The sequence below is a fragment of the Pseudoduganella rivuli genome (assembly GCF_009674485.1).
Classification (GTDB): domain Bacteria; phylum Pseudomonadota; class Gammaproteobacteria; order Burkholderiales; family Burkholderiaceae_D; genus Rugamonas; species Rugamonas rivuli_B.
Genome location: NZ_WKJJ01000009.1, coordinates 172,502 through 287,844 on the forward strand (window position 1 = coordinate 172,502; position 115,343 = coordinate 287,844).

The window sequence follows — 115,343 nt, forward strand, 5'->3', positions numbered from 1 at the left end:
TCGGCAAGAAAAAGACCAAGCAGAAGGAAGACGAAGCGGAAGACAATGTCCCGCCGCCTCCCCCACCCAAACGCTGACCTTGCCTTCCTATTAATTTTTTACCAGCTATCACAGCTCCGCTTTCTCATGGCAGTTTTTACCCCGGTCAGCCTGGACGATGTCGGCCAGTGGATCACGCAATTCCCCCTCGGCAAGCCGGTCGCGATCAAAGGCATCGCTTCCGGTATCGAGAACAGCAATTTCTTCCTGACGACCGAGAGCGGCGAATACGTCCTCACGATTTTCGAGAACCTGTCGTTCGAACAATTGCCGTTTTATTTGAACCTGATGCGCCATCTGGCCGAGCGCGGCGTCGCCGTGCCGGCCCCGATTCCCAACGACAAGGGTGAACTGGTGGTGGCCTTGCGCGGCAAACCGGCTTCCATCGTCACCAAGCTGGTGGGCAGTTCGCAACTGTCGCCGCAACCCGTGCATTGCGCGGAAGTGGGCGCCATGCTGGCAAAAATGCACATGGCGGGCGCCGATTACCCCGCTTACCAGCCGAATTTGCGTGGCCTGGACTGGTGGCACTGGGCGGCGCCGCAAGTACTGCCGTTCATGCCGGCCGAGACCGCGACCCTGCTGCGCGATGAAATCCAGTTGCAGGACAGTTTTGCCAAATCCGATATCTACAAGAAATTGCAGCAGGGCCCGGTGCATGCCGACCTGTTCCGCAACAATGTGATGTTCGACGGTGAAAAACTGACGGGCTTCTTCGACTTTTATTTCGCCGGCTGCGATACGTGGCTGTTCGACGTGGCGGTGACCGTCAACGACTGGTGCATCGACCTCGACACGGGCATCCTGGACACGGCCCGCGTGCGCGCCATGCTGGACGCCTACCACGCGGTGCGGCCATTCACGGCTGCCGAACAGCAATCGTGGCAAACCATGCTGCGCGCCGGCGCGTTGCGCTTCTGGCTGTCCCGTTTGTACGACCTGCATTTGCCGCGCGAAGCGGAAATGCTGACGCCGCACGATCCGACGCATTTTGAACGCATCCTGCGCGAGCGCATCGCCGTCGCAGCACCTGCCCTGTATTAAAGCAATGAACAAACTCCCCGCAAGCACCGGCTGGCTGTGGATCAAACAAGGCTTTGCCCTGTTCATGAAACAGCCGGCCGGCCTGACCATGCTGGTCATCGCCTATTCCTTCCTGATGCAGTTGCTCAGCATCATTCCCTGGGTGGGGCCGGTGGCGGCCATGCTCCTGACGCCCGTGTTCTGCATCGGCTTCATGCGGGCATACCAGGGCGTGGAAAGGCAGCAGCGCGTGACGCTGACCGTGCTGTTCGACGGCTTCCGCTCGCCCGCATTGCCACGGCTGATCACGCTGGGAGCGCTGTACCTGGCAGCCATGGCGGTCATGATGGGCATCTTTGCGCTGAACATGGGCGATGTCGCGGTGCAAGTCCAGAAACAGCAGATGACGCCGGAAGCGGCGCTCAAGCAAGTCAATTTCGGCGCGTTGCTATTCTGGCTGCTGGTGATCGGCGTGCCCGCGGGCATGGCTTACCTGCTGTCGCCCATGCTGATTTACTGGCAGCAGATGAAAGTGGGCAAGGCGCTGTTCTACAGCTTCTTCACGATCTGGCGCAGCTTGCGCGCCTATCTCGCGTTCCAGCTGTGCTGGGTCATGATCTTCATGCTCGTGGTGCAAATATTGGCCATGATTTTCGGACCGTCCACCACGCAATTGCTGGTGCGCGCCCTGCTGTTCCCCGTGGCGCTGGTGCTGTACCAGTGCGCGTCGTATGCATGCTACAAGCACTTCTTTGGCGCACCGTCGGACGAGCCGGTGGCGTCTGAAAAGACTGCTGACTGACTATACCGGCTGGCATGCAGTGGCGGCTTCGCTGGCGCGAAACCGCCCTACGACATTAGCCCGCCGGCTGATCTAACGTCCCAGCTTTTCCAGCTTGGCCACGGATAAATCCAGCACCTTCATACCGTGGCTGCCGAAATTGATTTGCGCGCGGCAGTTGTCGCCGCTGCCTTCCAGGTTGACGATCACGCCTTCGCCGAAGCGGCTGTGCGATACCGCTTCGCCGATACGCCAGCCGGACGATTTTTGCGCGACGCGCTGTGTCAGCGCCTTGTCCGCGCCAAACGTCAGCGGCGCATCGTCCCAGGCAGACTTGCGGTTGCCGAACCACTGCGCCTGCACACGGGGCGACAGCCATTTCAGTGACTCTTCCGGCAACTCATCGAAGAAGCGCGAACGCACGTTGTAGCGGGTCTGGCCGTGCAACATGCGGGTCTGTGAAAACACCATGTACAGCCGCTTGCGGGCGCGCGTGATCGCCACGTACATCAGGCGGCGCTCTTCTTCCACGCCATCGTTTTCCTTGGAACTGCTTTCGTGCGGGAACAAGCCTTCTTCCAGGCCCGCGATGAACACGTTGTCGAATTCCAGGCCCTTGGCCGAGTGCACCGTCATCAATTGCATCGCATCCTGGCCCGCCTGCGCCTGGTTATCGCCCGCCTCCAGCGACGCGTGCGACAGGAAGGCGGACAGCGGCGACATCACGGTCGACAGTGGCGCATCGGCGTCGAGGATTTCCAGCCCGTCCGCATTGACGATGGCCTGGCCGGCCTGCGCATCGGAACGCGGGCCCAGGTGCGCCGGCGCGTCCTGGCCATAGCCTTCTTCTGACACGAATTGTTTGGCCGCGTTGACCATCTGCTCCAGGTTTTCGATGCGGTCCGCGCCTTCTTTCTCGGTCGCGTAATGGGCCAGCAAGCCGCTGGCGTCCAGCACCACGCGCACCAGTTCCGGCAACGCGAATTGCTGCGTTTCGAAACGGGCGCCTTCGATCAGTTTCACGAACGAACCCAGCGACGCTCCCGCCTTGCCCGTCATGTACGGCACGGCCGCATACAGCGAAATGCCGTATTGCGTGGCCGCGTTTTGCAGCAGTTCGATGGTGCGTACGCCGATGCCGCGCGCGGGGAAGTTCACCACGCGCAGGAACGCCGAATCGTTGTGCGGGTTGTCCATCAATTGCAGGTAAGCGATCGCGTGCTTGACCTCGGCGCGCTGGAAGTAGCGCAAGCCGCCATAGACGGTGTACGGAATGCCGGCCGAGAACAGCGCATGTTCGATCACGCGCGATTGCGCGTTCGAACGGTACAGCACGGCGATTTCACTGCGCTTGACGCCTTCGTTGATCAGGTTTTTCGATTCCTCGATGATCCACTGCGCTTCCTGCAAATCCGACGTGGCTTCATACACGCGCACCGGCTCGCCCTGCCCCGCATCGGTACGCAAGTTCTTGCCCAGGCGGCGGCTATTGTTCGAGATCAGGATATTGGCCGCATCGAGGATGTGGCCGTGCGAGCGGTAATTCTGTTCCAGCTTGATCAGGTTCTGGACGCGGAATTCCGTTTCAAATGCGCGCATGTTGCCGACATTGGCGCCACGGAAGGCGTAGATACTCTGGTCATCGTCGCCCACGGCAAACACGGCGCTGGCGCCCTGGCCGGACATCAGTTTCAGCCACTTGTATTGCAAGTCGTTCGTATCCTGGAACTCGTCGACCAGGATGTGGCGGAAGCGCTGCTGGTAATGTTCGCGCAGCGGCTGGTTGCGCGACAGCAGTTCATACGTGCGCAACAGCAGTTCGGCAAAATCCACCACGCCTTCGCGCTGGCACTGTTCGTCATACAGTTCGTACAACTCGATCATCTTGCGCTCGTTGGCGTCGAACGCTTCCATCTGCGCGGCACGGACTCCGGCATCCTTCGCGTTGTTGATGAAGTACATCACGTTCTTCGCGGGGAATTTGTCGTCATCGACATTGAACGCTTTCAGCAAGCGCTTGATCGCCGATAACTGGTCTTGCGTGTCGAGAATCTGGAACGTCTGCGGCAGCGCGGCATCCTTGTAATGGGTACGCAGCAAGCGGTTGCACAACCCGTGGAACGTACCGATCCACATGCCCCGTGTATTAATCGGCAACATCGCGGACAGGCGCGCCAGCATTTCCTTGGCGGCCTTGTTGGTGAAGGTCACGGCCAGGATGCCGGACGGCGAAATCTGCCCGGTCTGGATCAGCCATGCGATGCGCGTGGTCAGCACGCGGGTTTTACCGGAACCGGCGCCTGCGAGGATCAGCGCGCTTTGCGCGGGCAGTGTGACGGCGGCAAGTTGTTCGGGATTGAGGTTGTGGAGAAGATTTTGCATCCCGTGATTATACCGGGCGCGGATGGCCGGATGCGGGCTGAAAGCGGACAGGACGGGGATGAAAAGCCGCTTGCCGCCACGCTTTCCCCCTGCCGGCGACGCCCCTGCGGAATCTGGTCGACATTATGGTGCCAGGCCCCGAAATGTACTCGACATTTCAGGGCCTGGCCCCTTTTACAGCATTGGCTTGGCCTGGCCGTTACGGACGGCTTCTTCGATCAGGCTGCGCACGGTCTTGTCCGCTTCGCGGCTGATGCGCGCCTGTTCACGGCCAAGCTCGCCCATTTTGCGACCCAGCTCGCGCATCGGTTTGCTGGCTTCCGCCATTTCGCGGCCCAGTTCTTTCATCGGCACATGGTTCAATACCATTTGCGCATGGTTTTTTGCCAACTCCTGCGCGGCCTGCGCCATTTGCTGCGCCAGCGGTTCCATTTTCGCTTGCAGCGCTTCCATCTGCTGGCGGCCGGCATCGCGCTGGGCGTCGGCGCGTTCATGCTCGAGCTTGCGGGCTTGCGCTTCGATCTGGCGTCCGATGGCTTCCTGCTGGCGCGCCAGTTGTTCGATCTTGCGCTCGGCGGCGCGGCGCGCTTCACGCTCGGCCTGGTTGCCTTCCCGCTGCGCGTTGAGCGCATCCATCTTTGCGGACAAGCCATCCATGACCTTGCTGTGCTGGTCCATCACCTTGCCGTGCGCATCGAGTTGTTCGCCCAGCTTTTCCGTGGGCGCCCATGCGGCATTGGCCTTGGCCAGCAGCGCCGGATCCTGGATCAGATACGATTTGCCGCCGCTGCGATACCAGATGAAATCGCCCTTGACGGTACCTTTCAGGCGTTTCAATTCATCGATGTCGCCTTCCGTGCCCGACAGCGAAATATTGCGGCTGCCCTGCACCACGGCATAGGTATCCCTGTTCTTGTCGCTGATGTGCAGGTGGCGGAAGCTTTCGCCGCCCAGGTCGATGCGGGGCGCTTTCGGTGGCTTGGGTGGCTTCGGCGGATGCGGAATATTGCCCGGCAAGGCTGGCAGTTCCGGCAATTCGGCCATTTCCGGCGCGGCGGGTGCGGCCGGGAGTGCGGGCAAGGCAGGCATTGCCGGCAAGGCCGGGGCGGCGGGAGCGGCCGGCGCAGCGGGTGCGGCCGGCGCCGCAAAGGCCGGCGGTGCAGGCGGTACCGGCGGAACTGGAGGATCCTCCACCAGTTCTTCGCCGCCGGAAAGCGACTCCTGCGCCGCCACGCTGCCGCCGTCATTGGCGTCGTTCACACGGTTGGCATCATTGGCGCGGTTGGCGTCATTGGCCTTGTTGGCATCGTTCGCGCTGTTGTCTTCCGACGTGACGGTAACCCGGCCGCGCACGGTGTCGACAGAGGGCGCCGCATGGGCATACAGCATGGCGCACGCCGTGCACAGCCCGAGCAGGGGCGCCGCGATCTTCCAGCTGAGGGGTTCGGAACCTGGACGGACCAGGCGTTTGATACGGGACATGAGGTTTCCTCCGTGAGCCGCATGGGCTAGTTGGGGTGTGGAGAACTGGAAGCGGTCCAGTTCCGACAAGGCAAGGGCCAGGCGCCGCGGTTCGCCCAGCGTACTTGCCGCGATATCGTCTGCAATCTGTTCCCGTTCCATGCGGATGCGACTGGACAGCATCCACACGGCCGGATGGTAGAACAGCAAAATCTCGATGGCGCTTTGCGCCAGGTTGACCAGGTAATCGTGGCGGCGGATATGCGCCAGTTCGTGCGCCAGCAGCGCTTCCAGCAATTCCGGCGGCAGGCCTGTCACCAGAGACGCCGGCACCAGCACCACCGGCTTCCAGCAACCGGCCGTCATCGGGCCGTCCAGCCGTTCGGCAATCGCCAGCCGGACGCCACGCTTGAGTCCCATGCGCAGCGCCAGGCGGTCCAGGCGCTGCTGCCATGCGGCATCCGATACATCCGCCGCCTGCAAGGTGCGCTCGCGCACCCACATCAAGCCCATCGACAAGCGCAACGTCATGACGGCGGCGCCGGCCGCCCACAACAGCACCAGCCATGGCAACTGGCGCTGCAACAGGTAGCGCCACGACGTCCATTGATCGGCATCCACCAGTTCCGGCACGGCCGGCGCGCCGGCCGCCGCCAGCCAGTTGCCATCGGCGGCAACGGGCAACGGCAAGGTGGCCGCCTCCGCCATGCGCAGCACGATGCCGGCCAACGGCAGGACAACGCACAGCAACAACGCCGCGCAAGCCACTGCATAGCGCGCCTGCGGGCGGGCATTGCGCAGCAAGTGCAGCGCCAGCGACGCGCCACAACCGATCAGCAACCCTTGCCACAAAAAGTGCAGCAGCGACCAGCCGATGGCGGGCAGCAAGGCTGAAAAAAAGGCGTCTGGGGTCATGCGTCGCTCCTGATTGGTTGCAAAGTAGATTAAATGATCTAGACATCCATGTCTAGAAGTTTTTTTCTACTTTGAGGCGTGCCGTGTTCAGGAGGAAAGATAGTGCAAGCAGGGGGAAAATCGGCGGGAAATGCGACAGGCTGCAAACCGGGCGGTGCAGCCTGTTAATTTAACTCAATACATGACGACCGAACGGATCGATTCCCCGCTCTTCATCAAGTCAAAGCCCTGGTTGATGTCGTCCAGCGCCAGCTTGTGCGTGATGAGATCGTCGATATTCAGTTTGCCTTCCATGTACCAGTCGACGATTTTCGGCACGTCGGTGCGTCCGCGCGCGCCGCCAAAGGCGGAACCCTTCCACACGCGGCCCGTCACCAGCTGGAATGGACGGGTGGCGATTTCCTGGCCTGCCGCCGCCACGCCGATGATGATCGACTGGCCCCAGCCCTTGTGGCAGCACTCCAGCGCCTGGCGCATGGTGGTGGTGTTGCCGATGCACTCGAAACTGTAGTCGGCGCCGCCGTCCGTCAACTGGATGATCGTATCCACCACGTTGTCGACGTTCTTTGGATTGACAAAGTGCGTCATGCCGAACTTGCGGGCAATCGCTTCGCGCTCCGGGTTCAGGTCGATGCCGATGATCTTGTCCGCACCCACCATCTTCGCCGCCTGGATCACGTTCAGGCCAATGCCGCCCAGGCCGAACACGACGACATTGGCGCCCGCCTCCACCTTGGCGGTGAACAGCACGGCGCCCACGCCGGTCGTCACGCCGCAGCCGATGTAGCAGACCTTATCGAATGGCGCGTCGGAGCGGATTTTCGCCAGCGCGATTTCCGGCACGACGATGTAATTGGAAAAAGTCGACGTGCCCATGTAATGGAAAATAGGCTTGCCATCGATGGAAAAGCGGCTGCTACCGTCCGGCATCAGGCCTTTGCCCTGGGTAGAGCGGATCGCCTGGCACAGGTTGGTCTTTTGCGACAGGCAGAATTTGCATTGCCGGCATTCCGGCGTATACAGGGGGATGACGTGATCGTCCTTTTTCAGGCTTTTCACGCCAGGCCCCACATCGACTACGACACCTGCCCCTTCGTGTCCAAGGATGGCAGGGAAAATACCTTCAGGATCCGCACCGGACAGCGTGTAGTAGTCGGTATGGCAAATGCCGGTCGCCTTGATCTCGACCAGCACTTCCCCTTCACGCGGCCCACTCAATTCCACCTCTTCGATGGTCAGCGGTGCACCTGATTTCCACGCTACGGCGGCTTTGGTTTTCATAACAGTTCCTGTCGATGTGTTTTTGGCAGGCCCACATCTTATCAAGGAACAATTACTCGTGACACGCCATCGACGCCGTAAAACCAAAACCCCCGGGCAGTTTTTGCCGGCTGGCCCACAACTGGCGCACTTGCGACGCCAGCCGCAATGGCTCCAGCGGTTTGGCGATGATGCCGATGGCGCCCGCCGCCACGTATTGCGCCACTTCCCCCGCAGCGGCCAGGCCGGTGACGAACATGGCGGGCGTGTCCCGCAACTGCGGGATCCGCCGCAAGCGTTCCAGGGTCAGCAGACCGTCATGCTCGCACGACGCGACGTCCAGCAGGATCAGGTCGGGGAAAAAATCCTTTGCCTCCAGCAAACCGCTGCGGCTGGAATCGCAATCGCACACCTGGAAGCGCCCGATCACTTCCAGCGCCATCTTGGTCACGCAGCGCAGTTGTGGGTTGTCTTCCACATACAGGATGTTGTTCAAGTCGGATAATTTCATATTGGCAGCTCCTGCAACGATGCGGACGACAGTCCCAGCATGTGGGAAACCGTGCGCCACAACTGGCGTGGCGATGTCCAGGGTTTCGGCAGGAACGCATGGGCCGGCGTGCGCAAGCCGGGATGGCGCGCCGAGTACAACAATACCGGCGGCGCCGAGGTGCGCCGCGACAGGTTATGCAGCAAATCCGCGCCATCGCCGTCCGGCAAATCCGGGTCCAGCACGACCAGCGCGAATTCCTGTTCATTGATGGCGCGCACCGCTTCGGCCAGGCTGGCCGCATGGTGGACCTGGGTTTCCGGCACCAGCAGGGTTGCCAGCACCAGCGCGGCGTCGCCGTCGCCGTCAACATGCAGCACGCGCGGTACGTCGCGGCATGCTTCTGCGACTTCGCGGTATGCATCGCAGTGAATGTCAGGTGTATCTTTCATCGTCATCTCCGCCCGCAGCCCGCAGGCCGCGGCATAAGCTGGGTTGATGCAAACCTGACACCCGCACGGAAGCGCAAGGCGGTCAATAACAGTCAGGGTTGCAGGGTCGGCGGAGTAGGGCCGGGGAAGAGCAGATGTGGTTGCAGGGAACAGGCAACCACAGTGGGAAGCGGGGACGGGTCGAGGCCCCGCTGATCGTTATACAGTTTAGCGCAAATCAAAACAATGTTGCGCGAAATAATTATCTATCGGGCCGATAGTGTCTTTCTCACTACGTTCAGCGCTTACTTCTTGAGGCGGGCGTTGAACGAAGCGTGCAAACTGTTCAACATTTCCTCGGCCGACAGCAACTGGTCGGCAATTTCATTGATCTTGCGGCGGCTGGAACGGGCATGGTCACGCAACACTTCAAACGCCGTGTTGCGGTCGGTCTGGAACTTGCACATCAACAAGCCCACGGCCAGACTGGTTTCCCGCCCCGCCGCCAGCGCGGCATTCAAATTCATTTCCGTGCGGCGCAACTGGCGGATTTCATCGGCGCGCGCCAGGCTGGCGCGGAAGGCCGGCATCAAGTGTTGTTCATCGACCGGCTTGACGACAAAACCCACGGCGCCATGCGCCGCGGCTTCCTTGGCGGCGTCGTTGTCGCCGCGGCCGGACAGGAACATGAACGGTACCGACGTATTGCGGTTCAATTGCTTGGCCAGTTCCAGCCCGGACATGCCCGGCATATGGATATCGAGCAGCGCCAGGTCCGGTTCGCGTTCGGCAATCAGCTTCAGCGCTTCATCGGCGCCATACGCTTGCATGGTGTCGTAGCCGGCGTGGCGCAGGATTTCACTGATGAATTCAGCCAGCAATTTATCGTCGTCGACGATCAGGATCAGGCGCTTGGCCGGGGCTTGTGCAGTCATGGTCGGCAACCTTTAAATGACGCAGGCGCCTGTGCAAGCGCCTGCCGGGATGCCCCATTATAGTGACAAATTACGCTGCCTGTGCGCGATTTCCTTGCTTCTCAAACAATAGATTGAACGCCCGTACTGCCGCCGCCGGATCGTCGGCCTGGTAGACGCTGGTAATGGCCGCCACCATGTGCGCACCACGCGCCACCAGCGGCGCCGCGTTGTCCGGCGTCATGCCGCCGATCACACAATTGGGCAAGTTCACCCGCGCCAGGGCGGCGTCGATGATGGACGATTGCGTGGTGACGTCGTATTTTTTCACCAGCGACGGGTAAAAGCCGCCGAACGCCACATAGCTGGCGCCCGCCGCCTGCGCATCGATCGCCAACTGCAAGTCGCCGTAGCAGGATGCGCCGATGATCTTGCCAGGGCCCAGCAGCGCCCTTACCTGCGCCACTTTGGTATCGGTGCCGCCCACATGCACGCCATCCGCGTCCAGTTGCAGCGCCAGGTCGATATGGTCGTTGATGATGAATGGCACGCGGTGGCGGCGGCACAGCTCTTGCAACGCCGTGGCCTGTTCGATGCGCAAATCCACGCACGCATCCTTGTGCCGGTATTGCAGCACGCCGACGCCGGCCGACAGCGCCTTTTCCGTCACGGACAGCAGCTTGACGGTGTCATCCCAGTTGGGGGTGACCAGATAGAGTCCTTGCATCGTGACGCTCCTTCAACGTTGGGGAATGAGTTGGCCCGGCGCGATCGCATAGGCGGCCGCCAGCGCGCGATGCGTATAGCCCTGCGCCCTGACCAGCGCTTGCGCCACCGGATAGCCATACGCCAGCAGGCCGGCGATGGTGGACGCCAGCGTGCAGCCGCTGCCGTGGAATTCACCTGGCAGCCGCTGCCAGCTCCAGCTCTGGCCCTGCGCATGGTTGAACCAGCGGTTGATGATGGTGTCGCCCAGGCCATGGCCACCGGTGATCAGCACGTGCTTGCAACCCTTGTCCAGCAGGGACTGGGCGTGCTCGCGCGCCTCTCCATGGTCGGCCGCCTGCGCCGGCGCGCCCACCAGCGCCGCCGCTTCCACGCCATTCGGCGTGATCATGGTCGCCAGCGGCAGCAGCGGCGCCAGCGCCTGCACCGCGTCGTCGCGCGACAGCAGGTCGCCATGGCCGCTGGCCAGCACCGGGTCCAGCACCACGGGCAAATCCGGATACGTGGTGCGCAGTTCGGTAATCACTTGCGCGATGGCCAGCGCGTTGGCGGCGCTGCCCGTGATGCCGATCTTGACGGCGCGGATGGCCACTTTCGCAGCCAGCGCGCGCGCCTGCTTCAACACCATATCCGGCTCCACCGGCTGCACGGCATACACGCGGTTATTGTCTTGCACGGTCAGCGCCGTGATCACCGGCAGCGCGTGCGCGCTTTGCGCATGGATGGCCAGGATATCGGCGGCAATGCCGGCGCCGCCCGACGGGTCGGATCCGGCAAAGACCAGCACGCAGGGTTGACGGGCTTCGGACGTCATGCCTTGGAACCGGTGGCGCGCCCTGCCATCGGCGACGATGGCGATGCGGCGAATTTACGGGCGATGCGGCCGGCCAGGAACGCTTCGCGTCCCGCCTGCACACCCAGTTTCATGGCGCGCGCCATGCGGACCGGATCCTGGGCGCCGGCAATGGCCGTGTTCATCAGCACGCCGTCGCAACCCAGCTCCATTGCGATGGCGGCATCGGACGCGGTACCGACGCCCGCATCGACCAGCACCGGCACGTTCGACTGCTCGATGATCAGCGACAGGTTCCACGGATTCAAAATACCCATGCCGGAACCGATCAGCGACGCCAGCGGCATCACCGCGGCCACGCCGATATCTTCCAGCATGCGCGCCTGGATCGGGTCGTCGCTGCAATACACCATCACGTCGAAGCCGTCTTTCACCAGCTCTTTCGCGGCAACCAGGGTTTCCGGCATGTTGGGGAACAGCGTTTTTTCGTCGCCCAGAACTTCCAGTTTCACCAGCTTGTGGCCGTTCAGCAGTTCGCGCGCCATTTGCAGCGTGTACACCGCGTCCTTCGCGTTGTAGCAGCCGGCCGTATTCGGCAGGATCGTGAATTCCGATGGCGGCACCACGTCCAGCAGGCTGGGGGCGTTCGGGTCCTGGCCGATGTTCACGCGGCGGATCGCCACCGTGATGATGTCCGCTTCGGCCGCCAGCGTGGCTTCGCGCGTCTGCTGCAAATCCTTGTATTTGCCGCTGCCGACCAGCAGGCGGCTTTTATAGGTCTTGCCTGCGATGGTGAGCAGGTCGTTGTTTTGGTCACGCATTTGAATTCTCCAAGTTCTCGTGGGGCTGGTTCATTGAACCGGCCTTGCATACTGTATGGCGGTGCCGGCAAGGCGGCTTTGTAAAAGCCGCCCTACGAAGTTGACGCCTCTGGACCGAGTCTTAGCCGCCGCCGATTGCGCGGACGATGTCGACCTTGTCTTGCGCCTGCAAGGCGCGTGCAGGCCAGCTCTGGCGCGGCACCACCGTGCGGTTGACCGCCAGCGCCAGCGCCTGGTGCGCAATCCCGAGTTCCTCGACCAGCGCCTGCAGCGTGTGCTGCGGCGGCGCCAGGCGGGGTTCGCCGTTGAGTTCAATCTCAATCATGACGCGCCGCTCCGTTACGCCTTGCTGTACAGCTTGGAGCCGCCCTTGACGAACTCGATGGCCTTTTCCTGCATGCCGGAGGCCGCGTATTCGCGCACGTCCTGCGTGATCTTCATCGAGCAGAAGTGCGGGCCGCACATCGAGCAGAAGTGCGCCACCTTGGCGGAATCCTTTGGCAGGGTCTCGTCGTGGAACGAGCGCGCCTTGTCCGGGTCCAGGCCCAGGTTGAACTGGTCTTCCCAGCGGAATTCGAAGCGCGCCTTCGACAGGGCGTTGTCGCGGATTTGCGCGCCCGGATGGCCTTTCGCCAGGTCGGCCGCGTGGGCGGCGATCTTGTACGTGATAATGCCTTCCTTGACGTCATCCTTGTTCGGCAAGCCCAGGTGTTCCTTCGGCGTCACGTAGCACAGCATCGCGCAACCGTACCAGCCGATTTGCGCGGCGCCGATGCCGGACGTGATGTGGTCGTAGCCGGGCGCGATGTCGGTGGTCAGCGGTCCCAGCGTGTAGAACGGCGCCTCGTTGCACTGTTCCAGCTGCAAGTCCATGTTTTCCTTGATCAGCTGCATCGGCACGTGGCCGGGGCCTTCGATCATCACCTGCACGTCGTGCTTCCACGCGATCTGCGTCAGTTCGCCCAGGGTTTTCAGTTCGCCCAGTTGCGCCTCGTCGTTGGCGTCGTACACGGAACCCGGACGCAAGCCATCGCCCAGCGAGAACGACACGTCGTACTGCTTCATGATCTGGCAGATGTCTTCGAAGTGCGTGTACAGGAAGTTTTCCTTGTGGTGCGCCAGGCACCATTTCGCCATGATGGAACCGCCGCGGGACACGATGCCCGTCATGCGCTTGGCCGTCATCGGCACATAGCGCAGCAGCACGCCTGCGTGGATGGTGAAGTAATCGACGCCCTGCTCCGCCTGTTCGATCAGCGTATCGCGGAAGATTTCCCACGTCAGGTCCTCGGCCTTGCCGTTGACCTTTTCCAGCGCCTGGTAAATCGGCACGGTACCGATCGGCACCGGGCTGTTACGGATGATCCATTCACGGGTTTCGTGAATGTGCTTGCCGGTGGACAGGTCCATCACGGTGTCGCCGCCCCAGCGGATGGCCCACGTCATTTTTTCGACTTCTTCGCTGATCGACGACGTCACGGCGGAATTGCCGATATTGCCGTTGATTTTCACGAGGAAATTGCGGCCGATGATCATCGGCTCGATTTCAGGGTGGTTGATGTTGGCGGGGATGATGGCGCGGCCACGGGCGATTTCATCGCGCACGAATTCCGGCGTGATTTCAGCCTGGATATTGGCGCCATAGTTAAAGCCCGGGTGCTGGCGGCCCATCATCTCGGCCATGCGCTCGCCCAGCGGACCGGACGCTTTCAGTTCGGCCAGGTATTCCTTGCGGCGCATGTTTTCGCGGATCGCCACGTATTCCATTTCCGGCGTCACGATGCCTTTGCGGGCATAGTGCATTTGCGAGACATTGGCGCCCGCTTTCGCGCGGCGCGGCTTGCGGGTCAGGTTGAAGCGCAGTTCGGCCAGCGCCGGATCTTCCAGGCGCGCCTGGCCGTATTCGGACGTCGGGCCGTCCAGTTCTTCGGTGTCGTCGCGTTCAAGAATCCACGGTGCGCGCGGGGTCGGCAAGCCGGAGCGGATATCGATTTTAGCGGCGGGATCGGTGTATACGCCGGACGTGTCATAGACATAGATCGGCGGGTTTTTTTCGTGGCCAAACGACGCGGAGGTGTCGGATTGCGAAATTTCGCGCATCGGCACCTGGATGTCCGGGCGGCTGCCTTCGACATAAATCTTGCGGGAATTCGGCAGCGGTGCGACGGCGGCGCTGTCCACTTCAGCGGTGGCGGACAGGAATTTGGCGTTGGCGTTCATTTGGCTCCTTCGTTAGCTCTACAGGAGCCAGCAAAGGAGGTTTGGCGGGGTGCCGCCGAAGCCGCGCGCTTGCGCGGTTCGTCGGTGAAGGCCTAAAGCTTCCCTTCGCTGGCATTATCCAGATCAGGTTCGGAGGGTATTTCTCACCCGCAGATGCAATTCGTTTTGCGCATCGCAGGACCCCTAGCGTGTGCCACCTTGCGGCAGCGGGGCGATTATACCTCGCCTCGCTCCGCACAACACATATTGGTGACGAACTACTTGTTATTGTGGCTTGTACGTGACTGTCAGCGTGTAGCTGGACGCGCTGTAGCCGTTCAACAACACGTAGACGTCGCCATTGGCCGCCATGCTGATCGAGCAGGTTTCCGTGGCGGTCGACCCGTCCGACTTGCAGTCATACGACGTGGTGGTCGGGGCCGTGGTCTTGCGCGCATACAGGTCGACGTCGCCGGTGCCCGTGGTCGATGCCTTGAACGTGCCGGTGGCCGCCTTGAACGGGCCGAACGTGCGTTTCTGGTTCAGCGTCAGCGAGCCGCTGAAAGTTTCCACCTTGTCCGGTGGCGGCGGCGTGCCGGCGCCATCGCTGCCCAGTTCCATGGCGAAGGTCAGCCCCAGGCGCGCGAATTTCAGCGCGTGGTCCGCCTGGTTGCCCATGTTGGCATAGGTGTCGTTGGCGGTGTGGATGTACGGGTTATCCTGGTTGAACGACGTTTCGAACGGCATCGACGACCAGTAACCCTGGGCCGTCCACGACGCGTGGTCCGAGCAGCCATAGCCGCAGCGGTCGTAGCCGATCGTCAAGGTGGGCTGGTAAGTCTGGATCAGCTTGACCACGAAGTCGTTCTGCGTGCTGTCCGTATAGTCCGTGTACATATAGATGTCGGACGGCGAACCCTTGTAGTTCGTCATGTCCAGCTGCATGACGCCCACCACGTTGACGTTATTGTTCTTGTGCCAGGTGGCGATATCCTGCGACCCACGCAAGCCCACTTCTTCCGCCGCGTAACCGATCATCTTGATGGTGCGGCGCGGCTTGTAATTCGACGCGAGCATCACGCGCAGCGCTTCCGTCATGCTGGCGATACCCGACGCGTCATCGTCGGCGCCCGGTGCGCGCGTGGTTTCCGTTGTGCCGTTGGTGTTGATCGAATCCAGGTGGGCGCCCAGCACCACGACTTCGGAACCGTTATCGGTGCCGTTGATGGTGAGGATGACGGACTTTTGCGGGTAGCCGCTGTGGGTGAATTGCGTGACCGTGATGTCGCTGCGTCCGGCCGCCATCGTGGTCCATTTGTTTTTCAGCCAGTCCGACGCATTCACGCCCGCCGTGGTCGTGTAATAGCGGTTGGTGAACGCGGACATGTCGGTGATGGTCTGCGCGATGTTCGATGCCTGCAATTGCGGCACCAGCGGCGTGATGGCGCTCTGGTTGTCGAGCACGTACGACGGACGGGTCAGCACGGGGGCCAGGGTGGCCCTTTGCGTTTGCGGCGACAGCGCGGCCAGGCCTTCCGCTTCGCTCTTGTGCATCATGAAGCCGCCGCAGCGTTTCAATTCATGGTGCACGGCGGCCGACAGCTTCAGCATTTGCTGTTCGTCGACTTCCACCAGATGGACCTGGTCTTTGACCGCGGCCTTGCCGGCCACTTCAGCCTGCGCCGTCAGCGAGCGGCTTTCGCGCGCGATCGCCTGCGGCGCGGCTTTCTTCAACTGCGCGTAGGCGTTGTCGCCCACGGTGATCCAGAAGGTCTTTTGCTGTGCCTGTGCGGCCCCTGCCGCGCCGGCCAACAAGCTTGCCGCCAACAACGTGGTGAAGCGAACTGCCATGTCTGTCTCCTTGGTTGTCTCAGTTGCGTATACAAGTTATACGAGCGAGCCAAGGTAGACAGATGCGGCAGTCGAGTCAAAAAAATTGCAAAAATAGACACATAGTCAAACCGTGTTACAGGCTTAACAGCGAGGTGCACACTGCAAGCCTGTACCCACGGCTGAACTCACGAGCCGAATGGCATGTAGTCGCAGCCATGCTCGATGCTGCCCACCACCTGTGCGCGGTTTTCCGCCCCCTCGCTGAAGTTCGCCAGCACATTGGCGCGCGCTTCGCCGTGGTCCAGCACATCCACCCAGTAATCGAAGCCGGCCTGGTCGTACCCCCGGTGCAGCACGTTGTTGTACAGGCGGGCGACGAACGACGCATTCGACGGGTGGTCGCCATACAGCGCGGTGAATTCGGCGCTGTTGATGAAGCTTTGCGCCAGGTCGCGCAACGTGATGTTGCCGTCCAGCGCCTTGATCCAGTAACCCAGGCCCGGCTTGTCGGGATGGCGGTCGAATGCGGCGGTATACATGCGCCATGCCTGGCCCGCATTGCCGTCGATGTCATAGGCCACGGCGCCGTCGGCAAATTGCAGGCGTTCGACATTGGTCAGCACGTCGACGCCGCCGCCCGACGCCACTTCCAGCTTGTTGTCGGTCTGCGTCACCGTGTATTGCGCCTTGTTACCGCTGAAGACCACCGTGTCGGCGCCGGTGCCGCCATCGACCTTGTGATGGCCGGACAGCATGGTGATGGTGTCATTGCCGGCGCCCGCGAACACATCGAGCTTGCCGCCGCCACCGGCGACGGATACCGCGTCGTCGCCTGCACCGGACGCAATCAGCACCGTTTGCGGCAACACGGCCGGCAAGTCCACCTTGATGGTATCGCTGCCGGACAATGCGCCACGCACCAGGCCCAGCATGTCATCGAGCTGGCCGGTGTTGAACATGACACCGAGGTCATCGCCCCGCACATAGCTGCCGTCGCGGAATTCCAGGTCCAGCGACGTGGCTTTGCCATCCAGCGTCACATCCAGTACCGGGGGTTTCAGCCAGATGTCCGGCCGGCCCCCTTCCACATCGGGGTGGGCGATGGCGTCCGGGTTGCCCGACAGGTTGAAGCGGCCTTCGACCGTGGCCGACGTGAGGAATTTATCGGCGGTCAAGTGCAGGCTGCTGAAACTGCCATGCAACTGGCCATCCATGCCGATGGTGAGGTGGCCGTCGAGTTCCGCACTGACATTGCCGTACACTGCGTCGTAATCGGCCGACGTGGTGGCGTACAGGGTCTTGATCCTGATACTGTCCATGGCAGCGGCCGTCGCATCGATACTGAACGATGGCTGCGTCATGTAATTGAATTCAAACTTGCCGCTTTCTTCTATCGACACCGCACCAGGTAGCGTCAGTTTCATGCCCGTTGCGCTGGCGGCGCCGCTGACAGCCGTGGCGTTGGCCAGCGTCACCCCGGTGAATTCCTGTACCACGCCGCTGGGGTACGTGATTTTCACTATGCCGTTCGCCATGGTGGCGGAAGTGAATTTCGCGCCATCGTCCGGTATGCCCGCCAGCGCCGACGCCATCGCGTCCATTGCCGCGTCGAACACGCCATTCTCATGCGCCAACCCGTCCAGTGCGGCGCTGTCCATCACTGCCTGCGAAATCTTGACATCGATCGTAGCCATGTTTGCCTCCGTTTATTGTCAGCAGCGGGAGTTATTGTTTCCGAAATGAAAACATTGATACTGTGATTTCATTATATGAAAGCTGCTCAACCGGACAGGCGCGCACTCATCCGTTCTTACATCCCCTTACAACTGATGAATTTGCTTACAGGCAGCGAAACATTGCTGAACAGACACTGTTATACGTCGAAAAAATTGTGCACTGCGATGGCCGCCACATGCACTGGCTCCGTTGCCACCTTATAATGGTCGTTTTCGCCTACTACTCACGCCCAACATCATGGAATTAGCCAAGTCTTTCGAGCCTGCCAATATTGAACAGTTCTGGCGCAGCGAGTGGGAAAAGCGCGGTTACTTTGCCGCCTCCCTCGACCTGTCGAAACCGTCCTTCAGCATCCAGCTGCCGCCACCGAACGTGACCGGTACGTTGCACATGGGGCACGCGTTCAACCAGACCATCATGGACGGACTGACCCGCTACCACCGCATGCTGGGCCATAACACGGCCTGGATTCCCGGCACCGACCACGCCGGTATCGCCACGCAAATCGTCGTTGAGCGCCAGCTCGACGCGCAGAAAGTGTCGCGTCACGACCTGGGCCGCGAAAAATTCGTGGAAAAAGTGTGGGAGTGGAAGGAAAAATCCGGCTCCACCATTACCGGCCAGATGCGCCGCATGGGCACGTCGCCGGACTGGGCCCGCGAATACTTCACAATGGACGAGCCGCGCTCGAAAATCGTGTCCGACGTGTTCGTGCGCCTGTTTGAACAAGGCTTGATCTACCGCGGCAAGCGCCTGGTCAACTGGGACCCGGTGCTGGGCACCGCGGTATCGGACCTGGAAGTGGTGTCGGAAGAGGAAGATGGCTCGATGTGGTACATCAAGTACCCGCTGGCCGATGGCAGCGGCCACCTGACCGTCGCCACCACCCGTCCTGAAACCATGCTGGGCGACGTTGCCGTGGCAGTCGACCCGACCGACGAGCGCTACACGGCGCTGGTCGGCAAGATGCTGAAGCTGCCGCTGTGCGACCGCGAAATCCCCGTCATTGCCGATTCCTACGTCGACAAGGCGTTCGGCACCGGCTGCGTGAAAATCACGCCGGCGCACGACTTCAACGACTACCAGGTGGGCCAGCGCCACAAGCTGGACATGCCGTCGATCCTGACCCTGGACGCGAAAATCGCCGACACCGCGCCAGCCGCCTACGTGGGCCTGGACCGCTTCGCTGCCCGCAAGCAAATCGTGGCCGATCTGGATGCACAGGGTCTGCTGGAACAGGTCAAGCCGCACAAGCTGATGGTGCCGCGCGGCGACCGTACCGGCGTTGTCATCGAGCCGATGCTGACGGACCAGTGGTTCGTCGCCATGAGCAAGCCGGCCCCGGAAGGCACGTTCTTCCCGGGCAAATCCATCGCGGAAGTCGCGCTGGAAAAAGTCGCCAATGGCGAAATCAAATTCGTGCCGGAAAACTGGAGCACCACGTACAACCAGTGGCTGAACAATATCCAGGACTGGTGCATTTCCCGCCAGCTGTGGTGGGGCCATCAAATCCCGGCCTGGTACGACGAGCAGGGCAATGTGTTCGTGGCCAAGACCGAAGACGAAGCCAGGGCCAAAGCCGCCGCCGCCGGCAGCACCGGGACGCTGACGCGCGACAACGACGTGCTGGACACGTGGTTCTCGTCCGCGCTGGTGCCGTTCTCGACCCTGGGCTGGCCGGAACAGACGCCGGAAATGTCGGCCTTCCTGCCATCGAACGTGCTGGTGACGGGCTTCGACATCATCTTCTTCTGGGTCGCGCGCATGGTCATGATGACGGCGCACTTCACCGGCAAGGTGCCGTTCAATACCGTGTACGTGCACGGCCTGGTGCGCGATTCGCAGGGCCAGAAGATGTCCAAGTCGAAGGGCAACACCCTGGACCCGATCGACCTGATCGACGGTATCGGCATCGATGCACTGGTGGAAAAACGCACCACCGGCCTGATGAACCCGAAAGATGCACAGAAGATCGAGAAAGCCACCCGCAAGGAATTCCCGGAAGGGATCGCCGCTTATGGCACCGACGCGGTGCGCTTCACGATGGCGTCGTATGCGTCGCTGGGCCGCAACATCAACTTCGACCTGGGCCGCTGCGAAGGTTACCGCAACTTCGGCAACAAGCTGTGGAACGCGACCCGCTTCGTCATCATGAACACGGAAGGCAAGGATTGCTCGGCGCCGGCCAGCGATGCCGACCTGTCGCAGGCGGACAAGTGGATCATTTCGCTGCTGCAAAAGGCGGAACTGGAAGTCGCCAAGGGCTTCGAAGACTATCGCTTCGACAACATCGCCAGCGCGATCTACAAATTCGTGTGGGACGAGTACTGCGACTGGTACCTGGAACTGGCCAAGGTGCAGGTGCAAAACGGCACCGAAGCCCAGCAACGCGCCACCCGCCACACCTTGTTGCGCGTGCTGGAAGTGGTGCTGCGCCTGGCGCACCCGGTCATCCCGTTCATCACGGAAGAACTGTGGCAGACGGTCGCCCCACTGGCGGGCAAAGGCGATACGGCCGGCAAGTCGATCATGACGCAGCCCTATCCGCTGGCCGTGGAAGCGAACATCAATGAAGCGGCGGAAAGCTGGATGGGCGAGCTGAAAGCGCTGACCGACGCCACCCGTAACTTGCGCGGTGAAATGAAGCTGGCGCCGTCGCTGCGCGTGCCGCTGATCGTGGAAGCGTCGGGCGCCGACAAGGAACGCATGGCCGTGTTCGCGCCGTACATCCAGGCGCTGGGCAAGCTGTCGGACGTGTCGATTGTCGATACGCTGCCGGAAACCACGGCGGCCGTGTCGGTGGTGGGCACCACCAAGCTGATGCTGAAAGTCGAGATCGACGTGAAGGCGGAACGCGAGCGCCTGTCGAAGGAAATCGCGCGCCTGGAAGGCGAAATCGCCAAGGCATCGGGCAAGCTGTCGTCGGAATCCTTCGTGGCCCGTGCTCCGGCTGCCGTGGTGGCGCAGGAAAAAGAACGTGTCGCCACGTTCGGCGCCACCCTGGCCAAGATGCAGGAACAACTGGCCAAGCTGCCGGCGTAATCCACCGCACTTCCCATCAAAGCCGGCCCAGCGCCGGCTTTTTTCATTGGGGCCTGGCCCCTTTCGTACTATCGTTCGGGCTAGGTTCGATAGGTTTACATCGAGTGGTTCCTCTAATTAGGGTTATGAAATAGCACGATCGTTTTGCTACACTGGACGGATAACACCAACAACCTTCTTTTGGAGACACACCCATGTTCAAGCGCTTCACCGCCGGCGTTCTGCTGGCTGCCGCCCTGGCCCCTGCTTTCGCTGCCGACATTTCGCCGGTCGGCCTGTGGCAAAACATTGACGATGAAAGCGGCAAGCCGAAAGCCCTGATCCGTATCACGGAAAGCAATGGCGTGCTGCAGGGCCAGATTGAAAAACTGTTCCGCGCACCGAACGAAGACCAGAATCCCAAGTGCGACAAGTGCACCGATGCACGCAAGGACAAGCCTGTGGTCGGCATGGTGATCCTCACCGGCCTGAAAAAAGATGGCGATGAATACTCGGGCGGCGAAATCCTCGACCCGAACAACGGCAAAGTTTACAAGAGCAAGCTGGAACTCACCGATGGCGGCAAGAAATTGAAAATGCGCGGCTACATCGGCATGCCGATGCTGGGCCGCACGCAAACCTGGATCCGCCAGGAATAATCCTCGTCCATCGCATCAGCCTTCCGCCAGCAGCCGCCTGGATTCCGCATCGCTGCGGAAGATCAGCGGCTGCCCGGCATCAGGGTCCCGGCGCTGCGCCAGTTTCACCACGTGCTGCACCACGCCATGCGCCGGTGATTTTTCGCACACGGGATCGGCGCTCGCCGCATCCCCCGCCAATGCCAGCGCCTGGCACCGGCAACCACCATAATCCTTGTCCTTGTCCGGGCAGGTGCGGCACGGCTCCTGCATCCACGCGTCGCCACGGAAGCGGTTGAACGCCGCGCTGTCATACCAGATCTCGCGCAAGCCCTGGCTGCGCACGTCGGGAAAGACCATGCCCGGTATCGAGCGTGCCGCATGGCAAGGCAGCGCCGCGCCATCGGCCGACACGGCCAGGAACACGGAACCCCAGCCACTCATGCACGCCTTGGGTTTGTCCTCGAAGTAATCCGGCACCACGAACAGGATGCGCATGCGGTTGCCGATGCGCTCGCGGCAGCGGTTCACCACCGCTTCCGCCTTCTCGACCTGCTCGCGCGTCGGCATCAGTTGCGCGCGGTTCAGCAACCCCCAGCCATAGTATTGGGTGTTGGCCAGTTCCAGGTATTCTGCTCCCATCGCCAGCGCCATCTCGATGATGCGCTCGACATGGTCCAGGTTATAGCGGTGCAACACCACGTTCAGCACCATCGGGTAATCGAATTGCTTGATCAGGCGCGCGACTTTGGACTTCAAATCAAAGGTGCGCGTACTGGTCAAGAAATCGTTCATTTCCCGCGTCGAATCCTGGAACGACAGCTGGATGTGATCGAGCCCCGCATCGCGCAACGCGCCCAGCCGCGCTTCCGTCAGGCCGATGCCGGACGTGATCAAATTCGTGTAAAAGCCCAGCCGCCGGCCTTCCGCCACCAGCTGCTCCAGGTCGTCGCGCAACAGCGGTTCACCACCGGAAAAGCCCAGTTGCGCGGCGCCCAGTTCACGCGCCTGACGCATCACGTCGCACCACTGTTCCAGCGTCAATTCATCGCGGCACCGCACATAATCCACGGGGTTATAGCAAAACACGCAATGCAGCGGGCAACGATAGGTCAGTTCCGCCAGCAGCCACAGTGGCGGAGTAATCGCCGGGGCGTCCATGATCACACCACCCAGCCGTGCCGGCGCGCATCGGCGATAAAGGCGTCGACGTCGGACGCCAGGCCGGTCGCGCCGAACGCGCTTTCCAGTTGCGCGACGATTTCCACCAACGGCCGGCTGCCATCGCAGCGCTTGAGGATTTCGGCGGCGCTGCGGTTCAATTTGACCATGCCTTCCGGGTACAGCAGCACATACGCATCCTGCACGGGCTCCCACTGCAGGCGGAACAAACGGGCCAGGCGCGGGTGCTCAACAATCGTATCCATGACAAGTCTCCCTGATTAACCGCATTCACCGTACGCCAGCTCGATCGCGTCCATCATGGACCACAGCACGTCGAGCTTGAATTGCAGGATGTCCAGCGCGCGCAATTGCTGTTCGCGCGTCGTAAAATGCGCCAGCGTGGTTTCCAGCCCGTGTTCCACATCGCGCTCGGCCAGCGAGATGCGGCTGCGGAAGTATTGCAAGCCATCCGGCTCGATCCACGGATAGTTTTGCGGCCAACTGGCCAGCCGGTCCTTGTGGATTTTCGGTGCAAACATTTCCGTCAGCGACGAGCACACGGCTTCCTGCCACGGCGCCTGCCGCGCGAAATTCACATAGGCGTCGACGGCAAAGCGCACCCCCGGCAGCACGTGCTGCTGCGACCACAATTCATCGCGCGTCAGGCCCACGGCCACGCCGAGCCGCACCCACGCTTCGATCCCGCCTTCGTTGGTCTCGTCGCCATCGTGGTCGACGATGCGCTGGCGCCAGCGGCGGCGCGTTTCGCGGTCCGGACAATTGGCCATGATGGCGGCATCCTTTTGCGGTATGCAGACCTGGTAATAAAAGCGGTTGGCGACCCAGCCCCGGATCTGCTCCGGCCGCAGCAAACCCTGCTGCATCCGGACGTTGAACGGATGGTGGATGTGATAGCGGTTGCCCTTGGCCAGCAAGCGCTCCGTGAAGGTGGCGGGGTCCCAGGGTGGCAACGTGCTCATAATAAAATCTCCATGCCGTCATACGCCACCTCGACCCCCTGCGCGCGCAATACGCCGCGCTGGGGACTGTCTTCATCGAGAATGGGATTGGTGTTATTGATATGAATGAGGATCTTGCGCCGTCCGGCCGAATTGGACGGTCCGGGCAGCCCGGCCAGCACTTCCAGCATGCCGCCCTCGCCCGACTGCGGCAAATGCCCCATGGCCGCCGCCGGCTTGCTCGAAAAACCGTGGACGATCATTTCATCTTCGGTCCAGAACGTACCGTCCACCAGCAGGCAATCCGCTTCGCTCATGGCCTGGTATGCCAGCGCGTCGATGCGGCCCAGGCCGGGCGCATAAAACAGCCGCTTGCCGCTGACCAGGTCGTGCACCAGCAAGCCGATGTTGTCGCCCGGCGCGGGGCAATCGCGGCGCGGCGAATAGGGCGGCGCATTGCTGTGCAGCGGCACGGCCGTAAAGCGCACGCCATTGAGCTGCGGCACGGTGAACGAATGCCGCTCCCCTGCCGCCACCGGGATGTCGTGCCAGTCGACGCCGCAGTAATGCGACAGCACGTTCAACAGCGGCAGTCCCGAGGTCAGGTCGCCGTGCACGGCGGCGCTGCAATACAGCGGCAACCGTTTCCCTTCGCGCAGCATCATCAGGCCCGTCACATGGTCGACTTGCGCATCCATCAGCAGCACGGCGGCAATGCCGCTGTCACGCGCGGCCCGCGCCGGCTGCAGCGCGGGACTGGCCCGCAGTTGCGTCAGGATGTCGGGCGACGCATTGACCAGTAGCCAGTCCTTGCCATCGACGGAAATCGCGATCGACGATTGCGTGCGCGCACGGCTGTTGATGGCGCCGCGCCGCACACCGTCGCACTGGCGGCAATTGCAATTCCACTGCGGGTAGCCGCCGCCAGCCGAAGAACCGAGTACCAGGATTTTCATGGCAGCCCCCGCAAGCCCAGGTCAGCGGTTCAGGATGTACATCGTGATTTCAAAGCCGAAGCGCAGGTCGGTGTATTGAGGTTTGGTCCATTGCATGATCGTCTCCTAGATTATTGATGGTTGACCGGCCGGGACGGATTTCCCGGCGCGTTCCATCTAACCTAGGCAACTTGTGTGCCTACCCGCAACCGGCCTGTATACCGGTGTTACATGGCTGCGCACTGCGGCAAAGCGCAACAGGGTGTGCCAATTCGTGACACAGCGGGACAATCCGGGACAATTGCACGGAACAATTCGCCCGCAACAGGCATCGCCGGCGATGGCGTTACGTTCAGGGGGCATCAACTTTGATAAAATCGTGGAATTGCCCCTCACTTAGACATATCCATGAGCACTCCAGACCTCCTGATCAAGCCATCCACCACCGCCCTGTCCGCCGCTGAACGCGAAAAACTGATGGCGTCGCCAGGCTTTGGCAAACTGTTCACCGACCACATGGTGACCATCGCCTACAAGGATGGCGCGTGGCAGCAAGGCGAAGTGAAGCCATATGGCCCGCTGACCCTGGCGCCATCGGCGTCGGTGCTGCACTATGGCCAGGCAATCTTCGAAGGTTTCAAGGCTTTCATGCAGCCTGACGGTTCGATCGGCACCTTCCGTCCGGAAGCCAACGCGGAACGCTTCAACCGCAGCGCGGCCCGCCTGGCGATGCCGGCCCTGCCGGTGGAACTGTTCATGAAGGCCGCCGATGCGCTGATCAGCATCGACAAGGGCTGGGTGCCGAAAAACGTGGGCGAGAGCCTGTACCTGCGTCCGTTCATGATCGCCACCGATGCGTTCCTGGGCGTGCGTCCGTCGAAGGAATACCTGTTCGTCCTGATCGCGTCGCCGGCGGGCGCCTACTTCCCGCAAGGCGTGAAGCCGGTCACCGTGTGGATCAGCGAAGACTACGTGCGCGCCGCGCCGGGCGGCACGGGCGAAGCCAAGTGCGCAGGCAACTATGCGGCCAGCCTGTTGGCGCAAGCCCAGGCGCAGGATGAAGGCTGCGACCAGGTGGTGTGGCTGGACGCCGTGCACCGTTCGTACATCGAAGAAATGGGCGGCATGAACCTGTTCTTCGTTTATAACGAAAACGGCAAGCCTGTGATCGTGACGCCGGAACTGACCGGCACCCTGCTGCCAGGCATCACCCGCCGCAGCCTGCTGCAAGTGGCCAAGGACCTGGGCTACGAATCGCGCGAAGTCAAACTCACGACCCAGCAATGGCGCGACGACATCGCCAGCGGCCGCATGACCGAAGTATTCGCCTGCGGCACCGCCGCCGTCATCACGCCGGTCGGCCAAGTGAAAGCCAAAGGCTTCAACTTCACCATCAACAACGGTGAAAACGGCCCCGTCACGATGGCGCTGCGCGAAGCGCTGCTGGGCCTGCAACACGGCACCGCGCCGGATACGCACGGCTGGATGCACAAGGTCTGCTAAGTACAGGCTTGCCCCCCTCGATGCCCGGCCGACTGCACGCCCGCCGGGCATTTTTCATTATAGATACAACAACAGTGATCTAAAAATATAGACAAATTGTATATGTTAGTGTCAAATGGCAACTATTGCATTTATTCAATTTGTTATGAAAAAAACTCTCTCTACCGCCGCCATCGCCATCGCCGCCAGCTTTGGCATTGCCAGCACCACACACGCCGAACCACTTCGGTATGACTATACGGCGACGCTCACTTCCATCCGCGAACAGTCGTCGCAAGTTACCTTTATCGATGCTGTCAACATCCTCGGCCACGACATCGCCAATGGCGCCAAAGTGACCGGCCGTATGAGCTATGATTCGGCGACGCCGCGCACGCCGTTCCCCGACTATGAAATCCCGGGACAGTTGCATCGGTATGAATATGGTGTGCAGTCCAATACCATCACCGCCGATTTTGAAGGCGGCCTGTCGTTCCAGAGTGGCTTCTGGCCAAATACATCGTTGTCCGGTACCTCTATCCTGGTCGCGAACAATTGGTTTGGCGACATGTTCGAACTGCTGGGCCTTGCATTCGGCGCCGATGGCTCCAATCAGTCTGTCGGATTAACCCTGCAGGATCCTACCCAGATGGCGTTCGACACCACCGATTTACCGTCGCTGCCGGACCTCGGCGCATTCCGGAACACATTATTCCGTTATACCTACACGGACGCTGACCGGCAAATGACGTACACACTGGACGGTGAAATCACCTCGCTGACCGCCATTCCGGAACCAGCATCGGCGCTGCTGATGCTGTCTGGCCTGGGTATGCTGGCGGCAGTGCGCCGCCGCAAGACGGCCGGCGCCAAATAACAAGGGTGTTCCAGCCGGGTGCCCCTGCCCGGCTTACTTCTTCTTCACTTCAATCTCGAAGATCTTCGGCCACAGCTTGCCCGTCACGAACAACCGGTGCGCCTTGCTGTCGTACGCAATGCCGTTCAACACGTTGTCGCTCCCCGGCACGATGTTGGCCTGCCCCGCCAGGCCGGACAGATCGATCCACCCCACCACCCGCCCGCTGAACGGGTCGATGCGGGCGATGCGGTCGGTTTGCCAGATGTTCGCGTAGATTTCGCCTTCCACCCATTCCAGTTCATTGATCTGGTCCAGCGGCACGCCATCGGCCGTGACACGGATGCGGCGCGTCTGGCCCAGGGTTTTACCGTCCAGCACGCGGATGTACGGTGTACCATCGCTCATGTACAAGCGTTCGCCATCGGTGGTCAGCGCCCAGCCTTCGCCCGGATAATTGAAAGTCTGCTTCAGCGCGAAGGTTTTCGCATCGAAGATGAAACCGGTCTGCGAGGTCCACGTCAGCGCCACGATGTCGCCGCCCATGGGCGCAATGCCTTCGCCGAAATACTGTTGCGGGATATCGCGCTTTTGCAGCACCTTGCCCGACTCCAGATCCACGCGCCGCACCGACGAACGGCCATTCAGGCCGGTGCTCTCGTACAGGAAACCATCCTGGAAAAACAAGCCTTGCGTGAAGGCGCCGGCATCATGCGGATACGACTTCTTTACCGTGTAGCCATACACCGGCACCGCCGACTGCGCGTGCGCTGCCATCACCGTTGCCAGTCCCATCGCGGCGGCACGCATCATATTAAGCTTCAACATTAAAGGTCATCCCACAATTCTCCGTTCGGATTGGTGCGTGGCGGCGTGACGCCGAAGTGCTTATAGGCCGCCGGCGTGGCCACGCGGCCGCGCGGCGTGCGCTGCAAATAGCCTTGCTGGATCAGGTATGGTTCCAGCACGTCTTCAATGGTGTCGGCGGCTTCGCCGATCGCGGCCGACAGGTTGCCCACGCCGACCGGCCCGCCGCCGAATTTATACAGCACGGCTTCCAGCAGCTTGCGGTCCATGACGTCGAAGCCCACGGTGTCGACGTCGAGCATGACCAGCGCGTCGGCCGCGATTTGCTGCGTGATGTCGCCATTGCCCTTCACTTCCGCGAAGTCGCGCACGCGGCGCAGCAGTCGGTTAGCGATACGGGGCGTGCCGCGCGCACGGCGGGCGATTTCCGCCGCCCCTTCCGGCGCAATCGATGCTTTCAGCAACGCGGCGCTGCGCGTGACGATCCTGGTCAGTTCCGGCACCGTGTAAAACTCCAGCCGCGCCACGATGCCGAAGCGGTCGCGCAGCGGATTGGTCAGCATGCCGGCGCGGGTCGTTGCCCCCACCAGCGTGAACGGCTGCAAATCCAGCTTCACGGAACGCGCCGCCGGGCCTTCGCCGATCATGATGTCGATCTGGTAGTCTTCCAGCGCCGGATACAGGATTTCCTCGACCACGGGCGACAGGCGGTGGATTTCATCGATGAACAGCACATCGTTGGCTTCCAGGTTGGTCAGCAGCGCGGCCAGGTCGCCGGGGCGCTCCAGCACCGGGCCGGACGTTTGCCGCAGATTCACACCCATTTCGCGCGCAATGATGTTGGCCAACGTGGTCTTGCCCAGGCCCGGAGGGCCGAACAGCAACGTGTGGTCCAGCGCTTCCTGGCGCTTGCGGGCGGCGGTAATGAAGATTTCCAGCTGGTCGCGGATTTTCGACTGGCCGACGTATTCGTCCAGCAGCTTGGGGCGCAGCGCGCGTTCGATGGCTTCCTCGTTGGGCGACGAAGGGGCCGCATCGATGATGCGCTGTTCGGTGAAATGGTCGGTTTGAATGCTCATGCTTCGGTGATCCGGGTGGGGCCTGCTTCTCCGCCAACGCGCGGATGACGATGATTATCCTTTGGACAGCGCCTTCAGCGCCAGCTTGATGCCGTCCGAAACGCCGGCATCGGCCGGCACCTTCTTCAGGGCCAGCAATGCTTCCTTGTCAGAATACCCCAATGCCAGCAGCGCGTTGAGGATGTCGGTTTGCGCATCGGGCGCCGCGTGCACGCCGCCGGTGGCGCCGATGTCCGCGCCCAGTTTTCCCTTCAATTCCAGCAACAGGCGTTCCGCCGTCTTCTTGCCGATGCCGGGGACTTTCACCAGGCGGCCCGATTCCTGCAACGTGACCGCCTGCGACAGATCCGCAATCGACATGCCGGACAGGATCGACAGCGCCGTGCGGGCGCCGACGCCGGAAATCTTGATCAACTGGCGGAACACGGCCCGTTCTTCCGCATTACCAAAGCCGAACAGCAAATGCGCATCTTCGCGGATCGCCTGGTGCGTGAACAGCACGACTTTTTCGCCCACGCCGGGCAAGTTGTAGAACGTGCTCATCGGCACATCGACTTCATAGCCGACGCCAGCAACGTCGACCAGCAATTGCGGCGGATTTTTTTCAAGCAGGATGCCGGAGAGACGCCCGATCATAATGTCTTTCAATAAAAGTGAGTTCAGCCGACCAGCCGGCCGCGCCGCATGCGCAGCGCACCGAGGTCGATGGCCGTGGCGGAGGATGTGGCGCCGCGCACCGTGCGCTTGGCGGCCACCGGCACGACCGGGTCATTGGCGATGCCGGCCGCCACCGCGCGCAAGCTGCGCCGCGCTGGCTTCGATCCCTGCAGGATTTGCAGCGCCTGCGCCGCGCCCGCAATCGCCACCATGTCCAGGCTGTGCGCATGGCAAATTGCCACGCCCAGCGCATCGGCCGCATCGGTGCCGGGCAAGCCGGGCAATGCCAGCAGGCGCGCCACCATGTCCTGCACCTGTTCCTTGGCGGCGCGGCCGGTGCCGACCACGGCTTGTTTCAATTGGGTGGGAGAATATTCCGCGACCGGCAAGCCATGGCTGACCAGCGCGCAGATGGCGGCGCCTCGCGCCTGTCCCAGCAACAGCGTCGATTGCGGGTTGACGTTGACGAACACTTTTTCGATGGCCGCGCAGTCCGGCTTGTAGGTGGCGGCAACTTCCGCCACGCCGTCCAGGATGACCTTCAAACGCGCAGGCAATTCCCCTTCGCCACTCTTGATGGTGCCCGAAGCGATGTAGCGCAATTTGTGGCCGTGCTTGTGGATGACGCCAAAGCCGGTGGTGCGCAAACCGGGGTCGATGCCGAGAATAATCATCCCCGGATTGTACCCGGGATGATTCATAGCTGTATATAAAAACAGTAGGGCGGTTTCCGAAGGAAGCCGCCATGCATGCCATCCAGTGCTGCATCAGCTGGCAACGGTGCACGCATGGCGGCTTGGCTTGCGCAAAACCGCCCTACAGGAGCAGACGCTCCGGGTACTGATTAGTGACGGAAGTGACGGGTGCCCGTGTACAGCATCACCACGCCGCGCTCGTCGGCCGCATCGATGACTTCCTGGTCGCGCATCGAGCCGCCCGGCTGGATCACGCAGGTGGCGCCGGCATCGACCACCACGTCCAGGCCGTCGCGGAACGGGAAGAAGGCATCCGACGCCACGGCGGAACCCGCCAGGGTCAGGCCGGCGTTCTGCGCCTTGATGGAAGCGATGCGGGCCGAGTCGATACGGCTCATCTGGCCGGCGCCCACGCCCAAGGTCATGTTATTGCCGCAAAAGACGATCGCGTTCGACTTCACGTACTTGGCCACGCGCCAGGCAAACATCAGGTCTTGCAACTGCTGCGGCGTCGGCTGCAGCTTGGTCACGACTTTCAGGTCGGCCAGCAACACGTTTTTCGCGTCGGCCGATTGCACCAGCAGACCGCCGCCCACGCGCTTGAAATCCATGCCGTTGACGCCGTCGCCCAATGGGATTTCCAGCAGGCGGACGTTTTGCTTGGCCGACAGGATTTGTTTCGCTTCAGCGGAGAACGATGGCGCGATCAGCACTTCGACGAACAGTTTCGCCAGTTCGGTGGCGGCGGCAGCGTCCACTTCCACGTTGAAGGCAATGATGCCGCCGAAAGCGGAGGTCGGATCCGTTTGCAGTGCGCGCTTGTACGCGTCGGCAGCGTTGACGCCCAGCGCCACGCCGCACGGGTTGGCGTGCTTGATGATGACGCAGGCGGCAGGCTGGTCGAAACCGCCCATGGATTTCACGCATTCCCATGCGGCATCCGCGTCAGCGATATTGTTGAACGACAGTTCCTTGCCTTGCAGCTGGCGGTAGTTGGCCAGCGCGCCTTTCACCGGCGCCAGGTCGCGGTAGAACGCAGCGGACTGGTGCGGGTTTTCGCCGTAGCGCATGTCCTGCACTTTTTCAAAGTGCACGTTCAGGGTTTGCGGGTAGGACGAACGGGTCGCGTGCGAACGGTCCGGGCCCAGGCTGGACAGGTAGTTGGCGATGGCGCCGTCGTATTGTGCCGTGTGGGCATACACTTTTTTCGCCAGCATGAAACGGGTTTCGTAGCTGACGTAGCCAGGCGCATTGTCCGTGGTCTTCATTTCCGCCAGCACCACGCCATAGTCGGACGGGTCGCAGATCACCACCACGTCCTTGTGGTTCTTAGCCGACGAACGCAGCATGGCCGGGCCGCCGATATCGATGTTCTCGATCGCGTCATCCAAGGTGCAGGTATCTTTCGCCACCGTTGCCTGGAACGGGTACAGGTTCACCACCACCATGTCGATGGTCGGGATGTTGTGCTCTTCCAGCTTGGCCATGTGCTCCGGGAAGTCGCGGCGCGCCAGGATGCCGCCGTGCACCTTCGGGTGCAGCGTCTTCACGCGGCCATCCAGCATTTCCGGGAAACCGGTGTAATCGGCAACTTCGGTCACTGGCACGCCGTTATCGGCCAGCAGCTTGGCGGTGCCGCCGGTGGACAGGATATTGACGCCCATGGCGGACAGGGCGCGGGCAAAGTCCAGTACGCCGGTTTTATCGGATACGGAAATGAGAGCTTGTTTGATCATGGCTGTGGCTAGGTTGTTGAGTATTCTGGGAGACACGTTCGTGTAGCAGATCTCGGCAACATGGCCGGGTCACAGCCATGCAAGCCGGGACGTCAGGGGGGCCGTTTACAGCAGGCCGTGTTCCTGCAATTTCTTGCGCAAAGTATTGCGGTTGATGCCCAGCATCTGGGCGGCATGCGACTGGTTGCCGTCGGCACGCGTCATGACGACTTCGAGGATGGGTTTTTCCACGGTCAGCACGACCATGTCGTATACATTGGAAGCCTTTTGTTCGCCCAGGTCATTGAAGTAATCTTCGAGGCTTTTCTGGACGACTTCCTGGATGCTTTCTTTGCTCATATTCTTATCTTCTTGCTAAATGTTCTGCCAACTGGGCGCAGTCATAGTCACTATTCATGCAACTATCAAGCTGCCAGCATTTGTTCGGCGAGGCGGTATTGTAACCGTTCGCCGTACTTCAATTGCGATTCAAAAAATTCGTTGACTGCGAGCAACTGCTCGTCCGTCGATTCCATGCGGTTCATGCGCTGGCGGAATTCCTCGCCACCGGCCAGGTCTTGCACGTACCAGCCGATGTGCTTGCGCGCCGTGCGCACGCCCAGGTATTCGCCATAAAACTGGTAGTGCGCCTGTAAGTGTTCATCCATCAGGTGGCGTACTTCTTCGACCATCGGCGGCGGCAAATGTTCCCCGGTGCGCAAAAAATGATCGATTTCGCGGAAGATCCACGGGCGGCCCTGGGCGGCGCGGCCGATCATGATGGCGTCCGCCTTGGTTTTCTCCAGCACGAACCGGGCTTTTTCCGGCGTCGTGATATCGCCATTGGCCACCAGCGGGATCTTCACCGACGCTTTCACGGCGGCAATCGTGTCATATTCCGCGTCGCCCTTGTAGCCGTCCGCGCGCGTGCGGCCGTGCAAGGTCAGCATTTGTATACCGGCTTGCTCGGCGATGCGGGCAATGCGCAGCGCATTCTTGTTTTCCCGGTCCCAGCCGGTGCGGAATTTCAGCGTGACAGGCACATCCACCGCGCGCACCACCGCATTGACGATGCGCTCGACCAGGTCTTCGTGCTGCAGCAGTGCGGAACCGCACCAGTTGTTGCACACCTTTTTCACGGGGCAGCCCATGTTGATGTCGATGATCTGCGCGCCCTTGTCGACGTTGAATTTGGCGCAGTCAGCCAGGTCTTGCGGATCGGCGCCCGCAATTTGCACGGCTTTCGGCTCCATCTCGCCAGCATGGTCGATACGGCGCGAACTTTTTTCACTGGCCCACAGGCGCGGGTTGGACGCTGCCATCTCCGACACGGCGTAGCCGGCGCCCAACTGCTTGCACAGTTGCCGGAATGGCCGGTCTGTCACGCCCGCCATGGGGGCGACAAAGACGTTATTGCGGAGGATATGCGGACCGATCTGCACCGTGTATGCCTGTTTCTCGAATGGGGAAGCCGGCTATTTTAACCGAACAGCTGCTCAATTAATAAGCACAATTTTGTATTGTTCGATTGTTTGTGCAGCATAAACGTTATGACACAGATTTTCCGTGCAGAAATGACAACGGCGGCACGGGGTGCCGCCGTTGTCATTTCCAACATGAATTTAAATAATGTCGTCCAGCGCCAGCGCAAGGTGGTCGACTTCGCCCCAGCTATCGAGCGTGAGCTTGCCGCCGGACAGGGTGAAGCGGTTGATACTGGCGTTCCGCACCTGGAAGTCGCGGGGACTGTCCAGGCTCATGCCTTTGGCCGCCCGGTACGCGCATTCCAGCACGCCGCCATGGGCCACGATGGCAATGGTCTTGCCCGGATAACGCTGGCCCCACTCCGTGATGGCGGCGATGCAACGTTGGTAAAACTGCCGGAAGCTTTCCGCGATCCGCTCGCCGTGCGGCATCATGGCGTCCGCATCGCGCGACTGCCAGGCGGCGAATTCCACCGGGTAGGTGCGCTCGATATCCGCATACAACATGCCTTCGAACACACCATAGGCACGCTCGCGCAATTGCGGATCTTGCAATACCGGCAACGGGTGGTGCTCGCTGGCGGCCTGCGCGGTCTGCACGGCGCGCTGCAAGTCGCTGGACACGATGGCGGCCAGCGGTTCGTCCGCCAGCGCACGGGCCAAGGCATGCGCCTGGCGCACGCCCTCGTCATTGAGGGCGATATCGATGTGGCCCTGCAGGCGGCGCACCGCGTTCCACGCGGTTTCGCCGTGGCGTATCAATAGTATTTTCGTCATCTATTTATTGAGAGACTGCGGGATTCAATGTATAGGTGCCGATGTACTGCGCCTCGTCCAGGATATGGCCGCGTATCGCATCCAGCGCTTGCGGCCCCGTGAAGCGGCCTTCCAGGGGCAGGCGCGGCACATCCAGCGCATACAAACGGAAAACGTAATGATGCATGCGTTCGTCGTTCCACGGAGGACATGGGCCGTCATACCCGTAATAATCGCCCACCATCTGTGCATCGGCGGCAAACCAGCCAGTGTAATCGTTGACGCCCTGGCGGACCGGGGCGCCGCCCAGGTCCGCATCTGGACCCGCCTTGCCCTTGGCAACCACCCCATCGGCCAGCTGGCCGGCGGCGATCGACGTTTGCGTGGCCGGGATATCGGCCAGGGCCCAGTGGTAGAAATCCGCGCGCGGCATCGACGCTGGCAACGTCTTGCCTTCCTGGTTGACGTCGGTGCCGATGGTCGGCACGTCGCCGTCGATGCAGACCAGCAGCAGGGATTCGGTACCGGCCGGCACGTCGTCCCACGCCAGGTGCGGGTTGCGGTTGGCCGACAGGCGGATGTGCGTGGCCGCGTCCTGTTCGGCAAAGGCAAATTCGGCGGGAATCGCGCCGCCATCTTTAAAGGAATCACTCCACAGCTTCATTACTGCCTCCCCTTACTTAGGCTCGACTTGCAGCCAGATCGTCACCGGACCGTCATTGGTCAGCGACACTTTCATATCGGCGCCAAAGCGGCCCGTCTGCACCACGGCGTGCCGGCTGCGCGCGCGCTCGACAAAGTAATTGAACAGGCGCTCGCCATCGGCCGGCGCTGCCGCCGGGCTGAACGAGGGACGGGTGCCGGATTTCGTATCGGCCGCCAGCGTGAATTGCGGCACGAGCAGCAGGCCGCCCGCCACGTCCGTCACACTCAGGTTCATCTTGCCGGCGTCGTCGGAAAACACGCGGTAGCCCAGCAGCTTGGCCAGCAAGGCATCCGCCTCCTTTTCCGTGTCGCCCTTTTCCGCGCACACCAGCACCATCAGCCCGTGGCCGATCTCGCCCACGGTGGCGCCATCGACCACCACCTTCGCGCTGGAGGTCCGTTGCAGCAAGCCGATCATGCGGTCAGCGTGATGCGGGCGAACTTGCGCTTGCCGACTTGCACCACGAAGGTGCCCGCTTCGACTTTCAAGCCCTTGTCGCTGACGACGGCGCCATCGATGCGCACGCCGCCCTGCTCCACCATGCGCATAGCTTCCGACGTGGAAGCGCACAGGCCCGCGTTTTTCAGCACGTTGGCGATGCCGGCCGGCGCGCCCGTCAGCGCGAGTTCCGGGATGTCGTCCGGGATGCCGCCCTTGGAACGGTTGACGAAGTCGGCCAGCGCTTCTTCCGCCGCCTGGCGCGAATGGAAGCGCTCGACGATTTCCTGGCCCAGCGCCACCTTGGCGTCGCGCGGGTTGCGGCCTTCCGCCACTTCGCGTTTCAGCTGGGCGATATCGTCGATGGACTTCCACGACAGCAAATCATAGTAGCGCCACATCATGTCGTCCGAAATGCTCATCAGCTTGCCGAACATGGTGTTGCCCGCTTCCGTGATGCCGATGTAGTTGTTCTTGGACTTCGACATTTTTTCCACGCCGTCCAGGCCTTCCAGCAGCGGCATGGTCAGGATGCACTGCGGCTCCTGGCCCCAATCCTTTTGCAGTTCGCGGCCCACCAGCAGGTTGAACTTCTGGTCGGTGCCGCCCAGCTCCAGGTCGGCCTTCAGCGCGACGGAATCGTAGCCCTGCATCAGCGGGTACAGGAATTCGTGGACGGAAATCGGCGTGCCAGCCTTGTAGCGCTTGGTGAAGTCGTCGCGCTCCATCATGCGCGCCACCGTGTAGCGGGACGCCAGCTGGATCATGCCGCGCGCGCCCAGCGGGTCGCACCATTCCGAGTTGTAGCGGATTTCCGTCTTGGCGGGATCGAGCACCAGCGACGCCTGCTTGAAGTACGTGGCGGCGTTTTGTTCGATCTGTTCACGGGTCAGCGGCGGACGGGTGGCGTTGCGGCCGGACGGGTCGCCGATCATCGACGTGAAGTCGCCAATCAGGAAGATCACCTGGTGGCCCAGGTTCTGCAGCTGGCGCATTTTGTTCAGCACCACCGTGTGGCCCAGGTGCAGGTCAGGCGCCGTCGGGTCCAGGCCCAGCTTGATGCGCAGTGGCACACCGCTCTGTTCCGAGCGGGCCAGTTTCTGCGCAAATTCGCTTTCGATCAGCAGCTCATCGACGCCGCGCTTGGTGATGGCCAGGGCTTCCTGGACGCTGTCGGTCAGCGGCAATACGGCGGGGGACGCCTTCTTGGGCGAATGGGTTGTCTGGTCCATAAGGGTGTAACGCGTTCTCTTAAAAATGTAGGAGGAGTCCGATAGTTTGATATAATTCGCGATCCGATCAATCTTGCCGTACGAAAACGAACCAAACAGACAACTATAAAAATATCAAAGTTCCGGAAGTTTCAAGCGGCAAATTTTAACTGATTGCATGGACCCTATAAACAAATTCACAGGCTCCGGTCTGGTCAACTTGCTAGGTTCGACGCGCAAAGCGCGCATCATGAGTGCATCAGCATTGTTTCTTGCTGTGTGCGCTTTTGGTGCGGCCGGCGTGGCTCCGCTGGCGCCTGATGCCGCGGAACTGCCGGTCACCTCGGTGACCACCGATCTCGCACTGCCAAGCCTGTCTGATCAAATCGCCGCCCTCCAGCAGCAGGAATCCACTGAAAAATACGTGCACGAAGAGCGCATCCGCGCCGGTGACACGTTGGCCGCGTTGATGACGCGCCTGGGTGTGGAAGATGATGCCGCCGAGAACTTCATCAAGAAAGACAAAGTCGCCAAGGGCGTCATGCAGCTGAAAACCGGCAAGCGTGTCCAGGCCCAGACCGATGAAAACGGCAACCTGATCTGGCTGCGCGCCACCGTGGTGGATGGCAAGGATATTCCTGTCAAGAATATTTCCATCACCCGTAACGGTGACAAATTCGAAGCATCCGAAGTCGCGGCCAAGCTGGAACGCCGCGTGGAAATGCATTCGCGCACGATTGAAAGCACGCTGTTTGCCGCGACCGACAATTCCAATGACGGCGCCAAGCTGCCGGATTCCGTCGTCAAGCAAATCGTCGAGATGTTCTCGACCAACATCGACTTCCGTTCCGACCTGAAACGCGGCGACAGCTTCAATGTCGTCTATGAATCGTTCTACCAGGATGGCGAGTTCGTCAAGGCAGGCCGCATCCTGGCCGGCGAATTCACCAACCGCGGTGTCACCTATCAATCCGTGTGGTTCGAAGACCCGGTTTCCGGCCAGGGCGGCTATTACAGCTTCGACGGCAAGGCGCTGAAAAAAGCGTTCCTGAAGTCGCCGCTGGAATTCTCCCGTATTTCGTCCGGCTTCTCGATGCGCGTGCACCCGATTTCCGGCAACTGGAAACAGCACAAGGGCATCGACTTCGCGGCCGCCACCGGCACCCCGATCCGCGCCGCGGGCGATGGCGTGGTGGACTTTGCCGGCATGGACAAGGGCGGCTACGGCAACCTGGTCGTGCTGAAGCACTGGGCCAACTACACCACCGCCTATGCGCACATGAGCGGCTTCGCCCCGGGCCTGAAAAAGGGCCAGAAAGTCGCACAGGGCGATGTGATCGGTTACGTCGGCTCGACGGGCTGGTCGACCGGCGCCCACCTGCACTATGAATTCCGTGTGGGTGGCGACGCGAAAGACCCGTCGAAACTGGCCATGATCCAGCAGGCGCCGCTGACGACCGCGGAAATGACGCGCTTCAAGTCGGTCTCCGGTGAAATGATGCACCGCTTCGCCCTGCTGCGCCCGAACGGCCGCGCCGCAACGCTGGCAGCCAAATAAGCCAGCCTCCCCTGCAGCAAAACAAGACGGCGCCCGCGTGGCGCCGTTTTTTATGCCCCGCCGACGTCAAGCCGGCAAATCAGGGGCTTATCCGGCCGTGTTCGGGTTTTGCGTTGGCCGCGAAGCAGGCGACAATACAGGGAACTTATTGTGGGGAACTTATGAGCTTGTATATCGGCCTGATGTCCGGCACCAGCCTCGATGGCGTCGATGGCGTGCTGGTGGATTTCTGGGCGGGGGCGGCGCGTGCCATGGCGGCGGCCTACGTGCCCTTCCCTGACGACTTGCGGGCCGAGTTGCTGGCGCTGCAGGCCGCGTCGCCCAATGAACTGGAGCGCGAAGCGCTGGCCGCCAACCGCCTTGCGCAACTGTACGCGCAATGCGTGGCCGACATCCTCGCCCCCACGGAAATGAAAGCAGCCGACGTGCGCGCCGTCGGCGTGCATGGGCAAACCATCCGCCACCGTCCCGAACTGGGATTTACGCGCCAGACCAACAACCCCGCCCTGCTGGCGGAATTGTGCGGCATCGACGTGGTGGCGGACTTCCGCAGCCGCGATATCGCGGCCGGCGGCCAGGGCGCGCCGCTGGTGCCCGCGTTCCACCAGGCACTGTTTGCCCAGCAAGGCAAAACCCGCGTGCTGGCCAATATCGGCGGCATCGCCAACATCAGCATCCTCAGGGGCGACAACCAGGCCACCGGCTTCGATACCGGCCCCGGCAACGTACTGATGGACGCCTGGATCGCGCAGCACCTGGGCAAAGCCTATGACGACGACGGCGCCTGGGCCGCCACCGGCCAGGCGATCCAGCCGTTGCTGGATGCCATGTTGCAAGACCCCTATTTCGCCCTGCCCGCGCCAAAAAGTACGGGCCGCGACTTGTTCCACATGGACTGGCTGCAACGCCATCTGGCAGCCCATCCGGCGGCGCCGCCGCAAGACGTGCAAGCCACGCTGCTGCAACTGACCGCCCAGTCGCTGGCCGACGCCATCACGGCGCACGCCCCGCGCACCGAAGCGGTCTACGTGTGCGGCGGCGGCGCGTACAACAGCGTACTGATGCAGGCGATCGGACGCAGGCTGGGAGAGAACGTGAAGGTCGCATCGACCGATGCGCTGGGCGTGCCGCCGAACCGCATGGAAGCGCTGGCGTTCGCGTGGCTGGCGTTCCGCTTCAATGAGCGGCAGGCAGGGAATTTACCCGCGGTGACGGGAGCGAAGGGAGAACGGGTGCTGGGCGCGCTGTACCCGCGCTGACAGCGCGGGTACAGCGGCATCCTGGAACAGGATTAAACCGAGAACGACGAACCGCAGCCGCAGGTCGACTGTGCATTCGGGTTCTTGATGACGAACTGGGCGCCTTCGAGGTCATCCTTGTAGTCGATTTCCGCGCCAACCAGGTACTGGTAGCTCATCGCGTCGATCAGCAACTGGACACCATTTTTTTCCATCGTGGTGTCGTCGTCGTTGGTGATTTCATCAAACGTGAAACCATACTGGAAGCCGGAGCAGCCGCCGCCTTGCACGAAGACGCGCAATTTCAGGTCAGGATTGCCTTCTTCCTCGATCAGTTGCGCAACTTTTTCCGCTGCCGCATCGGTGAAAACGATGGGCGATGGAATCGCGTCTTGCGCTTGCGTGGCTTCTGCTACTGCACTCATTTGGTACTCCTTAAAAATCAATGCCTTATTATAGACCGTCGTACGGACTCATGCTGTAGGCGGTCCATTCTACGAGCCGCCGCGCAACAGCGTTATTTCGCTGGCAATGCGGTAATCGTGCCGGATGCCGCCGTGCTGGCCGAAACCGCCGGCGCACCCGGAGGCGCGACAGCCACCGCCGAAGCAGAAACCGCACCAGCCGCAGCCGGCGGCGCAACCCCGGCAGCCTTCAGCACCGCCTGCAACGCATCGCGCTCCGCCGTCAGCCGCGCAATTTCCGCCTGCGCGTCCTCCAGTTGCTGCTGCACATCCGGCAACGCTTGCCCATGGCTGGCGCCGACGATGCGCTTGCCCAGATCGACGCCCCACACCACCAGCACGCCCCCCATCACCAGCACCACGGCAATGCCAAGCACGCGGGCGACCAGGGGCGCCCGCCGCTCTTCCAGCACCACCGTGCCCTTGGTTTCCTTCACTGCTTACGGCAACAGTGCGATGTTGTTCAGGCCGGTACCTTCTTCCAGGCCGAACATCAAGTTCATGCACTGCACCGCCTGACCCGACGCGCCTTTGACCAGGTTGTCCTGCGCCACCAGCACGATCACGGTGTTGCCATTGTCCGGACGGTGCAGCGCCAGGCGCAACACGTTGGCGCCTCGCGTGCTGCGGGTTTCCGGATGCGAACCCCACGGCATCACGTCGACGAACGGTTGATCCTGATATGCGTCCTCGAACAGCTTTTGCAATTCCTCATTGCTGATCTCTTTGGTCAGGCGCGCATACAACGTCGAATGCATGCCACGGATCATCGGCACCAGGTGCGGCGTAAAGATCAGGTTGACCTTGTCTTTGCTGAAACGCTGCAACTGCGCCACGGTTTCCGGCGTGTGGCGGTGGCCCGAAACGCCGTATGCCTTGAAGTTGTCGGACGACTCCGAGAACAGGATGCCGATTTCCGCCTTGCGGCCCGCGCCGGACACGCCGGATTTGCAGTCGGCGATCAGGTTGCCCGCATCGACCAGGCCCGCCTTCAGCAGCGGTACAAAGCCCAGCTGCATGGTGGTCGGGTAGCAACCCGGATTGGCGATCAGGTTCGCGCCCTTGATATCGTCACGGTTCAGTTCCGGCAAGCCATACACGGCTTCGTCGATCAGTTGCGGCGCCGTGTGCGGAATCTTGTACGTCTTTTCAAAGACCGCCAGATCCTTGATGCGGAAGTCCGCCGCCAGGTCGATCACCTTGACGCCGGCTTTCAGCAGCACAGGCGCCTGCGCCATCGCCACACCGTGCGGAGTGGCGAAGAACACCACGTCGCACTGCGTCAGGTCGACTTTATCCGGCGCGGAAAACGCCAGGTTGACGTGGCCGCGCAGGGAAGGATACATGTCAGCCACCGGCAAACCATCTTCCTTGCGCGACGTAATTGCCGTCAGCTGCACTTGCGGATGGACTGCCAACAATCGCAGCAGTTCCACTCCGGTATATCCGGTGCCGCCGACGATGCCAACTTTGATCATGTTCTTTCCTTGAAGGTAAAAGTAAAAAGGGAGTGTATTTTAGCAGTGCTGGAAAACAGGCGTCGCCGGACCCTGGAAAACAAAAAGCCGCCAGGCGAACCAGGCGGCTTTCGTACAGCACCCGGGCAAGCCGGGTAACTGTATAAGCGAAATTAACGCTTCGAGAATTGCTTTGCGCGACGTGCTTTGCGCAGACCAACTTTCTTACGCTCAACTTCACGTGCATCGCGGGTAACGAAGCCGGCGCGTGCCAGATCGCCCTTCAGCGCTGCATCGTAGTCGATCAGGGCGCGGGTGATACCGTGGCGCACTGCACCTGCCTGGCCGGACTCGCCGCCACCGTGCACGTTGACTTTGATGTCGAAACGTTCGGTGTTGCCGGTCAGTTCCAGCGGCTGACGGATCACCATCAGGCCGGTTTCGCGGGAGAAGTACTCAGCGGCTGGTTTGCCGTTGACGATGATCTGGCCGGTGCCAGCTTTGATGAACACACGAGCCACTGCACTCTTGCGACGGCCGGTGCCGTAGTTGTAGTTACCGATCATGTCAGTTCCTTAGAATTCGAGTGCTTTAGGTTGCTGGGCAGCGTGTGGGTGCGAACCCTCAGCGTACACTTTCAGCTTCTTGATCATTGCATAGCCCAGTGGGCCTTTTGGCAGCATGCCTTTGACAGCTTTTTCCAGGGCGCGGCCAGGGAAACGCTGTTGCATTTTCAGGAAGTTGGTTTCGTAGATGCCACCTGGGTAGCCCGAGTGACGGTAGTAGGTCTTCTCGGTTGCTTTGGTGCCGGTCACGCGCAGTTTGCCTGCGTTTACGACAACGATGAAGTCGCCGGTATCAACGTGAGGGGTGAATTCTGGCTTATGCTTGCCGCGCAGTCGGCGTGCCACTTCGCTGGCAACACGGCCGAGGACTTTGTCCGTCGCGTCAATCACGAACCAATCGCGCTGGACTTCATGGCCCTTAGCGGAAAAAGTTTTCATGTTTTGACTTTCTGTGAAAGATAACAACGCTCAAATGGTGGTTCCGCCCTGGTGTTGCAGCGGACGCAGCCTTCTTGTTTACTTTTCCTGAGCGAATGGAAAGCCTGCGAGTATAGCCCAGAAAGGCGCCGGGGGTCAACCCCGCCAAAGCGGCCTTGTGCTAAGATCCGTGCTTTTGGCTGCAGGCATGAGCGACGATCACAGCAATACCTATACAACTGCCACGGCGCTGACGTACGGCATTCCTGCCTTGGGGCAGATCGAGGCCTCCTGGGATGCGGATTATTTCAGGCTGACCCTGCAAGCAGGCAAAACGTATTCGCTGGCGCTGTTTGCCGGCGCCATTGAAGGATTGGCGCCAACCAAAGCGTTGATTGGCACCGTGTCCCAATTATCCCCGCTGGCCTCGGGCGGAACAGGGCTGATACAAATTGCAACCATGAGCACCGGCCTGCAAAAGGTGGAACGGCTCAACTTCACCCCTTCGACGAGCGGCGATTATTATCTGGAAGTGCATGCCCTGTTCGACTCGACAGCCGGCTATGCCATCAGCTATGACCTGGCTGACATTACGCCGCCGGCAGCGCCGGTCATGGTGTCCGGCATAGGGTCACCCGGCAACCACCTGTCGCTGAAAGGGACTGCCGAAGCCAACAGCACCGTCCTGATCAAGGCGAACGGCGTCACCTACCGAAGCACTGTCGCCGATAGCAATGGCAACTGGGCATACCAGGAGACGCAATCGTCCACCTGGCTTGCGTCCGGCAGCTACAAGTTAACTGCTGTGGCTGTCGACAGCAGCGACAATCAATCCTTGCCCAGTGCGGCGATCGACTTCACGCTCGACACAATTGCACCAACGTGGCCTGTGTGGAAAGAAAGCTTATCGAACAGCACGCTTAACACCGCCACGCCTGTACTCAGCGGTGAAGCGGAAGCCGGTGCAAAAATCACGATCCTTGACGATAGCACGGTTATCGGCACCACCACCGCGCGCAGCGATGGCACATGGTCCACCACCGTGAGCAAGCTGGACGATGGCGCGCATACGCTCAAGGCACGCGCTACAGATGCCGCCGGCAACATATCGATGGATCGCTTCCTCATACTCACCATTGCCACCAAGGCGCCGTCGGCCCCGGTGGTTTCATTGTCGCAGGACGTCCTGCCTGCTTCACTGGTGCCGCTGGAAGGCACCGCGGTTCCGAATGCCACGCTGACCATCACTGAAAATGGCAGCCTGATCTTCAAGACGACAGCACAAGCCAACGGCAAATGGTCGGGGTCGGTATCGGCGGTAGCGGAAGGCAGCCATACCTGGCAAGTCACGGCAACGGATGCCGCCGGCAACACGTCCCCTGCGACAGAATTAAAATTCAAAGTCGACACGACGATGCCTGCCACCCCGGTATTGAATCCGGTTGCCAGCATCAATGGCGTTACCGACAGCAACCGGCCGCTATTGAGCGGCAGCGCCGAACCGTTTGCCGCCATTACAGTGACCACGTCGCCGGATGGCGGCGCCAGCTTGCCTGTCGAGCGCACGATCGGCACCACGGTGGCAGGTAGCGATGGTGTCTGGCAACTCCGTACCGATCTGCTGGGCGATGGCATATATGGCATCAATGTTCGCGCCACGGACGCGGCCAGCCACCAATCGCCTGCCGCGTACACCCAGCTCACCATCAAGAGCAGCCAAAACATCAGCGGCACTAACAGTATGGACAGGTTTGCAGTCACGCCAGGCAGCCATGTGATCGATGGCGGCGCAGGCATAGACTCTGCATCATTGGCAATGAAGCGGGCGGATGCCCAAATCGGCATCAACACCGAGGGCCGCTATACTGTCGCGCATGCCAGCGATGCCAGCACCCAATTGCTGATCAGCGTGGAACGCCTGCAATTCAGTGACAAGTCCATCGCGCTCGACGTGGGCGCAGGCGCCAATGGCGGCATGGTCTATCGCCTCTACCAGGCAGCCTTCGACCGCACGCCCGATGCGGCCGGCGTCGGTTACTGGCTGAAGCAGGTCGACAACGGCACGACCATGCGCGATGTCGCCAACAGCTTCCTGCACAGCACGGAGTTTGCCACCCTGATGGGCAGCGCCAATCCCGACAACAAGCAATTCCTCAGCAAGCTGTACGCGAATATCCTGCACCGCGCACCGGACCAGGCTGGCTATGACTATTGGATCAATGTGCTGGATAAAGGCGCGGACCGCGCCGAAGTCCTGGCCGGGTTCAGTGAAGGCACGGAAAACCAGGCGCAAGTCATTGGCAGCATCAAGCTGGGGTTTGAATACACCCCGCTCGGCTGATTGAGGACAAACGGGCAGGCGCAGGCCTGCCCGCCTTCCTGCTTACTTAATACTGATACACATTCACCACGTTGAACGTGGTATCCGGCACATACACATGCCGGTTGTGCGCATAGATAAAGAACGGCATCCACACGCCGCCCACTTCCGGATAGCGCTTGAATACCAGGTCGCCCGTTTCATATTCCAGCGTATCGCCATTGATCTTGAACACTTTCAACGCCCGGTTCACCAGGTCGTTGACGATCAGGTTGTCTTCCGAATCGATGCACAGGCTGGCCGGCAGGTAGAATTTTTCGTAATCCTTGTCGAGGTCGTCGCAATACCCTGCTTCGCCATACGACCACAGGCTGTTGCCTTCGCGGTCGAACACGCGGATGCAATTGTTGAACTGGTCGCACACGAACACGCGGTCTTGCGAATCCACGTCGACGTCGCACGGCGTGAACGTCATCAACTCCTTGCCATCTTCCTTCCAGCGGAAGTTTTTCACGAACGACACCAGGCCGGTCGCTTCCAGCTGCCACATCGAAATGCGGTTGTTGAGCGAATCGGCAATGAAGATTTCACCGTGGCTGTTGACGGCAATGCCTTGCGGCGCCTTCAGGGTTCCCTCGCCACCGATGCCTTCGCGGCCGAACGGCACGCCATAGTTCAGCAGATGGCCGTTCGGGCCATACTGGAACATCGACACCGTGCACATGTTGAAGTTAGTGATGAAGATCAGCGGCGTGCCCGGGCAGATCTGGCCCAGCAGCGGCTGCGCCGGATAGTATGCCGTCATCGCCAGGTCGCCCGGCGTGAAGAAGCCGCGCACCATGTTCTGCAACTGCGTGTAGGGATCGGCGGCGGTATCAAAGGTTTTCAGGCACCAGTTGCCGGAGTCAATGTTGTACGAAGAGGTACCGACCGTCGCCAGCGGATCGAAGCCGGTATGCACCAGCACTTGTTCGTACCAGTACTGGTACAGCGACGCCGTGGTCTTGGCCCAGCCATCGAGCCAATTCCGTTCCGGCAGCTTGCCCTTGCCATTCTTGCGCTTCGGGTCGACCCGGATCACCGACGTCATGCAATTGAATTGCGACGTGGCCAGCGCCTTGTTGGCATTGTCGCGGCGGTGGCCGACGGAATCCAGCAACACCGCCACGGTCGGCAAATCGTCATCGATGATGTTGATGCCGGTGTGCAGCACGGTAGAGGCAAACGGCTCGGTAATGTAATACGTGTTTTTCTGTTTGCCGGCGCAGATCTGGTAGGGGCTGACGAACACGCGGTCTTCCAGCGAGTTGTAGATCCAGTCCGAATACGAATGCGCCACCTCCGGCTTGTGGTTCCACAGCGGCAGCATGCCGACCACGGTTTCCTGCAGCACGCCATCGGGATTGTAAATCGTCAGCGCGCCTTCCACCTGGCCCGGCACGAACACGTAATCGTTGATCACGCAGACCGAGCGCATCACATTGAACTTGCCGATACCGGCCGGGTTGCCGAACGTGTGCAGCAGCGCGGTTTCTTTCGGCGCCACCACCACTTCATCCTTGACGGGCCACGCGGTATCGATCTTCAGCACTTCGTAATACCCGGTGTTGGCCAGGTACAGGTTGCCCTTGCTGTCGCTGGCCAGGCCCTGTGGCCACAGCAGGTCGTGCGTATGGTCGATGTCTTTCACGGTGCGGAATTGCAGCACGAAATCACCGTCCAGCGTGAACTTCACGCAGCGGCTGCGCACATCGTCGCCGGTGTGGAAGAATTCGTCGGCCACATAGATATAGTGGTCGCCGCTGGCTTCGCGGATGATGGTGATGCCGTTCGGGTCGCTCAGCGGGACAAACGACTTGGTTGCCTTGTCGCCAAACGCGAACTGGAAGTCCACGCCGTGTTCATCGTATTCGAATGCCACCACGCGGCCATTGCCCATGTCGGTGCAATACATGATGTCTTCCGTTGGATGCGGACACAGGTGGAACGGCATCAGCAGCCGCTTGTCCTTGCCGCCTTTTTCCGGGGTGGCGTCGATCACGTGCAGCAAGTGGTCGAGGTCGGCGGTAAACACCAGCACGCGGCTGTTGCCCGTATCGCAGACCCACACGTGGTCGTAATTGTCGCGCGCAATGCCGACCGGCGAGTTCATCGTGAAGTTCGGCGGCAGTTCGCCGCTCTTCGTCATGCCCGGCAAGACCAGCTCGCCATAATGGCAAATGTGCTTGAAGTTGCCGCTTGGTTCCAACGTGGTTTGCGTCATCGTGTACCTCCTGGATTGGTAGGAAAAGGAGCGTGCTGCTTAACTCCGCAAGTATGCGCAATAGTGTGTGAGCCAGCAACAGGGACCTGTTCGCCAATTGCCATATGACGAAAACAGGTAGTAAGCTGCATGCGTGCCTCCCCTGTAGGAATTTTCCGACTTCACCCATACGATGATGACCCTGACCACAGCCGTCGTGCATTGCATCCTGCTATTGGCAGGCTCCGTGTTGATCTTGCTGGCAGGCGCGCCGTGGTGGGCGCTGGCATACCTGATCGGCGGCGCCCTGCTGCTCTGGCTTTCATCACGCAAGGGAGGGATTGATTTCCGGCCCGTGATGCGCCTGGTGCGGGGGCATAACATCGGCATGTCCGTCGAAGCCGTCCACATCGGCAAGCAAATCAAGGAAGCCGCGGAACACGCGAACAAGCAGCAAGACCTCAGCAGCCACATCTATTCACTGGCCGAGCGTTCATCCAGCGAAGTGCAGGTGGTACAGTCAAGCATCAGCACAATTGCCGGCTTTGCCAATGACCTGGCGTCCGGCATGTCCACCGCCCGCACCGATATGGCGCAAGCCAATGACCAGGCGCGCGAAGCGGCCGAAGTCATGCAAACCTTTAACGCCAATATCGGCAAGCTGCTGGAAGGGACCAAGTCCACCCTGGGCCTCATGCATCAAATTTCAGAGATTTCCCAGCAAACCAATTTGCTGTCGCTGAACGCATCGATCGAAGCGGCGCGCGCCGGCGAAAAGGGGCGCGGCTTTGCCGTGGTGGCGTCCGAGGTGCGCAGTCTGGCCGAACGCACGCGCGTATTGGCCGTGTCCGTCACGGCGCAAGTGAAAGAAATCCAGCAGCATTCGCAGCACACGGCCACGGTGGCCGCCACCATCACGGAGCGCATCGGCCGCACTTGCGAAGTGATGGGCGCCACCACGCAGCAACTGGACACCTTTGCCGGCGGCAGCGTGCGCGTGTCCAGCGAAATCGATTCGATCCGCGATATCGTCGACCGCGTCACGGACAACAACAATACCATCAGCGACAACATCGGCCAGATGCGCAACCTGTCGCAAGACATGGCCAAAGCCATGAGCGCGTGCAGCACGCGGTCGCGCAAATTGACGGCCGCCGCGGAAGACGGCATGCGCGAACTGGGCAAGGTCACGTTGGGCGAAGCGGCGTTCGACAAGGTCATCGTGCGCCTGAACGAATGCCGGCGCGAATGCGAAAAAGGCTTGAAACAGCTGGTGGACCAGGGCTTCGACGTGTTCGACAAGAACTACCAGCCGATCCCCGGCACCAACCCGCAGCAATACCACACCACGTACGACATGGCGTATGAAAAGCTGTTCCGTCCCCTGTTCGATGGGTGGGCTGAAAGCATTCCCGGCTGCGACCTGGCCGTCATGTGCACGCAGGGCGAAACCTACCCGCCGACGCACGTCTCGAAATACTGCAACAAGCCCAGCGGAGACGTGGCGTGGGACACGGCCCATTGCCGCGACAAACGCTTCCACAACGGCAACCAGATGCTGTCCAACGTGGCCAACGACACGCGCGACTTCCTGTTCCAGGCTTACATGCGCGATATCGGCGACATTTTCGTGCTGGTATCGCAGCCCGTCTATGTGAATGGCCGCCACTGGGGGGGCTTCATGTTCGGCCTGCAGCACGAAGCGCTGAAAGATTAGCGGGAATCGCCCCGCCTGCAAGGCCGGGTCCCCTCCATTACAATAGCCGCAACTTATATTTTTGCGGAGATGGAAAATGGAATGCAAAGTCAGCTGGAATGGCCCGTCGGGAATGAGCTTCCGGGCGCAAACGGGCTCCGGCCACATGGTGACGATGGATGGCGCGCCGGAAGGCGGCGGCCACAACCTGGCGCCCCGTCCGATGGAAATGGTCTTGCTGGGCACGGGCGGCTGCACCGCCTATGACGTGGTGCTGATCCTGAAACGGGGCCGCGAAGATGTGCAGGGCTGCGACGTGACCCTGAAAGCGGAACGCGCTGACGTGGACCCGAAAGTCTTCACCAAGGTGCACTTCCACTTCACCGTCACGGGCAAGAACCTGAAACAGTCGGCGGTGGAACGGGCCGTCAACCTGTCGCACGAAAAGTATTGCTCGGCCTCCATCATGATGGCCAAGACTGCCGAAATTACGCATTCGTACGAAATCGTCGAAGCGTAATTCCGTTACCAATCAGTTAATCAAATGTAGTAGGCGGTGCTGGTCATGATCTTGCCCATGACCGTCATCGCCATCCGCGCCGGCAGCGGCGCTTCTTCCGCGCCCAGTTGCTGCGCCTTTTCCCCGTGCGCGATTTCATCGGTCTTCATCTGTTCGACGATGGCGCGTGATTTCGCGTCTTGCGGCGGCAGTTTTTCCAGGTGGCTGGCCAGGTGCGCCTCGACCTGTTTTTCCGTTTCCACCACAAAGCCCAGGCTGCGCGCATCGCCCATCACGGCAGCCACCGTGCCCAGCGCATAAGCGCCCGCATAAAACAGGGGATTCAACACGCTGATCTGCGACCCCAGTTCGTGCAGCCGCTGCGCGGTCCACGCCAGGTGGTCTTCCTCTTCGCGCGACGCCAGTTCGAACTGCGTGCGGATTTCCTCGCTTTTCGCAAAGCGCGCCTGCGAGTTGTACAGCGCCTGCGCCATCACTTCGCCGACGTGATTGACGCGCATGAGGCCTGCCGCGTGGCGCTGTTCGGATTCGCTCAAGACCGCGTCGTCGGCATGGACTGCGGGACTCGGACGCGACGCGGACGCAACACCGGCAACCACGCGCAACGCCTTGTCAGCGCTGGCGATGAACCGGTCCAGGGGATGATGGTGACGGTTGGCAGACATGATGAAACTCTCAATTTAGCACTGAAAACATCATTATATGCCGCCGGACTGCCCTTTCCCGAGAGCCTGAGCGGCCAACTCGGCTTCCTTCTCTTCGCGCAGCATGCGCTGCTTTTCTATCCAGTCCGCCACCGGCCCCCGCACGTCGATCCCCGACAAGTCTTTTGCCACGCCCAGGTTCAGGCCCAGCAGGAACGGAATGCTTTGCACCGGCACGTCATCGCAGCATTCGTGGAACGCCTGTAAAAAGCGGGGAGAATCCACCACGCGGATGACTTTTTCACCGCTCATGTATTGCAGGATGCTGGTAATGCTGTGCCCCTTGCCGATCGCGTGATAGATAAACCGGTTGTATTCGCGGTCCAGCGCGGCGAAATCCAGCTTTTCCTTGGTCATCAGGCCGGACAGGTAATGCAAACCCAGCGCCACCCGGAAAAACCCCGTGGCTTCGTCGCGGGTGACGCCGGCGCGGGTGACGGCCAGGATTTTTTCCTGCGTGGCGGGATCCAGAAAGGCGTTCGGTTTCTTCATGAAGAAAACTATAACGGGTTTGCTTCTTGCGAGCCAGAATTTCGGCGTGCTAATCTTGCAACCATATTAATAACAGGGCGACCGCATGCTCGACGTACGCAATCTCGCCAAACGCTTCCCCCTTCCGTCCGCCAAAGGCAAATCCGTCCAGGTGCGCGATCCGCGCGACCATGATGGCTGGTTCCACGCCGTGCGCGACGTCAGCTTCAGCTGCGCGGCCGGCGAAGTCCTGGGTTTGCTGGGGCCCAATGGCGCCGGCAAGACCACGACGTTGCGGCTGCTGTCCACCGCATTGAAGGCCGACAGCGGCCATGCGTGGGTCAACGGCATCGACCTGTTGCAGGACCCGCTGGCGGCGCGCCAGCAAATCGGCTTCCTGTCCGGCTCCACCGGGCTGTATGGCCGCCTGACGGCGCGTGAAAACGTCGAATACTTTGGCCGCCTGCACGGCATGAGCGCGCCCTACCTGGCGCGCCGCTGCGACGAATTGTTCGACCTGCTCGGCATGCACGAATACGCGGACAAGCGCGCCGACCAGCTGTCGACCGGCATGAAACAAAAATGCGCGATTGCCCGCACCGTCGTGCACGAGCCGCGCCTCGTGATCCTGGACGAACCCACCACGGGCCTGGACGTCATGTCGGCGAAAATCCTGCTGGACTTTATCGCCAGCTACAAGGCGCTGCGCGTGCCGCTGATCTTTTCCACCCACCATTTGCATGAAGTGGAAAAACTGTGCGACCGCGTCTGCATCATCAACCGGGGCAAGACGGAATTCCACGGCACGGTCGATGAATTGCGCCACCTGGGCGGCAGCGCGGATTTGTACGATGCGTTTGTCAGCGTCATCAATCAAGAACGCGAGATGTAAGCATGTGGACGATCTACCTGAAAGAAATCCTGGAACTGGCGCGCGACCGCAAGACCTTTGTCTTCACCGTGCTGATCCCCATCTTCGCCATGCCGCTGATTTTTGCCGCCTTCGGCTATTTTTCCTCGTCGATGTTCGACAAGGCGCGCCGCGCGCAACTGCCGTACGCCGTGTTTGGCCAGGAATATGCGCCGGAACTGGCGCAGCGCTTCGCCCGTGAAAAAGGCTTCCGCGAAGTCCGCCTCGGCAGCGAGGCGGAAATCCGCCAGGCCATCGACCAGGACATCATCAAGTTTGCGCTGGTGATTCCGCCCGGCTATCAGGACCGGCTGGACGACCGCCGCCAGGCCGAAGTCGCGCTGCACTACAACAGCGCAGTCATGGTGGACTTGATCCGCAAGCGCGTGCAAGCCGTGGTGGAAGCGCAAAACGCGGAGCTGCGGGAAAGCGCACTGTCCGCGCTGAACCTGAACCAGCAACAACTGCGTTTCGCCCTGCACCCGATCCGTCTCGACGAGCATTCGACGGCCGGCAAGCGCGAACAAATGGGCGCGCTGGTGGGCGGCATGCTGCCCTATCTGCTGCTGATGGGGTGCCTGATGGCGGCCATGTACCCCGCCATCGACCTGGGCGCGGGGGAAAAGGAACGGGGCACGCTGGAAACCCTGCTGCTGGCGCCCGTGCCCCGCAGTTCCATCGTGCTGGCCAAGTTCTTCGTGCTGTTTACCGTCGGCCTGGTGTCGTCGCTGCTGATGGTGGGCAGCATGAGCGCGCTGCTGTTCATTGCCGGGTCCACGCCGCCGGGCCATCCCGATCCAACTGGCCAGACCGGCCTGGCCGACATGGCGGCCATGATGCAGTCGATCGGCGCGGGCGACCTGGCCATGGTGGCGCTGATGCTGGCGCCCACCGCCGCCATGTTTGCCGCGATCTTGCTGTCGCTGTCGATTTATGCCAAAAGCTACAAGGAAGCAGCCGGGCTGATTTCACCGCTGATGCTGCTGTCCTTGCTGCCGACCATGGTGGCGCTGTTGCCCGGCGTGGAGTTGAACTGGATGTGGGCCATGGTGCCGCTGACCAATGTCTCACTGGCCATGAAGGAATTGGTCAAAGGCACGATGGATTACCGCATGTTTGCCGTCATCCTGGCGTCCACCACCATCAGCGCGGGCGCCCTGCTGGCCCTGTGCCGCTGGTGGTTCAACCGGGAGCAAGTCCTTTTCCGAAATTAACCTCGGAATTCCCCTACCGCCCCTCCCACGATTCCGCGTTCTGGCTGTCGGATTCCGCCGACTGTCGCAATGAAGCAACCGCTGTGTCGCAAATTCAATACAATGCGAGCATTGAATAGTGGTAGTCAGTGCTGCGTTGCAGCAGGGGCACATAGGAGTCAGCATGGAATTACGCATCCGCAATTTGTCCAAAACCTATAGCAACGGTGTCGTGGCTTTGGACAATATTTCGCTCACGATCCCCGCCGGGATGTTCGGCTTGCTGGGCCCCAACGGGGCCGGCAAGTCGACCCTGATGCGGACCCTGGCGACGTTGCAGGAATGCGATGCGGGTTCCGTGTTTTTCGGCGACCTCGACGTGCTGGACGAAAAAGACGAGATCCGCCGCCTGCTGGGTTACCTGCCGCAAGACTTCGGCGTCTACCCGAAAGTGTCCGCCTATGAAATGCTGGACCACTTTGCCATCCTGAAAGGCTTGTCGCACCGGGGCCGCCGCCGCGAAGTGGTCGACGGCCTGCTGCAGCAAACCAACCTGTTCGAAGTCCGCCACCAGAAACTGGGCACCTTTTCCGGCGGCATGCGCCAGCGCTTCGGCATTGCCCAGGCGCTGCTGGGCGACCCGAAACTGATCATCGTCGATGAACCGACGGCCGGCCTGGACCCGCAGGAACGGGTGCGTTTCCATAACCTGCTGTCCGATATCGGCGACGACCGCACGGTGATCCTGTCGACCCACATCGTCAGCGACGTGGCCGACCTGTGCGCCAACATGGCCATCATCAACAAGGGCCACTTGCTGGTGGCCGGCGCCACCCAGCAATTGATCGACGACGTCAGCTGCAAGATCTGGGCGCGCTTCATCGACAAGCGCGACTTGCAGCAATTCCAGACCCGCCACGCAGTGATTTCCACCCGCCTGCTGTCCGGCCGCACCTTGATCCACGTGTACAGCGACGACGATCCGGGCGATGGGTTCGAGGAAGCCATCGGCGACCTGGAAGACTTGTATTTCGCTACCATCACCGGCCGCCACCAGGCAGCCGACCGCTGCGAATAAGTGGAGCCCTCCCCGATGTTTGCTATTGCAAAGTTCACGTCTGCCGCGCTCATCGGCCACCGCCAGGTGGCTTCCGGTTGCCCTTGAGGCCATATTTATGTTTGCAATTGCCTATTTTGAAGCCAAGCAGCGCCTGAAACTGCTGTCCACGTGGGTGTATTTCGGCATGTTCATGCTGCTGGCCATGCTGTGGATGGCGGCCGCCGGCGGCGTTTTCAAGGAAGCCATCGTCTCGTTCGGCGGCCGGGTCGCCATCAATGCGCCCCGTTCCATCATGCTGACCACCAGCTTCCTCGGCTGCCTGGGCGTGATCGTGGTTGCGGCCATGGTGGGCCGCTCGGTGCAGCAGGATTTCGAATATGACATGCACCACTTTTTCTTCAGCGCGCCGATCCGCAAGTACCAGTACATGTTCGGCCGCTTCTTCGGCGCATCGTTCGTACTGGCCGTGGTGTTTTCCAGTATCTTGCTGGGCACATGGCTGGGCGGTTTCCTTCCCGGTATCGATCCGGAGCGGCTGGGCCCCACGCCGCTGGTTGCCTGGCTGATCCCGTATTTCTTCACACTGCTGCCCAACATCTTCATCTTCGGCGCCGTGTTCTTCGTGGTGGCCGCGCTGACGCGCCGCATGCTGCCCGTCTATATCAGCAGCGTCGTCATGCTGATCGGCTACCTGGTGGCGCCGGGACTGGCGCGTGACCTCGACTATAAAACCCTGGCCGCGCTGATCGACCCGTTCGGCACCACGGCCGTGATCCGGCTGACCGAATACTGGCCGATCGCCGAGCGCAACGCGCGCCTGGTCTTGCCGGAAGGCGTGTACCTGGTGAACCGCCTGATCTGGGCCTCGTTTGCCCTGGTGACCCTGCTGCTGGGCTACTGGCGCTTCCACTTCGTCGCCACCATCGACAGCGGCCGCAACGCCGCCCGCAGTGATAGCGACGAACCGCAACGCCTGTCCGCCACGGCCACCGACACCCGTGAAACGCCGGATTTCCAGGCCCGCAGCCTGGGCTTGCTGTTACTCCGCAATAGCTGGCTCAACTTGCGCGAAACCGTCAAGAACGTGTATTTCGCCGTCATCGTGCTGGCCGGCGTGCTGTTGATGTTCGCCACCGCGCTCGATCCGCACACGATGGGCGTCAAGACGTATCCCGTCACGTACCTGGTGCTGGAACAGATCACGAAAATGTTCACGCTGTTCATGCTGGTCATCACCACCTTCTATGCCGGCGAGCTGGTATGGCGCGAACGGGAAAACCGCACGGCGCAGATGTTCGATGCGATGCCGGTGCCGAACTGGCTGCCGCTGCTGTCGCGGCTGTTCGGCCTGATCGGCCTGCAGGGCGTGCTGCTGGTGGTGGTCATGGTGTGCGGCATGACGATCCAGTTGTTCAAAGGCTACTTTGAGCTTCAGCCCGGCCTGTACCTGCACAACCTGTTCCTCGTGCAGTGGCCGCAATACGCGCTGGTGGCGGTGCTGGCCATCGCACTGCAAGTACTGATCAACCACAAGTACCTGGCGTACTTCGCGATGATCCTGTATTACGCGGCGACCATCACGGCCGCCGCGCTGGGCCTCGACCATCCGATGATCATCTATGGCATGTCACCGGAATTCGTGTATTCGGACATGAACGGCTATGGCCACTTCCTGCAGCGCGAACGTTGGTTCCTGCTGTACTGGGGCGGCGCGGCGCTGGCGCTGGTGGTGCTGTCGGTGCTGTTCTGGGCCCGAGGCAGCAACGTGGAATGGCGCCAGCGCGTGCAACTGGCGCGCCATGGCCTGACCCTGCCCGTGCTGGCGTCGTTTGCGCTGGCGGCCCTGATCTTTGCGGGCGCCGGCAGCGTGCTGTTCTACGACTTGCAGGTGGCCGGCGATTACAAGTCGCCCTATCGCCAGGATGCGGACCGCGCCGATTACGAGCGCAAATACAAGGCGCTGGCCGACGTGGCGCAGCCCCGCATCACGGACGTGCGCCTGGGCGTGTCAATCGAACCGGAACAGCGCACGCTGCGCGTCAAGGGCCACTACACGCTGGAAAACAAGAGCGCCCAGCCGCTGACGGAAATCCACGTCACCCAGGACACGCGCGCCGACATGCAGCCGCTGCGCTTCGGCCAGGTGGCCAAACTGGTGCGCGCCGACCGTGAACTGGGCTGGTCCACCTATGCGCTGTCGACGCCGCTGGCGCCCGGCGCGAAATTGCCGCTGGAATTCGAACTGGTGTATGCGCCCAAGGGCTTGTTCGGCCTGGGTCAGGATTTGCCCGTGATCGGCAACGGCACGTTCTTCAACAACAGCCTGCTGCCGCACATCGGCTACCAGCGCGCCGTCGAACTGCGCGATCCGCGCGACCGCAGGAAGCATGGCTTGCCCGTGCAGGAACGCGCGCTGCCGCGTGACGATCCGAAAGGCCTGGCCAACAATTACATCGGCTCGGATGCGGACTGGGTCACGTTCGACGCCGTCATCAGCACGTCGCCGGACCAGACCGCCGTGGCGCCGGGCATCCTGGAAAAAGAATGGAAGGCCAAGGGCCGCCGCTATTTCCATTACAAGATGGACAAGCCCATCCTGAACTTCTATGCGTTCCAGTCTGCCCGCTATGCGGTCAAGCATGACTGGTGGCAGGATGCCGGCATTGAAATCTATTACCACCCGGGCCATGAATTCAACCTCGACCGCTTCAACAAGGGCGTCAAGGCCTCGCTCGAGTATTACACGAAGAATTTCAGCCCGTACCAGCACCGCATCCTGCGCATCGTGGAATTCCCCCGCTATGCCGTGTACGCGCAGTCGTATCCGAACACGATCCCGTATTCGGAAGCCATGGGCTTCATTGCCAAGGTCGACGACCGCAATCCGAAAGACGTGGATTTCCCGTTCTACGTGACGGCGCACGAAGTGGCGCACCAGTGGTGGGCCCATCAGCTGGTGGGGGGCAATACGCGGGGCGCCACCGTGCTGTCGGAAACCCTGTCCGAATATTCCGCGCTGATGGTGATGAAAAAGCAGTTCGGCGCGGACCGCATGCGCCGCTTCCTGCGCTATGACCTGGACCGCTACCTGTTGGGCCGTGCGCTGGAAAACAGCAAGGAATTGCCGCTGGCCGACAATGAAAACCAGGATTACATCCACTACCGCAAGGGCAGCCTGGCGATGTACCAGCTGCAGGACATCATCGGCGAAGACAAGGTCAATGAAGTGTTGCGCGGCTTGCTGCAACGCTATGCATTCCAGACCGCCCCCTACCCGAGCGTGACGGTGCTGGTGGAAGGCTTGCGCAAGATCACGCCGCCGGACCAGGCTTACCTGATCGACGACTTGTTCAATGCCATCGTGCTGCACGATAACCGGGCACTGAGCGCCACCATGCGCAAACTGCCGGGCGGCAAGTACGAAGTCACGATCAAGGTCCACGCCAGCAAGTTGCGCGCCGATGAACTGGGCGCGGAAAAAGAAGTGCCGATCGCCGACCTGATCGATATCGGCGTGGACGACAAGGACGGCAACAGCCTGCTGCGCGAGCGCAAGCTCATCAACAAGAAAGAATCGACGTATACGGTGATCGTGTCGGGCCGTCCGGGCAAGGCGGGGATCGATCCGGATAACAAGCTGATCGACCGCAAGCCGGACGACAACATGATTGCGGTGGAGACCGATCAATAACGTGTGACCGCGTACAGACCACGGGGGAAAGCTGCCTGACACTGGCAGCCTTCACCGCACTCCACTTAAAAAGGTCTGGCCATGGGCATACTGAGCAATATTTTTCATAAGCTATTTCCAGCGTCGCATCCTGCCGTCAAGCAGGCGGATCCCGCCGGCACGGCCACAGCCGCCCCCAAGGCCGATGTGCCTCAGGCGGGCGCCGGTGCGGCCGTGGCGACACCGCCTGTCAGTGCAACTATTGAACCTGTCGACGTGACAGCCATGCTCGACAACATGCTGGCGCAGGCAGGCCAGCCGCTCAACTGGCGCACGTCGATTGTGGATCTGCTGAAATTACTGCATCTCGACAGCAGCCTGGATGCGCGCAAGGAACTGGCGCGTGAACTGCACTACAGCGGCGATACCGCGGACTCAGCCTCCATGAACATGTGGCTGCACAAGCAGGTGATGCAAAAGCTGGCCGCGAACGGCGGCAAAGTCCCCGCCGACCTGCTGACGTAGGACCGCTATGCGGCCAGGCGCTGCGTGCTGCGTTGGCCGTGGATGCCGGCCGCATCCGCTGACGCGACCAGCCGCACTGCAGGCCGATCAGGACAGTCTGCCAGCCGGAAAATACTCATCGCCTGCGCCAGCGCTTCAGCCTGCTCGCGTAACGCGTCGGCCGCACCGGCCGATTCTTCCACCAGCGCCGCATTTTGCTGCGTGGCCTGGTCCATCTGCACCACGGCTTCATTGACCAGTTCGATACCCGCGCTTTGTTCGCGGCTGGCGGTCGTGATGTCGGCCATGATGGCGGTGACGCGGCCGATGCTGTCGACCACGTCGCCCATCGTCATGCCCGCCTCTTCCACCAGGCGGCCGCCCGCATCGACCTTGCTGACCGATTCGTCGATCAGCCCCTTGATTTCATGGGCCGCCTGCGCGCAGCGCTGCGCCAGCGTCCGCACTTCATTGGCCACGACGGCAAAGCCCCGTCCCTGTTCGCCGGCGCGCGCCGCTTCCACCGCTGCATTGAGCGCCAGGATATTGGTCTGGAACGCGATACTGTCGATCACGCCCGTGATATCGCCGATCTTGCGCGCCGACGCATTGATTTGTTCCATGGTGGCGACCACCTGTTCCACCACGGCGCCGCCCCGCTGCGCCACGCCGGACGCCGCCAGCGCCAGTGCATTGGCTTGCTGCGCATGGCCCGCGTTGTTGCGCACGGTGGCCGTCAACTGTTCCATCGCGGATGCGGTTTCTTCCAGGTTGCCAGCCTGCCGCTCCGTGCGGCACGACAAGTCGGCGTTGCCCGCCGCGATCTGTCCCGCCGCCGTCGCCACCTGTTCGGTCCCCGCGCGCACGTCCGCCACCACCCTGGCCAGGCCCTGGTTCATGGTCTTCAGCGCCTGCAGCAGGCGGCCCGTTTCGTCGCGGCGGTCGATCACGATCTCGCTGCGCAAATCGTTGGACGCGACGGCGCACGCCACGTCGACGGCGCGCTGCAAGGGCCGTGTAATGCCGACCGTCAGCCGCCACGCGCACAGCGCGCCCAGCGCCAGCACCACGGCGCCAAAGCCCAGCATGAACAAGCGGTCGCGCTGGTACGCCTGGTGGATCTGCTCCGCGTTATCATCGATGCGCTTGCGCTGCAATTCCAGCAAACCGGACAGCGCGTCCAGGTACGCCTTGGAATCCGGCATGAATTGCTGTTCCAGCAGCGTCTCGGCCTCGGCCAGCTTGCCTTCCTTCTTCAGGGCGACGATACCGTCGCGGCCCGCGATGTAGCGCTTGCGCGCTTCTTTCATGCGCTCGAACAGCGCTTTTTCCTGCGCGTCTTCCAGCAGGGGCTCGACTTTCTTTTGCAATTCATTGACCTGGCTGGTCGAGGCGGCCGCTTCCGCGGCAAAGAACGGTCCCAGCGACGGGTCCGTGCTTTTCGAAATCGCCGTCGTGCGGCGCACGCTGGTGTGGATCAAACGATACCAGTCGCCGATCATGCGTTCCTTGGCCAGCGGCTGCTGCATCATGTCGTGCGTGGCTTCCGCCACGGTTTGCATGTGGCGCAAGCCCGTTCCCAGCATCAGCAACGCCAGCAGCAAGACGAGACCAAAGCCGCCGCCCAGGCGGACGCCGATATTCAGGTTTTTCATTTTTTTATCTTTCTTCAAGCAAAACGCGGCGGCAACGCCTGGACATGGCGCTGTGCGTTCAAGGGAATTGCGGTGGCATGCGTCGTGCCGGATATCGCTGTGGCACGGATTACTGGAATTGCCGGAATTTCTGGAGTGGTGGCAGTCTAGCCAAATCCGATAAAAAATTCTTCGTGGAAAATACGTAGCCGCCGAAGCATTGCAGCGACGGCAATGTTGACGTTACGCGTAGGTGCTGAAGGAACTGACGATGGACTGGTTATACGCATTGGCCACGGCCGTGCTGGCCAAACCGGGCCGCGCTTTCAATGTATTGGCCCACGATGCGGCGGCCGGCGCGCCATTTAAAGTCGGCAACAATGGCGCCCCGGTATACGCGCCGGACGTTTGCGGCGGCTGCGCCAGCGTGGCGGCGATCAACTGGTTTTGCCACTGCTGTGCGTCGCCAGGCTGATACGACCCCGCGTCCGGGATTTGCGGGGCGCCGGGCAACGTTCCTGCCTGCTGGAAAGCGCTCAGCAAGCCGGCAGCCGTGTACACCTGCGTCGACGACTTCGCACCGCCCAGCGTGGCGACCACGCTGGCATTTTCCGACAGGCTGACCGCGACGGTCGGCAGCAGCGCATTGTCGTTTCCCGTTTCTTCCACCGCCGGGGGCTGGTAGACGGTGTAACCGGGTAGCGGATTGAGCGGCGAAATCATGGCAAGCGTCCCTTACTATGATTTCAATATAGTAGGGTAAGCCCGGCAGTCAAGCGTGCGGGCTTGCTCCGCACTGGCTGGCCAGTTGCAGCAGCCAGGCTGGCGCCCGCCCGACGTCATACACCAGTGCCACCTGCTCGTGGCAGGTGAACGCCGCATCCGGCACGTCGATCCGCACCAGCGCCGGATCGTCCAGCGCAAAATCCGGCAAATACGCCAGGGCCGCGCCGGACTTCACGAACGCCAGCAGCAATTGCAGGTCGTCAGTCCAGTAGCGTATCTTGCGCGGCAACTGGTCGTCGCGCCAGCCATCCGAGCGGGGCCCGCGCCGCTCGCCGCAAAACAGCGAATGCGATGGGCAGGCGAATTCGTGCTCCAGCACCTGCGCCGCCGTGGCCTGCAGCGCCGGGGCCGCGGCGCTTTCGACTGCAGGCGCGGATGGCGCCAGCGCCGCCGCCAGCGGATGCGTGCGCCCGGCCACCAGGTACTGCGCCAGCACGCCGAGCGGCACGGTTTCCCACGCCGCCGACCAATGCGCGCCTTTGCCATCGAGCACTTCCCCCGTCACGATGGCCGCCTGTGCGTCCCCGCGCGCCAGCGCGGCCAACGCATTGTCTTCGAACATGGCCAACATGCGCAGGCTGGCGTCCGGATAGAGCCGCAATGCGCCCGCCACCACTTCGCCATAACGCCACAGCAAGATTGCAGGTCCGGCAATGCGGCAATCAATGACCGCGTCTTCCCCCTGCACATCCGCTTTGGCCTGCTCCGCCAGCGCCAGCAGCGCCTGCGCACGGGGCAGCAACAGCGCACCGCTGGCGTTGAGCACCAGTTGCCGCGCGCTGCGGTCGAACAGCGGCTTGCCTAAACTGTCTTCCAGGCGGCGCAAGGCTTTCGACACGGCGGACGGCGTCAGGTGCGTCTCCTGCGCCACGTCCGCCAAGGTGGGCTGGCGGGCGGCGCTGACGAAGATGCGCAAGTCAGTGAGGTTCATATGTCAGATAATTTCCAAATTGGACATAAAAAGTGAATTTAAGTTGCTTTACGAGACATTATCCCCAGCATACCATTCCCCGATGAAAACACTGCTGATCTCCCTTACCCTGCTGGCCGCCGCGCCGGCGCAGGCCGCCGCTCCAGGCCCCACGTACGGCGAACACGGTATGGCCCTGTTCGGCGGCAAGAATGGCTTGTACGCCTCCCACCTGCCTATGTTCCACGCCCCGCACGATTACCAGGTGGTGCTGCAAGTGCGCCTGGCCGATCCCGCGCTCGATGCCGCCGTCAAGAAACGGCTGGATGGCCACACCGCGCTGTGGACGGTGGCGCCGGAGAAATTCGAACTGGACCGGCTGCAGCCGGGTGCACCGGCGCCGTTGCAACGCTTCCAGGCCGACCTGGTGCGGGGCCATTTCGAACAGGGCGGCAAGACCGAGTACCGGAGCGCCATCGTTATCATCGATAAGGTATGGTTGTTCCGAAAGCTGTCGCCCCAGGTGAAAACCAGCGCCGTGGCCCGTTATGTGCAAGTTGGCAACGGTACGCGGCGCTACCTCATCAAGGAGATCGACAGCCGTCCTGATTTCGATCATATTGTTTCGTACCACGCGGCTGCACGCGCTTCCCCATTGCCGGTGTCGATCGCCAAAAACGGCGTATCGGAACCGGATGCGAACGCGCTGGCGGCGGCGCTCCATGCGCTTCCGTCCGCCATTCGCGGTACGGTTTATTACTATACGGACGACTTACGCTGATGACCGTTCCGTCGATTTACCAGGGGTTGTGGCGCCGGACCGGCATCCGGCGCAGCAACGGCAACACCGACACCACCACGCAAGTGTGGTGGTTTCAGGCTGCCCGCTTCCATATCGACTTGCGTATACCCATCGACCGCCCCGACCCCGCCAGCCGCACCCACATCGTCAAATACCTGCCGCAGCAACTGGCCCGTTTCGGCGCCCAGACCGGCTTTGCCGGCACCACGGTGGTGGACGGCAACCATTGCGAATGGCAGCCCGAAATCGCCTTTCCATGGATCAGCGACGCCACCGACGCGGGCTGGATGCGTTTCGACAGCGACGATGCGCTGCATGAAACCGCCGACGACGGCAGCTATGAAGAAGACTGGGAAAGAGTCGCTTCCGGCCCGATGGTGGGCGTACGGCTGGAAGACCCCCATGCGGGCGCGATTGCCTACCTGATCGCCGGTGATTTGTGGATGGCCTGGGCTTGCGGCCGCCCCGACGACCATTACGACCAGGGCGCCCCGCTGTCGTCGCCGTGGAGCGAATTCACGGTGCTGAAGAAAGGCCAGCACTGGCGCGTGATGGCCTCGAACCTGCCATGGCTGGAAGGCACCGAAGTGCCGCAGGCCGACGGCATGGACCGCGAACATATCAGCCAGTGGGCCGTTGGCATGGCCAAGCTGTTGCCGTTTGCCCCCGAGCTGACGTGGCGCGTGCTGGATATCACGGTCGACTAATTTAATAATTCAGCAGCGCCGCCGCCATCTCCGCCCCCACATGACGCTTGAAAATGGCCAGCAGGGTGCCATCGTCGCGCATATCCTGGATGGCTTTGGCAAGGCGATCCGCCGTGGCTGGCGGCACGCGTTCCCGCGACAGGATCAGGCCATGCACCACGCTATCCTTGGGCGACCAGTCCAGCACCCGCACTTCCGCCGTCATGCCTTCCTGTTCCAGCACGGGCACCCAGCTGGTGGGCAGCGCCAGCACGGCTTGCACGCGGCCGATCTTCAGCAAGCGCACCACGGAGCGGAAATCCGGCGCATCGAATACGCGCCCCTGCGCGCGCAGCTTGTCCAGCCACGCGTCGTAATCCGTCCCATGCTTGAAACTCTTGACGACGGCGACCTTGTAATCCGGTATGGCTAAAAAGCCGTCCGGCGTGCCGGCGGACGCCGGCAAGCTGTTCAGCTGCAAGACGTAATTGCGGGTGGTGAAATACGGGATGAAGCGGGCGAACTTTTCCCGCTCCGGCGTCGGGATGCCGGACACGGACATGTCGAGCTTACCGGTCGACAATTGGGTCCAGATCCGTACCCGCGATTCCAGTGTGGTCTGGAACTGGCAGCCGGTGCGCTTCGCCAGCTCGTCGACGACGTCCTTGTCGATGCCGGCCCAGCTCCCGTCCGGCTTCTGGTAATACAGCGCGCCCAGTTCGTAAAAGGCCAGCCCCAGCGTGCCGCACTCCGGCTGGGCGGCCAGCGGCGCCGTGGCGGTCAGCGCAAGAACACAGCAAGCGACGATTTGCTTGAGCAAGACGGCCTCCCCAATATTGCTTCACAGTAGCTGAATGATGGCGGACGGTCAACGACGGTAAATTATGTTGCACCGCAAGAAATTGTGAAATTCGTTAAACTGCTGGTTACGCCGACTCAACCCCGAACCTGTTGACTGCCTCTCACATTCAAACGCGCCTGGCAGGCGCCTTGCTGGCGTTGCTGCTCTCCTTTGCGCCGCCCGCCCGCGCTGCCGTGGTCCCGCCCCAATCCAGCCGCCTGCTGGCCGACTATGCACACACCCGCTGGAACGGCTTGCAAGCCGCGCCCCGCGACGTCCTGAAATTCGCGCAGACCAGCGATGGCTGGCTGTGGATGGCCACGCCGGCCGGGCTGTTCCGCTTCGACGGGATGGCGTTCGAACGCATGGACAGCGTGCAGGGCCACCACCTGTTGTCGAGCAATGTCCTGGGCTTGCTGGCCGCATCCGACGGCCGCTTTTTCGTCGGCTACCGCTTTGGCGGCATCAGCCTGTTCACCAACGGCACGGTGCGCAATTTCGGCGAAGCGGAAGGGTTGCCGGCGGGGATCATCATGAGCATCACGGAAGGGCCGGACGGTTCCGTCTGGGCCGCAACCGGCGGCGGCCTGGCCGTGCTGCACAAGGGGGCCGCGCGCTTTGCCCAGTTGGGGCCGGACAGCGGCTTGCCGCAAGGTGTGGCGCGCCAGGTGCTGTTCAGCAAATCGGGCCGGCTCTGGGTATCGGTCCACGACGGCATCTATTACCGCGACCCGGGCCAGCAACGGTTTACCCGCTCGTGGCCGCTGCTGGATTTGATGGGGATGGCGGAAGGCCCCGACGGCACGCTATGGGCAGGCGACGGCGTCAGCCATTACTACCGCGTGCTGGCGGCGGCGCCATCAAGCAAGGCCTTAGCCAGGCCCGAACTGGACGGTAACGGCATGCTGTTCGACCGCGACGGCACGATGTGGCTGCTCAAGTCGCATGGACTGGAACGGCGGCGCGGCGACTGGCGCGCCGCACCCGGGCCGGGACAGCAACTGACCACGGAAAACGGCATCAGCGGCCCGCTGCCGCAATCGTTTTTCCAAGACCGCGAAGGCAATGTCTGGATCGGTACCAGCACGGGGATGGACCGCCTGCGCCGCAACCGCATCCACACCCTGCCCGTCGCGGCGCCATTCGACCACCCCGCCATGGCGCCGCTGCCCGGCGGCGACATGCTGATCGGCGACATGTCGCTGCCGCAAGCGCACACCGCCAGCCCGCAAGGCTTGCTGCGCAAGGTGCTCGATCGGGGCTTTTCCGCCAGCCACGGCGCCGCCGATGGCGACCTGTGGCTGGGCGACCATGCCAGCGTATGGCGCATGGAGGATGGCCGCGTGGCATGGCGCATGGCGCTGCCCCATCCGGCGCTCGGCGGGCTGACGCAGGCGCTGGCGCCCGATGCGCGCGGCCGCCTGTGGGTCTCCGTGGCGCGCGACGGCTTGTACCGGCTTGAAGACGGCATATGGCGCCGCAACGGCGGACTCGATGCGCTGCCATCGCAGCCGGGCATGCTGGCCATGACGTTGGCCATCGATGGCGGCGGCAATGTATGGGCTGGCTACCTGCGCAACCGCATTGCCCGCATCGACCGGCACGACCAGGTGCGCGTGTTTGGCGATGCCGATGGACTGGAAGTGGGCAACGTGCTGGCGCTGCGCGTGGATGGCCCGCGCGTCTGGGCCGGCGGCGAATTCGGGCTGGCGCTGTTCGAAGGCGACAAGGTATTTCACGTTGTCGGTCGGGGCGGCAAACCGTTCCGCGGCGTGTCCGGCATCGTGCGCACGGCCAATGGCGAATTGTGGCTGCACGGCGCCGATGGCGCCATCCGCATCGCCGCAGCCGACGTCGCGCGCGTGTTGCGCGACCCGGCATGGCCCGTCCCGTTCGAGCGCTTCGACGGCCTCGATGGCTTGCTGGGCGGCGCCGAACAGGTGCGGCCACTGCCATCGCTGGCGCAGGACCGCAGCGGACGGCTGTGGTTCGCCACCGCCAGCGATATCGCGACGCTCGATCCTGCAGCCATTCCCCGCAACCGCAGCGCACCGCCGGTGCAAATCCGCACCGTGCAATCGGACGGCCGCGCTTACCAGCCCTTGCAGGAAGTGGTGCTCCCCGAAGGCAGCAGCGATTTGCAGCTGGCATTTACGGCGCTCAGCCTGGGCATGCCGGAACGGGTACGCTTCCGCTACCGGCTGGAAGGCATCGACCACCACTGGCAGGATGCGGGCGAGCGGCGCGCCGCGTTCTATACCAACCTGCCGCCGGGCAGCTACCGCTTCCACGTGACTGCCGCCAATGAAGATGGCGTGTGGAACAGCAACGGCGCCGCCATCCGCATCACGATCCCGCCCATGTTCACGCAAACGCCGTGGTTCATTGCACTGCTGGCCGCGCTGGGCGCACTGGCGCTGGGAGGCCTGTACGTGCTGCGCGTGCGCCATCTGACGGCCCGCATGCACGACCGCCTGCAGGTGCGCCTGCGCGAACGGGCCCGCATCGCGCGCGGCTTGCACGACACGCTGCTGCAAAGCGTGCAAAGCCTGATCATGTTCTTCGACCGCCAGGCGCAGGCGCTGCCCTGCGATGCGCAGGAACGCAAGAAAATCGAACAGACGCTGGAACTGGCGGACCAGTTGATGATCGAGGGGCGCGACTACATCATGGAGTTACGCAGCGGCGATGCGCCGGGCGACCTGTCCGCCGCGCTGGCCGAATATGGCGGCGTGCTGCTGCACGAGCGGCTGCACACCAGCGTCCAGGGCAACCCGCGCGCACTGCTGCCGCACGTGCACGGCGAAGTGCACGCGATCGCGCGCGAAGCGCTGTTCAACGCGGCGCGCCATGCGCAGGCCGGCCGCGTCGAACTGGCGCTGGAATACGGGCGCGATTGCTTTACCCTGCGCGTCCAGGACGATGGCTGCGGCCTGGCACTTGACGTTGCCAGCACCCACGCGCGGCCCGGCCATTACGGCCTGGTCGGCATGCGCGAACGGGCCACCGCCATCGGCGCCGGATTCTCGGTCGATTCCATGCAGGGCCAGGGCACATCCATCCGCCTGTCGCTGGGCGCGAAGCTGGCCTACGTGGAACGGCGCGGCGCATGGCTGGCGCGGTTGCTGCCGGGCCGCAACCGGATGGGGACGGCGCCGTGCGGCATGGACCATTGATGCCTTCCCTGCGGCTCCCCCGATCGAGGTAGCCCGCCCTGCCCCATCGGGCCGATTCCCCCGATCGGTCCTGTTGTTACGCTCTCAAGTGTGCATTTTTTACATTTCACCTGAGAGAGCGTTCCATGAGCAACGAAACTTCCCCTGTCAATACGCGCCGCCGCCATGCACTCGCCGGCGCTGTCGGCACCGCCATTGCCGCCGTTGCCGCGCCAGCCGCCTCCGCCAAGGACACGGCCAAACCCGCCGTCAACCATGCGGGTGCCATCATCACGCGCGATGGCGTGTCGCTGTATTACAAGGACTGGGGGCCGCGCAACGGCCAGCCCATCGTGTTTTCCCATGGCTGGCCACTGTCGTCGGACAGCTGGGAATCGCAAATGATCTTCCTGGCCAGCCAGGGCTACCGCTGCATCGCCCATGACCGCCGCGGCCATGGCCGTTCCAGCCAGCCGTGGGATGGCAACGACATGGACCACTACGCCGACGACCTGGCGCAAGTGCTGGACGCGCTGGACGTCAAAAATGCCGTGCTGGTGGGCTTTTCCACCGGTGGCGGCGAAGTGGCGCGCTACATCGGCCGCCACGGCAGCAAGCGCGTGGCGAAAGCCGTGCTGGTGGCGTCGGTGCCGCCGCTGATGCTGAAAACGCCCGCCAATCCGGGCGGCTTGCCACTGTCCGTGTTCGACGGCATCCGCGCCGGTTCGCTGGCCGACCGCTCGCAACTGTACCTGGATATCGCCGGCGGCCCGTTCTACGGCTTCAACCGCCCGGGGGCGAAAGTGTCGCAAGGCTTGATCAATGCCTGGTGGGCGCAAGGCATGCAAGGCGGCCACAAGAACATGTATGACTGCATCAAGGCATTCTCGGAAACCGACTTCACCGAAGACTTGAAAAAGATCACCGTGCCGACCCTGATCGTGCACGGCGACGACGACCAGATCGTGCCGATCGATGCGGCCGGCCGCGCTTCGGCGAAGCTGGTCAAGGATTCCACCTTGCTGGTCTATCCGGGCGCGCCGCACGGCCTGACCGACACCCACAAGGACAAACTGAACGCCGACCTGCTGGCGTTCATCAAAGCGTAACTCCCCCCACCGTAAAGGAAAGAGCCATGACCATTACCGCCACCCCGACCCCGGGCGCCCTGCTGCTGTCGCCACAGGATCACACGCTGATCATGATCGACCACCAGTCGCAGATGTCGTTCGCCACCCATTCGATCGACGCCGTCACGCTGCGCAACAATGCCGCGCTGGTGGCCCATGCCGCCGCCGGCTTCAACGTGTCGACCATCCTGACCACCGTGGCGGAAAAAAGTTTTTCCGGCCCGATGTTCGATGAAATCAAGGAAGCCTTCCCGCGCGCGGAAGCCATCGACCGCACGTCGATGAATACGTGGGAAGACGCCAACGTGATCAAGCAAGTCAATGCGATCGGCAAGAAGCGCATCGTGCTGGCGGGCCTGTGGACGTCCGTGTGCATCGTCGGCCCGGCGCTGTCCGCACTGGACCAGGGTTTCGAGGTGTACGTGATTGCCGACGCATGCGGCGACGTCTCGCTGGAAGCGCACGAGCGTGCGATGGACCGCATGGTGCAGGCAGGCGCGCGCCCGGTCACGTCGCTGCAATATATGCTGGAACTGCAGCGCGACTGGGCCCGCACGGAGACTTACGACCTGACCACCGGCATCGCGAAAAAATTCGGCGGCGCCTACGGCTTGGGTATTATTTACGCGAAGAGCATGTTTAACGCACACGAAGGCTAAGCATGAAGCTGTATCTCGCCTCGCTGGCTGCCGGCCTGCTGGTCGGTATCATCTACGGAGTGCTGAACGTGCGCTCCCCCGCGCCGCCCGTCGTGGCGCTGGTGGGATTGCTGGGCATCCTGCTTGGCGAACAGTTGCCACCCCTGATCAAACAGTGGCGGCAACCGGCCGAGGCACGCACGGCCTGGCTCGATGAGCAGGTCAAGCCGCATTGCTTCGGCCAATTGCCGGGAGCTTCCTCCACTACCACCACGGACGCCAAGACTTCATGAACGCCACCCACCCCGACCTGATCCTGCACAACGGCCGCTTCACGACGCTGGACCGGACCAATCCCACCGCCAGCGCCGTGGCCGTGCGCGATGGCCGCTTCACGGACGTGGGCGACGCCCGCGCCATCCTGCCGCTGGCGGGACCGGGCACGAAGATCATCGACTTGCAGGGGCGCCCCGTGCTGCCCGGCCTGATCGACAACCACCTGCACCTGATCCGTGGCGGCTTGAATTACAACATGGAATTGCGCTGGGATGGCGTACGCAGCCTGGCCGATGCGATGGCCATGCTGCGCGCGCAAGTGGCGATCACACCCGCGCCGCAATGGGTGCGCGTGGTGGGGGGCTTCACGGAACACCAGTTCGTGGAAAAGCGCTTGCCGACACTGGACGAATTGAACGCGGTGGCGCCCGACACGCCGGTATTCATCCTGCACCTGTACGACCGCGCCCTGCTGAACGGCGCCGCGCTGCGCGCCGTCGGCTACACGAAAGACACGCCGGAACCGCCGGGCGGGCAAATCCTGCGCGACAGCGCGGGCAACCCGAACGGCCTGCTGCTGGCCAAACCCAATGCGTCGATCCTGTATGCGACCCTGGCCAAAGGCCCGAAACTGCCGCCGGAATACCAGAAGAATTCCACGCGCCACTTCATGCGGGAACTGAACCGCCTGGGCGTCACCGGCGCGCTCGATGCGGGCGGCGGCTTCCAGAATTACCCGGACGATTACCGGATCATCGAAGAACTGGCCAACGAAGGCGCGCTGACGGTGCGCCTGGCGTACAACCTGTTCACGCAAAAGCCCAAGGAAGAAAAGGAAGACTTCCTGAAATGGACCGCAGGCAGCAAGTACCAGCAGGGCGACGATTATTTCCGCCATAACGGCGCCGGCGAAATGCTGGTGTTTTCCGCGGCCGACTTCGAGGACTTCCGCCAGCCGCGCCCGGATATGCCGGCCAACATGGAAGACGACCTGGAAGGCGTGGTGCGCATCCTCGCGCAAAACCGCTGGCCGTGGCGCATGCACGCGACGTACGATGAAACCATCTCTCGCGCGCTGGACGTCTTCGAGAAAGTGAACCAGGACATCCCGCTGCAGGGTTTGCACTGGTTCTTCGACCATGCGGAAACCATTTCGCCGCAATCGATCGACCGCATTGCCGCGCTGGGCGGCGGTGTGGCGGTACAGCACCGCATGGCCTACCAGGGCGAATACTTTGTCGAACGCTACGGCGCGGCGGCGGCCGAAGCGACGCCGCCGGTGGCGCACATGCTGCGTTCCGGCGTCAACGTGTCGGCCGGTACGGACGCCACCCGCGTCGCCTCGTACAACCCGTGGGTTTCGCTGTCATGGCTGGTGACGGGGCAGACGGTGGGCGGCTTGCGCATCACGCCGCGCCACAATTGCCTGGACCGCGACGCGGCGCTGCGCATGTGGACGGAAAACGTGACGTGGTTCTCGAATGAAGTGGGCAAGAAAGGCCGCATCGCGCCTGGCATGCTGGCCGACCTGATGGTGCCGGACCGCGATTTCTTCACGTGCGCGGAAAGCGAGATCGCCGATACCACGGCGCTGCTGACGATGGTGGGCGGCAAGGTGGTGTATGGCGCGGGACCGTTCTCCGGCGAGGACGCGCCGGTCCCGCCGGCCATGCCGGACTGGTCGCCGGTGCGGCGCTATGGCGGATACGGCGCCTGGGGCGCCGGGGCGGCATCGGCGCCTGCCGCACCGGCCGTACAGCACGCGGCATGCGGCTGCTCCAGCAGTTGCGGCATGCACGGCCACCGGCATGCGACGGCGTGGACCAAATCGCTGCCGGTATCGGATTTGAAAAGCTTCTGGGGCGCGCTGGGGTGTTCGTGCTGGGCAGTGTGATGCTAGAGCGACAGAAAACCCCGCTGCAGCGCCAAGGTGACCGCATGCGTGCGGTCGTTCGCGCCCAGCTTGGACAGGATCGTGCGCATGTGCGCCTTCACGGTTTCCTCGGCAATCGCCAACTGCTGCGCGATGCGCTTGTTGGAATTGCCGGCCGCCGCACAGCGCAGCACTTCCGTCTCCCGGTCGCTGAGCACGGGCTCCCCCATGTGCTGCGCCAGTTCCATGGCAATGTCGGACGGCACGTGGCGCAAGCCCGCGTGCACGGCCCGTATCGCGTCCAGCAATTCCTTACGCACGCTGCTCTTGAGCAGGAAGCCGGACGCCCCGGCCTGCAATGCGCGGCGGATTTGCGCGTCGCCCTTGTACGTGGTCAGCATCACGATGCGGGCATGGGAAAAATCGTTACGGATCGCCCGCAGCGCGGTCACGCCGCACATTTCCGGCATCGCGATATCCATGATGGTGACGTCCGGCCGGCAGGCGGCAAATGCGCTCACCGCTTCGCGCCCATCGGCCGCTTCACCGGCCAGCCGCATGTCGGGTTGCGCGGCGATGGTCTCGGCCAGGCCGGCGCGCAGCATCGGGTGGTCATCGACCACCAGCACGCGGATCGGGGAAATGGTGGTACAGGCGCTCTCGAACATGCGGCCAATATAACAAGGCATTGCCTTGGCGGCAACAACATCACGGGACACTACCTCGATCGGGGTATTCCGCTTTTGCCTGGAGTATCGCAATGACGCTTCCTTCACGCTGGTGCGCGCTGCTGCACTCGCCGCTGGTGCGCTGGCTATGTTTGCTGTTGCTGTGCGCCGCTTACCTGCAGGGCGGCTTGACCAAGCTGTCCGGCTTCGATGGCGCGGTGGCCGAGATGCGCCACTTCGGCCTGGCGCCGGCGGAACCATTGGCGGTGCTGGTGATCGCGGGGGAACTGGGCGCGTCGCTGATGATCCTGACGGGCCGCGCACGCTGGCTGGGCGCGGCCGGGCTGGCGCTGTTCACGCTGGCCGCCACGCTGGTCGCCAACCGCTACTGGGAAATGCAGGGCATGGAACGCTTCATGGCGGCCAACGCGTTTTATGAACACCTGGGACTGGCCGGCGCCTTCCTGCTGGTCGCGTGCCAGGACCTGGACCGGCGCCAGCGCATATGACCGCGGACAATACCGTAGTGAACCGCCATACCGGTGCGCTGCTGAGCTTTTTGGCCGGCTATGCGGACACGGTGGGCTTTGTCGGACTGGGCGGCTTGTTCACGGCCCACGTGACGGGCAACTTCGTGTTGCTGGGCTATGCGCTGGTCGGCCCGGTGCAGGGCATCATCCCCAAATTGCTGGCCTTCCCCGTCTTCGTGCTGGCGATTGCCGCCACGCGCGTGCTGGTGGCGCGCTGGCAGCAACGGGGCCGGCCGGCGCTGGCCCGGGCCATGATGCTGCAGGCGCTGCTGCTGCTTGCGTCCAGCGCCAGCGCATGGCTGGGTGGCCCGATCACCGCACCCGACACGCCATATGCGCTGGCGTGCGGCATGCTGTGCGTGGCCGCCATGGCGGCGCAAAACGCGTACGGCAAGCTGCTGTTGCCGCAACTGCCCGCCACCACCGTCATGACGGGCAACGTCACGCAACTGGTCATCGCCATTACCGATGCGCGCGGCGGCAACTGGCCGCCGGCCGCCGGTCACGTGCTGGCCGGCGTGCTGGGATTCGCCGCCGGTGCGTGCTGTGGCGCGCTGATGGGGCACTGGTCGCTGCCGCTGGCCATGCTGTCCGCCTGCGCGCCGCTGGTGCTGTTGGCATGGCAGGCGCGCCGCGCCGCCTGACTTCCCGTCCGTCCTGTCAGTCCCGCCGAGCCGGCTTTGCGCCGGCTTTTTTTCGTTTACACAACACCAACACGATCCCTGTACTTTTTTGCCACGTTTACGTAGTAATATTACACACCCACTATGCGTGATGCTTAAAACCCGACTACAAACAATCATGTAGTGGCTTACATAAAGAAAATTCCAGGGAGACAGTCATGAATCAACTGAGTAGTTTCACTACAAAAATTTCTGTAGTCGCCGTATGCGGCGCGCTGGCGGTATTGGCCGGTTGCGGCGCCGGCAACGACGGGGCGGACGCGGGCAAGGTGCGCATGGGTGGCACGGCTTCCGCTTCGGCCAGCGCGGCGGTGGCAGCGCCGGTGGCGCCCGGTTCGATCCGCATGCACTTCCACCGCACGCAGGGCGATGAGGCGCAGTGGGGCGTGTATTCGTGGGATGGCCCCGTCAACCCCAGTTCCGCGTGGATTTCCACCCGCTTCATGATGACGGGCAGCGACAGCTTCGGCGGCTATGTCGACATTCCCGTCAACACGGCCAAGTCCGCGATCTGGTTCCTCGTGACCGATGGCGGCGGCAACAAGAATTGCGGCGCCGACCAGTCGGCCGGCTTCAATGCCGATATCGCGTCCAACGGCCAGGAAGTGTGGATGCTCGAAGGCGATTGCACCGTGTACAAGTCGCAACCCGCCATCAGTTACGGCAACCTGAACCAGGCCAATGCGCACTGGCTGTCCGCCGACACGCTGGCCTGGCCCGGCGTTCCCGCCGGCGGCAGCTACAAACTGTATTACGCGGCCAATGGCGGCCTGGGCTCGGACGTCACCGGCGTCACGGGCTACGACAGCGCCATGGACTTGACGGCATCGTCGTCGCTGCCGGCCGCGCTGAACACCAAATACCCGCACCTGATGGGCGCGACCGCGCTGACGTTGTCGGCCAACGATGCCGCCACGGTGGCGGCGAAAGCCTCGGGCCAGTTCGCCATCGCGCAATTCGATGCCAACGGCAAGCTGGTGCAAGTGACGTCGCTGCAAATGAGCGGCATGCTCGACACCGTGTTTGCACCGCAGGCGGCCAACGCGGAACTGGGCGTCACGTTCGACCGCAACAACGTGCCAACCTTCCGCGTGTGGGCGCCAACCGCGAAAGCCGTCAGCCTGAACCTGTATGCCGATGCCGGCGGCGCCCGCGTGCGCCAGGTGGCCATGACGCGCGACGCCGCCAGCGGCGTATGGCGCTACACGGCGCCGGATGCGTCGATGACGAACCGGTACTACTACACGTATGACGTGCAGGTGCTGTCCCGCTGGGCCAACAACACCGTCGTCACCAATACCGTGACCGACCCGTATTCCGTCAGCCTGAATGCCAACAGCCAGCGCAGCTTCATCGCCAACCTGGACAGCAGCGCCATGAAGCCCAATGGCTGGGACCATCACAACATCCCCAAGCTGGACAGCGCCGCCGACATCGCGCTGTATGAATTGCACGTGCGCGACTTCAGCGCCGGCGACAGCAGCGTGCCGCCCGAACACCGTGGCAAATACCTGGCCTTCACCGACAGCCGCTCGAATGGCATGCGCCACTTGCGCGCCATGCGCGAAGCGGGCCTGTCGCACGTGCACCTGTTGCCCGCGTTCGACTTTGCCAGCGTCAATGAAGCGGGATGCACGACGCCGGCCATCCCGTCGGCGCCGGCCGACTCCACGTCGCAGCAGGCGGCCGTCGAGCAGTCGCGCGGCCTCGATTGCTTCAACTGGGGCTACGATCCCGTGCATTACGGCGCGCCGGAAGGCAGCTACGCCAGCAACGCCAACGATGGCGCCGCCCGCGTCCGCGAATTCCGCGCCATGGTGCAGGGCTTGCACGACGAAGGGCTGCGCGTGACGATGGACGTGGTGTACAACCACACCAGCGCATCGCAGCAGGGCCAGTTGTCCGTGCTCGACAAGATCGTGCCGGCGTATTACTACCGCCTCAACGCCAACGGCGGCATCACCAACGACAGCTGCTGCGCCGATACCGCGCAGGAAAACACCATGATGGCCAAGCTGATGATCGACACGGCCAGCATGTGGGTGCGCGATTACAAGGTGGACAGCTTCCGCTTCGACATCATGGGCTTCACGCCGCTGGCCGTGATGCGCCAGTTGCAAACGGCCGTCAACCGCGCGGCGGGCCGCGACATCTATATTTACGGCGAAGCGTGGAATTTCGGCACGGTCAGCAACGATGCGCGCTTCGTGCAGGCGCGCCAGGCCAACATGTTCGGCTCAGGCATCGGTTCCTTCAACGACCGCCTGCGCGACGCCGTGCGCGGCGGTGGCTGCTGCGATGGCGGCGAAGCGCTGATCAGCCAGCAGGGCTTCATCAACGGCGCCTACTACGATCCGAATGCGAAGGCGTATCAAAGCAAGGATGACTTGCTGCGCCTGGGCGACCTGGTGAAAGTGGGCTTGTCCGGCACGCTGCGCGACTACAGCTTCACGGACCGCTTGGGCAACGTGAAGAAAAACGCGGACATCGATTACTTTGGCCAGAAGGCCGGCTTTGCCGCCAGCCCGGTGGAGACCATCAACTACATCGAAGCGCACGACAACCAGACGCTGTTCGACATCAATGCCTTCAAGCTGCCGCAAAACACGCCGCTGGCGGACCGCGTGAAGGTGCAAAACCTGGGCGCCGCCATCACCGTGCTGTCGCAGGGCATCCCGTTCCTGCACGCGGGCCAGGAAATCCTGCGCTCGAAATCGCTGGACCGCGACAGCTACGATGCGGGCGACTGGTTCAACAAGCTCGATTACAGCTATGGCGCCAACAACTTCGGCGTGGGCTTGCCGATGGCCGGCGTCAACCAGTCCAACTGGAGCCTGATGTCGCCTATCCTGACCAATCCGCAGATCAAGCCGGACACGCAAGCCATTGTCTCGGCGCGCGACTACATGAACGACATGTTGGCGATCCGCCAGGATACGTCGCTGTTCCGCCTGCGCACGGCGAAGGATGTGTCGGAACGCCTGCGCTTCCACAACACGGGACCGCAACAGGTGCCGGGCGTGATCGCGATGAGCATCGATGGCCAGCATCCGCAGCGCTACGACGGCGCGAAGTACAAGTCGGTCGTCACGCTGTTCAACGTGGACAAGGTGGCGAAGACCGTGCTGTTGCCGGAACTGCGGGGGCGCAAGCTGAAAGTGCACAAGGTGCAGCTGAAGTCCGAGGCGGACCGGCTGGCGCGCACCGCGCAATATGATGCCGCAACGGGCGGTTTCACGATCCCGCCGCGCACCACGGTGGTGTTCGTGGAAAATGCGGCGCACGACGACTAAGCTGTAAAAAAGGGGCCGATGCGTCGGCCCCTTCTTCCTCTAGAACTTCATCTCGACGTTGGCTTGCAACCGCGCCGAGCCGGGATTCCAGCTGCGCGTCTCGCTGGTCCCGCTCACGTCCACGTAGCGGGATTCGCCGCGGTTATCCTCGCCCAGCGCATTGTTGACGGACAAGCGCACCTGCAAACCGGTGCGCACCTTGTACAGCCAGTACGCTTCCAGCTCGCGCCGTCCCTGCTGGCGGATGAATTGCTGCTCCGACTGGCGCACCATGCCCCCCCCACGGTAAGCGAGGCTGGCGCCGGCGCTGAATTGGTCTTCGCGGTAGTCGGCGCCCAGGGTGACGGTCAGCGGAATTTGCTGGTCGAGGCGGTTGTCCGGTCCCGGCACGGAATCGACGGCCGACCAGTTGCGGTTAGCGCTGAAGCGGAAGTCGAATGGCAGCGCATCCTTGTCGAACGCTTTCAGCGGGAATTTCACTTCCACGTCGAGCGTGCGCACTTGCGCCTTGCCCTCGTTCAGCGGCAGGCTCAGCCAATGTCCCGGACGGTCTTCGATCAGCCGCGTGCGGATATAGTCGCGGATACTGCGCTGCGACGCCCCCACGGAAAACACGGCGCCCGGCGCCCAGAAGTGTTCATAGGTCAGGTCGATGCCGTTGGCCAGTTCCGGCTTCAGGTTCGGGTTGCCGCTGCTGTCCGGCGTGAAGCGCGTGTTCAGGTCCGCCTCGTAGCGGCGCGCCGTCAACTGGTACGTCTGCGGCGCCTTGAACGTGCGTGTCAGCGCCATGCGCAACTGGCGGCCGCTCTTGTCGGGGAATTTGTACAGGGTTTGCGCGACGGGGCTCAGCACGTGCGTGCTGGATTGCGTGTCGGCCAGGCCGGCGCCGCTGCTGTCGGTGCGGATCGACTCCCAGCGGGCGCCCATGTACACCGACCAGTCTTTCGTCACGTTCCACTCGTCCTGCCCGTAAGCGGCCAGCTTGACGACTTTCGGACGGAAGCTTTCGCGGATCGTGTCCAGCGGGCCACCGACCAGGCCTTCCACGCGCACAGACGTGTCCTCCGTCAGGTTGCTGCTGGCTTCCCAGCCGCCGGCGATCGCGTGCCCGTCAAACAAGGTGCGCGTGTATTTGCCGGTGGTGCTGTAGTTGGTATAGAGGCTGCGGCTGTCCGAATCGCGGCGCAATACGGTCGCATGGTCGGCCGTCGCGGACGGCCGCACAGTATCGTTGTCGTTGCGGCCCCGCGAAGCGGACAGTTTGGCATCGAGCTTGCCACCCCACAGCTTGACCACCCAGTTGACGTCGCCGCCGCCAAACAACCCGCTGCTGGACGTGTCGCTGCTGCGGTCCACATAGTCGGGCCAACCGAAACTGCCGACGCGGTTGGTGGTCAGCGCATGCCAGTTGTAGGCGGAGCGCATCGCTTGCAGGTAGCCACTGACGTTTAATTGCTCGTCGTCCGGCAATTTCCAGTTCAAGCGCGGCTGCAGACCCAGCATGTTGGAGCGGTTGCGCGATTCGGAAACCGTATCGCGCCACTGCACCACCTGCCCTTGCGGCGTGAGGAAACGGTCGGTCGATGTGCCAGGGGTGCTGCCTTCGTTATGGCCCAGCATGGCGTTCAGGTAGTACGACAGGTTGTCCACGCGGTCCGCCAGCGTCCCCATCATGAACAGGTTGCTGCTTTGGTCGGAGCGCGCGCCATTGATGCGCAAGTCGCGCTGCGGCTTGGCCACGACTTTCTTCAGCACGATATTGATGGTGCCGGCAATCGCCTGCATCGAGTGTTCGGCAGTCGCGGCGCGGATCACTTCGATTTTCTCGATCTGTTCCGGCGTCACCGTGTCCATCGAAAACCCCGGTGGCGGACGCTCGCCGTTGACGAGGATTTGCGTATATCCATTGCCCAGGCCGCGCATGCGGATGGCGTTGCCGATCACCGTGACGCCGGGGGCGCGTTTCAGCACGTCGAACACATTGGTGTCGCCGAACTTGATGATTTCTTCGTGGCTGAGGACAGTCTTGCTGGCGGTATCGTCGCGGCGCGGATCATAAGCTTGCGTATCGCCTTTGATTTCCACGCGCTGGATGGTCTTGCCGCTGTCGGCCTTGCCGGCCTTGGCCGCCGGCGCCGCCCCTTCCGCACCACCTGCCTTGCTTTCCGCCTGCTCGGCCAGCGCGGCGGAACCGGCCGTCAGCAGCGTGATTGCCATGGCGATACGGGTCAATGGGAATTTCATTATTTCCTTGAGGGAATTGCAAATTTCGCAAATTATGCACAGGATTTTTCCCTCTGTACAACTTCTGCAACATGCTGAAACAAATACTCACGCTCTTGAGCGCAGCCGAAAATTTCCCACGCCATTTAAATGCCGGGCACTTTTTTCCAAATGAGAACTTTGGGGCCAGGCCCCGTAATGTCGACTAGTTGGACACCAATGAAAAACGGGACCGAAGTCCCGTTCTTGTGCAGTGCGCGAGGCGCTTATTTGGCGGCGGCGGCAGCCTTGCGTGCCGGCGCTTTTTTCGCGGCGGGTTTGACTGCGGCTTTCGCAGCCGGCTTGTCGGCGGCTTTTTTCGCTGCCGGCTTTTTCGCCGGCGCCGCTGCTTCCGCGCCGCCGTCCGCATCGTTCGCCGCGCCGTCGTCATTGGCGGCGGCCTTGGTTTTCGCACCCGGCTTGGCCTTGCGTTCTTCGAATTCGAAGCCGATCTTGCCATCCTTGCCCTTGACCAGGAAGGCCTTGAACGGACGGCGCGTGCGCTGCGAAATGAAGCCCGGCAGCAAATCCGTCTTGCCATCGTTGAGCAGCTTGCTCATCTGCTCCGGCAGGATTTCCTGTTGCAGGATAATGCGGCTGGAACGGAAGTCGCACGCCTTCGGCTTCGCGACCGTGTGCTCGCACACGTAGGCCAGGCCCATTTCATACACATGGCCTGTGCATTTCGGGCATGGACCGACCGGCGTCTGGTTCGAGAAATCGACGCCTTCGCCATCTTCGCCTTCTTCATCGTTCTGGCCGAAGTCGAATTCCAGCTTGAAGTTCTTGATCTCTTCATCGCGCACGATGCGCAGGATGGCGGCAAACGGACGGCCCATCTTCGAACGGAAACCTTGCAGCGGACCGATGGTGCGTTCCTTCAGCAATTCTTCCACTTCGTTGATTTCAAACTGGCGGCTGCCCGGCGTTTTCGTCATCGAGAATTCGCACTTGGTGCACGCAAAGCGGCGGTAGTTTTCCTTGACGGTGCCGCCGCAATTCGGGCACGGCGTCGTCAGCGTCGCGTAATCGCCGGGGATCGTATCGTTGTCGTATTCCTTGGCGCGCTTGACGATAATCTGCGTCATTTGCGCGATTTCACGCATGAATTCTTCGCGCGAAATCTTGCCCTTCTCCATCTGCGACAGCTTGTATTCCCACTCGCCCGTCAATTCCGGCGCCGTCAATTCATCCACGCCCAGGCCATGCAGCAAGGTCATCAGCTGCGATGCTTTCGCGGTCGGGATCAGGTCGCGGCCTTCGCGCAACAGGTATTTTTCCGTCAGCAGACCTTCAATGATGGCGGCGCGCGTGGCCGGCGTGCCCAGGCCCTTGCCGGCCATCGCATCGCGCAATTCGTCAGAATCCACCAGCTTGCCCGCGCCTTCCATAGCCGACAGCAACGTCGCCTCGTTGTAGCGCGCAGGCGGTTTCGTCACCAGTCCGTTCGGCGTGACTTTCTCGGTGTGGACTTTCTCGCCCTTCTCCACCGCCACCAGGTTGCCGCCGCCATCCTTGTCGTCGGTAACGTCCTTGCCATAGATGGCCATCCAGCCCGGATTGGTCATCACCTTGCCTTCGGTCTTGAACTGATGGCCCGCGACTTCCGTGAAGCGCGTGGTGACGAGGAATTCCGCCGCCGGGAAGAACACGGCCATGAAGCGGCGCGTGACCAGGTCGTACAGTTTCTGTTCCGGCTCCGACAAGCCTTTCGGGACCGTGCCGGTCGGGATGATGGCAAAGTGGTCCGAGATCTTCGTGTTGTCGAAGATGCGCTTGTTCGGCTTGACCCAGCCCTTGGTCAGGATCTGCTTGGCAAACGTGTGGTAATTGTTGTTCTCGCCCAGCACGCCCAGCACTTGCTTGGCCGTGTCCAGGTAATCTTCCGGCAGGTGGCGCGAATCGGTACGCGGGTAAGTCAGCACCTTGTGCTTTTCATACAGCGCCTGCGCCAGGCCCAGCGTGTTCTTGGCGGAGAAACCGAAGCGGCCGTTGGCCTCACGCTGCAGGCTGGTCAGGTCGAACAGACCGGGCGCCATCGACGTGGTCGGCTTCGACTCTTCCGTGACGATACCCTGCTTGCCCTTGCACGCGACGACGATGCTGTCCGCGGCGGCTTTCGACCACAGGCGTTCCGCTTTCTTTTCCGGATCCTGCTCGTCTTTCTTGAACTTGGTGTCCAGCCAGCGGCCTTCATAAATGCCGTTGGCACAGATGAATTCCGCGCGCACTTCCCAGTAATCGCGCGGCACGAACTTCTTGATTTTCTCTTCGCGCTCGACCACGATCGACAAGGTCGGCGTCTGCACGCGACCCACGGTGGTCAGGTAAAAACCGCCTTCTTTCGAATTGAACGCGGTCATGGCGCGGGTGCCGTTAATGCCGATCAGCCAGTCCGCTTCCGAACGGCAGCGCGCGGCATCGGCCAGCGGCAGCATTTCTTCATCGCTGCGCAAGCGGGAAAAGCCGTCGCGGATCGCGGCCGGCGTCATCGATTGCAGCCACAGGCGCTTGATCGGCTGCTTGGCCTTGGCATTCTGCGCGATCAGACGGAAGATCAATTCACCCTCGCGGCCCGCGTCACATGCGTTAATCAGGGCGGTAACATCTTTACGCTTGATCAGCTTGTTCAACACCTTGAGGCGCGATTCGGTCTTGGCGATGGGATTCAGCGCGAAGTACGGGGGAATCATCGGCAAGTGCGTGAAACTCCATTTGCCCCGCTTGACGTCATATTCCTCTGGAACGGCAATTTCCAGCAGGTGGCCGACGGCGGACGACAGCACATACTCGTCGGATTCAAAGTACTCATCGTGCTTGGTAAAGCCGCCCAGCGACTTCGCGATATCGTTCGCGACAGAAGGCTTCTCGGCGATGATGAGGGTTTTGGTCATAGTGTTGAATTCTCTTTTTTATACTGTAGTGGCGACACGGCACGCTTGCTAAGTGCACGAGCGGTGTGGCAAAGCGAGGTATACGGGTCAGTGCAACAGGCGCGGCAACTGGTCTTCATCCGAACCGAACAGATCGTCGAACATCAGCGCATCCGGCTCCTTGCCCTGGCTCCACAACACCAGCAAGACAATGATCTTCAGTTTGCCCAGCGACACGGGGATTTCATTCAGCGCCAGCGCGCGCTCGATGACGATTTCACGCTGCAATGGCGACAGCACTTGCGCGCTCTCCAGAAACTGGATGAAGCCGATCGCCGGTGTGCCTAACGCATCCCTTTCCTCTTCCACATAATAGCGGATACCAGTGGAAGCAGCCGTCGGCGCCTGCTCGGCGCCGGCCATTGCATTCAAGTCTGTCAGCCAGACCAGCGCTTCGGAAATCTCCATGTCGTCGAACCCGACGGCCGACAGTTTCCGCGCCAGCGCGGCCGGCTCAGGGCACGCGTCGGGACGGTAATAAGTCTCATAGAGATAAACCAGGATGTCGAACATGGCGCTACTCTAACAGTTAAGATCGGCGAAACACAAGTCCCGCACTTTAATAGCGTCGGGCTCAGTTTTGCAACCTTTGATAGATTCCGCCCGGTAATCTCTCGATCAATCCCGCCAATTCCAGCGCCAATAAATGGCCTTGCGTATCAGGCAGCGGCAAACCCGCCCGCTGCGCCAGCGCCTCGGCGGGCGCCGGATCGTGGCCCAGCGCCACCAGCAATTCGGCCAGTTGCCCATGCACGGCGGCGCTGCGCTGGGCGCGTGAACTTTCCGCGCACCCATGCATGCCCGGTTGCACCACATCCAGCACGTGGGCCACCGATTCCACCAGGATCGCGCCCTTGCGCAACAATTCGTGGCAGCCATGGGCCAGCGGCGAATGAATCGATCCGGGGATGGCCATCACGTCGCGCCCCTGCTCCGCCGCCAGCTTGGCCGTGATCAGCGAACCGGATTTCTCCGCCGCCTCCACCACCAGCACGCCCCGCGATAACCCGCTGAGAATACGGTTACGCTTGGGGAAGTGGTCCGGCCTTGGCGGCGTGCCCAGCGGATATTCGCTGACGATGCAGCCCTGCTCCGCAATCCGCTGCATCAAGTCCAGGTTGCGCCGGGGATAGGCGAGATCGATGCCCGCGCCGATCACGGCCACGGTGGAGCCTTGCCCCGCCAGTCCGCCCCGGTGCGCCGCCGCATCGATGCCCAGCGCCAGCCCGGACACGACCACCAGCCCTGCTTCCGAAATTCCCCGCGCAAACTGTTCGGCATGGGCCACGCCTTGCGCACTGGCATTGCGCGCGCCCACCACGCCGACCGCGGGCCGGCCCAGCAGCGAACGGTCCCCTTCTATATATAGAAGCACGGGCGGATCCGCGATTTCTTTCAGCAGCGGCGGGTAATCCGCATCGCCGGCCACCATCAGGCTGCAGCCCGGCTGCCGCGCCCACGCCAGCGCTTCGTCCGTCATGCGCGCCAGTTGGTCCAGCCAGTCCGGGCGAGGATTGTGCAAAGCGTTCACCGCCGCGTCGAGATGGCAGGCGGGCAGCACGTCGGCCAGCCATTCAGCCAGTGTCTCGGGGGCGGTGCTGAAAATTGCGGCAGGGTCTGCCTGTTGATCGAGCAGCGCTTTGGCGGCCACGGGGCCGACGTGGGGCGTTTCCGCCAGGCGCAACCAGGCAGCCGCGTCGCGCTGGCTGCCTGGCATTGCATCGGCTGGGATCTCCGTGGCTTGCACGGCGTCGGTTACTCCGGCGATGTGGCGACGTCGCCTACCTCGACTGGTTCGGTCACCTGCATGATCAAGCCATAAGAAATATGTTTGAACACGCGGAAGATAAACAAGCTGCCCACTTCTTCATCCGGCAGCTTGACCTGCGGATCGCCGAGGTTGTGCCAGCCTTTGCTGGCACCAGCATCGGTGACCATCTTCCCCCGATGGTACAACTGCAGCACAGAGCCGACATCGAGTCCGTCAACCTTGCCCCGGTTGACAGAGACCACCTGGTTCTGGCCCGCGTGCGTGACGCCGCCATAAATGGCGACCACATTCGCATTGACTTTACGCTCCGGCGGATGCGGCACGAAATGGTTCATCGGTGTGGGCGGCATTTGCATCAACATGTCGCCCTTGCCCATTTCTTCTTTCGCCGTGGCCACGACAAAGGTATGGACATCCGACCCCGCGGCGGCCGGCTTCACCAATTTCAAGGTGCCCAGGTAAAACGCTTCCTGGCCGATGACCGCTTTAGTGATGGGGTCTTTCAATGGCTTACCGGGCCGGAACACCTGGAACGACGTGCCATCTTTCAGATCGCCCCGCACATAGGCTTTTTCATCCTTGCCCATGAACATGTGCCCCTCTTGCGCGGCAATGATGCGGGGCGCATTGGCCAGTTCATCGTTTTCAATGATCAGCGGCTGCGACAGGAAAGGTTCGATCGCGCCGTTCGGAATGGACTTGACGGCATCCTTGCCCAGCCCTTCCATGCGCAACTGCGGTTGCAGGCGCAAGTCCGACGGATTGCCGGCCCCGCCCGCGCCGCCCATGCCCACCGGCGTGCCCAGCCGCAAGCGGCCCGATGCACGGTCCAGGTAGACGATCTGGCCCGGATAAATCCAGTGAGGATTCCTGATTTCCTCCTTGTTCATGCCCCAGACCTGCGGCCAGCACCACGGTTTTTCCAGGAATCGCCCGGAAATGTCCCATAGCGTATCGCCTTTGACCACCACGTGCTGGTCCGGCGCATTGGGGCGGAAATCGCACTGCATGGCTTGCGCCCCGGACATCGCCGCACTGGAAATAAGGCAGGCGATCGTCAGGCGTGCGCCGACTGTGCTAAAATTTTTCATTGATAAAGGCCTTTCCCACCAAAGGCTTTGGCGCAGTGAATTGCCGTAGTGAATCAAATTTCTGCCCATAATACCCTGAACTCACAAGAACAGTCACACAGCGCACGCGCGGCGTTGCTGGCCAGCCTTGTTGTATTTTTAAGTCTCTGACCCCGCATGTCCAAACTGAATATCCTCCGCTACCCCGATCCGCGCCTGCACAAAGTTGCCAAGCCCGTCACCGTATTCGATGCCCGCCTGGCCAAACTGGTGGAAGACATGGCTGAAACCATGTACGACGCGCCCGGCGTCGGCCTGGCGGCCACCCAGGTGGACGTGCACGAACGCCTGATGATCATCGACGTCACCGAAGACAAGACCGGCCTGAGAGCCTACATCAACCCGGAAATCGTCTGGTCCAGCGAAGAAAAGCAGGTCTACGATGAAGGTTGCCTGTCGGTGCCCGGCGTCTACGACGGCGTTGAACGCCCGGCCCGCGTCAAGGTCCGCGCACTCGACGTCAAGGGCGAGCCCTTCGAAGTGGAAGCCGATGGCTTGCTGGCTGTATGCATTCAGCACGAAATGGACCATTTGATGGGTAAAGTGTTCGTTGAATACCTGTCACCCTTGAAGCGCAACCGCATCAAGACCAAAATGGTCAAGGAAGAACGCGAGATTGCGCGCGACCAGGCTTCGCGCGCCCAACGCCGCCGATAGGCCGTTTAGAGCATTTCAGCGGCCGGGCCCGGTATGCCCCGGCCCGCCGCGTGTCCGCCATCAAAGAGGAACAATAATGAAAATCGTCTTCGCCGGCACGCCAGAATTCGCGGCAGTCGCATTGCAGGCCCTGCATGAAGCAGGCTTCGAGATTCCCCTGGTGCTGACCCAGCCCGACCGTCCGGCCGGACGCGGCATGCATTTGCAGCCGTCGGCCGTCAAACAATACGCCGTCGCCCACAACATTCCTGTCGCCCAGCCGCTGTCGCTGCGCATGGACAGCAAGGACCCGCAGCGCGCGGCCGAAGCCAGGGAAGCGCATGAGCGCCTGCTGGCCACGGATTACGATGCGATGGTGGTGGCCGCTTACGGCCTGATCCTGCCCCGCAGCACGCTCGACATCAAGCCCTGCATCAACATCCACGGTTCCCTGCTGCCGCGCTGGCGCGGCGCCGCGCCGATCCACCGCGCCATTGAAGCGGGCGATGCGGAAACGGGCGTCACCATCATGGAAATGGAAGAAGGCCTGGATACCGGCCCGATGCTGCTGATCGAGCGCTTGCCGATCGGCCCGCACGACACCACGGCCATCCTGCACGACAAGCTGGCCGCCATGGGCGCCGCCATGTGCGTCAAAGTGCTGCGCAAGATGGAACACGGCGTGGTCGAAGCCGTGCCGCAACCGGAAGCCGGCGTCACCTATGCCGCCAAGATCAGCAAGGACGAGGCCACGCTGGATTTCACCGCGTCCGCCAAAGAAATCGGCCGCAAGATCCGCGCCTTCAACCCGTTCCCCGGCGCGCATGGGTCCGTCAATGGCGTCACCATCAAGCTGTGGAATGCCGAAGTACTCGATGCGGACAGTTCCGCGCCGGCCGGCCAGGTATTGGCGGCCGATGCGCAGCATGGCATCGTCGTGGCCTGCGGTTCCGGCTCGCTGCGCCTGACGGAATTGCAAAAGCCGGGCGGCAAGCGCCTGCCGGCTGCCGAGTTCATTAAAGGTTTCCCACTGGACGGCCTGACGTTCGAGTGAACGATATTGTCCGCATGGACCAGCTGGCCGCGTTGCGCGCCCTGCGCAAGGTGGTCGAGCTGGGCAGTTTTACCGCCGCCGCGGAAGCGCTGGGCTTGTCCCACACCGCCATTTCCCGCCAGATCGCCCAGCTGGAAGCCAAGCTGGGCAGCCAACTGCTGAACCGCACCACACGCCGCTTTGCGCTGACCGAAGCGGGCAAGCAATACTATGAAGCGTGCAAGCAAATCCTCGATGCGCTCGATGCGGCGGACCGCGCCGTCAGCGACCACCAGGCCCGCCCGGCCGGCACGTTGCGCATCAATGCGCCGATGGCGTTCGGCACGCTGGAACTGGCGGAATGGCTGCCGGATTTCCTGGCCCGGTACCCGGAATTGCAGGTCGACCTGGTCTGCAACGACCGCATCGTCGACCTGATCGAAGACGGTTTTGACGTGGCGCTGCGGCTGACGCGCGAACTGCCGGACTCCACCTTGATCGCGAAACGGCTGGCCACCAGCGACGTGTTGCTGGTGGCCAGCCCGCAATACCTGGCGCGCCATGGCACACCGCAAACGCCCCAGGATTTGCTGGCGCATAACTGCATGACGTACACGCAGGTGCTGCGGCCCCAGGACTGGACCTTCATCGACGCCGACGGCGTGGCGCAAACCATCGCCGTGCGGGGCACGCTGCAAGCCAATACGGGGATCGCGCTGCGCACGGCCGCGTTGCGCGGCCTCGGCGTCGCCACCACGGCATCGTTCATCGTGCACGAGGACTTGAAGGCGGGCCGTCTCGTGAAGCTGTTGCCGGCCTATGCGCTGAAACCGCGCGAACTGTATGCGCTGTACCCGCACAACCGGCATCTGTCGCCGAAAGTGCGGGCCTTTGTCGATTACGCGGCGGACGTGTACCGCGGGCGGCGCTGGGACTGACCGCCCCCGGCACGCACGTTACATCGCCATCCGCTTCACCGCCCGCACCTGCTGCGTGATGCCACCCCAGCCCCATGCGGCAGGACGCGCATCATCGATGTGCACGTAGCTGACTTCATGCAGCGGTCCCAGCAGTTCCGCCATGCCGTGATAAATCGCGTCGATATACGCGGCCTTTTCCAGCGCGGTATTGGTTTCGTCGCTGATCTTGATGTCGAGGAAGAAACTGGCCTTGCGCTGCGCCGCCATCGTCTTGCCGTCGACAAACCACTGCTGCAGCGGCACATACTGGATGGCAATCGCCGTCAATTCCGGCGCCTTGTGCAGGATGCCTTGGGTGTGGCGCATCAGCAGCGCCGCAGCCTGTTCCGTTAATTGCGCATTGGGTTCGGCGGACATCGTCAGGTTCAAGATAGGCATGATCACACTCCTCGTTTCATGGGCAGGGTTAGTTGGCAACAACAGGCAGTTCCAGGATGGCGCCCGTGCTACGGACGTCGGCAAAGTTATCGTGCAGGGCCGTCAACGTGGCGCGGTGCAGGTCGGCGTGGGCCACGACGCCGCCTTGCCAGTCCGCGATATCGCGCGTTGCGCACGCATCGGCCGCCACCAGCACACGGTAGCTGCCCGCGCCAAAACTGCGCGCTTCGCGCACGGCGGTCGATACGCACATGTGCGTCATCAGTCCCGCCACCACCAGCGTATGGACGCCCAGCGCCTGCAATTGCGCGTGCAAATCCGTGCCGGCAAAGCTGGCCACGCGGTCCTTGGTCACGACATGGTGATCTGGCGCAGGCGCCAGCAATGGATGGATCTGCGCCGCATGGCTGCCGGCGGCAAACAGCGCACCGTTCGCGGCCCCCACGTGCTGCACATGGAACACGGGCATGCCGAGGCGGTCCGCCCATGCCAGCAGGCGCGCCGCGTTGCGCGCGGCCGGCAAGCCGTCCGGCAGTGGCAGCTTGCCATCGTAGTATTCATTCTGGAAATCGATCAGCACCAGCGCGGTGGCGGCGGGATCGGCGTGGACTACCGGCGCGATGCCGGCAATGGTGCGGATGGTTTGCGTCATGATGGGCTCCGTGGGTTGCAATGGAGTCCATCTTAATTAGTTCACTTTGCGCACACCATATCAGTTGAATCACATGATTTGCATGGAAATCACACAAATCAATGGTGACGGTGACCGCGATCCGATATTGTTCAGGCGCAGGCGCAGGCTCAGGTTCTGGTCTTCGCCGCCATGACGGAATTGCAAAAGCCGGGCGGCAAGCGAATTTATTAAAGGTTTTACGCTGGATGGCTTGCGCTTCGACTGACGCCATCTGTTGCGTATACCACGCCGAATTTGCTGGTTTGCCGCCCAACACCGATTGGGAGGATTAAAATTGACTAATTGCAATTAGCTGGCAATATGCCGAGGCTTGTTGCCACTCCCTTTTCCCCGATACCCCGAGGTGCTTACTTATGTATGATGCACAAGCGTCAACCACTATAACGGCGCTCCAGACTGGCAACTCCGCCATCTTTAGCGATGCAACCATCAACAACATACTGGCGCTGACCACCAAGGCCAATGACACGACGGTCCGCTTCGACCAAGTCACACCCGACTCCAGCGGTAACGTGACCGTCCCCTCCGGCGCTGAAGTGGTGCTGGTGACGACGTCCGATACGGCACAAACCACGATCGCTCCGCCAGCCAATGCCCCGGTCGTGATTTTCCAGGGCCGCGGCGGTGTGATCGCCACGATTAACGATGCCGCCGCTTCCGTGCCATCCAACGACCAGACCCATGTGGACCGCGTGGTTATCGGTTCGGCGGGCAACGACAAGATCATTGTCGCGGATGCGCGCAACACGCAGGTCATCCTGGGCACAGGCAACAGCACGGTCACGACCGGGGCTGGCGTCGATACCGTGGTCGCAGGCCTGGGCAACAGCACCGTGGTCGGCGGCAGCGGCGACTACGCGGTGGTCAAACTGGCCGGCAACGCCGCCAACTACCAGGTCAGCACCACCAACGGCCACGCGGTGGTCACCGACACGACGACGAATAAGGTCACCGACATCTCGAAAATCCAGTATGTACAACTGGATAATGGCAATGCCCTGGTGTTTGCGAAGGACAGCATCGAGGCGGCCATCGCCAATCTGTACCATACCGCGTTCGGGCGCGACGCCGACGCGGGCGGGCTGGATTACTGGTTCGATCTCGGCCGTGCGGGCGCCTCCCTGAAGCAGATTGCCGACGCGTTCACGCATTCCGCCGAATTCGCCGTGCGCGCACTGCTCGACGACACGTCGTTTGTGCAGCAGCTCTATCAGACCACATTCAATCGCGCGGGTGAAAGCGCCGGCGTGGCGTATTGGGTCGATGCGCTGCAACACGGCGCCTCGCGTGCCGACCTGATCCAGAGCTTCTCGACGATCGCCGTGCAGAACATCACGCACACGGCAGTACATCAGGAAGCCCAGGTAGTCGGCAGCATCACCATTGTAACGGGCATCATTTAAGCGCCCGGCAGCGGGCAGCGCACGATTGTGCACATGCCGCGCGCCGGTGACGCCGCGGGCGAGCACGGCACCGTCATGAATGACGGTTGCCGTGCTCGCCCATTTGCCTGATCGGCGACACGCGCGGATACACATGCTTGCCGCTGCGCACTTGCTGGTTCCAGTCCTTGTTCGCCTGGTGCAGCGCCGCGTCGTAATAGCCGCGCCCGTGATCCAGGTGCAGGCTGACGATGGAATGGCGCGCCCGCACGCCCTTGATGCCGATATTGTTCAGGCGCAGGCCCAGGTTCTGGTCTTCGCCGCCATAGGCCATGCTTTCATCGAAACCACCCACTTTCAGCACGTCTTGCCGCCACGCGCAGGAATTCGCGCCGGAAAACACATTGCGGGGCGACAGGAAATCGTAAAACCGCTGCAAGCGGGGGTTGCGCAACAGGCGGTTGCGGCTCTTGGAAAACCCTGCGATGCCGCTCAAGAAGTCATGGTCGAACAGCCGCTGGCTCCGGATATCGGGAATCAAATCGTGCGTCTGGTGATATGCCTCGGGCACGCTGATATGGCTGCCGCCGGCCAGGAAAATCCCGGGCCGCATCAACTTGACGTAGGTATCGACGAAGTCGTCGCGCGGCACGCAATCGCCATCCGTAAACAGCAACATATCGCCGGACGCCTGCAAAATCGCCTTGTTCAGTGCACGGCATTTGCCAAAGCCACGGTGTTCCTGTGTCAAGTGCATCAGTGGCAAGTTCAAATGCGCGCTATTGGCGATGGCTTCGGCAATTTCAGGGAATTCGCCATCCTGCGACACGATGATTTCGTCGGCAGGACGTACCTGGGCCGCATAGCCGGCCAGCACGAACTCCATTTCCCGGCGCTTCTTGTGCGCGGAGATGATGACAGTGATTTTCATGAGGGAACATTTTACGGGAAGCCACGGATATCCGGTATTGGAAGCCCCTCAGGTAGGACCGACAGGGTTGACGTATAATTTCAGACCCGGTAGAAAATCGGCACTCAGCCCGCACCTCCAGTCCAAAAAGCCTCGAAAGCCTGCAATGACGAATACAGCCAAGCCCCCAGTATCCAAGACCGAAGCGCAATTACGCGGCATCCTCGCGAAACGCATCATGTTCCTGGATGGCGCGATGGGCACCATCATCCAGCAATACAAGCTCGATGAGCTGGCTTACCGTGGCGGCCCCACCGGCCGTTTCGTGGACTTCACCGCGCCGGCCAATAGCGGCGCCCGTGAACTGTTCGTCAAGGGTAACAACGAGTTGCTGACCCTGACGCAACCGCAGGTAATCCAGGAAATCCACGAACGCTACCTGGCGGCCGGCGCCGACCTGATTGAAACGAATACCTTCGGCGCCACGTCGATCGCGCAGGAAGACTACCATATGGCCCACCTGGCCTATGAGATGAACGTGGAAGCGGCCAAGCTGGCCAAGGCCGCCACGGCCAAGTACAGCACGCCGGACAAGCCGCGCTTCGTCTGCGGCGCGCTGGGCCCGACGCCCAAGACCGCATCGATTTCACCGGACGTCAACGACCCGGCGGCCCGCAACGTCACGTTCGACCAGCTGGTGGCGTCGTACTATGAACAGGTCCGTGGCCTGGTGGATGGCGGTTCCGACGTGCTGCTGGTGGAAACCATTTTCGACACGCTGAACTGCAAGGCCGCGCTGTTTGCGATCGACCAGTATTTCGACGAGCGTCCAGACGTCGAGCGCCTGCCGCTGATGATTTCCGGCACCGTGACCGACGCTTCGGGCCGCATCCTGTCCGGCCAGACCGTGTCCGCGTTCTGGAATTCCGTGCGCCACGCGCGCCCGCTGACCATCGGCCTGAACTGCGCACTGGGCGCGGCGCTGATGCGTCCCTACGCGGAAGAATTGTCGCAAATCGCCGATACCCACGTCTGCATTTACCCGAATGCCGGCCTGCCCAACCCGATGAGCGACACGGGCTTTGACGAACTGCCGGCCGACACGTCCGCCCTGCTGCGCGAATTCGCCGATGCGGGCTTCATCAACGTCGCCGGCGGCTGCTGCGGCACCACGCCGGACCACATCAAGGCCATCGCGGAACTGCTGGCCGACGCCAAGCCGCGCACGGTCCCGGAAGTGAAAATCGCGCAGCGCCTGTCCGGCCTGGAGCCGTTCACCATCGATGACGATTCGCTGTTCGTCAACGTGGGCGAGCGCACCAACGTGACGGGTTCGAAAGCGTTTGCCCGCATGATCCTCAACGAGCAGTACGACGAAGCATTGTCGGTGGCGCGCCAGCAGGTGGAAAACGGCGCCCAGGTCATCGACATCAATATGGATGAAGCGATGCTCGATTCGCAGGCGGCCATGACGCGCTTCCTGAACCTGATCGCATCGGAACCGGACATCTCGCGCGTGCCGATCATGATCGACTCGTCGAAGTGGTCGGTGATCGAGGCGGGCCTGAAGTGCGTGCAGGGCAAGTCCATCGTCAATTCGATCTCGATGAAGGAAGGCGAAGAGGAATTCATCCGCCAGGCCAAACTGTGCCGCCGCTACGGCGCCGCCGTGATCGTCATGGCCTTCGATGAAAAAGGCCAGGCCGACACCTTCGAGCGCAAGATTGAAATCTGCGAACGCGCCTACCGCGTGCTGGTGGACAAGGTCAACTTCCCGCCGGAAGACATCATCTTCGACCCGAACATCTTTGCCGTGGCCACCGGTATCGAAGAGCACAACAACTATGCGGTGGACTTCATCAACGCCACGCGCTGGATCAAGGACAACCTGCCGCACGCGAAGATTTCCGGCGGCGTGTCCAACGTGTCGTTCTCGTTCCGCGGCAACGACCCGGCGCGCGAAGCGATCCACACCGTGTTCCTGTACCACGCGATCAAGGCCGGCATGACGATGGGTATCGTCAACGCGGGCATGGTCGGCGTCTACGACGATTTGCCGGCCGAACTGCGCGAGCGCGTGGAAGACGTGGTGCTGAACCGCCGCGACGATTCCACCGAACGCATGATCGAGTTTGCCGCCACGCTGAAAGCCGGCGGCAAGCAGCAGGAACAAAACCTGGAATGGCGCAACGCCCCGGTGGAAAAGCGCCTGGCGCACGCGCTGGTGCACGGCATCACGCAGTGGATCACGGACGACACGGAAGAAATGCGCCAGCAAGTGGCCAACAGCGGCGGCCGTCCGATCAACGTGATCGAAGGCCCGCTGATGGATGGCATGAACATCGTCGGCGACCTGTTCGGCCAGGGCAAGATGTTCCTGCCGCAGGTGGTGAAATCGGCGCGCGTCATGAAGCAGGCCGTGGCGCACCTGATCCCGTTCATCGAGGAAGAAAAGAAAGCCGAAGAAGCGCGCACCGGCATCGTCGCCAAACCGAAAGGCAAGATCGTCATTGCCACCGTCAAGGGCGACGTGCACGACATCGGCAAAAACATCGTGTCGGTGGTCTTGCAGTGCAATAACTTTGAAGTGGTGAACATGGGCGTGATGGTGCCCGCGTCGGAAATCCTGGCCCGCGCCAAGGTGGAAAACGCGGACATCATCGGCTTGTCCGGCCTGATCACGCCATCGCTGGAAGAAATGGCGCACGTGGCGCGCGAAATGCAGCGCGACGACCACTTCCGCATGATGAAGATCCCGCTGCTGATCGGCGGCGCCACTACCAGCCGCGCGCACACGGCCGTGAAGATCTCGCACAACTATGACGGCCCGGTGGTCTATGTGCCGGATGCGTCGCGTTCCGTCTCCGTCGCGCAATCGCTGCTGACGCCGGAAAGCCGCGACCAGTACATCGAAGAAATCGAACACGATTACGCCCGCATCCGCGAACAGCACGCCAGCAAGAAGGCGCTGCCATCCGTGTCGCTGGCCGCCGCCCGCGCCAACAAGGCCAAGCTCGAGTTTGCGCCGGTGCGCCCGAAATTCATCGGCCGCCGCGTCTTCAAGAACGTCGACCTGGCCACGTTGGCGCAATACATCGACTGGGGCCCGTTCTTCCAGACCTGGGACCTGGCCGGTCCCTTCCCTGCCATCCTGACGGACAGCGTGGTGGGTGAAGCGGCATCGAAAGTGTATGAAGAAGGCCAGCAATTGCTGAAGAAAGTCATCGACGGCCGCTGGCTGACGGCGAACGGTGTGGTCTCGCTGCTGCCGGCCAATACCGTCAACGACGACGACATCGAGGTGTACACGGACGACAGCCGCGAACAGGTCGCGTTCACCTATTACGGCCTGCGCCAGCAGGGCGTCAAGCCCGTCATCGATGGCGTGCAGCGTCCGAACCAGTGCCTGGCCGACTTCATCGCGCCGAAGGATTCCGGCATCAAGGATTACATCGGCATGTTCGCCGTGACGGCGGGCCTGGGCATCGAAAAGTATGAGCAGCGCTTCGAAGATGCGCACGACGATTACTCGTCCATCATGCTGAAGGCGCTGGCCGACCGCCTGGCCGAAGCGTTTGCCGAATACATGCACGAGCGCGTGCGCAAGGATTTGTGGGGCTATGCGGCGGACGAGACCCTGACCAACGAACAGTTGATCAAGGAAGCGTACAAGGGCATCCGCCCGGCGCCGGGCTATCCGGCCTGCCCGGAACACACGGTCAAGGCCGACATGTTCCACCACCTGCACGCAGAGGAAATCGGCATGGAACTGACGGAATCGTTCGCCATGTATCCTGGCGCGGCCGTCTCCGGCTTCTACTTCGCGCATCCGGACTCGAAGTACTTCGTGGTCGGCAAGGTGGAAAGCGACCAGGTGGAAGACATGGTCAAACGCCGCAACGCCAGCAAGGAAGACGTGGAACGCTGGCTGGCGCCGAACCTGTAACACCAATGAAAACGGGCCTTGCGGCCCGTTTTTTTTACTGCGGTATTTTATGCTGCGGTTACAGCGCGTAGCGCACCACGTTGTCGCTCCACTCGAACGCCGCCACTTCCAGTTCCACCAGTTCGTCGGTGGACATTTCCAGGTCGCGCAAGGTCGGATCGATCTTGTGGTCCAGCTCTTCGACCTGTTCCAGGCATTCGGCCAGTTGCAGCAATTCGCCGAAGAAGCCCTGGCGGTACATCAGCGCATCGGCCACTTCATCGATGACGGGGATTTGCGTGAGGATTTCTTCCATCGGCAAGCCGAACAGCGTATCCATCAGCGACATGATGCCGACCGTGAATGCGATGTCGGACACGTGCTGGTGTTTCGGGCGCAGTTTATGGGCCAGCAACTCCAGCAGGCGGCCGCGCGTGGTGGCCAGCATCAGCAGCGGCGTCATGCTGTGGCCGCGCTTGGCCGGTTCCGCATATAGCATGATTTGCAGCCAGCGCTGCAACTGGCGGCGTCCCAGGATGGTCACGGCCTGGCTCAGCGAATCGATACGCTGGCGCGCGCCGACCGCCGGCGTATTCACGAGGCGCAGCAGGTTCAGCGCCAGCGACACGTCTTTCTTGATGGCGCGTTCGATATCCACATTGTCGGCATCGGACGTCACCAGGGTCATCAGTTCCATCAGCGCCAGCTGCGACGGCGACAGTTTCTTGCCGCTCATGATGATCGGCTTGGCGAAATAATAGCCCTGGAAGAAATCAAAGCCCAGGTCCAGGCAATTCTTGAATTCATCGCGCGTTTCGACTTTTTCCGCCACCAGCTTCTTGCCGTCCTGCTTGAAGCGGGGCGCCATTTTCATCAGGGTCGGCAAGTCCGTATTGCGCATGTTCATTTTCACGTACTCGATCAGGGGCAGCAGCGACTGCACCTGGCCGGTTTCCGCCGTCACGTCGTCGAGCGCGAAGCGGAAGCCCTGCTCCACCAGTTCCGCCATGCGCGACAGCACGGGCGGTGTGGCTTCCATGTTTTCCGTGATTTCCAGGATGACTTTTTCCTTCGGCAGGAAACCCCAGATATCGCTCATGATGGTGTCGGCGTCGACATTGACGAAGCCCAGCGCATCGCCAATGACTTTTTCCATGCCCAGCTGGGCAGCATGCGCCAGCACGGACGCGGTGGCGCCGAGATCGGACGTGACATTGGCCGGGCCGATCGGTGCGTTGCGGAATAACAACTCATAGCCGAACAGCGCCTGGTTACGGTCCAACAGGGGCTGCCTTCCGAGATAAAACTCGCGTACACGCAAGTTTTTCGAAGCGGAATCGTGGGAAGAGAGATCGATCATGGCGTTTTCCTGCTGGTGGGAACTAAAAATGTGCCGAAACATGCCGATGAGCAATAGAAGCCCATCGTTATTATGGTTTTACTGATATTTTGGCATCAATTGCCGCCCTTGTCGCGGAGAATTTCAGGTGGCAACTAACCTTGCGGCAGGCCATCGATGAACAATTTCAGCTCGCCCTGGGCAAACGCGGTCCACTGTTCATTCGTGGTCAGCGGCTGCGTGACGATCACAGCGACACGGTCGTTTGGCGTCGTCACTTCGGAAAAGTCCACTTTCACGTCTTCATCCGACAACAGGGCCGTCTCGAACGGATATTGCCGCACCAGGTAATGCAAATTTGTCGAGCAATGGGCCCACAGTTCACCGCCGGACGACAGCATCATGTTGAACGTGCCGTGGGCGGCGATTTCCGCCACCAGCGCCGCCAGCACGGGGCGCAGCTCATCGCGGCCCGGGCAGCAATCGCCAAAGCGGCGTCGCAAGGTTTGCAGGATGTAGCAAAAGGCCCGCTCGCTGTCCGTGGTGCCGACCGGACGGTAAGCGCCATCGAGCTGCGGATGGAATTCCTTCAAGTCGCCGTTGTGCGCAAACACCCAGTATTTGCCCCACAGCTCGCGCACGAACGGATGGCAGTTTTCCAGGTTCACTTCCCCCTGCGTGGCCTTGCGGATGTGCGCAATGACGTTCTTGGATTTGATCGGGTACTTCTTGATCAAGTCCGCGATGGGTGAATCCACGGCCGGCTGGTGGTCGACGAAATGGCGCACGCCGGCGCCCTCGAAAAACGCGATGCCCCAGCCATCCTGGTGCGTATCGGTGCGGCCGCCGCGCATGGCGAAGCCGGTAAAGCTGAACACGATGTCCGTTGGGACGTTACAGTTCATTCCGAGGAGTTGGCACATGGGGTAACAAGGCAAGTTGCTGCAAAACTGCACCTTATCATGTGCGAGGCCTGGAGGCGAGAGCCAGGGCCGCGGGCCCTGGCCGTGGTACGGAAAATCAATGCAGTAACACCGGCTGGCTCATTAACGGTTCGTAGTTGCCCAGGAATTCATCGACCTCTTCCATCGTGGGCTCGCCGGCAATCAGCCGGTTGACGTCGCGGCGGAACGTTTGCGCCATCACGCCGGCAATGAAAATCTCGCGTTTCCCTCCCTTGTCCACGATTTCATAGCCGCCAAACCGCAGGGCTTCCAGTTCGCGGTCGGCACCAAACTCGACCACGCTGTACTGCTCGCTGTTGTAGATCAGGTTCATGTCGTTTCCTTCGCGCTAATGGCGGGCACTGGGCGTGCCGCCTACACCATGGAGGTGAGGGCCTGGCTAAGGAATTCAAGTGAGGTGGATGTGCCAGTTGGCTCCCAGTGTTAGCAAACCAACATAAGGCGCATTTTCCAGCATGCCGTGCAACTGGCCGGCATGCTCCGCATTAGCCAGGCTGATCAACAGCCGCGCCGGCGGACGGCGCAGCAGCCGATTCAATGATACGCGCAAAACCAGGTTGCCGGCGCAGCACAGGCAGCCCGGTGCGATGCGCACCACAGTCACTTGCGGTGCGCAATCGGCGAGCGGCGAATTGGCGCTGGCCAGGCCTTCGAGGATGACAGCGGTGGGAACGTCGGGCGACGCCGCGATGGCGGCATGGATGGCCGCTTCGCGGGCCGCCGGCGTGGGACCGGTGACCACCGTGGTGATCGTGAGGACGGGGGCGGATGGGCCCGCAGGCCCGGCGGAAGTTCCGCTTGCTCCGCCGCCCGTTGCGCCGGCGGCCAGGCCGCCAGCAGGCGCCGTCATTGGTTCTTCTTGGCCAGCTTGCCGGGCTCGACGCCCAGTTGCTTGAGCTTGCGGTACAGGTGGGTGCGCTCCAGGCCGGTTTTCTCGGCCACGCGCGTCATGGAACCGCCTTCGCGGCCCAGGTGGTGTTCGAAGTACATGCGTTCGAACGCGTCGCGCGCTTCACGCAGCGGCAAGTCGAACGACAGGTTGAACATGTGGCCTTCGCCCGCCGTCACGCTGGCGCCGCGCACGGCCGCATGGCCTGGCGCCACGCTGGCCGCGGCAAACGGTGCGCCGGCGGCAATTGCGCCATCTTCCGGCGGCGGCGCCACGGCGGGACGCGGCGCCAGCGCCGGTGCGCGCGCCACTTCCTGCGCACGGCTCAAGCCGGCCTGCACTGCCTTCAGCAGCTTTTGCATGGCGATCGGTTTTTCCAGGAAGTTCAGTGCGCCAATGCGCGTCGCTTCCACGGCCGTATCAATGGTCGCGTGGCCGGACATCATGATGACCGGCATGGTCAGCAAGCCGTCGCGCTGCCACTCCTTGAGCAACGTGACACCGTCGGTATCCGGCATCCAGATATCCAGCAAGACCAAGTCAGGCGCGCCTTGCGCACGCGCCTCGCGCGCCTGCTGCGCGTTTTCGGCAAGTTGTATCGCATGTCCCTCGTCGCTCAGAATTTCAGAGAGCAACTCGCGGATACCCATTTCGTCATCGACTACCAGAATGTTCGCCATCTATCCCTGCCTTTTATACATTTCGCTGGACATGAAGCATTGTAATGCTTGCACGGCTCGCGATGATTTTATTAGTCTTTCAATATTATGCCAACTGCACCGGTGCCAACTTTAACAGCAAAATCAGCATCGAAGCGCCACTTCTATCGACATGGTTCTGGATATCGATCCGTCCCCCGTGCTCGTCGATAATCTTCTTCACCATCGCCAGGCCCAGACCGGTGCCGCGCGCTTTCGACGTGACATACGGTTCGAACGCGCGCGCCAGGATTTTAGGCGCAAATCCGGGGCCGTTATCCGAAATTATCAGGCGCACGGCAGTGCGGGTTCCCCCGTCCGCGCCCTGATAATGGATCGCCTCGGTGACGACGTCGATGCGAGGTTCGGCCGAGCCAGGTGGCAAGTCCGCCATCGCATCCTGTGCATTCTGTAATAAATTGTGGATGACCTGGCGTAATTGGCCGGCGTCGCCCATTACATGCGGCAAGTCCGGCGCCAGCGCCAGGTGGATAATATCGTTGCCTTCGCCGGTAATGTACAGGTTAAGGATCTCTTCCACCAGTGCATTCAGGTCCAGGGATTCAAGGATGGCGGGCGGCGTGCGGGCGTAATCGCGGAAGTCGTCCACCATGCGCTTCATGGCGGCCACCTGGTTGACGATCGTCGAGGTGGCCTTGTTCAGCAGGTCAATGTCCGGTTGCTCCTCGAGCTTGCTTTCAAGCTTGTATTGCAACCGTTCCGCCGACAGCTGGATAGGCGTCAGCGGGTTTTTAATTTCATGGGCCAGGCGGCGCGCCACTTCGCCCCAGGCGATCGAACGCTGGGCGGAAATCACGTCGGAGATATCGTCGAACACGATGATATAGCCACTGCCGCTTTCGACCGGCAGGCGCGAACCGCGCATCAGCAGGGTCAAATCATGTTCTTCTTCGCTGCCGGGCGGGCGGGGAATGTCGACCTGGCGCTGCCAGTGCAGGCGCTGCGCATTGCGGCCCGCAGCCGACGAATGGGCGCTCTGCGCGGAAAACGCCGCCACCACGGCATTGGCGAAATCCTGCAGCGACTCGATTTGCGTCAGCTGCTGGCCGATCAAGGTCACGCCCGCATGCTGCAGGATGCGCTCGACGGAATCATTGCACGACACCAGGCGGAATTCGCCATCGAGCACCATCACGCCGGCCGACATATTGGCCAGCACGGATTCCAGGTGGGCCTTGGCGTTTTGCAGCGCGGCCCGGTTGCGCTCGACGGCGCTGCGCGCCTCCGACAGCTGGCGCGTCATGGTGTTGAACGATTGCGTCAGGGTGCCCAACTCATCGGAACTGGCGACGATAGGCCGCGGCGACAAGTCGCCGCCCGCCACCGCGCGCGTGCCTTCGGCCAGCAGCAACAACGGCTGCGCCAGATCGTTGGCGATCAGGAAGGCGGCGGCAATGGCGCCAAACACGGCCAGCAGCAACGTCAACGTCAGCGTCTCGATGTACATCTTGCGCAGGCCGACGCGGGCCACGAAACGCTCTTTATATTCACTGTACGCGGTGCGCAGGATCTTGCCGTTGGCCGCCAGCTGCACCGGCACGGCCTGGATGATTTGCAGGTAGCGGGGCGCCAGGTGCGCGCCGTTCGGCTGCACCGGATCGGGAATGGCGATCAGCACGCGCACGCGCAACTGGTTGGCGGCGTCCGGCGCGGGCGGCGGCGGCGCCCCCACGCGGTCGTCGCGCAATTCGCTGCTGTCTTCCGCCATCGCATACGCCTGCTCGCTCTTGGCCGTGGCCAGCATCGACGAATTGGGCAAATCCGCCGACAGGTTGATGCGCTGCGGCCCGGTGGCGGACACGATCAGCCCCCCTTCCGCATCGACGATGATGGCGCTCTGGGTGCCGGGATGGGTCTTCACGAAACGCGACAGGATCGCGGGCGCCGCATAAAATTGTTCTTCCGCCAGCAGGTTGGAGGTCTTCTTGGCCTGCGTGCTGAGGTCGATGACGGCTTTGTCGAGCGCATCGCGACCCAGGTTCAGGCCGGCGTCGAGCGCTTCTTCGATGCGCACGTTGAACCACGATTCAATCGAATGGGACACGAACTGCACGGACACCAGGAAGATCACGAGACCGGGCAACACGCCGATGCCGGCAAACAGCAGCACCAGCCGCGTCATCAGGCGGGAACCGAATTTGCCCGCCTTGTAGCGTGAGTACAGGCGGAACAGCGATACGCCGACCAGGATCAGCAGCGCCAGCGCGACGGCGGCGTTCAGGCCCAGCAGCCAGCCGTAATAGCGGTCGAAGAAGCCGGAATTGTCGGAAGCGGACGCCAGCAGGAACAGCAGGATGCTGACCAGCGCGCCGGCGACGACGAACACATACCGCAATGCTGGCGCCACTTATTCCGCCCTGTACTGGAAGGTTTTTTTGCTTTCCAGGCGCCATTCGCTGTTATTGAATGCATTGACCTGGATCGGCTTGGGCAGGTAATCGCGGTCCAGGCGCATGCGCAGCGAGACGTTATACACCTCGCCGGGCTTCAACTGGTTGCGCTGCGCGATCACCCAGCGGCTGGGACGCCGGATCAAGAATAGCGCGTCATCGAGCGTGGCAAACGATTGCTGCACGCTGCCGACGATGCCGACGTGGTATTGCCGCGTCAGCACGTTGTAGGAGATGCGGGCCGTGCGCTTGACCCGCACGGCTTTTTCATCGACCCAATACCAGCGCGGACGTGTCAGCTCGACTTCCGTCGTGAAATACAGCGGCACGCCGGACAGCAGCACGTCTTCCAGGCCATGATTCAATTCGAATGAATAGGCGGCGGACAGGCGGTAGCCCTCTTCCGCCGCTTCAATGAAATTGCGCGTGATTTCGACTGTGTCGTCCGATGCCTGCGCCGGCAGTGCGCACGCAAGCACCATCAGCAACTGCAGCAACTGCAAGACGAGTTGTCGAAAAAAGCGTCGCGTCACGAGAAAGCCGGTACGTTGTGAATCTGATAAATATAGAAAGGTGGCAACAACAGCAATATTACGCATCTTTCTGGAACAATGCGTAGTACAGACCGTCATGATTCTGTTCGGCACCGCCGGTAGGCAGCAATTGGCCGGGCGCGTCGAGTCGGGTCGCGCCATGGCGCACCGCGAAAACGGCCGCCTGCGCCTCGGACTCTTGCGGCCACAACGAACATGTCACGAACAGCAATTTACCATTGGGGGCCAGCATTTTCCAAAGGTTGTCGAGGATTTCACGGGAAAGTGTTGCAAGTTGGAGCGTGTCCGACTTGCGGCGCAGCCAGCGGATATCCGGGTGGCGGCGCACGATGCCGGACGCCGTGCACGGCACGTCCGCCACGATGCGGTCGAACAATTTGCCATCCCACCAGCTGTCGTGCTGCGCTTCGGCCGGCTGCAATTGCGCGGAAAAACCCAGGCGCTGCAAGTTTTCGCCGACCCGCTCCAGGCGCTTGGCATCGGCATCGAGCGCCGTCATGTCAACGTCGGCCAGTTCCAGGATGTGGCACGTTTTGCCGCCTGGCGCCGCGCAGGCATCCAGCACGCGCATGCCGTTTTGCACATCGAGCAAGGGCGCGGCCAACTGGGCGCCGGCATCCTGCACCGACACCACGCCATCGTCAAAGCCCGGAATCTGGTGCACGCCGACCGGCTTGGCCAGGCGCACGGCGTACCGGCCGACCTGGGTGGCGGCAATACCTGCCTCTTCCAGGGTGTTCAGATAATCGGCCACGGTGGCGCGGCGCGCATTGACACGCAGGGTCAGCGGCGGCGCCTCGTTGCCGGCAGCCAAAACCGCTTGCCAGTCTTTCGGGTACGCGGTGATCACGGCGTCGATCCACCACTGCGGGTAATTCCATTGCGCCACCGAATTGCCTTCCAGCGTTTCCAGCAATTCCTTGCGTTCACGCTGGAAGCGGCGCAGCACGGCATTCATCATGCTTTTCGCGCGGGCCGTGTCCGGATGCGCGCCGGCCGCCGTGACGGTCTGGTCGACCACGGTGAACTGGCTGTACGCCTCGCTGCCGTCCGCGTCTTTCATCATCAGCGGCAGCGCGCAGGCCAGCAGCGCGCCCACCATCGGTTCCGGCGCTTTCGGCGCCATGATGCCGACCAGCGCATCGCTCCAGCCCAGCTTGCGCATGGCGCGGTAAGCGATATCCTGGATCGCGCCACGCGCCTGGGGCGTCGCCTGCGTATCATTGAAGACGATGGCCAGCGCCTGCGGCAACGCCATGCCTTCGCGCACGCGCACCACGGCGGCGGCCGCGCCCAGCAGGGCGAACGCCAGCGAATCCGGCTTCACGTCGGCATTGAAACTGGTTTGCGGCGCGGTCTTGAAATCGCGGTGGTACGACGGGCGCAAGCCGTTTTCATTGAATTCGGAACGACGCGCGACCGGGGCGGCTGCCGGATCCGGCGTGCGCGGCGGGTTGGCTTTGACGGCGTGCGCGCGGTATGGGGCGCTGCCGGATGCGTCGTCGCGGCGGTTGAAACGTTCGGCGCGGAACGGGCCTTCGTCGCTGCGCGGGGTGCGCTCCGTGCGTTCGGCGCGGTATGGGGCCTTGCCATCGTCGCTGCGCGGGGCGCGTTCGGTGCGTTCGGTGCGGTATGGCGGTTTGCCGGCGGCATCGTCGCTGCGCGGGCCGCGTTCCGTGCGGTATGGTGCGTCGCTGCGGGCCGGGCGGTCACTGCGTTCGGTACGGAAAGGTGCATTGCCGGATGCGCCGTCGCGGGCCGGACGGTCGGTGCGCTCAGCACGCTCAGTACGATAGGGCGCTTTGCCAGGGACATCTTCGCGGGCAGGACGTTCGCCGCGGAGTGGCGCAGGCCGGTCTGCACCATATGGCGCGCCCGCCTGATCCGGACGTCCGCCCCCTGCGCGGAACGGCTTCGCGCCGTCGCCGCGTGGTGCACCGGCAGCGCCCTCCTTCGGCTTGCCACCCTGATATGGCGTCCCTTTGCCCGCCGCAGGACGGGCCGGCTTGCCTTTTGGCGGCGCAGGCGGTGTGGCGGGCTTGTTCAGTTTGAGGACGGGACGCTGCTTGTTCGACATATCGGAATTCCAGAGAGGGGGCCGCGCCCGTCACCGGTAGGGTCCGGCTGCCATTCGCGCGTAATACTATATAAAGGCAGCATTGTAACCCGCGTTTGGCCCAATTCTTGCTCAGACGGCCGAATTTGGCGACACCGCGCTACCCAGCCACCCGTTTACACTGGTGCCAAAACAGTATAATGTCGGCTGTTTGACCCTGCGCAAAACCGGGTCTCTGCTTTCTCAGATTACTTAGCGCGGCCCAGCCGCCCCCAACGAACATGCTCGCCCAACAAAAACAAGAGATCATCGCCCTCTTCAACGCCGCCCTGGCGCCCATTCTCGACGGCACCGGCGTCACCGCCAACGTCGTGCTGGAGCGCCCGCGCGATGCGGCGCACGGCGACGTCGCCTGCAATATCGCCATGCAGCTGGCAAAACAGTTGAAAATGAACCCGCGAGAACTGGCAACCAAAGTGGTCGCCGCGCTGCTGGACAATCCGGCCGGCAAACACCTGGTCGAATCGGCGGACATCGCCGGCCCGGGTTTCATCAACCTGCGCGTGACCGCCGCCTCGAAACAGGCGGTCGTGAAGGCCGTGCTGGCGCAAGGCGCCAAGTATGGCCAGGGCACGGCCGGCGCCGGCCAGCACGTGATCATTGAATTCGTTTCCGCCAACCCGACCGGCCCGCTGCACGTGGGCCACGGCCGCCAGGCCGCGCTGGGCGATGCGCTGTCGTCGCTGTTCGTGGCGCAGGGCTTCGACGTGACGCGCGAGTTCTATTACAACGACGCCGGCGTGCAGATCCAGACGCTGGCCACGTCCGTGCAGGCGCGCGCGCGCGGCTTCAAGCCGGGCGACGCCGAATGGCCGGAGTCAAGCTACAACGGCGACTATATTCAGGACATCGCGGACGACTTCCTGGCCAGGAAAACCGTTTCCGCTTCCGACGGCGCACCAGCCACCGCGTCGGGCGACGTGGAAGACTTCGAATCGATCCGCGCCTTCGCCGTCACCTACCTGCGTAACGAGCAGGACATCGATTTGCAGGCGTTCGGCGTCAAATTCGACAACTATTACCTGGAATCGTCGCTGTACAAGGACGGCAAGGTGAACGCCGCTGTCGACGCGCTGATCGCGGCCGGCAAAACGTTCGAGCAGGACGGCGCGCTGTGGCTGCGCACCACCGAATACGGCGACGACAAGGACCGCGTGATGCGCAAGTCCGATGGCACCTACACGTACTTCGTGCCGGACGTCGCGTACCACATCCAGAAATTCAAGCGCGGCTTCACGCAGGCCATCAACATCCAGGGTTCCGACCACCACGGCACCATTGCCCGCGTGCGCGCCGGCCTGCAAGCGGTCGATATCGGCATCCCGCAAGGCTATCCTGACTACGTGCTGCACAAGATGGTCACCGTAATGAAAGACGGCGCGGAAGTGAAGATTTCCAAGCGTGCCGGCTCGTACGTGACCGTGCGCGACCTGATCGAATGGTCGGGTGGCGGCGACATCACCAAGGGCCGCGACGCCGTGCGCTTCTTCCTGATTTCCCGTAAGGCGGACACGGAATTCGTGTTCGACGTGGACGTCGCGCTGAAAACGTCGGATGAAAATCCGGTCTATTACGTGCAGTACGCGCACGCCCGTATCTGCCGCATGCTGGAACAGTGGACCGGCAGCGAAGCGGACCTGGCCAGTGTCGACCTGTCGCCGCTGACCGCGCCAACCGAAGCCACCCTGCTGGCGACGCTGGCGGCCTATCCGGAAGTGCTGGCCCGCGCCCAGGCCGAACTGGGCCCGCACCAGATCGCGTTCTACCTGCGCGACCTGGCCGCCGCGCTGCACAGCTTCTACTTCGCCGAGCGCGTGCTGGTGGACGACGAAGCCGTCAAGATGGCCCGTATCGCACTGATGGTGGCGACCCGCCAGGTGCTGCGCAACGGCCTGGCGCTGATCGGCGTCTCGGCTCCTGACAAGATGTAATCGAGGACTCATCGAGGAATTATCGTACCTATGCATTTCCGTTCCCGTCTCGCCCCGCTGCGCCACCAGCAGGGCAACACGCTGGTTGGCATCGTTATCGGCCTGGTCATCGGCCTGGCAATCGCAGTCGTTGTCGCACTGGTGATCAGCAAGGGCTCGTCGCCCTTCACCGATAAATCCGGCAAGGTGGGCAAGCCCGCCGAGCCGACCGCCGGCCAGATTTCGGACCCGAACAAGCCTATGTACGGCAACAAGGATGCCGCGCGCGAAGCAGCGCGCGACTTCTCGAAAGAACAGCGCCAGCCGACGGAAGGCGTGCCGCCGCCGGCAGCGCCGCCCGCGCAGCCGCCGAAGGATGAATTGCAGCAGGTGGTGGACCGCATCGAAGCGGCATCGAAAAAGCCTGCGGCCGCACCGGCAGCGGCTCCTGCCACCGCCGCTCCGGCGGCGCCAGCCGCCGCGGCCGCCGCCCCTGCCGCTGGCGACGACAAATACGTGTACTACCTGCAGGCCGGCGCGTTCCGCGAAATGTCCGATGCGGAAAACCAGCGCGCCAAGCTGGCGTTGATGGGCTTTGAAGCCACCGTGTCGGACCGCACCACCGACGCCGGCGTGCTGCACCGCGTGCGCATGGGTCCTTTCGCGCAAGTGGAAGCCATGAACAAGGCGCGCAGCAAGCTGTCTGAAAACGGCGTCGATGTCTCGGTCGTGCGCAACCAGCGCTGATGACCATTCCCACGGGGAGCGAACATGCGGTTCTTGACGTCTATTAAGCTGCTGGGCATAGCCATACTGTCTGTTGCGGCGTTCGGCGCGGCCGCGTCGCCGCAAAACCCCGTCAACGGCACGGAATACGCGACCCTGCCCGTGGCGCAGCCTGTCCCCGCCGGCAAGAAAATCGAAGTCCTGGAATTCTTTGCCTACTGGTGCCCCCATTGCAATGCGTTCGAACCGCTGCTGGCGGACTGGGTGAAAAAACAGGGCGACAATGTGGTCCTCAGGCGCATCCACGTGCCCAAGAGCGACCTGACCCTGCCGCAGCAAAAGCTGTTCTTCACGCTGGAAGCGATGGGCGCGGCCGAGCAAAACCAGGCCAAGGTGTTTTACGCCATGCACGTGCAGCGCGAACGCTTCACCAAGGATGAACAGGTGTTCGACTGGGTGGCGAAAAATGGCTTCGACCGCAAGAAATTCATCGCCACGTACCGTTCGCTGCCGGTCCAGAACCGTGTCAAACAGGCCGACAAGGCCATGACCGATTACGGCATCGATACCTGGCCGACGGTCGTTATCGATGGCCGCTACAAGACGTCGCCACAGCTGGCCAGCACCACGCTGGGCGACGAACCTGAAATTGAATACCACAAGGCCGCGCTGACGGTGATGAACCACCTGGTGGCCAAGGCGAAAGCGGAAAAGAAATAAGCATGGCGGAAGCACATGCGCTGCGGCGCGTCTTTATAACGGGCGCGTCCAGCGGACTGGGCGCCGCACTGGCGCTGCGCTATGCGCAACTGGGCGCCACCCTGGGTTTGCTGGCGCGCCGCGGCGATGCGCTGCAAGCGCTGATCAACACCCTGCCCCACCCTGAGAAACACCGCGCCTATGCGGTGGACGTCAACGACCATGAAGGCATCCGCAACGCCGCCATCGACTACATCGAACACGCGGGCGGCATCGATGTGGTCATTGCCAGCGCCGGCATTTCGCACGGCACGCTGACCGAATACGGGCGCGAAGACTTGCCGGTGTTCGCCTCCATCTTCGCCACCAATGTCACGGCCACCTTCGCCACGTTCGCGCCCTTCATCGGCCCGATGAAGGCGCAGCGCACACCGGCGCGGCTGGTCGGCATCGGCAGCGTGGCGGGCATCCGGGGCTTGCCGGGCGGCGGCGGGTACAGCGCGTCGAAATCGGCCGTGATTACCTATTGCGAATCGCTGCGCGTGGAAATGGCGCCGTACGGCATCGACGTCGTCACCATTTGTCCCGGCTATATCGACACGCCGATGACGCAGCATAATTCCTACGCCATGCCATTCCTGATGGCGCCGGACAAGTTCGCGGCAGCGGCCGTGCGCGCCATCGAGCGGGGCACCAGCTACACGGTCATTCCGTGGCAAATGGGCGTGGTGGCCAAGCTGCTACGCGCACTGCCCAACCCGGTCTACGACTGGGCATTTTCCAAAGCGCCGCACAAGGCGCGCAAACAGAAATGACGACGCGGATCGATTTGAACGCCACCGCCATCGGCAGCCATTGCGCGGAATGCGCATCGCACGTGGCGCTGGCGGTGGTCGCGGAAACGGGGTCCACCAATGCCGACTTGCTGGCGCAAGTCCAGGCCGGGCAGTTGGCCGGCCCGGCGCTGCTGGTGGCGCACAGCCAGACAGCGGGACGCGGCCGCGCGGGACGCAGCTGGCTGTCCGCGCCCGGTGCGACGTTGATGTTCTCGCTGGCGTGGCGATTCAGGTCGCCGCTGCAGCACCTGGTCGGCTTGCCGCTGGCGGCCGGCGTGGCGCTGGCCGAAGCGATCCAGGCACTGGGCGTGCCGGTGCAACTGAAGTGGCCAAACGATATTCTGAAAGACGGCGCCAAGCTGGCGGGCATCCTGGTGGAAACGCAAACGGGGCCGGATGGCGCCGTGTGGGCCGTGGTGGGCGCCGGCATCAACTTGCTGATGCCGGATGAACTGGAAGCGGACATAGGCCGCGATGTGGCGTCCGCGCCATGGCTGGCGAAAATGGACCGCAATGCGCTGATGGGCGCGCTGCTGAACCGGCTGTCGGCCACGCTGGCGGAATTCGACGACACCGGTTTTGCCGCCTTCACCGAACGGTGGAACCGGCTGCAGGCATGGCGCGGGGAAGCGGTGCGCATCGTCGACCAGGGACGCGTGCTGCATGAAGGCCGCATGGCCGGCGTCGACGACTACGGGCGCCTGCTGCTGCAAACGGATGACGGCATGGTCCCCGTGGTATCGGGCGACGTGTCGCTGAGGCTCGCAATATGAATATTTTCCTGATCGACGCGGGCAATACCCGCATCAAATGGGCGCTGGCGGCGCCCGATGCGCCGCTGGGCCGGTGGCTGGCCTATGGCGCCGTGATGCACGCGGATGCGGCGCAATTGCCGGACGCGTGGCGCGCGGCGCTGGCGGCACACGGACCGGTTGGCAAAGTCATTGCAGCCAACGTGGCGGGCGCCGACATGCGGGCATCGCTGGAAACCATGCTGGCGCAAACCGGCGTGGCGCAATCGTCCGCGATCGACTGGTTTGCGTCCGTGGGGGAACGGGCCGGCGTACGCAACGGCTACCGCACGCACGGCCAGCTGGGCTGCGACCGCTTTGCCGCCGCCATCGGCGCCCATGCGCTGATGCCGGGACAGGCGCTGATCGTCGCCAATTGCGGTACCGCCACCACCATCGATGCGGTGACGGCCGACGGCGCTTTCCTGGGCGGCATGATCTTGCCGGGACTGGGCTTGATGGCCACTTCGCTGGCGCGCAACACGGCGCAGTTGCCGCAGGTGGCGCAAGGCGGTAAGCTGCCATCCGGATTTGCCGACAATACCGACGACGCCATCCTCAGCGGCCTGCTGGCTGCGCAAGCGGGCGCCATCGAGCGGGCCTGTGCGCTGCATGGCGCGCAGGCGTGCCTGGTATCGGGCGGCGCTTCGCAATACATCGTGCCGGCGCTGGGCGCTCATGTGCCCTACCGCCTGGTGGACAATATCGTGCTGACCGGGCTGCATGCCGCCGCGCGCAGCGATTGATGGTGGACTGACTGTGCTGAAATTTATCTTCTGGTCCCTGCTTGCCGTGAATGCCGGCCTGTACGCCTATGGGCAGGGTTACCTCGGCCATTTCAGCGGCAGCGAGCGCGAACCCGCGCGCCTGCAAAACCAGCTCAATGGCGACAAGCTGGCCATAATTTCCGCATCGAAAGCGGAAGCGGCGGTGGCTGCGCTGAAGGCGCCGGCGTCCGAGCCGGATGCGGAAACCGCGAAGAATCCGGCCGAAGAACCGGCGAAGAAAACGCCTGAAAAAGCGGCCGAAAAGAAAGAAGAGAAAATCGCCTGCGTTGAATTCGGCAACTTCCTGCTGGCCGACGCGCGCCGCTTCGAAGAAAAAGTCGCGCCGCTGGCGCTGGGCGACCACCAGGCCCGCATCAATTTGCCGGGCACGGAAGTGTCGAGCTATATCGTGTTCATTCCGCCGCAGGGCAACAAGGAAGGCGCGGAAAAGAAAGCCAGCGAATTGCGCGCACTGGGCGTGACCAATTACTTCATCATGTCCGACAGCCAGACCATGCGCTGGGCGATTTCACTGGGCGTCTTCAAGAGCGAAGCCGGTGCGCAGACCTTGCTGGCCAGCCTGCAAAAACAGGGCGTGCACAGCGCCCGCATCGCGCCCCGCATGAGCGCCAGCAAGCTGCTGGCCTTCCAGTTCCGCAACATCCCGGCGGACACCAAATCCCGCCTCGACAAAATCCGCGCAGGCTTCCCGGACAAGGAAAGCCGCAGCTGCAAATAACCAACGTTGTTACGTTGTTTCCAGGGGCCTGCCCCCTTTCTCCAGGGGCCTGGCCCCTTTAGTACTATCGTTCGATGGAGATGCGATAGGTTAGGTCAGCGCTGGATCACCAGCGGCTTCAGGCCCAGCGACGCGGGCAGTGCTTGCATGGCTTGCTCCGCTTCCTGCCGCGTGGCGAACGGGCCGCCGTACAGCCGCAGCACGGCGCCGGATGGCACCACTTCCAGGCCCGCCAGGCCGCTTTCCATGGCCACCTTGGCGCGCGCCGCTTCCGCGTTTTCCGGTTTGGCATAGGCGCCCAGTTGCAGGTAGAAGCCGCCCTTGGACGACACAGTGGCAACCGCGGGCACGATGGCGCTGCTTGCCTGCACCGTGGCGCCCCCTGCCAGCATCACACCGTCGGCAGCCGGCACGGCGACCTGCGCCGCAACAGCCTGCCCCGCGCCGACTGCCGTCTGCGCCACGGTCCCGGCATTCGCAGTCGGTGGCGCCGGATACAGCAACGCCGCAGTTTGCGCAGGTTCGCGCTGCGGCATGGGCGCTTGCGGACGCAGCACCGTGGCAGGTTTCGCGCCGCTCTTATTCGCCGCCGCCAGCTTGTCCGCTTCGGCAGGCAGGATGCGCTCCACTTCCAGCATGTGACTGCCCTTGCCCAGCAAGCCCAGTTTCAGCGCCGCCGTATACGACACGTCGATAATGCGCGTCGAATGGAACGGCCCACGGTCATTGACGCGCACCACCACCTGGTTGCCGTTATCGAGATTGGTCACGCGCGCATACGATGGAATCGGCAACGTCGGGTGCGCCGCCGTCATCTTGTACATGTCGTACAGTTCCCCCGACGACGTGCGCTGCCCATGGAATTTCTTGCCGTACCACGTGCCCAGCCCCCGTTGCACGAACGGCTGGTCCGGGTCCGTGATGGGGCGGTAAGTCTTGCCGAACACCGCGTATTCCTTGTTGGCGCGCGGGATCGGTGGCTCGTTGCGCACTTCCGCATCCGGCGTGGCCAGCAGGTTCGGCGGCGGATTGTCGCCCGGGCCATCGTCCTGGTAATAGCCGCCCTTGCCGGAACCCGCCGGCGGCAACACGGGAACGCCCGGCTCCCGCTGCGGCTTGGCGCCCGGCTTGACGGGCACATGCGCAGGGGCAGCCGGTTCCTGCTGCGGCGCCGTGCCGCAACCGACCAGCGCCAGCGCGGGAACCAGTGCGGCGGCCAGTGCGGCCAACCGCAGCGAAGACTGGCGCGCCATCATGTCTGCACCAGCTTGCGGTGGCGCTGGATGCTCATCAGGATGCCTGACGCCAGCCCCAAGGTCAGCAGCGCCGTGCCGCCATAACTCATGAACGGCAGTGGCACGCCCACCACCGGCAGGATGCCGCTCACCATGCCCATGTTGACGAAGGCATAGGTGAAGAAAATCATCGTCACCGCGCCCGCCAGCAGGCGCGTAAAGAAGTTCGGCGCATTAGCGGCAATCATCAGGCCGCGGCCAATCAACAGCAGGTACATAAACATCAGGAACAGGTTGCCCACGAGGCCAAATTCCTCAGAATACACGGCAAAGATAAAGTCTGTCGTACGTTCCGGAATGAATTCCAGGTGCGCCTGCGTGCCCTCTTTCCACCCCTTGCCCATCAAGCCGCCAGAGCCCACCGCGATGGTGGCCTGGATGATGTGAAAGCCCTTGCCCAGCGGGTCCGTGGTCGGATCGATCAAGGTCATGATGCGTTCGCGCTGGTAGTCGTGCATCATCGACCACGCGATGGGCATCGATGCGGCAGCGGCCACCACCAGCGCGGCAATGGCTTTCCACGACAGCCCGGCCAGGAAAATCACACAAAAGCCCGCCATCACCACCAGCAGCGCCGTACCCAGGTCGGGCTGGCGCGCAATCAGGAATACCGGCACCAGCAACAGCAGTGCGCCCACCGCGTACGAATCCCAGCGCAGCATGCCCTGGCGCTGCTGGAAGAACCACGCCAGCATCAGCGGCACGGCAATCTTGGCGAATTCCGACGGCTGGATATCGGCCACGCCGATGTGCAGCCAGCGCCGCGCGCCCAGCTTGATGGTGCCGGCCACCGCCACGGCCACCAGCAGCGATACCGTGATCACGTAGGCGGGCAAGGCGATGCGCATCATGTTTTGCGGCGAAATGTTCGCCACGATCCACATCGTCAGGAACGACATCACGATGTTGCGGACCTGGTCTTCGATCTTGCCGGGTATGCCCATGCTGGCCGACATCAAGGTCACCAGGCTGGTGGACAGCAGCATGATGATGATCATCATCAGGGTCGGATCGAAGACAGCCAGATAGGGCTTGATGCGGCGCCAGATCGAGCGCCTTTCATTGATCGGCATGCAGCCTCCTTATTCTTTGTTGCGCGGCGCCGGCGGCGTGGCCGGCGGCAAGCCTGGCGCCGGCTGTTGCGGTGTGGGCGAAGGCGGCTTCGCGCCCGGCTGCTGAGAGACGGCGGCAGCAGGTTTGGCGCCCGGCGCCGGCGTGGCCTGCTGTGGTGCGATGGCTGCCGGTTTGGCTCCCACGGTGCTACCCGGCGGCTGGGCCGCGCCCGTCGCCGGCTTTGCGCCGGCCGCCTGCGCCGCCGCGGGCGCATGGCTGTGCGAGCCAGCCGCTCCCGGCTTCGCTCCCGGTCGCTGGTTAGGCGGCTGGATCAGTGGCGGCTGTTCCGGCTTGGCTGGCTGGACCTGCTGCCCCGGTTTGGCTGGCGCTGCCGCGCGCTGTTCAGCGGCGATCGCTGCCGCCTCCTCATCATCCGGCTCTTCCACCGGAATGAACTCCGACGCATCTTCCTTCGGCACCGGCGTGGTGTCCTTGCCTTCCGGACGCTTGCCCAGCAAGTAGTAATCAAGCACCTTGCGCGCGATCGGCGCCGCTTCCTGTCCGCCGAAACCCGCATTTTCCACGATCATGGCCAGCGCGATTCGCGGCTGGTCGGCCGGTGCAAAGGCGGTAAACCAGGCATGGTCGCGGTAGCGTTCATTGATTTTCGAGGCGTTGTACTTTTCATTGGCCTTGATGGCAATCACCTGCGCGGTACCGGTTTTACCGCCCACGGTATAGCCTGCGTTGATGAAAGCGCGGTATGCGGTGCCGCCTGGTTCGCTGGCCACGCCCACCATGGCGTTCTTGATAAAGTCGATGTTCTGCTGTTTGAGCGGAATACGGTAGCTTTCCTTCGGTACCGTCAGCGCGCGCGCCTTCGTGGTGCCGTCTTCGATAATTTTCACCAGGTGCGGCTTCATCACCACACCGTTATTGGCCAGCGTCGACACTGCGTGCGCCACCTGCATCGGTGTATAGGAATTGAAACCAGAGCCATTGCTGACAGCAATGGTATCGCCGCCAACCCATTTGCCGGCTTGCGGATTCTTTTTAAAGCGCGCCCGTTTCCATTCCTGCGAAGGCAGCACGCCGGTCTTTTCATTTTCCAGGTCAATGCCGGTCGGCTGGCCAAAACCAAACGGCTTCATGAACTTATGGATGGCGTCGATGCCCATATCGCGCCCGAGGATGTAGTAATACGTGTTGCACGACACGACAATGGACTTGCGCATATCGACCGAGCCGTGGCCGCCCACCACGTCGTCGCGGAACTTGTGATCTCCCAGGTAGAAGAAGCCGGGGTCGCTGATGGCCTGGCCCGGCGTGCGCACGCCGGTCTCCAGCGCGGCCAGCGCCATGAATGGCTTGAAGGTCGAGCCAGGCGCATAGGTGCCGGACAGCGGACGGTTCACCATCGGCTTGTCCAGCGACGTGTTGAGTTCATTCCAGCTTTGCGTATCGATGCCGTCGACGAACAGGTTCGGGTCGTAGCCGGGGCGCGACACAAATGCCAGGACATCGCCCGTGGCCGGTTCGATCGCCACCAGCGCGCCGCGCCGTTCGCCAAACGCTTCTTCCGCGACTTTCTGCAGTTCGATATCGATCGACAGGATCAGGTTGTTGCCGGGCGTGGCCGGCGTGCGCGACAAGGTGCGCACCGCGCGGCCGCCCGCCGACACTTCCACCTCTTCATAGCCGGTGACGCCGTGCAGCTGCTTTTCGTAACTCTTTTCCAGGCCTTCCTTGCCGATGTGTTCCGTGCCCTTGTAGTTGCGCGCATCGTCGCCCGCTTCGATGACTTTCGCCTCATTCTGGCTGATGCGGCCGATAAAGCCGATCACGTGCGACGCGGTTTCACCCAGCGGATACTGGCGGAACAAGCGCGCCTGGATTTCCACGCCGGGGAAACGGAAGCGCTGTGCGGAAAAACGCGCCACTTCCTCGTCGCTCAGGCGGGTGCGCAACGGCACGCCTTCGAAGCCCTTGGTTTCTTCCAGCAGGCGCTTGAAGCGCTTGCGGTCCTTGGCTTCCACCGACACCAGCTTGGCCAGTTCGTCGATCACCGCCTCCAGCGGCGCGCGCAATTTCGAAGGCGTGATTTCCAGCGTATAGGCCGAGTAATTACGGGCCAGCACCACGCCATTGCGGTCGACGATCAAGCCACGGTTCGGCACCACGGGCACGAAGGCAATGCGGTTTTCTTCCGCCTGCGTCATGTACTTGTCGTGGTGGACCACTTGCAGCCACACGAAGCGCGCCAGCAACAGCGCAAAGCAGACGAACACCAGCAAGCCCAGCGCCGACAGGCGCAGGCGGAACAAGTGCAGTTCGCGTTCGGTATTCTTGAACTCGGTCATTGGGACAGCTGAGTGTTGGCTTAGATGGGACGCGTATGGTCTTTGTCGATGGCGCGCCGCTGCGGCGCCAGCAAGATCATCGTAATGAACGGCCAGAGCACAACCGCCACGACGCTTTCAATGAAATACCACCAGCCGGGGAACTTGCCCGAGACGATAAAGCGCACCATCAATTGCACGGACTGCGCCATCAACAGCAGCGGGAACACGTGCATCGCCTGGGTAATCAACGGGAACCACAGCACGCGGCGGTGAATCATGATGGCGCAATACGACAGCAAGGTATAGGCCAATGCATTTTCACCCAGCAAGGTCGCGTCATGCACGTCCATCAGCAAACCGAGGAAAAACGCAGTGCCGATGCCGACTTTGCGGGGCTGATGCACGCCCCAGAACACCAGGGTCAGCGCGACGAAATCCGGCGCCCCGATGAACTGGCCCCACGGCAGCAAGTTCAGCAGGAAGGCGCAGAACAGGCTGAATGCGATGAACACCGGGCTGACCGGCAACAATATGTAGTGTGGACGGTTCATTGAAATACTTTCAACGCGTCTGCGGTTCGTTGGCGGCGCCGGGCGCGGCGCCAGGACGGGCGGCGGCCGGCGGCGTTGCAGCTGGCGCCGCAGCCGGCTTGGCGGCCGGCGCCGTTGTCGCGGGCTGTGCGCCAGGCGCGGCGGCAGGTGCTGCCGCAGGCGTTTCCTTCGCCGCTTCCTTGGCTTCCTTCTTGCTCCGCTTGCCCGGTTTGAATGGTTCTTCTTCCGGCGGACGGGGCGGCAATTCCGGCGGCGACATCAGGATCAGCAACTGGCTGTGGCTCTGGATACCGGACAGCGGCTGGCAAACCACACGGCCAAACACGCCGTTCGAATTGTTTTCCACCTGGGTGACGCGCGCCACGGCCAGGCCGGCAGGATATACGCCATCGATGCCGGACGTGATCAGGATATCGCCCACTTGCACATTGTCCGTTTGCTGGGCCGCGATAAAGCGCAATTCCAGCTGGCCCGACTGGCCACGGCCATAGGCGACACTGCGCAAGCCATTGCGCAGCACCTGGATGGGGATCGCCTGTTCCTTGTCCGTCAACAGCGTGACTTCCGACGTGAACGGGAACACGCGCGTGACCTGGCCGACGACGCCCTGGTTATCGATGACGGGCAAGCCCAGTTGCACACCCTGCTGGATGCCGCGGTCCAGCACGATCTTGCGGCTGGAACTGTCGCGGGCGTCGTACAGGATTTCCGCCAGCAGCGATTTGCCGGGCACGCGCTCGCGGGCGTCCAGCAACTTGCGCAGTTGCGCATTTTCCACGCTGTAGAGCTGGGCTTGCTGCAAAGCCTGGGCCGAGGCGATTTGCTGCTGTTTCAATTCGCGCACCTGCTTTTCCAGCGAGGACAGCGAGGAAAAATAATCGCCGACACCATAAATAGCGTCGCGCGGCAGCAACGCGACCATTTGCAGCGGGTACAGCACGGTGCCGACAACCTGGCGTACGGTCTTGAGCGCGTTCATGCGCGCGTCGGCCAGCAGCAGGGCAATGGAAATGCACGCGAACAGCGTCATTTTGACGCGGGCGGGCGCGCCTTGTTTGAAGAGTGGCGGAGGACTGTATTCCATGGCTTCCGATATTCCGGCGCTCGCGCGCCACCGATAGGCCTGCGCACTCAGCCAGTATAAGCCGGACTGATTTCAGCGTCAGCCTGTACGCATGCCACTGCGGGGAACGCGCCACGGCATTCCCCACAAAAACGCATCACTCGTACGAGAAGATGGAGCCCAGCTGGTCCATGCGTTCCAGCGCCATGCCGGAACCGCGCACCACGCAGGTCAGCGGATCTTCCGCCACCAGCACCGGCAG

Annotated in this window: 102 protein-coding genes, 1 pseudogene and 1 riboswitch (2 of these 104 running past the window's edge); of the genes and pseudogenes, 39 read left to right on the top strand and 64 right to left on the bottom strand. The window is 62.3% G+C overall.

Going from position 1 to position 115,343, the window contains the following annotated elements; all coding sequences use genetic code 11:
* The 3 genes in view from GJ700_RS15790 to GJ700_RS15800 are tightly spaced (at most 49 nt apart) and all read left to right on the top strand, a layout consistent with a single transcriptional unit that may run on beyond the window.
* Positions 1 to 77, top strand: partial view of a hypothetical protein gene (locus GJ700_RS15790; RefSeq protein ID WP_229507032.1) — the 3' end only. It extends 379 nt beyond the left edge of the window; only the last 77 of its 456 coding nucleotides appear in the window; the start codon falls outside the window, past its left edge; the stop codon is at positions 75 to 77.
* 49 nt (positions 78 to 126) lie between these two features.
* Positions 127 to 1,083: a homoserine kinase gene (locus GJ700_RS15795; protein WP_154375478.1), complete on the top strand. Its 957-nt coding sequence runs from the start codon at positions 127 to 129 to the stop codon at positions 1,081 to 1,083.
* Between the two features lie 4 nt (positions 1,084 to 1,087).
* Positions 1,088 to 1,864 carry a BPSS1780 family membrane protein gene (locus GJ700_RS15800; RefSeq protein WP_154375480.1) on the top strand — a complete coding sequence of 259 codons (777 nt, stop codon included), beginning with the start codon at positions 1,088 to 1,090 and terminating at the stop codon, positions 1,862 to 1,864.
* Between the two features lie 72 nt (positions 1,865 to 1,936).
* Here GJ700_RS15800 and GJ700_RS15805 read toward each other — a convergent pair whose 3' ends face one another.
* The 13 genes from GJ700_RS15805 to GJ700_RS15865 form a co-directional block, all read right to left on the bottom strand.
* Positions 1,937 to 4,225 (bottom strand): UvrD-helicase domain-containing protein, encoded by a 2,289-nt coding sequence (locus GJ700_RS15805; RefSeq protein ID WP_154375482.1) that lies wholly within the window; start codon positions 4,223 to 4,225, stop codon positions 1,937 to 1,939.
* A gap of 174 nt (positions 4,226 to 4,399) precedes the next feature.
* Complete coding sequence (locus GJ700_RS15810) at positions 4,400 to 6,601, bottom strand: M56 family metallopeptidase (RefSeq protein ID WP_154375484.1); 2,202 nt, start codon at positions 6,599 to 6,601, stop codon at positions 4,400 to 4,402.
* A 174-nt stretch (positions 6,602 to 6,775) separates the two neighbouring features.
* The gene (locus GJ700_RS15815; RefSeq protein ID WP_154375485.1) at positions 6,776 to 7,882 is read right to left on the bottom strand and encodes an S-(hydroxymethyl)glutathione dehydrogenase/class III alcohol dehydrogenase; all 1,107 of its coding nucleotides are present in this window, start codon (positions 7,880 to 7,882) and stop codon (positions 6,776 to 6,778) included.
* Between the two features lie 52 nt (positions 7,883 to 7,934).
* The gene (locus GJ700_RS15820; RefSeq protein WP_154375488.1) at positions 7,935 to 8,372 is read right to left on the bottom strand and encodes a response regulator; all 438 of its coding nucleotides are present in this window, start codon (positions 8,370 to 8,372) and stop codon (positions 7,935 to 7,937) included.
* Entirely contained in the window at positions 8,369 to 8,803 is a 435-nt protein-coding gene (locus GJ700_RS15825) for a response regulator (protein WP_229507033.1), read from the bottom strand. Before GJ700_RS15825 ends, GJ700_RS15820 begins: the two co-directional genes overlap by 4 nt.
* A 284-nt stretch (positions 8,804 to 9,087) precedes the next feature.
* Positions 9,088 to 9,717 (bottom strand): ANTAR domain-containing response regulator, encoded by a 630-nt coding sequence (locus GJ700_RS15830; protein WP_154375490.1) that lies wholly within the window; start codon positions 9,715 to 9,717, stop codon positions 9,088 to 9,090.
* 70 nt (positions 9,718 to 9,787) lie between these two features.
* Complete coding sequence (gene thiE / locus GJ700_RS15835) at positions 9,788 to 10,423, bottom strand: thiamine phosphate synthase (RefSeq protein ID WP_154375491.1); 636 nt, start codon at positions 10,421 to 10,423, stop codon at positions 9,788 to 9,790.
* A 12-nt stretch (positions 10,424 to 10,435) separates the two neighbouring features.
* The gene (thiD, locus tag GJ700_RS15840) at positions 10,436 to 11,236 is read right to left on the bottom strand and encodes a bifunctional hydroxymethylpyrimidine kinase/phosphomethylpyrimidine kinase (protein ID WP_154375492.1); all 801 of its coding nucleotides are present in this window, start codon (positions 11,234 to 11,236) and stop codon (positions 10,436 to 10,438) included.
* On the bottom strand, positions 11,233 to 12,036 hold the full coding sequence (locus GJ700_RS15845; protein ID WP_154375493.1) for a thiazole synthase: 804 nt from the start codon (positions 12,034 to 12,036) through the stop codon (positions 11,233 to 11,235). Before GJ700_RS15845 ends, thiD begins: the two co-directional genes overlap by 4 nt.
* A 121-nt stretch (positions 12,037 to 12,157) precedes the next feature.
* Complete coding sequence (gene thiS / locus GJ700_RS15850; protein ID WP_154375494.1) at positions 12,158 to 12,361, bottom strand: sulfur carrier protein ThiS; 204 nt, start codon at positions 12,359 to 12,361, stop codon at positions 12,158 to 12,160.
* A gap of 14 nt (positions 12,362 to 12,375) precedes the next feature.
* Positions 12,376 to 14,256 (bottom strand): phosphomethylpyrimidine synthase ThiC, encoded by a 1,881-nt coding sequence (thiC, locus tag GJ700_RS15855; protein WP_154375495.1) that lies wholly within the window; start codon positions 14,254 to 14,256, stop codon positions 12,376 to 12,378.
* Positions 14,257 to 14,339: 83 nt separating this feature from the next.
* A riboswitch (TPP riboswitch) is annotated at positions 14,340 to 14,451 on the bottom strand.
* A gap of 69 nt (positions 14,452 to 14,520) precedes the next feature.
* Complete coding sequence (locus tag GJ700_RS15860; RefSeq protein ID WP_154375497.1) at positions 14,521 to 16,086, bottom strand: M20/M25/M40 family metallo-hydrolase; 1,566 nt, start codon at positions 16,084 to 16,086, stop codon at positions 14,521 to 14,523.
* A 167-nt stretch (positions 16,087 to 16,253) separates the two neighbouring features.
* Positions 16,254 to 17,762, bottom strand: a complete 1,509-nt coding sequence (locus GJ700_RS15865) for a DUF4214 domain-containing protein (RefSeq protein ID WP_154375499.1) — start codon at positions 17,760 to 17,762, stop codon at positions 16,254 to 16,256.
* A gap of 280 nt (positions 17,763 to 18,042) precedes the next feature.
* On the opposite strand from GJ700_RS15865, the gene GJ700_RS15870 reads away from it, so the two are divergent.
* On the top strand, positions 18,043 to 20,847 hold the full coding sequence (locus tag GJ700_RS15870) for a valine--tRNA ligase (RefSeq protein WP_154375501.1): 2,805 nt from the start codon (positions 18,043 to 18,045) through the stop codon (positions 20,845 to 20,847).
* Positions 20,848 to 21,041: 194 nt separating this feature from the next.
* Entirely contained in the window at positions 21,042 to 21,485 is a 444-nt protein-coding gene (locus GJ700_RS15875) for a DUF2147 domain-containing protein (protein ID WP_154375503.1), read from the top strand.
* 15 nt (positions 21,486 to 21,500) lie between these two features.
* Here GJ700_RS15875 and pqqE read toward each other — a convergent pair whose 3' ends face one another.
* Genes pqqE through pqqA form a run of 5 tightly spaced genes read right to left on the bottom strand, consistent with a single transcriptional unit; the run spans position 21,501 to position 24,639 of the window.
* A complete protein-coding gene (gene pqqE / locus GJ700_RS15880) occupies positions 21,501 to 22,625 on the bottom strand; it encodes a pyrroloquinoline quinone biosynthesis protein PqqE (RefSeq protein WP_154375505.1) in 1,125 nt (374 codons plus the stop codon).
* 2 nt (positions 22,626 to 22,627) lie between these two features.
* Positions 22,628 to 22,891 carry a pyrroloquinoline quinone biosynthesis peptide chaperone PqqD gene (gene pqqD, locus GJ700_RS15885; RefSeq protein ID WP_154375507.1) on the bottom strand — a complete coding sequence of 88 codons (264 nt, stop codon included), beginning with the start codon at positions 22,889 to 22,891 and terminating at the stop codon, positions 22,628 to 22,630.
* Positions 22,892 to 22,906: 15 nt separating this feature from the next.
* The gene (gene pqqC, locus GJ700_RS15890; RefSeq protein ID WP_154375509.1) at positions 22,907 to 23,608 is read right to left on the bottom strand and encodes a pyrroloquinoline-quinone synthase PqqC; all 702 of its coding nucleotides are present in this window, start codon (positions 23,606 to 23,608) and stop codon (positions 22,907 to 22,909) included.
* On the bottom strand, positions 23,605 to 24,543 hold the full coding sequence (gene pqqB / locus GJ700_RS15895; RefSeq protein WP_154375511.1) for a pyrroloquinoline quinone biosynthesis protein PqqB: 939 nt from the start codon (positions 24,541 to 24,543) through the stop codon (positions 23,605 to 23,607). The genes pqqC and pqqB overlap by 4 nt, the downstream gene beginning before the upstream one ends.
* Before the next feature lie 21 nt (positions 24,544 to 24,564).
* The gene (gene pqqA, locus GJ700_RS15900; RefSeq protein ID WP_154375779.1) at positions 24,565 to 24,639 is read right to left on the bottom strand and encodes a pyrroloquinoline quinone precursor peptide PqqA; all 75 of its coding nucleotides are present in this window, start codon (positions 24,637 to 24,639) and stop codon (positions 24,565 to 24,567) included.
* A gap of 291 nt (positions 24,640 to 24,930) precedes the next feature.
* On the opposite strand from pqqA, the gene GJ700_RS15905 reads away from it, so the two are divergent.
* Both GJ700_RS15905 and GJ700_RS15910 read left to right on the top strand, forming a co-directional pair.
* Positions 24,931 to 26,025, top strand: a complete 1,095-nt coding sequence (locus tag GJ700_RS15905) for a branched-chain amino acid aminotransferase (protein ID WP_154375513.1) — start codon at positions 24,931 to 24,933, stop codon at positions 26,023 to 26,025.
* A 115-nt stretch (positions 26,026 to 26,140) separates the two neighbouring features.
* Entirely contained in the window at positions 26,141 to 26,881 is a 741-nt protein-coding gene (locus tag GJ700_RS15910) for a VPLPA-CTERM sorting domain-containing protein (protein ID WP_154375515.1), read from the top strand.
* A gap of 33 nt (positions 26,882 to 26,914) precedes the next feature.
* On the opposite strand, the gene GJ700_RS15915 is transcribed toward GJ700_RS15910, so the two are convergent.
* The 11 genes and pseudogenes from GJ700_RS15915 to tyrS form a co-directional block, all read right to left on the bottom strand.
* Positions 26,915 to 27,688, bottom strand: a complete 774-nt coding sequence (locus GJ700_RS15915) for a glutaminyl-peptide cyclotransferase (protein ID WP_154375517.1) — start codon at positions 27,686 to 27,688, stop codon at positions 26,915 to 26,917.
* The gene (gene ruvB / locus GJ700_RS15920) at positions 27,688 to 28,746 is read right to left on the bottom strand and encodes a Holliday junction branch migration DNA helicase RuvB (protein ID WP_154375519.1); all 1,059 of its coding nucleotides are present in this window, start codon (positions 28,744 to 28,746) and stop codon (positions 27,688 to 27,690) included. The genes GJ700_RS15915 and ruvB overlap by 1 nt, the downstream gene beginning before the upstream one ends.
* 54 nt (positions 28,747 to 28,800) lie before the next feature.
* The gene (gene ruvA / locus GJ700_RS15925; RefSeq protein WP_154375522.1) at positions 28,801 to 29,382 is read right to left on the bottom strand and encodes a Holliday junction branch migration protein RuvA; all 582 of its coding nucleotides are present in this window, start codon (positions 29,380 to 29,382) and stop codon (positions 28,801 to 28,803) included.
* A 206-nt stretch (positions 29,383 to 29,588) separates the two neighbouring features.
* Positions 29,589 to 30,077: pseudogene (gene ruvC, locus GJ700_RS15930) on the bottom strand (crossover junction endodeoxyribonuclease RuvC); the annotation flags it as partial.
* Positions 30,078 to 30,247: 170 nt separating this feature from the next.
* Complete coding sequence (gene purH, locus GJ700_RS15935; protein ID WP_154375526.1) at positions 30,248 to 31,834, bottom strand: bifunctional phosphoribosylaminoimidazolecarboxamide formyltransferase/IMP cyclohydrolase; 1,587 nt, start codon at positions 31,832 to 31,834, stop codon at positions 30,248 to 30,250.
* A 105-nt stretch (positions 31,835 to 31,939) separates the two neighbouring features.
* Positions 31,940 to 32,173: a helix-turn-helix domain-containing protein gene (locus tag GJ700_RS15940; RefSeq protein WP_154375528.1), complete on the bottom strand. Its 234-nt coding sequence runs from the start codon at positions 32,171 to 32,173 to the stop codon at positions 31,940 to 31,942.
* Between the two features lie 65 nt (positions 32,174 to 32,238).
* Entirely contained in the window at positions 32,239 to 33,255 is a 1,017-nt protein-coding gene (gene dusB / locus GJ700_RS15945; RefSeq protein ID WP_371867979.1) for a tRNA dihydrouridine synthase DusB, read from the bottom strand.
* 180 nt (positions 33,256 to 33,435) lie between these two features.
* Positions 33,436 to 34,074, bottom strand: a complete 639-nt coding sequence (locus GJ700_RS15950) for a histidine phosphatase family protein (RefSeq protein ID WP_154375530.1) — start codon at positions 34,072 to 34,074, stop codon at positions 33,436 to 33,438.
* Between the two features lie 4 nt (positions 34,075 to 34,078).
* Positions 34,079 to 34,717 (bottom strand): YbhB/YbcL family Raf kinase inhibitor-like protein, encoded by a 639-nt coding sequence (locus GJ700_RS15955; RefSeq protein ID WP_154375532.1) that lies wholly within the window; start codon positions 34,715 to 34,717, stop codon positions 34,079 to 34,081.
* A 12-nt stretch (positions 34,718 to 34,729) separates the two neighbouring features.
* Positions 34,730 to 35,176: a D-aminoacyl-tRNA deacylase gene (dtd, locus tag GJ700_RS15960; protein ID WP_154375534.1), complete on the bottom strand. Its 447-nt coding sequence runs from the start codon at positions 35,174 to 35,176 to the stop codon at positions 34,730 to 34,732.
* Positions 35,173 to 36,429 (bottom strand): tyrosine--tRNA ligase, encoded by a 1,257-nt coding sequence (tyrS, locus tag GJ700_RS15965; RefSeq protein WP_154375536.1) that lies wholly within the window; start codon positions 36,427 to 36,429, stop codon positions 35,173 to 35,175. Before tyrS ends, dtd begins: the two co-directional genes overlap by 4 nt.
* Before the next feature lie 157 nt (positions 36,430 to 36,586).
* Between tyrS and GJ700_RS15970 the strand changes: the two genes are divergently transcribed.
* Both GJ700_RS15970 and GJ700_RS15975 read left to right on the top strand, forming a co-directional pair.
* Positions 36,587 to 37,966 carry a M23 family metallopeptidase gene (locus tag GJ700_RS15970; RefSeq protein ID WP_154375537.1) on the top strand — a complete coding sequence of 460 codons (1,380 nt, stop codon included), beginning with the start codon at positions 36,587 to 36,589 and terminating at the stop codon, positions 37,964 to 37,966.
* Positions 37,967 to 38,127: 161 nt separating this feature from the next.
* A complete protein-coding gene (locus GJ700_RS15975) occupies positions 38,128 to 39,225 on the top strand; it encodes an anhydro-N-acetylmuramic acid kinase (RefSeq protein ID WP_154375539.1) in 1,098 nt (365 codons plus the stop codon).
* A 32-nt stretch (positions 39,226 to 39,257) separates the two neighbouring features.
* Here the strand turns inward: GJ700_RS15975 and erpA are convergent, their stop codons facing one another.
* The 5 genes from erpA to rplM all read right to left on the bottom strand — a co-directional run bounded on the left by erpA (position 39,258) and on the right by rplM (position 42,129).
* On the bottom strand, positions 39,258 to 39,629 hold the full coding sequence (gene erpA / locus GJ700_RS15980; RefSeq protein ID WP_154375542.1) for an iron-sulfur cluster insertion protein ErpA: 372 nt from the start codon (positions 39,627 to 39,629) through the stop codon (positions 39,258 to 39,260).
* 92 nt (positions 39,630 to 39,721) lie between these two features.
* Positions 39,722 to 40,105 carry a hypothetical protein gene (locus GJ700_RS15985; protein WP_154375544.1) on the bottom strand — a complete coding sequence of 128 codons (384 nt, stop codon included), beginning with the start codon at positions 40,103 to 40,105 and terminating at the stop codon, positions 39,722 to 39,724.
* A 3-nt stretch (positions 40,106 to 40,108) separates the two neighbouring features.
* On the bottom strand, positions 40,109 to 41,146 hold the full coding sequence (gene argC, locus GJ700_RS15990; RefSeq protein ID WP_154375546.1) for an N-acetyl-gamma-glutamyl-phosphate reductase: 1,038 nt from the start codon (positions 41,144 to 41,146) through the stop codon (positions 40,109 to 40,111).
* Positions 41,147 to 41,298: 152 nt separating this feature from the next.
* The gene (gene rpsI, locus GJ700_RS15995) at positions 41,299 to 41,691 is read right to left on the bottom strand and encodes a 30S ribosomal protein S9 (protein ID WP_154375548.1); all 393 of its coding nucleotides are present in this window, start codon (positions 41,689 to 41,691) and stop codon (positions 41,299 to 41,301) included.
* Positions 41,692 to 41,700: 9 nt separating this feature from the next.
* On the bottom strand, positions 41,701 to 42,129 hold the full coding sequence (gene rplM, locus GJ700_RS16000; protein ID WP_028102306.1) for a 50S ribosomal protein L13: 429 nt from the start codon (positions 42,127 to 42,129) through the stop codon (positions 41,701 to 41,703).
* Positions 42,130 to 42,316: 187 nt separating this feature from the next.
* Between rplM and GJ700_RS16005 the strand changes: the two genes are divergently transcribed.
* Positions 42,317 to 44,449, top strand: a complete 2,133-nt coding sequence (locus GJ700_RS16005; RefSeq protein ID WP_154375550.1) for an Ig-like domain-containing protein — start codon at positions 42,317 to 42,319, stop codon at positions 44,447 to 44,449.
* 46 nt (positions 44,450 to 44,495) lie between these two features.
* Here the strand turns inward: GJ700_RS16005 and GJ700_RS16010 are convergent, their stop codons facing one another.
* Positions 44,496 to 46,691 carry an NHL repeat-containing protein gene (locus GJ700_RS16010; protein ID WP_154375552.1) on the bottom strand — a complete coding sequence of 732 codons (2,196 nt, stop codon included), beginning with the start codon at positions 46,689 to 46,691 and terminating at the stop codon, positions 44,496 to 44,498.
* Positions 46,692 to 46,863: 172 nt separating this feature from the next.
* Here GJ700_RS16010 and GJ700_RS16015 point away from each other — a divergent pair, with 172 nt between their 5' ends.
* Together GJ700_RS16015 and GJ700_RS16020 are read left to right on the top strand one after the other, a co-directional pair.
* Positions 46,864 to 48,387 (top strand): methyl-accepting chemotaxis protein, encoded by a 1,524-nt coding sequence (locus GJ700_RS16015; protein ID WP_154375554.1) that lies wholly within the window; start codon positions 46,864 to 46,866, stop codon positions 48,385 to 48,387.
* A gap of 76 nt (positions 48,388 to 48,463) precedes the next feature.
* Entirely contained in the window at positions 48,464 to 48,886 is a 423-nt protein-coding gene (locus GJ700_RS16020; protein WP_154375556.1) for an OsmC family protein, read from the top strand.
* A 20-nt stretch (positions 48,887 to 48,906) separates the two neighbouring features.
* On the opposite strand, the gene coq7 is transcribed toward GJ700_RS16020, so the two are convergent.
* Positions 48,907 to 49,551 carry a 2-polyprenyl-3-methyl-6-methoxy-1,4-benzoquinone monooxygenase gene (gene coq7, locus GJ700_RS16025; RefSeq protein ID WP_154375558.1) on the bottom strand — a complete coding sequence of 215 codons (645 nt, stop codon included), beginning with the start codon at positions 49,549 to 49,551 and terminating at the stop codon, positions 48,907 to 48,909.
* 33 nt (positions 49,552 to 49,584) lie between these two features.
* On the bottom strand, positions 49,585 to 50,082 hold the full coding sequence (locus GJ700_RS16030; RefSeq protein ID WP_154375560.1) for a hypothetical protein: 498 nt from the start codon (positions 50,080 to 50,082) through the stop codon (positions 49,585 to 49,587).
* 85 nt (positions 50,083 to 50,167) lie between these two features.
* Between GJ700_RS16030 and GJ700_RS16035 the strand changes: the two genes are divergently transcribed.
* From GJ700_RS16035 to GJ700_RS16055, 5 genes are all read left to right on the top strand, one after another.
* Complete coding sequence (locus GJ700_RS16035) at positions 50,168 to 50,953, top strand: ABC transporter ATP-binding protein (RefSeq protein ID WP_154375562.1); 786 nt, start codon at positions 50,168 to 50,170, stop codon at positions 50,951 to 50,953.
* 2 nt (positions 50,954 to 50,955) lie between these two features.
* Entirely contained in the window at positions 50,956 to 52,185 is a 1,230-nt protein-coding gene (locus GJ700_RS16040; protein WP_154375564.1) for an ABC transporter permease, read from the top strand.
* Positions 52,186 to 52,348: 163 nt separating this feature from the next.
* The gene (locus GJ700_RS16045; protein ID WP_154375566.1) at positions 52,349 to 53,242 is read left to right on the top strand and encodes an ABC transporter ATP-binding protein; all 894 of its coding nucleotides are present in this window, start codon (positions 52,349 to 52,351) and stop codon (positions 53,240 to 53,242) included.
* A 97-nt stretch (positions 53,243 to 53,339) separates the two neighbouring features.
* The gene (locus GJ700_RS16050; protein WP_154375568.1) at positions 53,340 to 56,915 is read left to right on the top strand and encodes an ABC transporter permease/M1 family aminopeptidase; all 3,576 of its coding nucleotides are present in this window, start codon (positions 53,340 to 53,342) and stop codon (positions 56,913 to 56,915) included.
* A gap of 81 nt (positions 56,916 to 56,996) precedes the next feature.
* Positions 56,997 to 57,419 (top strand): DUF3597 domain-containing protein, encoded by a 423-nt coding sequence (locus tag GJ700_RS16055; RefSeq protein ID WP_154375570.1) that lies wholly within the window; start codon positions 56,997 to 56,999, stop codon positions 57,417 to 57,419.
* Between the two features lie 5 nt (positions 57,420 to 57,424).
* On the opposite strand, the gene GJ700_RS16060 is transcribed toward GJ700_RS16055, so the two are convergent.
* The 3 genes from GJ700_RS16060 to GJ700_RS16070 all read right to left on the bottom strand — a co-directional run bounded on the left by GJ700_RS16060 (position 57,425) and on the right by GJ700_RS16070 (position 60,749).
* Positions 57,425 to 59,053 carry a methyl-accepting chemotaxis protein gene (locus GJ700_RS16060; protein ID WP_154375572.1) on the bottom strand — a complete coding sequence of 543 codons (1,629 nt, stop codon included), beginning with the start codon at positions 59,051 to 59,053 and terminating at the stop codon, positions 57,425 to 57,427.
* Positions 59,054 to 59,275: 222 nt separating this feature from the next.
* The gene (locus tag GJ700_RS16065) at positions 59,276 to 59,755 is read right to left on the bottom strand and encodes a hypothetical protein (protein ID WP_154375574.1); all 480 of its coding nucleotides are present in this window, start codon (positions 59,753 to 59,755) and stop codon (positions 59,276 to 59,278) included.
* Between the two features lie 49 nt (positions 59,756 to 59,804).
* Positions 59,805 to 60,749, bottom strand: a complete 945-nt coding sequence (locus GJ700_RS16070) for a LysR family transcriptional regulator (RefSeq protein ID WP_154375576.1) — start codon at positions 60,747 to 60,749, stop codon at positions 59,805 to 59,807.
* Positions 60,750 to 60,831: 82 nt separating this feature from the next.
* Here GJ700_RS16070 and GJ700_RS16075 point away from each other — a divergent pair, with 82 nt between their 5' ends.
* Both GJ700_RS16075 and GJ700_RS16080 read left to right on the top strand, forming a co-directional pair.
* On the top strand, positions 60,832 to 61,509 hold the full coding sequence (locus GJ700_RS16075; RefSeq protein ID WP_154375578.1) for a hypothetical protein: 678 nt from the start codon (positions 60,832 to 60,834) through the stop codon (positions 61,507 to 61,509).
* Positions 61,509 to 62,237 (top strand): hypothetical protein, encoded by a 729-nt coding sequence (locus GJ700_RS16080; RefSeq protein ID WP_154375580.1) that lies wholly within the window; start codon positions 61,509 to 61,511, stop codon positions 62,235 to 62,237. Before GJ700_RS16075 ends, GJ700_RS16080 begins: the two co-directional genes overlap by 1 nt.
* Before the next feature lies 1 nt (position 62,238).
* On the opposite strand, the gene GJ700_RS16085 is transcribed toward GJ700_RS16080, so the two are convergent.
* Positions 62,239 to 63,036: a substrate-binding periplasmic protein gene (locus GJ700_RS16085; RefSeq protein ID WP_154375582.1), complete on the bottom strand. Its 798-nt coding sequence runs from the start codon at positions 63,034 to 63,036 to the stop codon at positions 62,239 to 62,241.
* Between the two features lie 131 nt (positions 63,037 to 63,167).
* On the opposite strand from GJ700_RS16085, the gene GJ700_RS16090 reads away from it, so the two are divergent.
* The 5 genes from GJ700_RS16090 to GJ700_RS16110 all read left to right on the top strand — a co-directional run bounded on the left by GJ700_RS16090 (position 63,168) and on the right by GJ700_RS16110 (position 70,150).
* Positions 63,168 to 66,233: a sensor histidine kinase gene (locus GJ700_RS16090; RefSeq protein ID WP_154375584.1), complete on the top strand. Its 3,066-nt coding sequence runs from the start codon at positions 63,168 to 63,170 to the stop codon at positions 66,231 to 66,233.
* Positions 66,234 to 66,358: 125 nt separating this feature from the next.
* Entirely contained in the window at positions 66,359 to 67,321 is a 963-nt protein-coding gene (locus GJ700_RS16095; protein WP_154375586.1) for an alpha/beta fold hydrolase, read from the top strand.
* Positions 67,322 to 67,347: 26 nt separating this feature from the next.
* Positions 67,348 to 68,001, top strand: a complete 654-nt coding sequence (locus GJ700_RS16100; protein WP_154375588.1) for a hydrolase — start codon at positions 67,348 to 67,350, stop codon at positions 67,999 to 68,001.
* 2 nt (positions 68,002 to 68,003) lie between these two features.
* Positions 68,004 to 68,273, top strand: a complete 270-nt coding sequence (locus GJ700_RS16105) for a DUF1427 family protein (protein ID WP_154375590.1) — start codon at positions 68,004 to 68,006, stop codon at positions 68,271 to 68,273.
* A complete protein-coding gene (locus GJ700_RS16110) occupies positions 68,270 to 70,150 on the top strand; it encodes an amidohydrolase (protein WP_154375592.1) in 1,881 nt (626 codons plus the stop codon). Before GJ700_RS16105 ends, GJ700_RS16110 begins: the two co-directional genes overlap by 4 nt.
* A gap of 2 nt (positions 70,151 to 70,152) precedes the next feature.
* Here the strand turns inward: GJ700_RS16110 and GJ700_RS16115 are convergent, their stop codons facing one another.
* The gene (locus tag GJ700_RS16115) at positions 70,153 to 70,818 is read right to left on the bottom strand and encodes a response regulator (protein ID WP_229507034.1); all 666 of its coding nucleotides are present in this window, start codon (positions 70,816 to 70,818) and stop codon (positions 70,153 to 70,155) included.
* A 71-nt stretch (positions 70,819 to 70,889) separates the two neighbouring features.
* Between GJ700_RS16115 and GJ700_RS16120 the strand changes: the two genes are divergently transcribed.
* From GJ700_RS16120 to pulA, 3 genes are all read left to right on the top strand, one after another.
* Positions 70,890 to 71,306 carry a DoxX family protein gene (locus tag GJ700_RS16120; protein ID WP_154375594.1) on the top strand — a complete coding sequence of 139 codons (417 nt, stop codon included), beginning with the start codon at positions 70,890 to 70,892 and terminating at the stop codon, positions 71,304 to 71,306.
* A 17-nt stretch (positions 71,307 to 71,323) separates the two neighbouring features.
* Complete coding sequence (locus GJ700_RS16125) at positions 71,324 to 71,971, top strand: YoaK family protein (RefSeq protein ID WP_371867981.1); 648 nt, start codon at positions 71,324 to 71,326, stop codon at positions 71,969 to 71,971.
* A 197-nt stretch (positions 71,972 to 72,168) separates the two neighbouring features.
* A complete protein-coding gene (gene pulA / locus GJ700_RS16130; protein ID WP_154375597.1) occupies positions 72,169 to 75,303 on the top strand; it encodes a pullulanase-type alpha-1,6-glucosidase in 3,135 nt (1,044 codons plus the stop codon).
* Positions 75,304 to 75,342: 39 nt separating this feature from the next.
* Here the strand turns inward: pulA and GJ700_RS16135 are convergent, their stop codons facing one another.
* The 5 genes from GJ700_RS16135 to GJ700_RS16155 all read right to left on the bottom strand — a co-directional run bounded on the left by GJ700_RS16135 (position 75,343) and on the right by GJ700_RS16155 (position 83,360).
* Positions 75,343 to 77,547, bottom strand: coding sequence for a TonB-dependent receptor plug domain-containing protein (locus tag GJ700_RS16135; protein ID WP_154375599.1), 2,205 nt, complete (start codon positions 77,545 to 77,547; stop codon positions 75,343 to 75,345).
* 245 nt (positions 77,548 to 77,792) lie between these two features.
* Positions 77,793 to 80,459 carry a DNA topoisomerase III gene (locus GJ700_RS16140; protein ID WP_154375601.1) on the bottom strand — a complete coding sequence of 889 codons (2,667 nt, stop codon included), beginning with the start codon at positions 80,457 to 80,459 and terminating at the stop codon, positions 77,793 to 77,795.
* Positions 80,460 to 80,546: 87 nt separating this feature from the next.
* On the bottom strand, positions 80,547 to 81,011 hold the full coding sequence (locus tag GJ700_RS16145; protein ID WP_154375603.1) for a Smg family protein: 465 nt from the start codon (positions 81,009 to 81,011) through the stop codon (positions 80,547 to 80,549).
* 61 nt (positions 81,012 to 81,072) lie between these two features.
* On the bottom strand, positions 81,073 to 82,215 hold the full coding sequence (dprA, locus tag GJ700_RS16150; RefSeq protein WP_154375605.1) for a DNA-processing protein DprA: 1,143 nt from the start codon (positions 82,213 to 82,215) through the stop codon (positions 81,073 to 81,075).
* Positions 82,216 to 82,253: 38 nt separating this feature from the next.
* On the bottom strand, positions 82,254 to 83,360 hold the full coding sequence (locus tag GJ700_RS16155) for a LysM peptidoglycan-binding domain-containing protein (RefSeq protein WP_154375607.1): 1,107 nt from the start codon (positions 83,358 to 83,360) through the stop codon (positions 82,254 to 82,256).
* A 156-nt stretch (positions 83,361 to 83,516) separates the two neighbouring features.
* On the opposite strand from GJ700_RS16155, the gene def reads away from it, so the two are divergent.
* The 3 genes from def to GJ700_RS16170 all read left to right on the top strand — a co-directional run bounded on the left by def (position 83,517) and on the right by GJ700_RS16170 (position 86,006).
* On the top strand, positions 83,517 to 84,056 hold the full coding sequence (def, locus tag GJ700_RS16160) for a peptide deformylase (protein ID WP_154375609.1): 540 nt from the start codon (positions 83,517 to 83,519) through the stop codon (positions 84,054 to 84,056).
* 76 nt (positions 84,057 to 84,132) lie between these two features.
* Positions 84,133 to 85,089, top strand: coding sequence for a methionyl-tRNA formyltransferase (fmt, locus tag GJ700_RS16165; protein WP_154375610.1), 957 nt, complete (start codon positions 84,133 to 84,135; stop codon positions 85,087 to 85,089).
* Positions 85,086 to 86,006, top strand: coding sequence for a LysR family transcriptional regulator (locus GJ700_RS16170; protein ID WP_371867983.1), 921 nt, complete (start codon positions 85,086 to 85,088; stop codon positions 86,004 to 86,006). Before fmt ends, GJ700_RS16170 begins: the two co-directional genes overlap by 4 nt.
* A gap of 18 nt (positions 86,007 to 86,024) precedes the next feature.
* Here GJ700_RS16170 and GJ700_RS16175 read toward each other — a convergent pair whose 3' ends face one another.
* Together GJ700_RS16175 and GJ700_RS16180 are read right to left on the bottom strand one after the other, a co-directional pair.
* Positions 86,025 to 86,426: a tautomerase family protein gene (locus GJ700_RS16175; RefSeq protein WP_154375612.1), complete on the bottom strand. Its 402-nt coding sequence runs from the start codon at positions 86,424 to 86,426 to the stop codon at positions 86,025 to 86,027.
* Between the two features lie 28 nt (positions 86,427 to 86,454).
* Entirely contained in the window at positions 86,455 to 87,078 is a 624-nt protein-coding gene (locus GJ700_RS16180) for an isochorismatase family protein (protein ID WP_154375614.1), read from the bottom strand.
* A gap of 395 nt (positions 87,079 to 87,473) precedes the next feature.
* Between GJ700_RS16180 and GJ700_RS16185 the strand changes: the two genes are divergently transcribed.
* On the top strand, positions 87,474 to 88,523 hold the full coding sequence (locus tag GJ700_RS16185; RefSeq protein ID WP_154375616.1) for a DUF4214 domain-containing protein: 1,050 nt from the start codon (positions 87,474 to 87,476) through the stop codon (positions 88,521 to 88,523).
* Between the two features lie 73 nt (positions 88,524 to 88,596).
* Here the strand turns inward: GJ700_RS16185 and GJ700_RS16190 are convergent, their stop codons facing one another.
* Positions 88,597 to 89,433: a glycosyltransferase gene (locus tag GJ700_RS16190; protein WP_154375618.1), complete on the bottom strand. Its 837-nt coding sequence runs from the start codon at positions 89,431 to 89,433 to the stop codon at positions 88,597 to 88,599.
* Between the two features lie 145 nt (positions 89,434 to 89,578).
* On the opposite strand from GJ700_RS16190, the gene metH reads away from it, so the two are divergent.
* On the top strand, positions 89,579 to 93,358 hold the full coding sequence (gene metH, locus GJ700_RS16195; RefSeq protein ID WP_154375620.1) for a methionine synthase: 3,780 nt from the start codon (positions 89,579 to 89,581) through the stop codon (positions 93,356 to 93,358).
* 58 nt (positions 93,359 to 93,416) lie between these two features.
* Here the strand turns inward: metH and GJ700_RS16200 are convergent, their stop codons facing one another.
* The 8 genes from GJ700_RS16200 to rsmB form a co-directional block, all read right to left on the bottom strand.
* On the bottom strand, positions 93,417 to 94,697 hold the full coding sequence (locus GJ700_RS16200; RefSeq protein WP_154375629.1) for an EAL and HDOD domain-containing protein: 1,281 nt from the start codon (positions 94,695 to 94,697) through the stop codon (positions 93,417 to 93,419).
* A gap of 134 nt (positions 94,698 to 94,831) precedes the next feature.
* A complete protein-coding gene (locus GJ700_RS16205) occupies positions 94,832 to 95,599 on the bottom strand; it encodes a class II glutamine amidotransferase (protein ID WP_154375631.1) in 768 nt (255 codons plus the stop codon).
* 97 nt (positions 95,600 to 95,696) lie between these two features.
* Positions 95,697 to 95,954: a BTH_I0359 family protein gene (locus GJ700_RS16210; protein WP_154375633.1), complete on the bottom strand. Its 258-nt coding sequence runs from the start codon at positions 95,952 to 95,954 to the stop codon at positions 95,697 to 95,699.
* Positions 95,955 to 96,029: 75 nt separating this feature from the next.
* On the bottom strand, positions 96,030 to 96,491 hold the full coding sequence (locus tag GJ700_RS16215) for a P-loop NTPase family protein (RefSeq protein ID WP_229507035.1): 462 nt from the start codon (positions 96,489 to 96,491) through the stop codon (positions 96,030 to 96,032).
* Positions 96,488 to 97,210, bottom strand: a complete 723-nt coding sequence (locus GJ700_RS16220) for a response regulator (RefSeq protein ID WP_154375635.1) — start codon at positions 97,208 to 97,210, stop codon at positions 96,488 to 96,490. Before GJ700_RS16220 ends, GJ700_RS16215 begins: the two co-directional genes overlap by 4 nt.
* Positions 97,211 to 97,295: 85 nt before the next feature.
* Positions 97,296 to 99,596 carry a sensor histidine kinase gene (locus tag GJ700_RS16225; RefSeq protein ID WP_371867985.1) on the bottom strand — a complete coding sequence of 767 codons (2,301 nt, stop codon included), beginning with the start codon at positions 99,594 to 99,596 and terminating at the stop codon, positions 97,296 to 97,298.
* On the bottom strand, positions 99,597 to 100,172 hold the full coding sequence (locus GJ700_RS16230; protein WP_371867986.1) for a DUF4390 domain-containing protein: 576 nt from the start codon (positions 100,170 to 100,172) through the stop codon (positions 99,597 to 99,599).
* 58 nt (positions 100,173 to 100,230) lie between these two features.
* Entirely contained in the window at positions 100,231 to 101,580 is a 1,350-nt protein-coding gene (gene rsmB / locus GJ700_RS16235) for a 16S rRNA (cytosine(967)-C(5))-methyltransferase RsmB (protein ID WP_229507046.1), read from the bottom strand.
* A 950-nt stretch (positions 101,581 to 102,530) separates the two neighbouring features.
* Between rsmB and argS the strand changes: the two genes are divergently transcribed.
* Genes argS through GJ700_RS16270 form a run of 7 tightly spaced genes read left to right on the top strand, consistent with a single transcriptional unit; the run spans position 102,531 to position 108,777 of the window.
* On the top strand, positions 102,531 to 104,240 hold the full coding sequence (gene argS, locus GJ700_RS16240) for an arginine--tRNA ligase (RefSeq protein ID WP_154375640.1): 1,710 nt from the start codon (positions 102,531 to 102,533) through the stop codon (positions 104,238 to 104,240).
* Positions 104,241 to 104,270: 30 nt separating this feature from the next.
* Complete coding sequence (locus tag GJ700_RS16245; RefSeq protein WP_154375642.1) at positions 104,271 to 104,966, top strand: SPOR domain-containing protein; 696 nt, start codon at positions 104,271 to 104,273, stop codon at positions 104,964 to 104,966.
* Between the two features lie 24 nt (positions 104,967 to 104,990).
* A complete protein-coding gene (locus GJ700_RS16250; RefSeq protein WP_154375644.1) occupies positions 104,991 to 105,665 on the top strand; it encodes a thiol:disulfide interchange protein DsbA/DsbL in 675 nt (224 codons plus the stop codon).
* A gap of 2 nt (positions 105,666 to 105,667) precedes the next feature.
* The gene (locus GJ700_RS16255; RefSeq protein WP_154375646.1) at positions 105,668 to 106,459 is read left to right on the top strand and encodes an SDR family oxidoreductase; all 792 of its coding nucleotides are present in this window, start codon (positions 105,668 to 105,670) and stop codon (positions 106,457 to 106,459) included.
* Positions 106,456 to 107,253 (top strand): biotin--[acetyl-CoA-carboxylase] ligase, encoded by a 798-nt coding sequence (locus GJ700_RS16260; RefSeq protein ID WP_154375648.1) that lies wholly within the window; start codon positions 106,456 to 106,458, stop codon positions 107,251 to 107,253. Before GJ700_RS16255 ends, GJ700_RS16260 begins: the two co-directional genes overlap by 4 nt.
* The gene (locus tag GJ700_RS16265) at positions 107,250 to 108,017 is read left to right on the top strand and encodes a type III pantothenate kinase (RefSeq protein ID WP_154375650.1); all 768 of its coding nucleotides are present in this window, start codon (positions 107,250 to 107,252) and stop codon (positions 108,015 to 108,017) included. Before GJ700_RS16260 ends, GJ700_RS16265 begins: the two co-directional genes overlap by 4 nt.
* Positions 108,018 to 108,030: 13 nt before the next feature.
* The gene (locus GJ700_RS16270; protein ID WP_371867987.1) at positions 108,031 to 108,777 is read left to right on the top strand and encodes an SPOR domain-containing protein; all 747 of its coding nucleotides are present in this window, start codon (positions 108,031 to 108,033) and stop codon (positions 108,775 to 108,777) included.
* Positions 108,778 to 108,872: 95 nt separating this feature from the next.
* Here GJ700_RS16270 and GJ700_RS16275 read toward each other — a convergent pair whose 3' ends face one another.
* The 6 genes from GJ700_RS16275 to GJ700_RS16300 form a co-directional block, all read right to left on the bottom strand.
* Positions 108,873 to 110,033 carry a septal ring lytic transglycosylase RlpA family protein gene (locus tag GJ700_RS16275; protein ID WP_229507036.1) on the bottom strand — a complete coding sequence of 387 codons (1,161 nt, stop codon included), beginning with the start codon at positions 110,031 to 110,033 and terminating at the stop codon, positions 108,873 to 108,875.
* Positions 110,030 to 111,145: a rod shape-determining protein RodA gene (gene rodA, locus GJ700_RS16280; protein ID WP_154375654.1), complete on the bottom strand. Its 1,116-nt coding sequence runs from the start codon at positions 111,143 to 111,145 to the stop codon at positions 110,030 to 110,032. Before rodA ends, GJ700_RS16275 begins: the two co-directional genes overlap by 4 nt.
* 9 nt (positions 111,146 to 111,154) lie before the next feature.
* Positions 111,155 to 113,485 carry a penicillin-binding protein 2 gene (mrdA, locus tag GJ700_RS16285; RefSeq protein WP_154375656.1) on the bottom strand — a complete coding sequence of 777 codons (2,331 nt, stop codon included), beginning with the start codon at positions 113,483 to 113,485 and terminating at the stop codon, positions 111,155 to 111,157.
* A 20-nt stretch (positions 113,486 to 113,505) separates the two neighbouring features.
* A complete protein-coding gene (gene mreD / locus GJ700_RS16290; RefSeq protein WP_154375658.1) occupies positions 113,506 to 114,018 on the bottom strand; it encodes a rod shape-determining protein MreD in 513 nt (170 codons plus the stop codon).
* Between the two features lie 10 nt (positions 114,019 to 114,028).
* Entirely contained in the window at positions 114,029 to 115,102 is a 1,074-nt protein-coding gene (mreC, locus tag GJ700_RS16295) for a rod shape-determining protein MreC (RefSeq protein ID WP_154375660.1), read from the bottom strand.
* A gap of 136 nt (positions 115,103 to 115,238) precedes the next feature.
* Positions 115,239 to 115,343, bottom strand: the end of a protein-coding gene (locus GJ700_RS16300; RefSeq protein WP_050409489.1) for a rod shape-determining protein. It continues 939 nt past the right edge of the window; 105 of the gene's 1,044 nt are visible here — the last part of the coding sequence; the start codon falls outside the window, past its right edge; it ends in the stop codon at positions 115,239 to 115,241.

Coding starts and splice junctions, on each gene's coding strand:
- GJ700_RS15795 (WP_154375478.1), top strand. CDS start 127: ATGGCAGTTTTTACCCCGGTCAGCCTGGACGATGTCGGCCAGTGGATC.
- GJ700_RS15800 (WP_154375480.1), top strand. CDS start 1,088: ATGAACAAACTCCCCGCAAGCACCGGCTGGCTGTGGATCAAACAAGGC.
- GJ700_RS15805 (WP_154375482.1), bottom strand. CDS start 4,225: ATGCAAAATCTTCTCCACAACCTCAATCCCGAACAACTTGCCGCCGTC.
- GJ700_RS15810 (WP_154375484.1), bottom strand. CDS start 6,601: ATGACCCCAGACGCCTTTTTTTCAGCCTTGCTGCCCGCCATCGGCTGG.
- GJ700_RS15815 (WP_154375485.1), bottom strand. CDS start 7,882: ATGAAAACCAAAGCCGCCGTAGCGTGGAAATCAGGTGCACCGCTGACC.
- GJ700_RS15820 (WP_154375488.1), bottom strand. CDS start 8,372: ATGAAATTATCCGACTTGAACAACATCCTGTATGTGGAAGACAACCCA.
- GJ700_RS15825 (WP_229507033.1), bottom strand. CDS start 8,803: ATGAAAGATACACCTGACATTCACTGCGATGCATACCGCGAAGTCGCA.
- GJ700_RS15830 (WP_154375490.1), bottom strand. CDS start 9,717: ATGACTGCACAAGCCCCGGCCAAGCGCCTGATCCTGATCGTCGACGAC.
- thiE (WP_154375491.1), bottom strand. CDS start 10,423: ATGCAAGGACTCTATCTGGTCACCCCCAACTGGGATGACACCGTCAAG.
- thiD (WP_154375492.1), bottom strand. CDS start 11,236: ATGACGTCCGAAGCCCGTCAACCCTGCGTGCTGGTCTTTGCCGGATCC.
- GJ700_RS15845 (WP_154375493.1), bottom strand. CDS start 12,036: ATGCGTGACCAAAACAACGACCTGCTCACCATCGCAGGCAAGACCTAT.
- thiS (WP_154375494.1), bottom strand. CDS start 12,361: ATGATTGAGATTGAACTCAACGGCGAACCCCGCCTGGCGCCGCCGCAG.
- thiC (WP_154375495.1), bottom strand. CDS start 14,256: ATGAACGCCAACGCCAAATTCCTGTCCGCCACCGCTGAAGTGGACAGC.
- GJ700_RS15860 (WP_154375497.1), bottom strand. CDS start 16,086: ATGGCAGTTCGCTTCACCACGTTGTTGGCGGCAAGCTTGTTGGCCGGC.
- GJ700_RS15865 (WP_154375499.1), bottom strand. CDS start 17,762: ATGGCTACGATCGATGTCAAGATTTCGCAGGCAGTGATGGACAGCGCC.
- GJ700_RS15870 (WP_154375501.1), top strand. CDS start 18,043: ATGGAATTAGCCAAGTCTTTCGAGCCTGCCAATATTGAACAGTTCTGG.
- GJ700_RS15875 (WP_154375503.1), top strand. CDS start 21,042: ATGTTCAAGCGCTTCACCGCCGGCGTTCTGCTGGCTGCCGCCCTGGCC.
- pqqE (WP_154375505.1), bottom strand. CDS start 22,625: ATGGACGCCCCGGCGATTACTCCGCCACTGTGGCTGCTGGCGGAACTG.
- pqqD (WP_154375507.1), bottom strand. CDS start 22,891: ATGGATACGATTGTTGAGCACCCGCGCCTGGCCCGTTTGTTCCGCCTG.
- pqqC (WP_154375509.1), bottom strand. CDS start 23,608: ATGAGCACGTTGCCACCCTGGGACCCCGCCACCTTCACGGAGCGCTTG.
- pqqB (WP_154375511.1), bottom strand. CDS start 24,543: ATGAAAATCCTGGTACTCGGTTCTTCGGCTGGCGGCGGCTACCCGCAG.
- GJ700_RS15905 (WP_154375513.1), top strand. CDS start 24,931: ATGAGCACTCCAGACCTCCTGATCAAGCCATCCACCACCGCCCTGTCC.
- GJ700_RS15910 (WP_154375515.1), top strand. CDS start 26,141: ATGGCAACTATTGCATTTATTCAATTTGTTATGAAAAAAACTCTCTCT.
- GJ700_RS15915 (WP_154375517.1), bottom strand. CDS start 27,688: ATGTTGAAGCTTAATATGATGCGTGCCGCCGCGATGGGACTGGCAACG.
- ruvB (WP_154375519.1), bottom strand. CDS start 28,746: ATGAGCATTCAAACCGACCATTTCACCGAACAGCGCATCATCGATGCG.
- ruvA (WP_154375522.1), bottom strand. CDS start 29,382: ATGATCGGGCGTCTCTCCGGCATCCTGCTTGAAAAAAATCCGCCGCAA.
- purH (WP_154375526.1), bottom strand. CDS start 31,834: ATGATCAAACAAGCTCTCATTTCCGTATCCGATAAAACCGGCGTACTG.
- GJ700_RS15940 (WP_154375528.1), bottom strand. CDS start 32,173: ATGAGCAAAGAAAGCATCCAGGAAGTCGTCCAGAAAAGCCTCGAAGAT.
- GJ700_RS15950 (WP_154375530.1), bottom strand. CDS start 34,074: ATGACGAAAATACTATTGATACGCCACGGCGAAACCGCGTGGAACGCG.
- GJ700_RS15955 (WP_154375532.1), bottom strand. CDS start 34,717: ATGAAGCTGTGGAGTGATTCCTTTAAAGATGGCGGCGCGATTCCCGCC.
- dtd (WP_154375534.1), bottom strand. CDS start 35,176: ATGATCGGCTTGCTGCAACGGACCTCCAGCGCGAAGGTGGTGGTCGAT.
- tyrS (WP_154375536.1), bottom strand. CDS start 36,429: ATGGACCAGACAACCCATTCGCCCAAGAAGGCGTCCCCCGCCGTATTG.
- GJ700_RS15970 (WP_154375537.1), top strand. CDS start 36,587: ATGGACCCTATAAACAAATTCACAGGCTCCGGTCTGGTCAACTTGCTA.
- GJ700_RS15975 (WP_154375539.1), top strand. CDS start 38,128: ATGAGCTTGTATATCGGCCTGATGTCCGGCACCAGCCTCGATGGCGTC.
- erpA (WP_154375542.1), bottom strand. CDS start 39,629: ATGAGTGCAGTAGCAGAAGCCACGCAAGCGCAAGACGCGATTCCATCG.
- argC (WP_154375546.1), bottom strand. CDS start 41,146: ATGATCAAAGTTGGCATCGTCGGCGGCACCGGATATACCGGAGTGGAA.
- rpsI (WP_154375548.1), bottom strand. CDS start 41,691: ATGATCGGTAACTACAACTACGGCACCGGCCGTCGCAAGAGTGCAGTG.
- rplM (WP_028102306.1), bottom strand. CDS start 42,129: ATGAAAACTTTTTCCGCTAAGGGCCATGAAGTCCAGCGCGATTGGTTC.
- GJ700_RS16005 (WP_154375550.1), top strand. CDS start 42,317: ATGAGCGACGATCACAGCAATACCTATACAACTGCCACGGCGCTGACG.
- GJ700_RS16010 (WP_154375552.1), bottom strand. CDS start 46,691: ATGACGCAAACCACGTTGGAACCAAGCGGCAACTTCAAGCACATTTGC.
- GJ700_RS16015 (WP_154375554.1), top strand. CDS start 46,864: ATGATGACCCTGACCACAGCCGTCGTGCATTGCATCCTGCTATTGGCA.
- GJ700_RS16020 (WP_154375556.1), top strand. CDS start 48,464: ATGGAATGCAAAGTCAGCTGGAATGGCCCGTCGGGAATGAGCTTCCGG.
- coq7 (WP_154375558.1), bottom strand. CDS start 49,551: ATGTCTGCCAACCGTCACCATCATCCCCTGGACCGGTTCATCGCCAGC.
- GJ700_RS16030 (WP_154375560.1), bottom strand. CDS start 50,082: ATGAAGAAACCGAACGCCTTTCTGGATCCCGCCACGCAGGAAAAAATC.
- GJ700_RS16035 (WP_154375562.1), top strand. CDS start 50,168: ATGCTCGACGTACGCAATCTCGCCAAACGCTTCCCCCTTCCGTCCGCC.
- GJ700_RS16040 (WP_154375564.1), top strand. CDS start 50,956: ATGTGGACGATCTACCTGAAAGAAATCCTGGAACTGGCGCGCGACCGC.
- GJ700_RS16045 (WP_154375566.1), top strand. CDS start 52,349: ATGGAATTACGCATCCGCAATTTGTCCAAAACCTATAGCAACGGTGTC.
- GJ700_RS16050 (WP_154375568.1), top strand. CDS start 53,340: ATGTTTGCAATTGCCTATTTTGAAGCCAAGCAGCGCCTGAAACTGCTG.
- GJ700_RS16055 (WP_154375570.1), top strand. CDS start 56,997: ATGGGCATACTGAGCAATATTTTTCATAAGCTATTTCCAGCGTCGCAT.
- GJ700_RS16060 (WP_154375572.1), bottom strand. CDS start 59,053: ATGAAAAACCTGAATATCGGCGTCCGCCTGGGCGGCGGCTTTGGTCTC.
- GJ700_RS16065 (WP_154375574.1), bottom strand. CDS start 59,755: ATGATTTCGCCGCTCAATCCGCTACCCGGTTACACCGTCTACCAGCCC.
- GJ700_RS16070 (WP_154375576.1), bottom strand. CDS start 60,749: ATGAACCTCACTGACTTGCGCATCTTCGTCAGCGCCGCCCGCCAGCCC.
- GJ700_RS16075 (WP_154375578.1), top strand. CDS start 60,832: ATGAAAACACTGCTGATCTCCCTTACCCTGCTGGCCGCCGCGCCGGCG.
- GJ700_RS16080 (WP_154375580.1), top strand. CDS start 61,509: ATGACCGTTCCGTCGATTTACCAGGGGTTGTGGCGCCGGACCGGCATC.
- GJ700_RS16095 (WP_154375586.1), top strand. CDS start 66,359: ATGAGCAACGAAACTTCCCCTGTCAATACGCGCCGCCGCCATGCACTC.
- GJ700_RS16100 (WP_154375588.1), top strand. CDS start 67,348: ATGACCATTACCGCCACCCCGACCCCGGGCGCCCTGCTGCTGTCGCCA.
- GJ700_RS16105 (WP_154375590.1), top strand. CDS start 68,004: ATGAAGCTGTATCTCGCCTCGCTGGCTGCCGGCCTGCTGGTCGGTATC.
- GJ700_RS16110 (WP_154375592.1), top strand. CDS start 68,270: ATGAACGCCACCCACCCCGACCTGATCCTGCACAACGGCCGCTTCACG.
- GJ700_RS16115 (WP_229507034.1), bottom strand. CDS start 70,818: ATGCCTTGTTATATTGGCCGCATGTTCGAGAGCGCCTGTACCACCATT.
- GJ700_RS16120 (WP_154375594.1), top strand. CDS start 70,890: ATGACGCTTCCTTCACGCTGGTGCGCGCTGCTGCACTCGCCGCTGGTG.
- pulA (WP_154375597.1), top strand. CDS start 72,169: ATGAATCAACTGAGTAGTTTCACTACAAAAATTTCTGTAGTCGCCGTA.
- GJ700_RS16135 (WP_154375599.1), bottom strand. CDS start 77,547: ATGAAATTCCCATTGACCCGTATCGCCATGGCAATCACGCTGCTGACG.
- GJ700_RS16140 (WP_154375601.1), bottom strand. CDS start 80,459: ATGACCAAAACCCTCATCATCGCCGAGAAGCCTTCTGTCGCGAACGAT.
- GJ700_RS16145 (WP_154375603.1), bottom strand. CDS start 81,011: ATGTTCGACATCCTGGTTTATCTCTATGAGACTTATTACCGTCCCGAC.
- dprA (WP_154375605.1), bottom strand. CDS start 82,215: ATGCCAGGCAGCCAGCGCGACGCGGCTGCCTGGTTGCGCCTGGCGGAA.
- GJ700_RS16155 (WP_154375607.1), bottom strand. CDS start 83,360: ATGAAAAATTTTAGCACAGTCGGCGCACGCCTGACGATCGCCTGCCTT.
- def (WP_154375609.1), top strand. CDS start 83,517: ATGTCCAAACTGAATATCCTCCGCTACCCCGATCCGCGCCTGCACAAA.
- fmt (WP_154375610.1), top strand. CDS start 84,133: ATGAAAATCGTCTTCGCCGGCACGCCAGAATTCGCGGCAGTCGCATTG.
- GJ700_RS16175 (WP_154375612.1), bottom strand. CDS start 86,426: ATGCCTATCTTGAACCTGACGATGTCCGCCGAACCCAATGCGCAATTA.
- GJ700_RS16180 (WP_154375614.1), bottom strand. CDS start 87,078: ATGACGCAAACCATCCGCACCATTGCCGGCATCGCGCCGGTAGTCCAC.
- GJ700_RS16185 (WP_154375616.1), top strand. CDS start 87,474: ATGTATGATGCACAAGCGTCAACCACTATAACGGCGCTCCAGACTGGC.
- GJ700_RS16190 (WP_154375618.1), bottom strand. CDS start 89,433: ATGAAAATCACTGTCATCATCTCCGCGCACAAGAAGCGCCGGGAAATG.
- metH (WP_154375620.1), top strand. CDS start 89,579: ATGACGAATACAGCCAAGCCCCCAGTATCCAAGACCGAAGCGCAATTA.
- GJ700_RS16200 (WP_154375629.1), bottom strand. CDS start 94,697: ATGATCGATCTCTCTTCCCACGATTCCGCTTCGAAAAACTTGCGTGTA.
- GJ700_RS16205 (WP_154375631.1), bottom strand. CDS start 95,599: ATGTGCCAACTCCTCGGAATGAACTGTAACGTCCCAACGGACATCGTG.
- GJ700_RS16210 (WP_154375633.1), bottom strand. CDS start 95,954: ATGAACCTGATCTACAACAGCGAGCAGTACAGCGTGGTCGAGTTTGGT.
- GJ700_RS16215 (WP_229507035.1), bottom strand. CDS start 96,491: ATGACGGCGCCTGCTGGCGGCCTGGCCGCCGGCGCAACGGGCGGCGGA.
- GJ700_RS16220 (WP_154375635.1), bottom strand. CDS start 97,210: ATGGCGAACATTCTGGTAGTCGATGACGAAATGGGTATCCGCGAGTTG.
- argS (WP_154375640.1), top strand. CDS start 102,531: ATGCTCGCCCAACAAAAACAAGAGATCATCGCCCTCTTCAACGCCGCC.
- GJ700_RS16245 (WP_154375642.1), top strand. CDS start 104,271: ATGCATTTCCGTTCCCGTCTCGCCCCGCTGCGCCACCAGCAGGGCAAC.
- GJ700_RS16250 (WP_154375644.1), top strand. CDS start 104,991: ATGCGGTTCTTGACGTCTATTAAGCTGCTGGGCATAGCCATACTGTCT.
- GJ700_RS16255 (WP_154375646.1), top strand. CDS start 105,668: ATGGCGGAAGCACATGCGCTGCGGCGCGTCTTTATAACGGGCGCGTCC.
- GJ700_RS16260 (WP_154375648.1), top strand. CDS start 106,456: ATGACGACGCGGATCGATTTGAACGCCACCGCCATCGGCAGCCATTGC.
- GJ700_RS16265 (WP_154375650.1), top strand. CDS start 107,250: ATGAATATTTTCCTGATCGACGCGGGCAATACCCGCATCAAATGGGCG.
- GJ700_RS16275 (WP_229507036.1), bottom strand. CDS start 110,033: ATGATGGCGCGCCAGTCTTCGCTGCGGTTGGCCGCACTGGCCGCCGCA.
- rodA (WP_154375654.1), bottom strand. CDS start 111,145: ATGCCGATCAATGAAAGGCGCTCGATCTGGCGCCGCATCAAGCCCTAT.
- mrdA (WP_154375656.1), bottom strand. CDS start 113,485: ATGACCGAGTTCAAGAATACCGAACGCGAACTGCACTTGTTCCGCCTG.
- mreD (WP_154375658.1), bottom strand. CDS start 114,018: ATGAACCGTCCACACTACATATTGTTGCCGGTCAGCCCGGTGTTCATC.
- mreC (WP_154375660.1), bottom strand. CDS start 115,102: ATGGAATACAGTCCTCCGCCACTCTTCAAACAAGGCGCGCCCGCCCGC.